The sequence below is a fragment of the Spirillospora sp. CA-108201 genome (assembly GCF_050936235.1).
Classification (GTDB): Bacteria; Actinomycetota; Actinomycetes; order Streptosporangiales; family Streptosporangiaceae; genus Spirillospora.
Genome location: NZ_JBNJNE010000001.1, coordinates 1,682,488 through 1,788,988 on the forward strand (window position 1 = coordinate 1,682,488; position 106,501 = coordinate 1,788,988).

General features: G+C 70.8%; 135 protein-coding genes and 1 riboswitch (2 of these 136 running past the window's edge). Of the genes, 54 read left to right on the forward strand and 81 right to left on the reverse strand.

The window, feature by feature from the left end:
* From ACQEU6_RS08260 to ACQEU6_RS08270, 3 genes are all read right to left on the reverse strand, one after another.
* On the reverse strand, positions 1-753 hold the start of the coding sequence (locus ACQEU6_RS08260; RefSeq protein ID WP_499330249.1) for a sugar phosphate nucleotidyltransferase. The gene continues 1,746 nt to the left of window position 1, outside the view; the window shows 753 of its 2,499 coding nt (coding positions 1-753); it begins with the start codon at positions 751-753; the stop codon falls past the left edge of the window.
* On the reverse strand, positions 750-1,433 hold the full coding sequence (clsA, locus tag ACQEU6_RS08265) for a cardiolipin synthase ClsA (RefSeq protein ID WP_499330250.1): 684 nt from the start codon (positions 1,431-1,433) through the stop codon (positions 750-752). Before clsA ends, ACQEU6_RS08260 begins: the two co-directional genes overlap by 4 nt.
* A gap of 136 nt (positions 1,434-1,569) precedes the next feature.
* Positions 1,570-2,736 carry a sensor histidine kinase gene (locus ACQEU6_RS08270; protein WP_499330251.1) on the reverse strand — a complete coding sequence of 389 codons (1,167 nt, stop codon included), beginning with the start codon at positions 2,734-2,736 and terminating at the stop codon, positions 1,570-1,572.
* 192 nt (positions 2,737-2,928) lie between these two features.
* Here ACQEU6_RS08270 and ACQEU6_RS08275 point away from each other — a divergent pair, with 192 nt between their 5' ends.
* The 3 genes from ACQEU6_RS08275 (at position 2,929) to ACQEU6_RS08285 (ending at position 6,581) form a co-directional block, all read left to right on the forward strand.
* Positions 2,929-3,885, forward strand: coding sequence for a hypothetical protein (locus ACQEU6_RS08275; RefSeq protein WP_499330254.1), 957 nt, complete (start codon positions 2,929-2,931; stop codon positions 3,883-3,885).
* 49 nt (positions 3,886-3,934) lie between these two features.
* A riboswitch (TPP riboswitch) is annotated at positions 3,935-4,048 on the forward strand.
* A complete protein-coding gene (thiC, locus tag ACQEU6_RS08280; protein WP_499330258.1) occupies positions 4,044-5,810 on the forward strand; it encodes a phosphomethylpyrimidine synthase ThiC in 1,767 nt (588 codons plus the stop codon). (Overlaps the previous riboswitch by 5 nt.)
* A gap of 174 nt (positions 5,811-5,984) precedes the next feature.
* On the forward strand, positions 5,985-6,581 hold the full coding sequence (locus ACQEU6_RS08285; protein WP_499330259.1) for a TetR/AcrR family transcriptional regulator: 597 nt from the start codon (positions 5,985-5,987) through the stop codon (positions 6,579-6,581).
* A gap of 7 nt (positions 6,582-6,588) precedes the next feature.
* Here the strand turns inward: ACQEU6_RS08285 and ACQEU6_RS08290 are convergent, their stop codons facing one another.
* Positions 6,589-7,425 carry a metallophosphoesterase family protein gene (locus ACQEU6_RS08290; protein ID WP_499330261.1) on the reverse strand — a complete coding sequence of 279 codons (837 nt, stop codon included), beginning with the start codon at positions 7,423-7,425 and terminating at the stop codon, positions 6,589-6,591.
* A 176-nt stretch (positions 7,426-7,601) separates the two neighbouring features.
* Between ACQEU6_RS08290 and ACQEU6_RS08295 the strand changes: the two genes are divergently transcribed.
* On the forward strand, positions 7,602-8,579 hold the full coding sequence (locus ACQEU6_RS08295; protein WP_499330265.1) for a DUF1838 family protein: 978 nt from the start codon (positions 7,602-7,604) through the stop codon (positions 8,577-8,579).
* Positions 8,580-8,634: 55 nt separating this feature from the next.
* Here the strand turns inward: ACQEU6_RS08295 and ACQEU6_RS08300 are convergent, their stop codons facing one another.
* Together ACQEU6_RS08300 and ACQEU6_RS08305 are read right to left on the reverse strand one after the other, a co-directional pair.
* Positions 8,635-9,138: an anthrone oxygenase family protein gene (locus tag ACQEU6_RS08300; protein WP_499330268.1), complete on the reverse strand. Its 504-nt coding sequence runs from the start codon at positions 9,136-9,138 to the stop codon at positions 8,635-8,637.
* A gap of 17 nt (positions 9,139-9,155) precedes the next feature.
* Positions 9,156-10,004, reverse strand: coding sequence for an NAD(P)H-binding protein (locus ACQEU6_RS08305; protein ID WP_499330270.1), 849 nt, complete (start codon positions 10,002-10,004; stop codon positions 9,156-9,158).
* An 82-nt stretch (positions 10,005-10,086) separates the two neighbouring features.
* On the opposite strand from ACQEU6_RS08305, the gene ACQEU6_RS08310 reads away from it, so the two are divergent.
* The gene (locus tag ACQEU6_RS08310; RefSeq protein WP_499330273.1) at positions 10,087-11,028 is read left to right on the forward strand and encodes an AraC family transcriptional regulator; all 942 of its coding nucleotides are present in this window, start codon (positions 10,087-10,089) and stop codon (positions 11,026-11,028) included.
* Between the two features lie 18 nt (positions 11,029-11,046).
* Here the strand turns inward: ACQEU6_RS08310 and ACQEU6_RS08315 are convergent, their stop codons facing one another.
* Positions 11,047-11,703: a hypothetical protein gene (locus tag ACQEU6_RS08315; RefSeq protein ID WP_499330276.1), complete on the reverse strand. Its 657-nt coding sequence runs from the start codon at positions 11,701-11,703 to the stop codon at positions 11,047-11,049.
* Between the two features lie 46 nt (positions 11,704-11,749).
* On the opposite strand from ACQEU6_RS08315, the gene ACQEU6_RS08320 reads away from it, so the two are divergent.
* The 8 genes from ACQEU6_RS08320 (at position 11,750) to ACQEU6_RS08355 (ending at position 18,067) form a co-directional block, all read left to right on the forward strand.
* Positions 11,750-12,226 (forward strand): hypothetical protein, encoded by a 477-nt coding sequence (locus tag ACQEU6_RS08320; RefSeq protein ID WP_499330279.1) that lies wholly within the window; start codon positions 11,750-11,752, stop codon positions 12,224-12,226.
* Entirely contained in the window at positions 12,223-12,510 is a 288-nt protein-coding gene (locus ACQEU6_RS08325) for a hypothetical protein (RefSeq protein WP_499330282.1), read from the forward strand. The genes ACQEU6_RS08320 and ACQEU6_RS08325 overlap by 4 nt, the downstream gene beginning before the upstream one ends.
* Positions 12,507-13,655, forward strand: a complete 1,149-nt coding sequence (locus tag ACQEU6_RS08330) for a hypothetical protein (RefSeq protein WP_499330286.1) — start codon at positions 12,507-12,509, stop codon at positions 13,653-13,655. The genes ACQEU6_RS08325 and ACQEU6_RS08330 overlap by 4 nt, the downstream gene beginning before the upstream one ends.
* Positions 13,648-14,043, forward strand: a complete 396-nt coding sequence (locus ACQEU6_RS08335) for a hypothetical protein (RefSeq protein WP_499330288.1) — start codon at positions 13,648-13,650, stop codon at positions 14,041-14,043. Before ACQEU6_RS08330 ends, ACQEU6_RS08335 begins: the two co-directional genes overlap by 8 nt.
* A gap of 414 nt (positions 14,044-14,457) precedes the next feature.
* Complete coding sequence (locus ACQEU6_RS08340) at positions 14,458-14,802, forward strand: DUF3846 domain-containing protein (RefSeq protein ID WP_499330289.1); 345 nt, start codon at positions 14,458-14,460, stop codon at positions 14,800-14,802.
* 83 nt (positions 14,803-14,885) lie between these two features.
* Positions 14,886-15,851, forward strand: a complete 966-nt coding sequence (locus ACQEU6_RS08345) for a phosphoadenosine phosphosulfate reductase domain-containing protein (RefSeq protein WP_499330294.1) — start codon at positions 14,886-14,888, stop codon at positions 15,849-15,851.
* The gene (locus ACQEU6_RS08350; protein WP_499330299.1) at positions 15,848-17,158 is read left to right on the forward strand and encodes a hypothetical protein; all 1,311 of its coding nucleotides are present in this window, start codon (positions 15,848-15,850) and stop codon (positions 17,156-17,158) included. Before ACQEU6_RS08345 ends, ACQEU6_RS08350 begins: the two co-directional genes overlap by 4 nt.
* A gap of 171 nt (positions 17,159-17,329) precedes the next feature.
* Entirely contained in the window at positions 17,330-18,067 is a 738-nt protein-coding gene (locus tag ACQEU6_RS08355; RefSeq protein ID WP_499330301.1) for a hypothetical protein, read from the forward strand.
* Between the two features lie 574 nt (positions 18,068-18,641).
* Here ACQEU6_RS08355 and ACQEU6_RS08360 read toward each other — a convergent pair.
* Positions 18,642-18,866, reverse strand: coding sequence for a hypothetical protein (locus tag ACQEU6_RS08360; protein WP_499330304.1), 225 nt, complete (start codon positions 18,864-18,866; stop codon positions 18,642-18,644).
* A gap of 248 nt (positions 18,867-19,114) precedes the next feature.
* On the opposite strand from ACQEU6_RS08360, the gene ACQEU6_RS08365 reads away from it, so the two are divergent.
* The 13 genes from ACQEU6_RS08365 (at position 19,115) to ACQEU6_RS08425 (ending at position 29,982) form a co-directional block, all read left to right on the forward strand.
* Positions 19,115-19,321 carry a hypothetical protein gene (locus ACQEU6_RS08365; RefSeq protein WP_499330307.1) on the forward strand — a complete coding sequence of 69 codons (207 nt, stop codon included), beginning with the start codon at positions 19,115-19,117 and terminating at the stop codon, positions 19,319-19,321.
* A 114-nt stretch (positions 19,322-19,435) separates the two neighbouring features.
* Complete coding sequence (locus ACQEU6_RS08370) at positions 19,436-20,629, forward strand: hypothetical protein (protein ID WP_499330310.1); 1,194 nt, start codon at positions 19,436-19,438, stop codon at positions 20,627-20,629.
* Positions 20,626-20,856, forward strand: a complete 231-nt coding sequence (locus ACQEU6_RS08375) for a hypothetical protein (protein WP_499330314.1) — start codon at positions 20,626-20,628, stop codon at positions 20,854-20,856. Before ACQEU6_RS08370 ends, ACQEU6_RS08375 begins: the two co-directional genes overlap by 4 nt.
* On the forward strand, positions 20,856-21,080 hold the full coding sequence (locus tag ACQEU6_RS08380) for a hypothetical protein (RefSeq protein WP_499330318.1): 225 nt from the start codon (positions 20,856-20,858) through the stop codon (positions 21,078-21,080). Before ACQEU6_RS08375 ends, ACQEU6_RS08380 begins: the two co-directional genes overlap by 1 nt.
* Before the next feature lie 155 nt (positions 21,081-21,235).
* A complete protein-coding gene (locus ACQEU6_RS08385) occupies positions 21,236-21,682 on the forward strand; it encodes a hypothetical protein (protein ID WP_499330321.1) in 447 nt (148 codons plus the stop codon).
* Positions 21,683-21,753: 71 nt separating this feature from the next.
* A complete protein-coding gene (locus ACQEU6_RS08390; protein ID WP_499330324.1) occupies positions 21,754-22,167 on the forward strand; it encodes a hypothetical protein in 414 nt (137 codons plus the stop codon).
* A 506-nt stretch (positions 22,168-22,673) separates the two neighbouring features.
* Positions 22,674-23,150: a hypothetical protein gene (locus tag ACQEU6_RS08395; RefSeq protein ID WP_499330328.1), complete on the forward strand. Its 477-nt coding sequence runs from the start codon at positions 22,674-22,676 to the stop codon at positions 23,148-23,150.
* A gap of 31 nt (positions 23,151-23,181) precedes the next feature.
* Positions 23,182-25,176 carry a hypothetical protein gene (locus ACQEU6_RS08400; RefSeq protein ID WP_499330330.1) on the forward strand — a complete coding sequence of 665 codons (1,995 nt, stop codon included), beginning with the start codon at positions 23,182-23,184 and terminating at the stop codon, positions 25,174-25,176.
* 26 nt (positions 25,177-25,202) lie between these two features.
* Positions 25,203-25,514: a hypothetical protein gene (locus tag ACQEU6_RS08405; RefSeq protein WP_499330333.1), complete on the forward strand. Its 312-nt coding sequence runs from the start codon at positions 25,203-25,205 to the stop codon at positions 25,512-25,514.
* Between the two features lie 44 nt (positions 25,515-25,558).
* The gene (locus tag ACQEU6_RS08410; protein WP_499330334.1) at positions 25,559-26,614 is read left to right on the forward strand and encodes a tyrosine-type recombinase/integrase; all 1,056 of its coding nucleotides are present in this window, start codon (positions 25,559-25,561) and stop codon (positions 26,612-26,614) included.
* Between the two features lie 77 nt (positions 26,615-26,691).
* Positions 26,692-27,303 carry a recombinase family protein gene (locus tag ACQEU6_RS08415; RefSeq protein WP_499330338.1) on the forward strand — a complete coding sequence of 204 codons (612 nt, stop codon included), beginning with the start codon at positions 26,692-26,694 and terminating at the stop codon, positions 27,301-27,303.
* A gap of 234 nt (positions 27,304-27,537) precedes the next feature.
* Positions 27,538-27,948, forward strand: a complete 411-nt coding sequence (locus ACQEU6_RS08420; protein WP_499330340.1) for a hypothetical protein — start codon at positions 27,538-27,540, stop codon at positions 27,946-27,948.
* Between the two features lie 372 nt (positions 27,949-28,320).
* Positions 28,321-29,982 (forward strand): TROVE domain-containing protein, encoded by a 1,662-nt coding sequence (locus tag ACQEU6_RS08425; RefSeq protein WP_499330342.1) that lies wholly within the window; start codon positions 28,321-28,323, stop codon positions 29,980-29,982.
* Between the two features lie 108 nt (positions 29,983-30,090).
* Here the strand turns inward: ACQEU6_RS08425 and ACQEU6_RS08430 are convergent, their stop codons facing one another.
* Positions 30,091-30,582: a hypothetical protein gene (locus ACQEU6_RS08430; protein ID WP_499330343.1), complete on the reverse strand. Its 492-nt coding sequence runs from the start codon at positions 30,580-30,582 to the stop codon at positions 30,091-30,093.
* Positions 30,583-30,762: 180 nt separating this feature from the next.
* Here ACQEU6_RS08430 and ACQEU6_RS08435 point away from each other — a divergent pair, with 180 nt between their 5' ends.
* The 3 genes from ACQEU6_RS08435 to ACQEU6_RS08445 all read left to right on the forward strand — a co-directional run bounded on the left by ACQEU6_RS08435 (position 30,763) and on the right by ACQEU6_RS08445 (position 33,055).
* Positions 30,763-31,161, forward strand: coding sequence for a hypothetical protein (locus ACQEU6_RS08435; protein WP_499330345.1), 399 nt, complete (start codon positions 30,763-30,765; stop codon positions 31,159-31,161).
* 87 nt (positions 31,162-31,248) lie between these two features.
* Positions 31,249-31,656, forward strand: coding sequence for a hypothetical protein (locus ACQEU6_RS08440; RefSeq protein WP_499330347.1), 408 nt, complete (start codon positions 31,249-31,251; stop codon positions 31,654-31,656).
* Positions 31,657-32,737: 1,081 nt separating this feature from the next.
* Positions 32,738-33,055 carry a hypothetical protein gene (locus ACQEU6_RS08445; protein ID WP_499330348.1) on the forward strand — a complete coding sequence of 106 codons (318 nt, stop codon included), beginning with the start codon at positions 32,738-32,740 and terminating at the stop codon, positions 33,053-33,055.
* Positions 33,056-33,944: 889 nt separating this feature from the next.
* On the opposite strand, the gene ACQEU6_RS08450 is transcribed toward ACQEU6_RS08445, so the two are convergent.
* Positions 33,945-34,727 carry an SAM-dependent methyltransferase gene (locus ACQEU6_RS08450; RefSeq protein WP_499330350.1) on the reverse strand — a complete coding sequence of 261 codons (783 nt, stop codon included), beginning with the start codon at positions 34,725-34,727 and terminating at the stop codon, positions 33,945-33,947.
* Positions 34,728-35,303: 576 nt separating this feature from the next.
* Between ACQEU6_RS08450 and ACQEU6_RS08455 the strand changes: the two genes are divergently transcribed.
* Positions 35,304-36,581 carry a helix-turn-helix domain-containing protein gene (locus tag ACQEU6_RS08455; RefSeq protein WP_499330352.1) on the forward strand — a complete coding sequence of 426 codons (1,278 nt, stop codon included), beginning with the start codon at positions 35,304-35,306 and terminating at the stop codon, positions 36,579-36,581.
* On the opposite strand, the gene cutA is transcribed toward ACQEU6_RS08455, so the two are convergent.
* Together cutA and ACQEU6_RS08465 are read right to left on the reverse strand one after the other, a co-directional pair.
* Positions 36,541-36,876, reverse strand: a complete 336-nt coding sequence (gene cutA, locus ACQEU6_RS08460; RefSeq protein ID WP_499330353.1) for a divalent-cation tolerance protein CutA — start codon at positions 36,874-36,876, stop codon at positions 36,541-36,543. The genes ACQEU6_RS08455 and cutA overlap by 41 nt on opposite strands.
* Positions 36,877-37,189: 313 nt before the next feature.
* Entirely contained in the window at positions 37,190-38,554 is a 1,365-nt protein-coding gene (locus tag ACQEU6_RS08465) for a helix-turn-helix domain-containing protein (RefSeq protein WP_499330355.1), read from the reverse strand.
* 146 nt (positions 38,555-38,700) lie between these two features.
* On the opposite strand from ACQEU6_RS08465, the gene ACQEU6_RS08470 reads away from it, so the two are divergent.
* From ACQEU6_RS08470 to ACQEU6_RS08515, 10 genes are all read left to right on the forward strand, one after another.
* The gene (locus ACQEU6_RS08470; protein WP_499330356.1) at positions 38,701-39,666 is read left to right on the forward strand and encodes a TauD/TfdA family dioxygenase; all 966 of its coding nucleotides are present in this window, start codon (positions 38,701-38,703) and stop codon (positions 39,664-39,666) included.
* A complete protein-coding gene (locus ACQEU6_RS08475; protein WP_499330358.1) occupies positions 39,659-41,059 on the forward strand; it encodes an NAD(P)/FAD-dependent oxidoreductase in 1,401 nt (466 codons plus the stop codon). The genes ACQEU6_RS08470 and ACQEU6_RS08475 overlap by 8 nt, the downstream gene beginning before the upstream one ends.
* Entirely contained in the window at positions 41,056-41,295 is a 240-nt protein-coding gene (locus ACQEU6_RS08480) for an acyl carrier protein (RefSeq protein WP_499330359.1), read from the forward strand. Before ACQEU6_RS08475 ends, ACQEU6_RS08480 begins: the two co-directional genes overlap by 4 nt.
* A complete protein-coding gene (locus tag ACQEU6_RS08485) occupies positions 41,292-41,879 on the forward strand; it encodes an acyltransferase (protein WP_499330360.1) in 588 nt (195 codons plus the stop codon). The genes ACQEU6_RS08480 and ACQEU6_RS08485 overlap by 4 nt, the downstream gene beginning before the upstream one ends.
* Positions 41,880-41,942: 63 nt before the next feature.
* Complete coding sequence (locus ACQEU6_RS08490; protein ID WP_499330361.1) at positions 41,943-42,443, forward strand: NUDIX domain-containing protein; 501 nt, start codon at positions 41,943-41,945, stop codon at positions 42,441-42,443.
* A gap of 63 nt (positions 42,444-42,506) precedes the next feature.
* Complete coding sequence (locus ACQEU6_RS08495; protein ID WP_499330363.1) at positions 42,507-43,607, forward strand: DegT/DnrJ/EryC1/StrS family aminotransferase; 1,101 nt, start codon at positions 42,507-42,509, stop codon at positions 43,605-43,607.
* On the forward strand, positions 43,604-44,662 hold the full coding sequence (locus ACQEU6_RS08500) for a Gfo/Idh/MocA family protein (protein WP_499330365.1): 1,059 nt from the start codon (positions 43,604-43,606) through the stop codon (positions 44,660-44,662). The genes ACQEU6_RS08495 and ACQEU6_RS08500 overlap by 4 nt, the downstream gene beginning before the upstream one ends.
* Before the next feature lie 450 nt (positions 44,663-45,112).
* The gene (locus ACQEU6_RS08505) at positions 45,113-45,370 is read left to right on the forward strand and encodes a hypothetical protein (protein ID WP_499330367.1); all 258 of its coding nucleotides are present in this window, start codon (positions 45,113-45,115) and stop codon (positions 45,368-45,370) included.
* A gap of 66 nt (positions 45,371-45,436) precedes the next feature.
* Positions 45,437-45,727: a hypothetical protein gene (locus tag ACQEU6_RS08510; RefSeq protein WP_499330369.1), complete on the forward strand. Its 291-nt coding sequence runs from the start codon at positions 45,437-45,439 to the stop codon at positions 45,725-45,727.
* 122 nt (positions 45,728-45,849) lie between these two features.
* Positions 45,850-46,269 (forward strand): hypothetical protein, encoded by a 420-nt coding sequence (locus ACQEU6_RS08515; RefSeq protein ID WP_499330371.1) that lies wholly within the window; start codon positions 45,850-45,852, stop codon positions 46,267-46,269.
* An 80-nt stretch (positions 46,270-46,349) separates the two neighbouring features.
* On the opposite strand, the gene ACQEU6_RS08520 is transcribed toward ACQEU6_RS08515, so the two are convergent.
* From ACQEU6_RS08520 to ACQEU6_RS08610, 19 genes are all read right to left on the reverse strand, one after another.
* Entirely contained in the window at positions 46,350-46,742 is a 393-nt protein-coding gene (locus ACQEU6_RS08520) for a hypothetical protein (RefSeq protein WP_499330372.1), read from the reverse strand.
* A 110-nt stretch (positions 46,743-46,852) separates the two neighbouring features.
* On the reverse strand, positions 46,853-47,974 hold the full coding sequence (locus ACQEU6_RS08525; protein WP_499330374.1) for a glycoside hydrolase family 25 protein: 1,122 nt from the start codon (positions 47,972-47,974) through the stop codon (positions 46,853-46,855).
* A gap of 26 nt (positions 47,975-48,000) precedes the next feature.
* Positions 48,001-48,351: a hypothetical protein gene (locus ACQEU6_RS08530; RefSeq protein WP_499330375.1), complete on the reverse strand. Its 351-nt coding sequence runs from the start codon at positions 48,349-48,351 to the stop codon at positions 48,001-48,003.
* Entirely contained in the window at positions 48,351-48,773 is a 423-nt protein-coding gene (locus ACQEU6_RS08535; protein ID WP_499330376.1) for a hypothetical protein, read from the reverse strand. The genes ACQEU6_RS08530 and ACQEU6_RS08535 overlap by 1 nt, the downstream gene beginning before the upstream one ends.
* 128 nt (positions 48,774-48,901) lie before the next feature.
* Positions 48,902-49,192, reverse strand: coding sequence for a hypothetical protein (locus ACQEU6_RS08540; RefSeq protein WP_499330377.1), 291 nt, complete (start codon positions 49,190-49,192; stop codon positions 48,902-48,904).
* A complete protein-coding gene (locus tag ACQEU6_RS08545) occupies positions 49,192-50,253 on the reverse strand; it encodes a hypothetical protein (protein ID WP_499330378.1) in 1,062 nt (353 codons plus the stop codon). The genes ACQEU6_RS08540 and ACQEU6_RS08545 overlap by 1 nt, the downstream gene beginning before the upstream one ends.
* Position 50,254: 1 nt before the next feature.
* Entirely contained in the window at positions 50,255-51,181 is a 927-nt protein-coding gene (locus tag ACQEU6_RS08550; RefSeq protein WP_499330380.1) for a hypothetical protein, read from the reverse strand.
* Between the two features lie 4 nt (positions 51,182-51,185).
* Entirely contained in the window at positions 51,186-51,725 is a 540-nt protein-coding gene (locus tag ACQEU6_RS08555; protein WP_499330381.1) for a hypothetical protein, read from the reverse strand.
* Positions 51,722-52,633, reverse strand: a complete 912-nt coding sequence (locus tag ACQEU6_RS08560) for a hypothetical protein (RefSeq protein ID WP_499330382.1) — start codon at positions 52,631-52,633, stop codon at positions 51,722-51,724. The genes ACQEU6_RS08555 and ACQEU6_RS08560 overlap by 4 nt, the downstream gene beginning before the upstream one ends.
* Positions 52,630-53,790 (reverse strand): siphovirus ReqiPepy6 Gp37-like family protein, encoded by a 1,161-nt coding sequence (locus ACQEU6_RS08565; protein WP_499330383.1) that lies wholly within the window; start codon positions 53,788-53,790, stop codon positions 52,630-52,632. The genes ACQEU6_RS08560 and ACQEU6_RS08565 overlap by 4 nt, the downstream gene beginning before the upstream one ends.
* A gap of 48 nt (positions 53,791-53,838) precedes the next feature.
* Entirely contained in the window at positions 53,839-54,771 is a 933-nt protein-coding gene (locus ACQEU6_RS08570) for a phage tail family protein (protein ID WP_499330384.1), read from the reverse strand.
* A gap of 39 nt (positions 54,772-54,810) precedes the next feature.
* A complete protein-coding gene (locus ACQEU6_RS08575) occupies positions 54,811-60,594 on the reverse strand; it encodes an aggregation-promoting factor C-terminal-like domain-containing protein (protein ID WP_499330385.1) in 5,784 nt (1,927 codons plus the stop codon).
* A 44-nt stretch (positions 60,595-60,638) separates the two neighbouring features.
* Complete coding sequence (locus tag ACQEU6_RS08580) at positions 60,639-61,028, reverse strand: hypothetical protein (RefSeq protein WP_499330386.1); 390 nt, start codon at positions 61,026-61,028, stop codon at positions 60,639-60,641.
* Between the two features lie 62 nt (positions 61,029-61,090).
* Positions 61,091-61,537, reverse strand: coding sequence for a hypothetical protein (locus ACQEU6_RS08585; protein WP_499330387.1), 447 nt, complete (start codon positions 61,535-61,537; stop codon positions 61,091-61,093).
* 147 nt (positions 61,538-61,684) lie between these two features.
* Positions 61,685-62,287 carry a phage tail tube protein gene (locus ACQEU6_RS08590; RefSeq protein ID WP_499330388.1) on the reverse strand — a complete coding sequence of 201 codons (603 nt, stop codon included), beginning with the start codon at positions 62,285-62,287 and terminating at the stop codon, positions 61,685-61,687.
* Positions 62,288-62,362: 75 nt separating this feature from the next.
* Complete coding sequence (locus ACQEU6_RS08595; protein WP_499330389.1) at positions 62,363-62,776, reverse strand: hypothetical protein; 414 nt, start codon at positions 62,774-62,776, stop codon at positions 62,363-62,365.
* A 27-nt stretch (positions 62,777-62,803) separates the two neighbouring features.
* Complete coding sequence (locus ACQEU6_RS08600) at positions 62,804-63,181, reverse strand: hypothetical protein (RefSeq protein ID WP_499330391.1); 378 nt, start codon at positions 63,179-63,181, stop codon at positions 62,804-62,806.
* 2 nt (positions 63,182-63,183) lie between these two features.
* Positions 63,184-63,564: a hypothetical protein gene (locus ACQEU6_RS08605; protein WP_499330393.1), complete on the reverse strand. Its 381-nt coding sequence runs from the start codon at positions 63,562-63,564 to the stop codon at positions 63,184-63,186.
* Positions 63,565-63,566: 2 nt separating this feature from the next.
* The gene (locus ACQEU6_RS08610; RefSeq protein ID WP_499330395.1) at positions 63,567-63,911 is read right to left on the reverse strand and encodes a phage head completion protein; all 345 of its coding nucleotides are present in this window, start codon (positions 63,909-63,911) and stop codon (positions 63,567-63,569) included.
* A gap of 208 nt (positions 63,912-64,119) precedes the next feature.
* Here ACQEU6_RS08610 and ACQEU6_RS08615 point away from each other — a divergent pair, with 208 nt between their 5' ends.
* The gene (locus ACQEU6_RS08615) at positions 64,120-65,508 is read left to right on the forward strand and encodes a PIN-like domain-containing protein (protein ID WP_499330397.1); all 1,389 of its coding nucleotides are present in this window, start codon (positions 64,120-64,122) and stop codon (positions 65,506-65,508) included.
* On the opposite strand, the gene ACQEU6_RS08620 is transcribed toward ACQEU6_RS08615, so the two are convergent.
* The 11 genes from ACQEU6_RS08620 to ACQEU6_RS08670 all read right to left on the reverse strand — a co-directional run bounded on the left by ACQEU6_RS08620 (position 65,502) and on the right by ACQEU6_RS08670 (position 74,307).
* Complete coding sequence (locus tag ACQEU6_RS08620; protein ID WP_499330399.1) at positions 65,502-65,900, reverse strand: hypothetical protein; 399 nt, start codon at positions 65,898-65,900, stop codon at positions 65,502-65,504. The two genes, ACQEU6_RS08615 and ACQEU6_RS08620, sit on opposite strands and share 7 nt — an antisense overlap.
* Complete coding sequence (locus ACQEU6_RS08625) at positions 65,900-66,298, reverse strand: hypothetical protein (RefSeq protein WP_499330400.1); 399 nt, start codon at positions 66,296-66,298, stop codon at positions 65,900-65,902. The genes ACQEU6_RS08620 and ACQEU6_RS08625 overlap by 1 nt, the downstream gene beginning before the upstream one ends.
* Positions 66,295-66,636 (reverse strand): hypothetical protein, encoded by a 342-nt coding sequence (locus tag ACQEU6_RS08630; RefSeq protein ID WP_499330402.1) that lies wholly within the window; start codon positions 66,634-66,636, stop codon positions 66,295-66,297. Before ACQEU6_RS08630 ends, ACQEU6_RS08625 begins: the two co-directional genes overlap by 4 nt.
* Positions 66,637-66,783: 147 nt before the next feature.
* Entirely contained in the window at positions 66,784-67,374 is a 591-nt protein-coding gene (locus tag ACQEU6_RS08635) for a hypothetical protein (protein ID WP_499330403.1), read from the reverse strand.
* Entirely contained in the window at positions 67,371-67,961 is a 591-nt protein-coding gene (locus tag ACQEU6_RS08640; protein ID WP_499330405.1) for a hypothetical protein, read from the reverse strand. The genes ACQEU6_RS08635 and ACQEU6_RS08640 overlap by 4 nt, the downstream gene beginning before the upstream one ends.
* 3 nt (positions 67,962-67,964) lie before the next feature.
* Positions 67,965-69,026, reverse strand: coding sequence for a major capsid protein (locus ACQEU6_RS08645; RefSeq protein WP_499330406.1), 1,062 nt, complete (start codon positions 69,024-69,026; stop codon positions 67,965-67,967).
* A gap of 56 nt (positions 69,027-69,082) precedes the next feature.
* Positions 69,083-70,030: a hypothetical protein gene (locus ACQEU6_RS08650; RefSeq protein WP_499330407.1), complete on the reverse strand. Its 948-nt coding sequence runs from the start codon at positions 70,028-70,030 to the stop codon at positions 69,083-69,085.
* Positions 70,031-70,130: 100 nt separating this feature from the next.
* Positions 70,131-71,747, reverse strand: a complete 1,617-nt coding sequence (locus ACQEU6_RS08655; RefSeq protein ID WP_499330409.1) for a phage portal protein — start codon at positions 71,745-71,747, stop codon at positions 70,131-70,133.
* Between the two features lie 103 nt (positions 71,748-71,850).
* Complete coding sequence (locus tag ACQEU6_RS08660; protein WP_499330412.1) at positions 71,851-72,393, reverse strand: HNH endonuclease; 543 nt, start codon at positions 72,391-72,393, stop codon at positions 71,851-71,853.
* Positions 72,394-72,534: 141 nt separating this feature from the next.
* Entirely contained in the window at positions 72,535-73,089 is a 555-nt protein-coding gene (locus ACQEU6_RS08665) for a GNAT family N-acetyltransferase (RefSeq protein ID WP_499330413.1), read from the reverse strand.
* A 3-nt stretch (positions 73,090-73,092) separates the two neighbouring features.
* Positions 73,093-74,307 carry a hypothetical protein gene (locus ACQEU6_RS08670; RefSeq protein ID WP_499330415.1) on the reverse strand — a complete coding sequence of 405 codons (1,215 nt, stop codon included), beginning with the start codon at positions 74,305-74,307 and terminating at the stop codon, positions 73,093-73,095.
* Between the two features lie 215 nt (positions 74,308-74,522).
* Between ACQEU6_RS08670 and ACQEU6_RS08675 the strand changes: the two genes are divergently transcribed.
* The 4 genes from ACQEU6_RS08675 (at position 74,523) to ACQEU6_RS08690 (ending at position 75,534) form a co-directional block, all read left to right on the forward strand.
* Positions 74,523-74,753 carry a hypothetical protein gene (locus ACQEU6_RS08675; protein WP_499330418.1) on the forward strand — a complete coding sequence of 77 codons (231 nt, stop codon included), beginning with the start codon at positions 74,523-74,525 and terminating at the stop codon, positions 74,751-74,753.
* A gap of 19 nt (positions 74,754-74,772) precedes the next feature.
* Entirely contained in the window at positions 74,773-74,958 is a 186-nt protein-coding gene (locus tag ACQEU6_RS08680; RefSeq protein WP_499330421.1) for a hypothetical protein, read from the forward strand.
* Positions 74,951-75,268 carry a hypothetical protein gene (locus ACQEU6_RS08685; RefSeq protein WP_499330423.1) on the forward strand — a complete coding sequence of 106 codons (318 nt, stop codon included), beginning with the start codon at positions 74,951-74,953 and terminating at the stop codon, positions 75,266-75,268. The genes ACQEU6_RS08680 and ACQEU6_RS08685 overlap by 8 nt, the downstream gene beginning before the upstream one ends.
* Before the next feature lie 110 nt (positions 75,269-75,378).
* On the forward strand, positions 75,379-75,534 hold the full coding sequence (locus ACQEU6_RS08690) for a hypothetical protein (protein ID WP_499330425.1): 156 nt from the start codon (positions 75,379-75,381) through the stop codon (positions 75,532-75,534).
* A gap of 241 nt (positions 75,535-75,775) precedes the next feature.
* On the opposite strand, the gene ACQEU6_RS08695 is transcribed toward ACQEU6_RS08690, so the two are convergent.
* Genes ACQEU6_RS08695 through ACQEU6_RS08710 form a run of 4 tightly spaced genes read right to left on the reverse strand, consistent with a single transcriptional unit; the run spans position 75,776 to position 78,076 of the window.
* A complete protein-coding gene (locus ACQEU6_RS08695) occupies positions 75,776-76,282 on the reverse strand; it encodes a hypothetical protein (RefSeq protein ID WP_499330426.1) in 507 nt (168 codons plus the stop codon).
* The gene (locus ACQEU6_RS08700) at positions 76,279-76,611 is read right to left on the reverse strand and encodes a hypothetical protein (RefSeq protein WP_499330427.1); all 333 of its coding nucleotides are present in this window, start codon (positions 76,609-76,611) and stop codon (positions 76,279-76,281) included. The genes ACQEU6_RS08695 and ACQEU6_RS08700 overlap by 4 nt, the downstream gene beginning before the upstream one ends.
* Positions 76,608-77,681 (reverse strand): YaaC family protein, encoded by a 1,074-nt coding sequence (locus ACQEU6_RS08705; protein WP_499330429.1) that lies wholly within the window; start codon positions 77,679-77,681, stop codon positions 76,608-76,610. The genes ACQEU6_RS08700 and ACQEU6_RS08705 overlap by 4 nt, the downstream gene beginning before the upstream one ends.
* On the reverse strand, positions 77,678-78,076 hold the full coding sequence (locus tag ACQEU6_RS08710; RefSeq protein ID WP_499330430.1) for a hypothetical protein: 399 nt from the start codon (positions 78,074-78,076) through the stop codon (positions 77,678-77,680). Before ACQEU6_RS08710 ends, ACQEU6_RS08705 begins: the two co-directional genes overlap by 4 nt.
* A gap of 555 nt (positions 78,077-78,631) precedes the next feature.
* Between ACQEU6_RS08710 and ACQEU6_RS08715 the strand changes: the two genes are divergently transcribed.
* On the forward strand, positions 78,632-79,402 hold the full coding sequence (locus tag ACQEU6_RS08715) for a DUF3800 domain-containing protein (protein WP_499330431.1): 771 nt from the start codon (positions 78,632-78,634) through the stop codon (positions 79,400-79,402).
* A 228-nt stretch (positions 79,403-79,630) separates the two neighbouring features.
* Here ACQEU6_RS08715 and ACQEU6_RS08720 read toward each other — a convergent pair whose 3' ends face one another.
* From ACQEU6_RS08720 to ACQEU6_RS08740, 5 genes are all read right to left on the reverse strand, one after another.
* Entirely contained in the window at positions 79,631-80,914 is a 1,284-nt protein-coding gene (locus ACQEU6_RS08720) for a PBSX family phage terminase large subunit (protein ID WP_499330432.1), read from the reverse strand.
* Positions 80,915-81,094: 180 nt separating this feature from the next.
* Positions 81,095-81,646 carry a hypothetical protein gene (locus ACQEU6_RS08725; RefSeq protein ID WP_499330434.1) on the reverse strand — a complete coding sequence of 184 codons (552 nt, stop codon included), beginning with the start codon at positions 81,644-81,646 and terminating at the stop codon, positions 81,095-81,097.
* Between the two features lie 6 nt (positions 81,647-81,652).
* Positions 81,653-82,099: a P27 family phage terminase small subunit gene (locus ACQEU6_RS08730; protein ID WP_499330435.1), complete on the reverse strand. Its 447-nt coding sequence runs from the start codon at positions 82,097-82,099 to the stop codon at positions 81,653-81,655.
* Between the two features lie 131 nt (positions 82,100-82,230).
* On the reverse strand, positions 82,231-82,941 hold the full coding sequence (locus tag ACQEU6_RS08735) for a hypothetical protein (RefSeq protein WP_499330437.1): 711 nt from the start codon (positions 82,939-82,941) through the stop codon (positions 82,231-82,233).
* Complete coding sequence (locus ACQEU6_RS08740) at positions 82,928-83,638, reverse strand: adenine nucleotide alpha hydrolase family protein (RefSeq protein ID WP_499330440.1); 711 nt, start codon at positions 83,636-83,638, stop codon at positions 82,928-82,930. The genes ACQEU6_RS08735 and ACQEU6_RS08740 overlap by 14 nt, the downstream gene beginning before the upstream one ends.
* A 323-nt stretch (positions 83,639-83,961) precedes the next feature.
* Between ACQEU6_RS08740 and ACQEU6_RS08745 the strand changes: the two genes are divergently transcribed.
* The 6 genes from ACQEU6_RS08745 to ACQEU6_RS08770 all read left to right on the forward strand — a co-directional run bounded on the left by ACQEU6_RS08745 (position 83,962) and on the right by ACQEU6_RS08770 (position 87,843).
* The gene (locus ACQEU6_RS08745; RefSeq protein WP_499330442.1) at positions 83,962-84,708 is read left to right on the forward strand and encodes a DUF2786 domain-containing protein; all 747 of its coding nucleotides are present in this window, start codon (positions 83,962-83,964) and stop codon (positions 84,706-84,708) included.
* 316 nt (positions 84,709-85,024) lie between these two features.
* The gene (locus ACQEU6_RS08750; protein WP_499330443.1) at positions 85,025-85,195 is read left to right on the forward strand and encodes a hypothetical protein; all 171 of its coding nucleotides are present in this window, start codon (positions 85,025-85,027) and stop codon (positions 85,193-85,195) included.
* 24 nt (positions 85,196-85,219) lie between these two features.
* On the forward strand, positions 85,220-85,714 hold the full coding sequence (locus tag ACQEU6_RS08755; RefSeq protein ID WP_499330445.1) for a hypothetical protein: 495 nt from the start codon (positions 85,220-85,222) through the stop codon (positions 85,712-85,714).
* A gap of 76 nt (positions 85,715-85,790) precedes the next feature.
* Positions 85,791-86,903 (forward strand): DUF3560 domain-containing protein, encoded by a 1,113-nt coding sequence (locus ACQEU6_RS08760; protein WP_499330447.1) that lies wholly within the window; start codon positions 85,791-85,793, stop codon positions 86,901-86,903.
* A 200-nt stretch (positions 86,904-87,103) separates the two neighbouring features.
* Positions 87,104-87,610 (forward strand): hypothetical protein, encoded by a 507-nt coding sequence (locus tag ACQEU6_RS08765; protein WP_499330449.1) that lies wholly within the window; start codon positions 87,104-87,106, stop codon positions 87,608-87,610.
* Positions 87,607-87,843 (forward strand): hypothetical protein, encoded by a 237-nt coding sequence (locus ACQEU6_RS08770; RefSeq protein WP_499330452.1) that lies wholly within the window; start codon positions 87,607-87,609, stop codon positions 87,841-87,843. The genes ACQEU6_RS08765 and ACQEU6_RS08770 overlap by 4 nt, the downstream gene beginning before the upstream one ends.
* A 13-nt stretch (positions 87,844-87,856) precedes the next feature.
* Here the strand turns inward: ACQEU6_RS08770 and ACQEU6_RS08775 are convergent, their stop codons facing one another.
* The 9 genes from ACQEU6_RS08775 to ACQEU6_RS08815 form a co-directional block, all read right to left on the reverse strand.
* A complete protein-coding gene (locus tag ACQEU6_RS08775; RefSeq protein ID WP_499330454.1) occupies positions 87,857-88,126 on the reverse strand; it encodes a DUF2829 domain-containing protein in 270 nt (89 codons plus the stop codon).
* Between the two features lie 11 nt (positions 88,127-88,137).
* Positions 88,138-88,761 carry a hypothetical protein gene (locus ACQEU6_RS08780; protein WP_499330456.1) on the reverse strand — a complete coding sequence of 208 codons (624 nt, stop codon included), beginning with the start codon at positions 88,759-88,761 and terminating at the stop codon, positions 88,138-88,140.
* Entirely contained in the window at positions 88,721-89,185 is a 465-nt protein-coding gene (locus tag ACQEU6_RS08785; RefSeq protein WP_499330458.1) for a hypothetical protein, read from the reverse strand. The genes ACQEU6_RS08780 and ACQEU6_RS08785 overlap by 41 nt, the downstream gene beginning before the upstream one ends.
* A gap of 8 nt (positions 89,186-89,193) precedes the next feature.
* The gene (locus tag ACQEU6_RS08790; RefSeq protein ID WP_499330460.1) at positions 89,194-89,628 is read right to left on the reverse strand and encodes a hypothetical protein; all 435 of its coding nucleotides are present in this window, start codon (positions 89,626-89,628) and stop codon (positions 89,194-89,196) included.
* On the reverse strand, positions 89,625-90,179 hold the full coding sequence (locus tag ACQEU6_RS08795; RefSeq protein WP_499330462.1) for a hypothetical protein: 555 nt from the start codon (positions 90,177-90,179) through the stop codon (positions 89,625-89,627). The genes ACQEU6_RS08790 and ACQEU6_RS08795 overlap by 4 nt, the downstream gene beginning before the upstream one ends.
* A gap of 6 nt (positions 90,180-90,185) precedes the next feature.
* A complete protein-coding gene (locus ACQEU6_RS08800; protein ID WP_499330464.1) occupies positions 90,186-90,641 on the reverse strand; it encodes a hypothetical protein in 456 nt (151 codons plus the stop codon).
* A gap of 106 nt (positions 90,642-90,747) precedes the next feature.
* A complete protein-coding gene (locus tag ACQEU6_RS08805) occupies positions 90,748-91,221 on the reverse strand; it encodes a hypothetical protein (protein WP_499330466.1) in 474 nt (157 codons plus the stop codon).
* Positions 91,221-91,448, reverse strand: coding sequence for a hypothetical protein (locus ACQEU6_RS08810; RefSeq protein WP_499330469.1), 228 nt, complete (start codon positions 91,446-91,448; stop codon positions 91,221-91,223). The genes ACQEU6_RS08805 and ACQEU6_RS08810 overlap by 1 nt, the downstream gene beginning before the upstream one ends.
* Positions 91,445-91,984, reverse strand: a complete 540-nt coding sequence (locus ACQEU6_RS08815) for a hypothetical protein (protein ID WP_499330470.1) — start codon at positions 91,982-91,984, stop codon at positions 91,445-91,447. Before ACQEU6_RS08815 ends, ACQEU6_RS08810 begins: the two co-directional genes overlap by 4 nt.
* A 51-nt stretch (positions 91,985-92,035) precedes the next feature.
* Between ACQEU6_RS08815 and ACQEU6_RS08820 the strand changes: the two genes are divergently transcribed.
* Positions 92,036-92,404: a hypothetical protein gene (locus ACQEU6_RS08820; RefSeq protein WP_499330471.1), complete on the forward strand. Its 369-nt coding sequence runs from the start codon at positions 92,036-92,038 to the stop codon at positions 92,402-92,404.
* Between the two features lie 158 nt (positions 92,405-92,562).
* On the opposite strand, the gene ACQEU6_RS08825 is transcribed toward ACQEU6_RS08820, so the two are convergent.
* Entirely contained in the window at positions 92,563-92,808 is a 246-nt protein-coding gene (locus tag ACQEU6_RS08825) for a MerR family transcriptional regulator (protein ID WP_499330473.1), read from the reverse strand.
* A 1,635-nt stretch (positions 92,809-94,443) separates the two neighbouring features.
* Positions 94,444-94,785, reverse strand: a complete 342-nt coding sequence (locus ACQEU6_RS08830; protein WP_499330476.1) for a PadR family transcriptional regulator — start codon at positions 94,783-94,785, stop codon at positions 94,444-94,446.
* A gap of 436 nt (positions 94,786-95,221) precedes the next feature.
* On the opposite strand from ACQEU6_RS08830, the gene ACQEU6_RS08835 reads away from it, so the two are divergent.
* Positions 95,222-95,533 carry a hypothetical protein gene (locus ACQEU6_RS08835; protein ID WP_499330478.1) on the forward strand — a complete coding sequence of 104 codons (312 nt, stop codon included), beginning with the start codon at positions 95,222-95,224 and terminating at the stop codon, positions 95,531-95,533.
* Here the strand turns inward: ACQEU6_RS08835 and ACQEU6_RS08840 are convergent.
* The 19 genes from ACQEU6_RS08840 to ACQEU6_RS08930 all read right to left on the reverse strand — a co-directional run.
* Entirely contained in the window at positions 95,491-96,069 is a 579-nt protein-coding gene (locus tag ACQEU6_RS08840; RefSeq protein ID WP_499330481.1) for a hypothetical protein, read from the reverse strand. The two genes, ACQEU6_RS08835 and ACQEU6_RS08840, sit on opposite strands and share 43 nt — an antisense overlap.
* Positions 96,066-96,341 carry a hypothetical protein gene (locus tag ACQEU6_RS08845; RefSeq protein WP_499330484.1) on the reverse strand — a complete coding sequence of 92 codons (276 nt, stop codon included), beginning with the start codon at positions 96,339-96,341 and terminating at the stop codon, positions 96,066-96,068. The genes ACQEU6_RS08840 and ACQEU6_RS08845 overlap by 4 nt, the downstream gene beginning before the upstream one ends.
* 128 nt (positions 96,342-96,469) lie before the next feature.
* Positions 96,470-97,003, reverse strand: coding sequence for an XF1762 family protein (locus tag ACQEU6_RS08850; RefSeq protein ID WP_499330487.1), 534 nt, complete (start codon positions 97,001-97,003; stop codon positions 96,470-96,472).
* Between the two features lie 192 nt (positions 97,004-97,195).
* On the reverse strand, positions 97,196-98,080 hold the full coding sequence (locus ACQEU6_RS08855; RefSeq protein WP_499330491.1) for a hypothetical protein: 885 nt from the start codon (positions 98,078-98,080) through the stop codon (positions 97,196-97,198).
* Positions 98,081-98,173: 93 nt separating this feature from the next.
* Positions 98,174-98,596 (reverse strand): Lsr2 family DNA-binding protein, encoded by a 423-nt coding sequence (locus ACQEU6_RS08860; protein WP_499330493.1) that lies wholly within the window; start codon positions 98,594-98,596, stop codon positions 98,174-98,176.
* Positions 98,596-99,372: a phosphatase domain-containing protein gene (locus tag ACQEU6_RS08865; RefSeq protein ID WP_499330496.1), complete on the reverse strand. Its 777-nt coding sequence runs from the start codon at positions 99,370-99,372 to the stop codon at positions 98,596-98,598. Before ACQEU6_RS08865 ends, ACQEU6_RS08860 begins: the two co-directional genes overlap by 1 nt.
* On the reverse strand, positions 99,372-99,812 hold the full coding sequence (locus ACQEU6_RS08870; RefSeq protein WP_499330498.1) for a DUF6283 family protein: 441 nt from the start codon (positions 99,810-99,812) through the stop codon (positions 99,372-99,374). The genes ACQEU6_RS08865 and ACQEU6_RS08870 overlap by 1 nt, the downstream gene beginning before the upstream one ends.
* Positions 99,813-99,828: 16 nt before the next feature.
* Positions 99,829-100,353 (reverse strand): hypothetical protein, encoded by a 525-nt coding sequence (locus tag ACQEU6_RS08875; RefSeq protein WP_499330500.1) that lies wholly within the window; start codon positions 100,351-100,353, stop codon positions 99,829-99,831.
* Entirely contained in the window at positions 100,350-100,607 is a 258-nt protein-coding gene (locus tag ACQEU6_RS08880) for a hypothetical protein (protein ID WP_499330503.1), read from the reverse strand. The genes ACQEU6_RS08875 and ACQEU6_RS08880 overlap by 4 nt, the downstream gene beginning before the upstream one ends.
* Entirely contained in the window at positions 100,604-101,803 is a 1,200-nt protein-coding gene (locus tag ACQEU6_RS08885) for a hypothetical protein (RefSeq protein WP_499330505.1), read from the reverse strand. The genes ACQEU6_RS08880 and ACQEU6_RS08885 overlap by 4 nt, the downstream gene beginning before the upstream one ends.
* Before the next feature lie 135 nt (positions 101,804-101,938).
* Positions 101,939-102,358 carry a hypothetical protein gene (locus ACQEU6_RS08890; protein ID WP_499330507.1) on the reverse strand — a complete coding sequence of 140 codons (420 nt, stop codon included), beginning with the start codon at positions 102,356-102,358 and terminating at the stop codon, positions 101,939-101,941.
* Complete coding sequence (locus ACQEU6_RS08895; RefSeq protein ID WP_499330508.1) at positions 102,351-102,689, reverse strand: WhiB family transcriptional regulator; 339 nt, start codon at positions 102,687-102,689, stop codon at positions 102,351-102,353. Before ACQEU6_RS08895 ends, ACQEU6_RS08890 begins: the two co-directional genes overlap by 8 nt.
* Positions 102,686-102,982, reverse strand: a complete 297-nt coding sequence (locus ACQEU6_RS08900) for a hypothetical protein (RefSeq protein WP_499330510.1) — start codon at positions 102,980-102,982, stop codon at positions 102,686-102,688. The genes ACQEU6_RS08895 and ACQEU6_RS08900 overlap by 4 nt, the downstream gene beginning before the upstream one ends.
* A gap of 112 nt (positions 102,983-103,094) precedes the next feature.
* Positions 103,095-103,892: a hypothetical protein gene (locus tag ACQEU6_RS08905; RefSeq protein ID WP_499330511.1), complete on the reverse strand. Its 798-nt coding sequence runs from the start codon at positions 103,890-103,892 to the stop codon at positions 103,095-103,097.
* On the reverse strand, positions 103,885-104,352 hold the full coding sequence (locus tag ACQEU6_RS08910; protein ID WP_499330513.1) for a hypothetical protein: 468 nt from the start codon (positions 104,350-104,352) through the stop codon (positions 103,885-103,887). Before ACQEU6_RS08910 ends, ACQEU6_RS08905 begins: the two co-directional genes overlap by 8 nt.
* An 81-nt stretch (positions 104,353-104,433) precedes the next feature.
* Positions 104,434-105,270, reverse strand: a complete 837-nt coding sequence (locus ACQEU6_RS08915) for a deazapurine DNA modification protein DpdA family protein (protein ID WP_499330515.1) — start codon at positions 105,268-105,270, stop codon at positions 104,434-104,436.
* A gap of 68 nt (positions 105,271-105,338) precedes the next feature.
* A complete protein-coding gene (locus ACQEU6_RS08920) occupies positions 105,339-105,635 on the reverse strand; it encodes a hypothetical protein (RefSeq protein WP_499330517.1) in 297 nt (98 codons plus the stop codon).
* Complete coding sequence (locus tag ACQEU6_RS08925; RefSeq protein WP_499330518.1) at positions 105,632-106,231, reverse strand: hypothetical protein; 600 nt, start codon at positions 106,229-106,231, stop codon at positions 105,632-105,634. Before ACQEU6_RS08925 ends, ACQEU6_RS08920 begins: the two co-directional genes overlap by 4 nt.
* Positions 106,228-106,501: the 3' portion of a hypothetical protein gene (locus ACQEU6_RS08930; protein WP_499330519.1), read on the reverse strand. The gene runs 101 nt beyond the window's last position; the window shows 274 of its 375 coding nt (coding positions 102-375); its start codon lies beyond the right edge, outside the window; the stop codon is at positions 106,228-106,230. The genes ACQEU6_RS08925 and ACQEU6_RS08930 overlap by 4 nt, the downstream gene beginning before the upstream one ends.

The following is a 106,501-nucleotide window of genomic DNA, read 5'->3' on the forward strand; positions in this document are numbered from 1 at the left end:
CCACACGCCCGGCGACATCTCGAAGCCGTCCAGGTCGATGCCGACCTGCCCGGACAGCATGTCCGCCTGGGCCTTGAGGTAGCTCTCGTGGGTGCCGACGTCCTCCCAGTAGCAGTCGGCCACGTACCCGAACAGGCGGGCGCCCGCGGCGAGCAGCTCCGGGAACACGTCGCCGGACCAGTCGACCGGCTCCCCCTCCGCGACGTGCTCCAGCACTTCCGGCTCCATCACGTAGATGCCGGTGTTGACGGTGTCGGAGAAAACCTGGCCCCAGGTGGGCTTCTCCAGGAACCGCTGCACGCGGCCCTCGTCGTCCACGATGATGATCCCGAACTCCAGGGGGTTCGGGACGCGCTTCAGGCCGATGGTGACGAGGGCGTCGTTCTCCTCGTGGAACCGCACCATGTCGGTCAGGTCGATGTCGGTGAGCGCGTCCCCCGAGATCACCAGGAAGCGGTCGTCGCGCAGCGCCTCCTCGGCGTTCTTGACGCTGCCGGCGGTCCCGAGCGGGACCTCCTCGGTCGCGTAGCTCAGCGACATGCCGAGCTCCTCGCCGTCGCCGAAGTAGTTGCGGATCAGCGCGGCCAGGAACTGGACCGTGACGACGGTCTCGCCGAACCCGTGCTTCTTCAGCAGCCGCAGTACGTGCTCCATGATCGGCCGGTTGACGAGCGGGAGCAGGGGCTTCGGCTGGTTGGCGGTCATCGGACGCAGCCGCGTCCCCTCGCCTCCCGCCATCACGACGGCCTTCATCGGGGGGTCTCAGCTCCCTTCTGGCCGCCGGCCGGCGGTTCCGCGCCCGGATCGCCGGCGCCCCCCGGATCGCCCGGCCCCGAGGCCGGGGACGGCGAGCCGCGGCCGGCCAGCACCAGCTGCCGCGTCTGCACCCAGTAGAGGACGGCCGCCCACCAGTACAGGGCCGTCCCCCAGCCCGCGAAGGCCCATCCGACGACCCGCGCCGCGGTGCCCGCGCCGCCGTCGTGGTCGCCGAGGAGCAGCAGCGGGAAGGAGTACAGCAGGCACATCGTCGCCGCCTTGCCGATGAAGTGCACCGGCAGCGTGCCGCCGTAGCCGAGCCGCCGCACGATCGGCGCGATCGGCAGGATCGACACCTCCCGGGCGACCAGCGCGAGCACCAGCCACAGCGGGATGATGTCGCGGATGGTGAGCCCGACGAGCGTCGCCAGGATGTAGAGGCGGTCGGCGGCCGGGTCCAGGACCATGCCGAGCTTGCTCGTCTGGTTGAACGCCCGCGCCAGCTTCCCGTCCAGCCAGTCCGACAGGCCCGCGAACACCAGCAGTCCGAGCGCCCACCAGTCCGCCTCGGCCAGGACGAGCCACAGGAACAGCGGCACGCCCAGGAGCCGGGCGAAGCTCAGGATGTTGGGCACCGTGAAGATCCGGTCCTGCGGGGCCTCCTGCAAAGTGCTCACCGACGCGTCGCCTCCCCTGGGTCCCCTTGATCCTGACCCTATCCGTAAGGGGTGGAAAGCCCCCCGGCCGGAGTCGGCGCCGGAGTCGGGAGGGTCCCGGCGGACGGGCGGCACCCGTTCGCGGCGGGGCCGCGGGTCACGCCCGGCGCGGGACGGCGGCGTCCACCAGCGGGAGGACGGCGGTGACGACGAACCCGCCGGACGCGCCCGGGCCCGCGTCCAGCGTCCCGCCCACACTGCGCGCCCGCTCGATCATCCCGAGGATCCCGAACCCCTCGGGCGGGCCGCCGGACGGCCCCCTGCCGTCGTCGGCGACCCGGACGACGAGCCCCCCGCCGTCGCGCGCCAGGCTCACCGTCGCGCGCCGCGCGGCGGCGTGCTTGACAATGTTGGTCAGGGCCTCCTGGACGATCCGGTACGCCGCGACGCCCGTCTCCGGGGGCAGCGTCCCGACGTCCCCGTCCCGCAGGTCGACGTCGACGCCGCTGCCGCGCGCCGCGTCCACGAGGCCGGCGACCGCGTGGAGGCCGGGCAGCGTCCCGGGGGCGCCGACGTCCGTGCCGCGCAGGACCTGGAGCGTGCCGCGCAGCTCGGTCCGGGCGTCCCGGCACGTCGCGGCGATGGAGGCGAGCGCGCCGGCCAGCTCCTCGCGGTCCAGCGGCCGGTCCCCGCGCACGAGGTGGGCCGCGGCGCCGGCCTGGACGCCGATCAGGGTGATGCTGTGCGCGAGGAGGTCGTGCAGGTCGCGGGCGATCCGCAGGCGCTCCTCGGCGACCCGCCGCCGCGCCTCCTCCTCCCGCGTGCGCTCGGCGCGCTCGGCCCGCTCGGTGATCGTCGCGAGCCGCGCCCGGTGCACCCGCCACACCTGGACGGCGATGACGACCGACACCACGGCCTCGATCACCGCGATCTGCTCGCGCAGGGAGCCGCCGCCCGCCCGCATCGCCATGCCGACCACGCAGACGGTGAGCAGGAACGCGACGACGCCGAGGACGAGGCGCACCCGGCGCCCGAGCACCGCGTAGGCGAACAGCGCGACCACCTCGGCGGGCACCAGCGCGTGGTGCTGGTACTGCGCCAGGTGGTAGGGCAGCACCAGGACCACCAGCGCGAGCAGGGCCGGGGTCGGCCACCGCCGGATCACCGCGAGCGGGACATGCGCCGCGACCAGCAGCAGCGCGCCCGCCGCGTCCAGGTCCCGGACGCCCGGCCACAGCAGGGCGGCCGCGGCCGCGGCCCCCGCCAGCGCCGACGCCGCGAGGGCGTCCTTCACCGTCACGTCGACCCGGGGCACCGTCAGCACGCGCCCATTGTCCCCCACCGGCGCGATCTCCGCGCAGCGGCCGGCGCCCCGGCCGGATGATCTTCTCGGGCAGCCCTCGGCGGGGCCGGAGGCCCGTCCTATAGTTCTGCAGACCCCGTCACGAAGGGCCGACAGTTGTCCGTCCCCCCGCCTTCTGTCCCCCCGCCCGCCGTCCCCCCGCCCGAACTCCGGATGACGCTGGGCGCGCGCGCCTACCGGCGGCCGCTGCGCGTCCTGCTCGCCGCGGCGGCGGCCGGCGCCGCCCTCGTGATCTTCGAGCCCGACCGGGCCCGCCAGGCCCTGGCGCTCTGCGGCGTCGGCTGCCTCCTCGCCGCCCTCTGGGCCGCCCGCCTGCACCGGACCCGCCTGATCGTGACCATCGGCGAGAAGGGCGTGGGCCTGCGCCGCGGCGGGCGTGAGGCCGCCGTCCCGGCCGAGGCCGTGGACGCGGTGGGGATCAGGTGGCCCGTCGGCGACCCGGTGTGGACGCTCTGGTTCGACCCGGAGCGGGCGCCGGGCGTCGAGGCCGTCGCCGAGGTCGACGGGAGGTCGGCGACCCTGCTCAGGGGCGGGTCGCTTCCGTCCGGCTGGCTCCCGGCCGTCCGGACCGCGACCGCGGACGTCCTCGGCGCCCGCTGGTGCGTCGTCGACGACGAGGGCGGGGAGGTGCCGCCGCCTCAGGACGGCGCCCTGGTCCGAGCCCGCCACGTCGTCGTGGACGGCGCGGGCCGGTACCGCGAACCGGGCGCCGGCGCGGTCCTCGCCGTGCCCTGCGGACGGAGCGGCGGCCGGACCATCGTGCTGCGCGACCCCCATGCCTCGGTGCTGCTGGTGGTCCGGGGCCCGTCCCGGCTGCCGGGCCGCGACCGCGTGCGCGTCCTCGACGCGGACGGCCGCCCCCTCGGATACGTGCGCGGCAGCCGCGAGCCGTCCTTCCACACCACCGGCGGGACGCTTCTCGGCAGCACCCGCGCGACGGCCGACGGCCACGTCGTCACCGGCATCGACGGCCGCCGCTCCGCCACGCTGCGGAACGGCGGCGGCGACGGCGGGGCCCCCGTGGAGCTGGAGCGGTCGCCGTCCGCCCCGGAGCCGCTCCGCACCCTGGTCCTCGCCCTGCCCGTCGCGCTCCGCGCGGGCGCGTTCTAGCCCATGGGCGGCGGTTGCGGCAACCGGGGCGGCCCGGGTTAACGTCGTGGCGACAGATCGCGGGGGCCCGGCGAACCGGGCTGAGATAGCGGCTGGGACGGCCGCTGACCGCATGAACCTGACCGGGTAATGCCGGCGTAGGGAGAGATCGAGTCGTCATGACCGAACCTGTGGTTCCAGCTGCCCGCAAGACCTACCTCCAGGGCTCCCGCCCGGAGATCCGGGTCCCGATGCGGGAGGTGCCGCTGACCAACGGCGACGCCGTCGTCCTGTACGACACGTCAGGGCCGTACACCGACCCCGAGCAGCAGACCGACGTACGCGGGGGGCTGCCGCCGCTGCGGGAGGCCTGGATCGCCGAGCGCGGCGACACCGCCCCCTACGAGGGGCGGGCGGCGCGCCCCGAGGACGACGGGCGCCGGCCGTCGTCCCCCGCGCCGCCCGGGGGCGCGGGAGGACGCCTCCCCCTGGCCGACGGCGAGGGCGCCCTGCCGCGGCGCCCGCGGCGCGCCACCGGCGGCGCGGTGACCCAGCGCGCCTACGCGCGGCGCGGGGAGATCACGCCGGAGATGGAGTTCGCCGCGCTGCGCGAGGGCGTGGCCCCCGAGTTCGTCCGCGACGAGCTCGCCGCCGGGCGCGCGGTGCTGCCCGCCAACGTCAACCATCCCGAGATCGAGCCGATGGTCATCGGGCGCAACTTCCTCGTCAAGGTCAACGCCAACATCGGCAACTCGGCGGTCGCCTCCTCGATCGAGGACGAGGTCGAGAAGATGACCTGGGCGACCCGCTGGGGCGCCGACACGATCATGGATCTGTCGACGGGCCGCGACATCCACACCACGCGCGAGTGGATCCTGCGCAACTCGCCCGTGCCGGTCGGGACCGTCCCGCTGTACCAGGCGGTGGAGAAGGTCGGCGGCGACCCCGCGGAGCTCACCTACGAGGTCTTCCGCGACACCGTGATCGAGCAGGCGGAGCAGGGGGTGGACTACATGACCGTCCACGCCGGGGTGCTGCTGTCCTACGTGCCGCTGACGGCGCGGCGCAGGACGGGGATCGTGTCGCGGGGCGGATCGATCATGGCGGCGTGGTGCCTGGCGCACCACGAGGAGAACTTCCTCTACACCCGCTTCGAGGAGCTGTGCGAGATCTTCGCCGCCTACGACGTGACCTGGTCGCTCGGGGACGGGCTGCGGCCCGGCTCCATTGCGGACGCCAACGACGAGGCCCAGTTCGCCGAGCTGCGCACCCAGGGCGAGCTGACGCGGATCGCGGCGCGGTTCGGCAACCAGGTGATGAACGAGGGCCCCGGGCACGTCCCGATGCACAAGATCAAGGAGAACGTGGACCTGCAGCAGGAGTGGTGCGACGGGGCGCCCTTCTACACGCTCGGACCGCTGACCACCGACATCGCGCCCGGCTACGACCACATCACCTCGGCCATCGGCGCGGCGATGATCGGCTGGCACGGCACCGCGATGCTCTGCTATGTCACCCCGAAGGAGCATCTCGGGCTGCCGGACCGCGAGGACGTCAAGGCCGGCGTGATCGCCTACAAGATCGCGGCGCACGCCGCCGACCTCGCCAAGGGCCATCCCGGCGCGCAGGCGTGGGACGACGCGCTGTCGGAGGCGCGGTTCGACTTCCGCTGGGAGGACCAGTTCAACCTGTCCCTGGACCCGGGCACCGCCCGCGCCTTCCATGACGCGACGCTCCCGGCGGCGCCGGCGAAGACCGCGCACTTCTGCTCGATGTGCGGCCCGCACTTCTGCTCCATGAAGATCACGCGGGACGTGCGGCGGTTCGCGGCCGAGCGCGGCCTCGCCGACGGGGAGGCCCTCGCCGCCGGGATGCGGGAGAAGGCCGAGGAGTTCAGGGCCGCCGGCGGCCGGCTGAACCTCCCGGTCACGCGCGCCGACGCCTGACCGCCCCCGGGGGGCCGCGGCCGGACCCGCCGCGCAGGGCGCGCGGCGGGTCCGGGCGCATCCGGGCGCGGGTCGCGGCGGCGACGCGGATAGAATCTAAGGACCGTTCCAAAGCCGCGGATCCTCCCGATCGCCGCAGGCCCGTTCCACCCCCGGGAAGGATCGAAGACGCAGGTGACCAGCGACGACACGCCGAGGGCGCGCCCGGTGCGGGCCGACGTGCGCCGCAATCGCGCGCGGCTGCTCGCCGCGGCGCGCGAGACCTTCCAGGCCCAGGGCGCGGGCGCCTCCCTCGAGGGCGTCGCGCGGCTCGCGGGCGTCGGCATCGGCACGCTCTACCGCCACTTCCCCACCCGCCAGGACCTCCTGGAGGCGGTGCTCGCCGACGTCTACACCGGACTGGCCTCGGCCGCCCGCGACCTGCTGGACTCCCCCTTCCCCGGCGAGGCCCTGCTGACCTGGCTCCGGACGTTCGTCTCGGAGATCACCGCCTTCCCGGGCATGGCGGCCTCGGCGATGGTGTCGCTGCGCGACCCCCGGCTGGACCCCTTCGGCTCCCGGGCGGCCATGTCCGAGGCGGGCGAAGCGCTGCTCGTCCGCGCGCAGCGCGCCGGGGACGCGCCCGCCGGCGCGGCGTTCGGCGACGTGCTGCGGCTCGCGGGCGCGATCGCGACGGTCGCCGAGCGCGACCCGGACGCCGCCGCCCGGCTGCTGTCGCTCAGCGCCGCCGGCGTGGCGCCGGGCGGGGTCCGCCAGGGGCCGGTCAGCTAGGGCCCGGTCAGCTCGTCTCGGGGACGGGCAGGATCCGGCGGGGGCCGGGCGGCGCGTCGCCGCGCCGGCGCCACTCGCGCGGGTAGCCGACCGACACCTCGATGTGCGGCACGCCGCCGGTCCAGATCGTCCTGGGGATGTGCAGGTGCCCGTACACGACGGACACCGCCCCGAACCGGCCGTGCCAGTCGGCGGTGCGCTCGGTGCCGCACCACTGGGCGAACTCCGGGTACCAGAGGACGCGGGTGGGTTCGCGGACGAGCGGCCAGTGGTTGACGAGCACGGTCCGCGTCCCGGGTGCCAGGTCGGACAGGCGTCGCTCGGTGTAGGCGATCCTGGCGTCGCACCAGGCGTCGCGGCCGGGATAGGGGTCGGGGTGCAGGTAGACCTCGTCGGTGCACACGACGCCGGCCTCGTGCGCGGCCTCAAGGGCCTCTTCCTTGCTGGACGTCCCGTCGGGCCGGAACGTGTAGTCGTACAGGATGAACAGCGGCGCCACTGTGACGGCGCCGTCCGGGCCGGTCCAGACGGGATACGGGTCCTCGGGGGTCAGCACGCCCAGGGCGCGGCACATCTCGACGAGCCGGCGGTAGCGGGCCTCGCCGCGCAGCTGCACGGGGTCGCCCTTGACGGTCCACAGCTCGTGGTTGCCGGGCACCCACAGCACGGTCGCATAGCGCTCGCCGAGGGTGCGCAGGGTCCACTCGACGTCGTCGAAGCGCTCGCCGACGTCGCCCGCCACGATCAGCCAGTCGTCCTCGGACGCGGGCCGCAGGCCCTCGACGAACGCGCGGTTCTCCGGGAACCCCACGTGCAGGTCGCTGATCGCGTAGACGCCGCCCATCCAGCGATCGTAAGCCCCGCCGCGGCCCGCCCGCCGGTGCGGTCCTCGTCCCGCGGAGCTCCGCCCGGGGCGCGCCGCTTCCCGGAGCGTGACTCGGCGGGCCGGGGCTGCTTGCATGACGGCGACAGTCCCCCGCCATCTCCCCGCCATCCCCAGCCATCCCCCAGGGAGCCCCGATGCGACGCCGAATGACGGCCGCGCTCGCCGGCGCGGCCGCCGCGTGCCTGCTGTGGTCGGTGCCGGGCGCGGCCGCCGCCCGCCCGGCCTACGGCCCGTCCGACCCCGGTCCGCTGTACGCGCAGGTCAAGGACCGCGACACCCGGTTGCAACTGCAGGTGCTCGGGCGCCCGGACGGCCGGGACATGCTGTACCGGATCTCGGGCTTCGTGTACGTGGACGCGCCGGGCGACACCCTGGCGCCGGCGCTGCGGCACGGGACGAGGCTGTTCGGCTTCGAGGGCTACAACATCCGCCGCCTCTACCGGGAGCCGGGCACCGACCGGCTGTACCAGCTCAGCCGCGAGATTGTTTTCTACACCGACCCGCAGGACCCGGCGAGAGTGCTGAGGGAATGGCGCAACCCGCTGGACGGCAGGACCTATCCGCTGGTCCCGGTGAACAACGACGACGTCGATCTCGGGCCGTTCCCGATCACGCCGGACTTCAGGCTCGGACCGCTGACGGAGGTCCAGCGCAATCTCGCCCAGGTGTCGGACATCCCGCCGCGCACCGATGTGAAGGCGCTGACGGGCGACGGCTTCGGCCTGCCCGGCGGGATCTACACCGCCTGGGAGATGTTCGACTTCTACATCGGGAAGCGGGAGGCCGCGCGCCGGGCGCACGGTGTCCCGAAGGGCGCGATGGAGGTGGCCGCCAGCTGGACGCGGACCAGCCCGTTCATCCCGTCGATGTGCGTCGCGGACAAGGACGTGCGGGCCCGGCTGACGTTCCACGCCCGGAGTTGGACCCTCGGTTCCTGGGACGAGCTGGAGCCGTGGCTGAAGGCGGAGGTCCGGCGGGACCATCCGCTCTACCGGAGGGCCCCCGACGCCCCGGCGCGGTCGGAGACCTCCTGGACGTCCTTCTACCGCAAGCAGCTCCAGAACGGCGCCCTGACATGGGCTGAATGGTGCGCGAAGAACGGCGGGCAGTGACACGGAGAGGCCCGTGCTCCCTTCCTGAGCACGGGCCTCTCGCAGGTCCGCCGGATCAGCCGTTCCTGCCCCAGACGTAGACGCCCAGGCTCATGGCGAGGAGGCTCGCCCAGCTGAACACGGCGCGGACGGTGTTCCACGCCGTCCAGCGGCCGGAGTAGTCCGCCCAGATCTTCGCCGCCTCGGTCACGTCCTTCGGGATCGTGACGCCGTCCAGGTCGTTGTTCATCGGGATGTTCACCGCGAAGCTCGGAAGGAGCGCGCCCGCGAAGTACAGGCCGGCCGCGGCGAAGAAGAGCAGGGCGGCCGACTTCTGGTCGAGGGTGAGCAGGAGCACCCCCGCTCCCGCGGCCAGCACGGGGACCAGAAGGAACATCGCCACGAAGACCGGGTTCTGGATCCTCTGGTTGATGCCCTGCATGGCGTCGATCGCCGACGCGGGCCGTGCCGCGTTCAGACCGGGCATCACGCCGGTGGAGAAGCCGAAGAACGTTCCGGCCATCCCGGCCGCCATGATGATGGAAAGGGTCGCCGAGACGCCCGCTAGAGAGAATTTCATGATGTCCGTTCCTCGGGTCAGTGGTTCCAGATGCCGCTGGCGGCGGCCTCGCGCGCGTACGCGGAGAAGTCGCGCGGCGGCCGGCCGAGGGCACGCTCGACGCCGTCGGCGGGCCGGGCGTTGCGGCCGTCCAGCACCGTCGTGAACAGGTAGGTCAGCAGGCTGACGGCCTCCTCCGGCACGCCGTGCTCCCGCAGGGCCGCCGCGTTCTCCTCCGCGCCGACGGGAACGAAGGCGATCTCGCGCCCGGCGGCGCGGCCGATCTCGGCGACCGCCTCGGCGAACGTCAGCGCCCGGGGGCCCGTCACCTCGTACACCTCGCCGGCGTGCCCGTCCCGGGTGAGCGCCTCGACCGCCACGTCGGCGATGTCGTCGGCGTCCACGAACGGCTCCGGCACGTCGCCCGCGGGCAGGGCGACCTCACCGGCGCGCACGGGGTCGAGCAGGTAGTCCTCGCTGAAGTTCTGCGCGAACCAGCTCGACCGCACGACCGTCCACGCCAGGCCCGACGCCTGGACTACGCCCTCGCAGTCCCGCGCCTCGGGCTCGCCCCGCCCCGACAGCAGCACCACGCGCCGCACGCCCGCGTCCGCCGCCGCGCCTGTGAACGCGCGGATGGCTTCGGGGGCGCCGGGAACGGCCAGGTCCGGGTAGTAGGAGAGGTAGACGCTCTCGACGTTCCGCAGGACGGGCGCCCAGGTCGACTCGTTCTCCCAGTCGAAGGGCGGCGAGGCCGACCGCGAGCCCATCCGCACCGGGACGTCCCGGGCCTCCAGCCGCTCGACGACGCGGCGGCCGGTCTTGCCGGTGCCGCCGAGGACGAGGGTGAGGCCGCTCTCGATGATGTCGGTCGTGGTGTTCGTCATGCCCTTGAGTCAACAGCCGGGCGGTTCCGGCCACCATCGTTGAGAAGCTCGCCCGCATACGCGAGCGTCTACGCTGGCCTCCATGGACGCCCTGGCCGAACTCCTCGACGGTCCGCGCGCACGGGGAGCGTTCATGCTGCGCTCGACCCTCGCGCCGCCCTGGTCGATCCGGATCCAGGACGAGGCGCCGCTGACCCTGCTCTCCATGGTCAGGGACGAGGCGTGGCTGGTCCCCGACGAGGGCGATCCGCGGCGCGTCGGCCCCGGCGACATGGTCATCTTCCGGGGACCGGACCCCTACACCGTCAGCGACGACCCGGCGACCGCGCCGCAGATCGTCATCCATCCGGGGCAGCGGTGCACCACCCCGGACGGCACGAGCCTGACCGAGGCCATGGACCTCGGCGTCCGCGCCTGGGGCAACGACCCGGACGGGCCGGCGGTCATGCTGATCGGCACCTACCAGTTGCGCGGCGCGGTCACGCAGCGGCTGCTGGCCGCGCTGCCCCCGATGGCGGTCGTCCGCGGCGACACCTGGAGGTCGCCGCTCGTCGCCGTGCTCCAGGAGGAGATCGGCAAGGACGAGCCCGGCCAGGACGTCGTCCTGGACCGGCTCCTCGACCTGCTGCTCATCGCGACGCTGCGCGCCTGGTTCTCCCGCCCGGACGCCGCCGCGCCCGGCTGGTACCGCGCCCACGGCGACCCGGTCGTCGGCCCCGCGCTGCGGCTCCTGCACGACGACCTGGCGCATCCCTGGACGGTCGCGGACCTGGCCGCCGAGGTCGGGGCGTCGCGCGCGGCGCTCGCGCAGCGGTTCGCCAAGCTGGTCGGCGAGCCGCCCATGGCCTACCTCACCGGCGTCCGCCTCGCGCAGGCCGCAGACCTGCTGCGCGAGACGGACGCGACGCTGGAGGCCGTGGCCCGCAGGGTCGGCTACGGCAACGCCTTCGCGCTGAGCACGGCCTTCAAGCGCGAGCGCGGCCTCAGCCCGCAGGAGTACCGCGCCGGGGAAGCGACCGCCTGACCGGCCGGGCGCGGTCCGCTATCGCGGAACGTAGAGGCGGATGTCGTCCACCTGGGCCGATCCCTCGTAGAAGTTCATGTGCGGGTCACCGATCATGAACCTGTCCGGGTAGGCGGACCCGGCCGGCCAGGTGTCGCGGTCGACGAGGGTGCCGCCCGGGCCCGTCCAGGTCCAGTCGGCGTTGAACCGGCCGTCGTACTCGCCGGGCTTCTGGTTGTAGTGCCAGATCGGCTCGCCGTCCTGGACGAACGCGCGCGTGTAGCGCAGGGTCGCCCTGCCCACGTGCGCGAAGACCCCGGACATCTCCATCGTGTAGGCGCCGCCGCGCCGCTCCACCGCGAACGTGTACGGCTCGGCCGGCAGCAGCTCGGGCTTCAGGTCGACGGTCGAGACGATGGCGCCGCCCTTGCGCAGCCCGCACTCGCTCTCCATCAGGTACTCGGTGCCCGGCATCGTCGGGTAGCGGCGGTCGTCGGTCATGAAGATCGCGTTGACGCCGTTGCCCGTACCGGCGGAGTACGGCTCGTACTGCCCGGTCGCCGGGTTGCAGTACAGCAGGCCCGTGCCGGTGTACTTGTACCGGTTGTAGCCGAGGAACCTTGCCTGACCAACATCACGAGTCAGGGAGTTCCTCGATGCGACTCTGCTTCCGATGCGGTGCCGGGCACCGCCCACGCCGTCGGCTCGATGCCGCGCCGACCAGCGTCAACGGCCTCGACCGATGAGGCGCAGTCAGCTCCTCCTGGAGGACGAGACCACGACCGCCGAGCAGTTCGTCGGCGTGACCGCCGACATCACCAACCGCCAGGGCGCCACCTACACCGCCGAGCGGATCCGCGGCTGCAGCGCCGGACGCCTGGTGCTGCGGCACGCCGACACCTGGGTCCAGATCGACGCCGACGACATCACGGCGGCCACCACCCACGATGACATCCCCGCCGCTGCCACGCGCACCGTTCGCGTCGCTGACCGCGGGACCTCCCGCTCCTACGAGGGCGTCACCATCCGGCCGGTCACCCTCGTGTGGACGTGCCCGTACTGCGACCGGCCGCGCGGTGAGCCCCGCAGCAGCCGCATCCCCGAGGACGGCGAGTTCTACTACGCGGACGCGTGGAGCAACCCGTGCGCGCACCTCGACCGGTACAGCCAGGTCCTGGTCGAGGCCGGGGTGCATCTCCTCCAGCCGGTGAAGGCGTGACCACCCGCCAGAAGCAGGAGGGCCGGGTCGAGGAGATGACCGTCCGGATCCCCGACTACGGGCCGGGCCTGCGCGCTCGCCCGCTCGCGGTCACCACGGTCACAGTCAAGACCCGCTGTCCCGTCTGCGGCGGCCCGCGCGGGAAGCCCGCCCCGGTGCTTCGTGGCGCATACGGGCGAACCCATGAGATCGACGTGTGGGCCAACCCGTGCGGCCACGTCGACCTGAACTCCGACGTACTCATCGAGGGGGGCGTGCACCCGCCCTACAAGGACCGGACATGACTCACGAAACCGACGCCCCTGCCGTCCCCGGCGCCGAGGTAGGAGAACGCGTCGTCCTCACAACCGCTTCAGGCCGCGCCCGGCACGCCGGCGTGCTGCTCCCGCCCGTGAAAGCCGGAGAGCCCCACCGAGTCCACACCGACACAGGCAAGGTCCTGCGCCTGGACGGACGGTGGCTCGCCGCCCCCGAGCGGTCGACCGCTGAGCGGCGCAAAGACCGCCGCGTCCAGTACTGCGCCCAGGGCAGGCCCGTCTACCGGCCCGATGATCTGTTTTCGCTCCAACTCGCGACCAAGACCATGCTGAGGACCAGGCTCCGCCGCCGCGCCGCTGAGGGGCAACAGCCGATCGCGTCGTACAAGGTCTACGGCGGGAAGAATTACGCGCCGCTGTACGCGGTGGCCGACACCGAGCGGATGCCGCCGCTGTCGCCAGCGAGGCAGGCCGCGTGGGACCAGGCCCGCACCTGCGCTCGATGCCGCACGACCCAGGCGACGCCGTTCGCCAAGGGTCCCGACGCGCGCCGCTACTGCGAGCGCTGCCACGAGCCTGCGGCCCGCGACTGGTGGGCCGTCCAGCGGACCGAGGGCCGCCGCGCTGCGAGGGCGTGGTCGCGCGGTGTTCTGGACGGCCTCCCGAACGTGGTCCTGCTCAAGGCAACCAGCTTCACAGGCTCGTTCGAGGTCCAGGCCGAGACCCTCGACGGGACGGTGCTGGTCGCTGCGAAGCTGCGTGATCCGCGGTGCACGATCCCCGAGTGGTGGACCGACGAGATGCGCCAGCGCATCGCGGGGCGCTACACCCCCATCGCGGAGGTTCTGGAGCCGCTGCGGGCCCTGGAAGGCTGCCGCCTGGTGACCTGGCGCGGCGGCGTGGAACGCCTCCAGCAGTGCATGCGGCAATACGCCGACGTCGACCTGCCGCTGGCTGTGGAGGACGACCAGGCCGCTCCGCACTACGACGAGTGGATCGGGGAGCCAATCACCCGGACCCACGGCTACCGGTACGCGCATCGCCTTGCCCTTCAGGCGCCGCCCGGCGGGTGGGAGAACCATGTCGCCGGCATCCGCGCCGCGGTGCAGACCATGGCGGCGAGTGAAGCACCGCCCCTGTTCACCGGCGAGCCGGAGACCGGGCGTGGCTGACCGCATCCTTGATTCGGATCCGCGCGTGGAACTGCTCGCGCGCGGCCGCCAGCAGCTCGCGCACAGCTCCGCGCACGTTCCCCGCCCCGCCTGGGAGGAGCTGACGAAGGAGGAGCGCGTCCTCTCGCTGTTGGAGGCCCGCAACTACCTTCAGGCCGCCGTCGGCGCGGGGTTGCTCGACGCTGACGCCGACGATCTTGGCCGTCTCGCGAGTCGAGTGGAGTCGCTGATCGGCGACCTGAACAGGGAGCGGAACCTCCTGTCGCTCCGCGACACCTCCGACCGCACCGCCCTTGTGATGATGCGCCGGTTTATCCAGCGGCTCGAAAAGGTCCTGGTGAATCGCGCGGCGAGGCCGGCAGCGGGGCCGCCGACCGGCGACGCCTGATCGTCCAAGTAGAGAGGAATGCGGCTCTGTGGCAACTCTGATCGCGGTGTATCTCGGCCGGGTGACCGTGAACCGATGCGACTTGAAGTGCTACGGGGCAACCACGGCGCGGGAGCAATGCGAGTGCATTTGCTACGGCATGAACCACGGCGTCGGGCTGGCCCGTGCGGAGGCGAACACGCGGGCCAGCTCTGAGGACTGGGTGGCGCGGTCGCGTCAGGACGGGCTGGAGTTTGACCAGGTAGAGGTGGGGGTGGGGGCGCAGACAGAGCCCCTTTTCTGAGCAGGAGGGCGTGCCGGCTAACCCCGGACAGAATCCAATCCAATTTGCTTACAAGTCTGCCTTGACATGATTATTGGATTGGCTATGGTGGATTGCAGTCACCCCCCACACCCCCTCTCCAAGGAGTCCCTATGTCTTTCTGCCTGGTCATTCCGGCGGACGGCCACACCTACACAGAAACCCTTCCGAATGACCTCCACGACCGATTCGAGGCCATGTACGAGGTGATCGGCAGGGACTGCCACCTGGTGGAGCTGCTGCCACTGTCCGACCAGTTCCTCATGTGGCTCGACGAGGAAGGGCTCCACCGCCCGCAGCCCAACAGCCCGGCCACCATGCTCGCCCAGCGTTTCGGATGGGTCTCGCAGACCTACCACGGCACGGCGATCATCACCGGCCCGGAACTACCGACCGGCCTCGCCGACCTGAGCAAGGAACAGGTGGCCCTCCTCCTGGACCTGATGGCCCGCGCCTGACCCTCTCAAGCCCCCCTCAAGCCCCCTGACGGGTGGTGCCTGCCGACGACAGGCACCACCCGTCAGGGCTCTAAGGAGAGTCCATGGTCCACCGCGACCATCTCGGGCGGGTCATCGCGCGCCCCAGCGGCAACACGATCTTCACCCTCCCCCCGAAAGCGCCCGCCTGCCCCGGACTGAAGCTCACCAGCTACGACACGATCCTCGTCAGCATCTCCGGCGGCAAGGACAGCCAGGCAGCCCTCCACACCACCGTCAAGGCCGCCGAGAAAGCCGGCGTCCTGGACCGGGTGGAGACGGTGTTCGCCGACCTCGGCAAGGCCGACGAGTGGCCCGGCACCCGCGAGCTGGCCACGGACCATGCCGCCGCATACGGGCTGCCCCACCACGTGGTCCACCGCGAGGTCACCGACGCCGACGGGAACCCATGGCAGCAGGGGCTCCTGGAGTACATCGGCTCCCGCTGGCAGCAGAAGTGGCCACTCCCCAACCAGCCCTATTGCCGATCGGAGATGAAACGCGACCCGATCGCCAAGCTCAAGACCCAGATCGCCGCCGATCACCGCGCCGCCGGGATCACCGACCGCCCCGCCAGAATTCTCGAGGTCATGGGCATCCGGGCGCAGGAGTCCGCCCCTCGCAGCAAACAGAAACCCTTCTCGACCCGCGGCGCCGACAGCAACAGCAGACGCCACGTCGACGTGTGGCTGCCGATTCACCATCTCACCGAGGAACAGACGTGGGCGGTGGTCGACGAGGCCGGCACCCGGTGGCACTGGATCTACCTGTTCCTCTCTCGCCTTTCGTGCCGGTTCTGCATCGTCGCGCCGCGAGAGCAGCTCATCCAGGCAGCGCGCCTCGACCCGCAGGGTGCTCGGCAGCGCGCCCGCTTGGCCGAGCGCATGGGGCACGACTTCAAGCACGAGCTGAATCTCTGGGACGTGATCGCTGAGGCCGAAGCGCTTGGCCCGGTCGACACGAGCCGCCTGACTCCAGCGGCACTCGCAGAGCTGGAGATCATGCAAGCGGCGGCGGGAGTCCCGAGGTGACCACGGCGCTGGAGATCCCGGGCCTCTTCATACCGGCGGCGTCGGTCAGGTACGCGACCGGCAGCTGGGACGGCTGGTGGGTCATCAACTACGGGCTCGGTGTCGACAGCACCGCGATCTTGCTGCGGCTGTGCGAGGTGCTCGACGAGCTCGCGGCCGGCACCCGGCAGTCCCTCACGGGTCCCGCCTGCGACGGCGAGGCCTCGCCCGTGCTGCCCGAGGGCCTGGCCGTTGAGCGGCTCGTGATCGTCACTGCCATGACCGGGTCGGAGTGGCCGATCCACCGGAGGCTCGTGGAACAGCACGTGCTGCCGCGGCTGGCCCAGCACGGCATCCGCTATGTCCAGGTCGCCCGGACCGGGCCCCGGAAGGGCCACGGGATCACGGTCCTAGACGACTCGCGGACGCCGTCACGCCTGCACATGGATGGGACGTACCGGCTATACGAAGAGATGGTCACGGCCGGCACGATCCCTCAGCTCGGCGGTGCTCGTAAATGCTCCCAGAAAGCGAAGGGGGTCCCCGCTGATGAGGCGATCGCCCTTGTCACCGGCGGGAAGCCGTACCGGCAGATCATGGGGTACGAGGTCAGCGAGTCCACCAGGTGCGCCAAGGACACCGCGGCGAACAGCCCTCTGCGGACCGGGGTCTACCCCCTGGTCACCTGGGGGTGGACGCGGGAGATGTGCGAGCTGTACATCCACGAGCGGACCGGCGAATGGTGGCCGAAATCGGCTTGCACCTTCTGTGTCTATGCCTTGGCGAACAGGGAGGGACGCGCACGGGTCCTGGGCGGGTTCGCCGCAGATCCGGCGCTGGCGTGGGAGCCGCTTCTGATGGAGACGGTCGCCGAGGCGCTGAACCCGTCGCAGACGCTGATGGCCGACCGGTCCCTGTACGACCTGATGGCCGCGACGCCGGGGCAGGAGACGGCGCTTCGGCTGTTCGAGGAGCGGGCCCAGGCGGAGCCGTGGGCGGTGGTGGACGTCCGGCGCGCGATCAGCGGGCCAGGCCGGGGAGCACGCGCGATCACTGTGCTGGGTGAAGGCACACGTGCCGATTGCCTCCTGGCGCTGGAGGCTGCCGCCTGCCGGGCCGGGCAGGAAGTCGAAGTGAAGGGGCGGCATCCGCGGCTGTGGCTGCGACGCCGCGCCGATGGGGTATTCCCCACTGCCGAGCATCTGGTGGTGGTCGCGCCGGCGACGGTCCAGGACAAGGTCGGCCCCCAGTTCCCGAAGGCGTGGGAAAAGGCGCTGGCCACTTCGACTTCAGCGGCCGCCCGAGGACCGTTGGAGCTGGTGGTCTGACAAACCCCCATCTTCTCAAATTCAACTCAAGGCTAACTTGCTTTAATTATTTGATTGCACTAATGTGATGGTTGTGAGTGGGGCGCACACCCCTCTCCCCTCCCTTTCTCGGGGGCGGCTCTGTTCCCTAGCCCGCCCGTCCGATCCCAGGCACCATCTGTGGAGCATCACATGAGCACCCTTCGCGGGTATCGCCCGCAACCCACCAGCCGTGGCGAGGAAGCCCTCGCGCTGCACAACGTCGAGCAGGCGATCGCGGCCGGCGCCACCTCTCACCAGGTCGAGGTAGGGCGAGGCACAATTCACGTCCTACCGGACTCCGGCCGGTTCATCTTCGCCCTGCTCAACCGGGCCGGTAAGACGGTGGCCCGCGGGTGCAGCTACGGCCCCGCCGCTCTGCGCATCGAGCGGACCATCGCCGAGGCCCTGCACCGGGCCCCAGAGGAAGGGCTCGGCACCTGGCTGAAGCCCGAATCGGTCGGTGCGGCGATGCTGATGCGCCGCAACAGGCGCACTCCCGTGTCGCGGCAGGGAAATTGGATCAAGATGAACGTGCCTGGCGCGTGCGCGTACGTACACCCCAACGGGATCCAGGCCTACAGCCACGCCGGATCGTGGATGCTGCTCAACTTCGGGGGCGGCGCCTGGACCACCGAGGCAGCGGCCCGGGTCGTCGACGCGATGCTGCGCGACCTCGCGCCCGAAGCGCGGCACCTGACCTACACCACCGACCCGCAGGGCTGGCACCTGACCGGAAACGCAGCACGCAACCGCGAGGAAGGCGCCCTCGTCTTCGCGTCCATGGTGCGCTGCTCGTGCGGCTGGTTCTCCCCGGAAGACAACCGGGCAGCAGCCAGGGCCACGGCGAAATGGCATCGCGAGAACCCGCGCTCTCACCACCCGGCCTGACCCGGTGAACCCCCTCCAGGCTTCTACTCCAGCGGAGCCCGCCCCCACCTACGAGGTCCGGCTCAGCCGACACCAAGTCGTGGTGTGCAACCTGCCACCCGGCAGTCTCCTTCGAGTCCACCACCCTGCCGGTACACGGGACTACCAGGCGGCCGACCCCACAGACCAGCTCATCGCCGTCATCCCAGCCGACCCCGCAGCGGTTGGCTGGGGTGCCCGGTGCCAGCGGTACGCCCGGCTCGCCGCGGTGCGCAACGGCCGGCACCGCGACGACCGCCCCGTATGGGAAGAGGCGGTTCGGCTGCTCGCGTCAGGCGGCGTCGTCGCGGTGGAGCTGGAGCAGCGGACCCAGTACGGGCGAACAGAGTGGCGCGCCGCCCATGTCCTTCAGCTGGACACGGGGATCACAGCCACCCCCAGCTAACTGGTTTGCGGCGTTCTCATGCCCGCCAGTGCAGCTCATGTGGCGTGATCCCCAAATCACCCGGAGCCGACCACGTCCACGTACGGGCTGCCGCCCTTCTCGCAGGTGATCGGGACCGGCGTCGTCGGACGGGCAGAGGCGCTTTGGCGGTTAGGACTCGCGGGGGTCTACACGCGGGGGGCGGGGCGGCGGCTCATCGGTCTCGTGTGCGCAGTACCGCAGCCATGCCACGTAATGGCTGTTCATGTTCCAGTCGTCGCCCATCTGGGTGACGCCTTCCGCGACGCGTTCGTACAGCTCCCGGTCGGGCCGCAGCGTCGGCCGCCACTGCTTCAGGTGGCGGTCAGCCTTGCTCCGCCGGTGCTTTTCTGCCATGTCACCGGGGATCGTCTCACGCCGATTGCGGGCCGTAAACGACCGGCGTAGTCTGCATGTAGTGGTGGACTGTCCACCACTCTGGCAGCCGGGGACCAGAGCCCCGGAAACGACGAGGCCCTCACCGCATCAGGCCTGGAAACCTGCGGTGAGGGCCTCGACCGGCGCCGTTACGGCGTCGGCCAGGCCAAGCCTTCCGACGAAAGGCGTGACCCATGGGCGAGAGTACCCGCCGAGGCGGGGCCGGCGTGCCCCCGATCCGATACGCCCCGACCCCGCCCCGGACTCCGAGGGAGTCCGGGTTCCTGGTTCTGGTGTTCGGCGCGCTGGCCACGATCGCGGTCGCCGGCATCCACACCTTCGGCACCCCGTACGTGGTCGCCGCGGCGTTGGCCGCCTCCGTCTCCTGTTTGGAGACGTGGTCGATGATCCGCGAGCCCGACCCGGCCCTCTGACGCCCCGCCTCCCCTTTTCTCGACCGCGAGGCGCCCCCCGCCCTTCCTATGGGGCCAGGGGTCGCCCCGTCGCGGTCGCCCCCCACTCGGCTACGACCCGACTAGGGATTCCTCATGACGACCTCGGCAGCTGCCGACCTCGACCCGACTTGGTCCACCCCGACCCGCCCCGGCTCAGTCGGGGACGTCGGAGCGACTCGCCCCGACTCCGCGCCGCCGCTTCCCACCTCGACCCGGCCGCGAGTCGAGGCGGCCCCGACCGTCCAACTCGACCCCGCGGCGGCCGCCCCAACCCGACCCGACCCCGACTCGCGCAGAACTGTCCCCGACCGGGGCGAGCCGCAGCGAGGACGCTTCCGTCGGTCCCGGTCCGACCCGGACGACCAGCGGGACTGGGTCGTCGACCTCGGGATGACGGTCGGGGGCGTCGCTGCGATCGTCGCGAGCTTCACCTTCCTGCGGGGGCTGGCGTACGACACCGGTTGGGGCCGGCTGGACTGGCTCCTGCCGGTCGACCTCGACACGGTGGTCATCACCGCAACGCGCGTCTGGCAGTCGAAGCACACCCGCTCGCGCAAGGTCCGGCACTTCGCTGCCTGGATCGCCGTCGGCGCGATCGTGCTCAGCCTCGCAGGCAACGCGTGCTACCACGCGATCCACGCCGGTGCTTGGGAGCCGGGCGAGAACATGTGGCTGCTCGTGGTGTTCGTCAGCAGCATCCCGCCCGTATCGATAGCGCTGATCTCGCACCTGGCGGTGCTGCGCGGACGGGACCGGGAGTTCGCCGCCGAGGAGGCGAGGGAAGCCGCTGGCCTCGCCCTCGACCCGACCGGCCCGACCGAGCAGCCCCACCCCAACCTGACCACCCCGCCCCGGGCCGCCCCGCCCGGCCTGGCCCCGCCCGTGGCGACGCCGATCCAACCCGCCCCCGACCGGCCAGCCGTAGTCGACCCGACTCCGACCGAACCCGACCCGACCGGCGAGACCGCGCCTCTCCCCGACCCGACCGAGTCGACTCCGCCTGGCTCCGACCCGACCGCCCGACCCGCTTCCGGAGCGCCTGACCTCAACCCGACCGAGCGGATGCGGCCCGCCCCCGCCCCGACCTGGATGGGCGAGAACGACCCGCTTCTGCCCGAGGCCTTGACCTATGCCGCCGAGCACTTCGAGCGGACGAGGCGCCGGATCGGGGCAGAGCCGCTTGCAACTCACTTCGCGATCGGGACCACACGATCGCGACTGCTGCGCGATGCGGTGCACGCCATCCGCGAGGCCGAGTCCAAGGGCAAGTCCGGGAGTGCCTCATGAGCGCTCGGCGGTTGCTGCTGACGCTCAAGCGGCGCGGGGAGCGAGTCGGGGACCCGGTGACGGTCGAGGCCGACCCGGACGCCCCCGACTGGATGCGTGACCACCTGGTCGCTTTTGTGGAGCGTGAAGGGTTCCCCGCTGCCCGAGTCGCCGAGTTCACCCTGACGATCGAGGACGCCCCCCGCGGCCTACCAATCGTCGTCGCCGCGACCGAAAGGACCCGGTGATGGCACGCCTCCGCCGGCGGGACATGGTCGCCTACCGCCGCGACGACCTGTACATGACCCGGATCCGCGAGGCCTCCACATGGCGCAGCCGTCTCGGCCACGCCGTGGACTACCTCAGGGCCGCGCTCAATGCCCACCCCGACCAGGCCGACCAGGTCGCCGAGGAGGCCGCTGCCGCCATCGCCGACCTTGCACGAACCGTCAGCTTCGGAGACCGCAAATGACCACGCGGAGTCACACCAGCGATGAGCAAGAGCAAGGCGCAATGCCCTTCGTCCCCGTCGAGCGGGGATCCAGCGCGCAGGCGCGTCGTGCGTGCGTGCGCGCGCGAGAGGACGCTACCACGCTCGACACAACTGAGCGTGACGAGCAGCCCAGCGTGGGCACGTCCCGAAGGGCCTCCCGCGCCGTCCGGGCGCTGGCCGGGCAGCCGCCGCTGGCGACCCCACCGCCCACCGTCCGGGCCTTGAGCGACCAGGTCGAGGAGCACGCCTCCGCGCACGACGCGCCGGTGCCGCGGCTCGCGGCCTGGCTCGGCTGGTACCTGGCGTGCGCGTTGTGCTGCGTCGTGCTCGCCCCCGCCTACCTGGCGCACCTGCCCTACGGGGGGAGGCCGCTGGTTTCCCTCGCCGATCTCGCTGGCCGCGTCCAGGAGACCGCGCGGCGGCAGCCAACCGGAGCCGCGGCCGCCGCGCACTACGCGGCCGGCACCTGCTGCATCGCGGTCTGCGTCGTCGCCTACGCCGTGGTGTACGCGATCCAGTACCCCGCCCTGCTGGTGCTGCTGACGTTCTGCAGCGGCGTCGCCTGGCTCACCACCCTCTGACCTCAGAAGGACCGATCATGAACGGACTCATCGCCGTCGGGACGACCGCGGGCGCTGCGACCACCGCTGTGATGGCGTACGCGATCCGCTGGGCGCTGGCGGAGAAGCGGATCCTGCCGACCGTGCGGATGCTGATGATGCTGATGACCGGGTCGTGCACCGCGGTGGCCTTCGGCACCTGGGTCGTGATGGCGTTCGGGCTGCTTCGCCGGTTCGGCTCGGACAACCTTTCCCTCGGCACAGCCGCCATCATCGTTGCGCTCCCCGCCGTGGCCGTGCTGATCAGCGGGATCTTCGTATTGCACAGCCTCCACCCGAAGAACAAGCCGGCTCCCCGGGACGAGTGGGCGGCGTTCGTTTTGCCGCTCGCTTTCGTCGTCGGGTTCGGCGGCGCGCTCGGCGCGGTGGGCGACAGCTTGACGCACGGTGCCAGTGACATGGCCGTGAACATGGCCGCGTCCCTGGTCGGCCGGACGGGCCGCTGATGGACCGGGCAGCCGCCGCCGCGCTCGCGGTCGCGTTCACCGCCTGGATGGGATGGGTCGGCTACGTCCGCTCGGAGAAGTGGGTCAGGACCGTCAAGGGGTGGCGCACGGGGATGACCGGCGACGGCTACGCCCGCTGGGCTGCCAAGCACGACGGTGAGTCCGCCGAAGTGCTCCTGTCGGCTGTGGCAACCGTGGCAGGGCAGGCGACCCGCGCCGCTCGCGCAGCGCGGTCGTTCGGCGGCCGCCGGGCTGCGCGCCCCGCTCCCGCCTCGCCCTCGCCTGACGGGGGCACCGACTCGACCAGCGACGCCCAGCCGGACATACCGCCCGACCGCGCCGGGCAGGACCCGGCTCCCCGCCCCAGCGACGCCCCCGAACCGGCGACCGCCACGGAGCGGCCCACCACTCGGCCGGACCCTGACGTCCCGACCCGACCCACCCACGACGCTGCCCCCGCACCGGGCCCCGCCACCGCGCCTCACCCCGCACCGCTTGGAGACCCCATGCCACTCACGAACCGACCGGCCAACGGCGAGATCGTCGGCCTGCAGGCCGTCCTGGCGAGCTGGACCCGCCTGATCACCACAGGCACCACCCACCACGCGCAGGCCGGCAAGGTCACCCGGTCGGCGAGCGTTCTCGCCGCCGCCTCCGAGGAGCTCTGCACGGAGCTGAACGAGACGCTGACGGTGCTGTCGCAGCTGGAGCAGGCGTGCTATCGCCACAAACTGGAGCCCCGAGCGCTGACGCTCGTGCACGAGGCTATGGAGGCAGCCGGAGCCGCCCTCAACGCGCAGCGCCGCGCCCACAACGAGCTGGGCGCCGCCGCCGCCAGCCTGCGCGGCGCCGCCACCGCGCAGGGGACGGCGGTTCAGGCGTGCCGGTCGGCACTGGACCACCTCAACCGCGGCCACCGGATCAAGGCCGAGGTCGAGGCGGGCACTGGCGCGCGCTCCGACCGCGACTTCGGCACCACCTGACTTACCACGACCAGAAGGAGGGACGGCGTTCATGGGCAAGCGGAGCAGGCAGCTCGCGGAGATGCGGCAGCAGATGGAGCAGATGCGCGCGCAGCTCGCCGCCCAGGCCGAGGCGGCACCGCCCGTGCCCGCACACCCGGACGACCTCGACGCCCGCGGTCTCAGCGGGCAGCAGCGCACCGACCAGTTCACGCGCCGCACGTTCCGGCACCGCAAGCACCTCGCGCCGCTGGCGCTGATGGGCGGTCTGCACGGTGCTGCGGCGGCCGCGCACGCCACAGCGGCCGCGCCGCCGGTCGTCGCCGGCGTCGCGGTCAGCGCCGGCCTGGCGTGGTGGGGGCTGCGTGGCCGGCGCCGCCTGGACCGGGCGCCGGAGCGCTGGTACGGCGCGACCGTGTGGGCGGCCGGGACCGCTTGGGCGACAGCCGCGACCGGGATCGGGGTTACCGACGTCGACAGCGCCCTGTGGACCGCGGGCGCGGCGCTGGCCGTGCCGTGGTGGGTGCACCATCGGGTCCGTCCCCGCCAGCCGGAGCCCGACGCGCCCGCGCTGGGCTGGGCCGAGGAGATCCGGCAGGTCTGGGCGACGCGAGTCGCATGCCCGCAGGGCCCCCTGCCCGGCTCGCGACTGCTGGACGTACACGAGAGCCCCGGCGGGTGGCGCGCGACGATCGAACTCGACGACGGCACCTCCGACACCGCCCAGGCCCGCGTGAAGGACATCGGGGCGCGGCTGAAGCTGCGCGCCGACCAGCTCTCGATCGAACCGCACCCCCACGGCCTGCACCTGGCGGTGATCCTCGTCCAGCCCGACAACCCGCTAGCCACGGTGCGGCACTGGGAAGGCCCCACCCTGGACGTCCGCACTGGGGTCTCCCAGATCGGCATCTACGCCGACCTGGAGCCGGTCCGGTACCGGCACTGGCGGCGCGGACACGGCCCCGTCCACACCCTCATCGCCGGGACCACCGACGCGGGCAAGTCCGCCCTGGTGAAGATGCTCCTCGCCGAGGAGCGCCACTCGGGGCTGGTCGTGTCGTGGCTGATCGACCCGCAGCGCGGCCAGTCCTACTCCGGGTGGAAGAAGGCCGTGCACCGCTTCGCTGGCAACCTCCCCGAAGCGCGCAAGCTGCTGTTCCAGGCGCGGGCCCGCATGTACGCCCGCAACGAGCTGCTCTCCAACTTGGAGTGGACGGACGAGCGGGGCCGCCTCGTAGAGGGCGTGGAGGACTTCACGCCGGGCGACCGCCGCCACGGCCTGCCGCTGCTCGCGATCACGATCGACGAGGCGCAGGTCATCCTCTCCGACGACATCTGCTGCGCGCTGGTCGAGGAGATCATCGCGATGTCCCGCAAGTGCGGGCTCAAGATCAGGCTCATCACCCAGGTCCCGCTCCAGGGGTCGCTGGGCGACTCGCAGCAGATCAAGGACGCCGTCGCGTCCGGCAACGTGATCGTGCTCCGAACGGCCAACTCACTGAGCGGTGGGGCGGCGTTCAACGGCGCGATGCCCGTCGACCCCGTGCTGCTCCCGAAGGAGTGGCCGGACGGCACCACCACGAGCGGGCTGGGGTTCGTTTTCGCGCCGGGCTCGGACCGGCCGACGACGATGCGGACGCTTCTGCCCGTCGACGCCTACGGCTGGTCGCAGTCCGGACAGCCTGCCGTCGCCGACGACGTGGTAGGGGAGGTCCCCGAGCTCGACGAGGACGGCCGACCAGTCCCGCCCCCGATCGAGGAGACCTCCCCGGCCCCCGCGACCGTGGGGGAAGCGCACGCCAGCGCCAAGCCGCGGGCCCGGGACCGGGTCCTGGCGCTGTTCGCCGACGGCCGCAGCCGCACAGCGATCGAGGTCAAGCAGCACTTCTACTCGCTGCCCGAAGCAGAGCAGATCGCCGGCCGCACGGTCGTGCTCGCCCTTCAGCAGCTCACCGAGGCCGGGCTCCTGAACCACCAGGAGCGCGGCCCCTACCAGATCAGCGACGCCGGCCGCGAAGCTCTCGCGCCGCGGCTGGCCGCAGTTTGAACACCACCGAACAGAGGAGCACGAAGATGATCACCGATTCGGTTCACGTGTCCGGCCGCCGTCCGGCGCCCCGCCCGCGCCCGCCCTCGCGCCGCGCTGTGCAGCCCGCCGGGACGTGGGACGACGTCGACCGGACCCTGCTGTCGCAGCTGGCCAGCGGGACGCTGACGATGGAGCGTCTCGCAGCCGCCGCCGGATGGTCGCCGAGCCTGGTGAAGGACCAGCTGATCGCCTACGCCGCGCGCCGCCTGGTGGTCAAGGACGGACAGACCGGACGGTACGAGCTCACGTCGGCGGGCCGGAACCGGCTCGCTGCCCTGACCAGCGGATCGAGGTGACTCGACAGAATGCCAATTCCCATCAGTCACATGATCGTTTCGGTATGTCGGTGATGACCGGAACGCTCCCCCAGGACGCCCAGGCGCCGCTAGCGGCGGTCGTGCGCGGGCCCGCCGGGTTCGTCCTGGACGAGCGCCCGGATCCGTGCCCTGCGGCGACCTACCTCGACTCGCTCGACTCGGCCGCCTCCCGCCTCACGATGCGCCAGCGCCTCACCAAGGTCGGCGCGCTGATGATCACCGTCCCGGACGGCGAAGCCACTCCCCCTCCCGAACGGCTCGCATGGTGGCTGCTGCGGTTCGAGCACACCCAGGCGATCCGCGCCGCGCTCCGCGAGCAGACCACCTCGAAGGACGAGAAGTGGTCCCCGGCGTACGTCAACCAGCACCTGGTGGCGCTGCGGTGCGTGCTGCGGTTCGCCCGCCGCCACCAGCTCATGACCGCCGACGACTTCGAGGCCGCCGCCGACGTCGCGCCCGTGCGCGGGCACCGCGAACCGGCTGGCCGCGCTGTCGGCGAGGACGAGATCGAGAGGATCCTGCGCGGGTGCCTCGCCGACGACGACAACCCGGTGCGCGGGGTCCGGGACGCTGCCCTCATCGCGCTCATGCACGCGGCCGGCATCCGCCGCGAGGAAGCCGTCCAGGCCCGCCGCGCCGACTACGACGCCGCTCGGCGCACACTGCGGATCGTCGGGAAGGGCAACAAGCAGCGCACCGTCTACGTGCACAAGCGCGCCGCCGAGTGGCTCAACGCCTGGCTCGCGCTGCTGCCAGCCGGGCCGGGGCCCCTGTTCCGGCCCGTGCACTGGTCCGGCACCGTCCAGGCCCGCGCGCTGAAGCCCAGCTCGGTGAACTACATCGTCACCGCCCGATGCACGCAGGCGCACGTCGCGCTGTTCACCCCGCACGACCTGCGCCACACCTTCATCTCCAACTACCTCGCCGTCGGCGGCGATGTCGTACTCGCCCAGCGGCAGGCCGGGCACGCGAGCGTCGCTACCACCGCCGGATACGACCGCCGCGACGACGTCGTTCTGCAGGAGACCGTGGAGCTGCTGTACCTCCCAACCCCGGCGGACCTCGCGCTCGCCGCCTAACCCAGACCAGGCCCTCCCCCATGAGGCCGTTCCCCGACAATGGCGCTACGGCGCCCCGAAACACACGAAGGACGATCATGAACACCGTCATCTACCTCCGCATCGCGGAGGGCAAGAGCAGCGACCTGAGCCGCGCTGAGGACGCGTGCCGCGCGCTCGCGGCCCGCCGAGGCTGGGAGGTCACCGAGGTCTACCGGGACGTCGCCAGCGGTATGGACAACGACCGGCCAGGCTACGTACGGCTGAAGGAGACGATCGCGGCCGGCCAGGTCACCCGCGTGATCAGCACATCGCCGGAGATGCTGACCCGCGACCACGCTGAAGCCGAGCGCCTGGTGCAGCTCGCCGACAAACACGGCGTCCAGCTGCACGGCGTGTGGAGCGATGTATCGCTGATGGGTGCGCCCCGGGCCAAGGTCGAAGCGGCCATGCCCTCCCGCGTCGCGGTCGAGCGCGTGGACGAGCCAAGCGACGAACGCGTCGAGGTCTTCGTCATGGTGACGTTCGGCGAGGCCGCCGAGCTGGTGTTCGGCAACCGCACGACGGAGAACCCGCTGCGGGTCCCGGCCGTCGACATCGTCCGCGACACCGGCATCCCTCTCGCCAAGCTGCCGGGCCAGCGGTTCACCGCGGTGGTGACCGAGGACCCCGAGCACGGGCAGCGCGTCACCGCCTACCGGCGCGCCTGACCGCTCCCCCGGCAGGGCCTGCTCGCGGCCCGCCGCCCGTTGTCGCGGGTGGCGGGCCGTTTCCCGTGCCGGCCTCCCTAACCTGGCCACACTCCCGGAAAAGCCTTGCGTTACGTATGGCTTTTCGGTAGTGTTTGTGATGTCGGAACGGAGCGGGGGGTGACAGCCCCTTCCGGACCGGCGGGTCCCGGAATCTGCCGGTGACCCTTGACAACTCCAGAGAGGCCTTTCCAGGTGGAAGACGAATTCGCGGGCAAGTCGCGCGAGGACTACCTGACCACGGTCGTGGTGATGTGGGAGATGCTGCGCGAGCTGTTCTCCCGGCTCCCGATCATCGTCGGGCTCCCGGAACTACAGGTCGACGACCCCGCCTCCATCGAGGACGCGTGCAACGCGGTCCAGCGGGCGCGGGACGAACTGCTCGAACCGCAGTTTCTACCAGCCACGCTGGAGGCGCTGATCGCCGAGGGCGCACTGGAAATGATCCAAGCCCTCATGATGGTCCGGCACACCGACGTGTTCGGGTTCACCGACTGGCACGCGGAACTGTGGTACCGCTCCCTGGAGCGTGCCCAGTTCATGTGCCGCCAGGCCACCACGCAGGTCAAGCGGCACACCCAGCAGGAGCCGCCCAAGCAGGAGTGATCAAGACGGCCCCCGGCATCCAGCCGGGGGCCGTTCTCATGCGCCCATCGTCCCCGTCTAGCGCTCTATAGGGGCATCTAGGGTCACGCCGCCCACACCTGCCGATAAGAAGGTGCGCAAGCCGCCCGCGTCGGCCTACGGTCGATCACGCGCGTCAGGCCCGGTGTCCGCACGGGTTGAAGCCCGTCGGTTACCTCGACAAAAGGACATCCCGGTGGGCGTTCCCTCATCCGTGCGGGCACCAGGTCTGACGCGCAGGGGGAAGCGGGGGCGGGTTGACGTCCGTCGGTTATCGATCCCATGAACCCCGGTGGGCACCACCTCATCCGCTCCCGCTCCCCTCCCCCGCTTCCCGGCTGGCCTGGAGCCCTCATGCGTGACCCGCTCGCCACCTCGACCGCCTACCGCACCCCGCAGACCCGGCCCCTGCCCGGCCGCGAGGCCGACCAGGTCCGCAACGCCGCAGGCGGCTACGCCTTCGCGCTCGACCTGTGGCGGCGCCTGGAGGACTTCATCGTCCTCGGCACCGCCGGCGGCACCTACTACGTGGACGCCGGCGAACTCACGGCCGACAACGTGGCCGTCGTCGACGGGGCGATCCGCGCCGACGGCCCCCGCACTGTCGCTCTCGCCGAGCAGGTCTCCACCGCGCGGCCGCCACGCGCACCGTCCAACCGCGGTGCCCTGTTCGTCCTGGCCGCCGCGCACGCCAGCGGCGACACCCCAACCCGGCAGGCCGCCGCCCGCGCGCTCCCCAACGTCGCGCGGACGACCGAGCACCTGGCGACGTGGTTCGGGTACTACAAGCAGCTCGGCGGCAAGGCCACCGGCTCCTCCACGAAGATCCGGTCGCGGCGGTCCCTGCGCCGCGCCATGGCCGACACCCTCATGAGCGACGATGTGGAGGCGGTGGCGTACCGGGCGTGCAAGGCGAGGCAGCGCCGCACCCCGCAGGCCGAGCTGTTCCATCTGCGGGACGTCCTGCGTCTCGCCCGGCCGCACCCGGTGACGCCGCAGCGGCGCGCTCTGTTCGGCTGGATCACCGGGGCCGTCCCCGACAAGGAGGCACGCGAGCAGATCGCCAGGGTCGACGACTTCCTCACCGCGCAGGCGGCCGGTTCTGTGCGGGAGGCCCGCCAGATCATCGCCACGCGCGGTGTGCCGTGGGAGTTCTTGCCCGACCGGTGGCTGACCGAGCCGGAGGTGTGGGACGCACTGATCGACACGATCGGTGTCACCGCCCTGCTGCGCAACCTCGGCCGGATGACCCGGCTCGGCACACTCACGCCCCTCGGCGATGCCGTCCGCCGCGTTCACGCGCGGCTCACCGATGCTGAGGCGCTCGCCGCCGCCCGCATTCATCCCATGAGCGTGTACCTCGCGCTCGCCGCCTACAGGGCTGGCTTCACGCCCGCCCGGCCCGGCAAAGAGCCGCAGTCCTGGTCGCCTGTGGCGGCGGTCTGCGACGCCCTGGAAGAGGCGTGGGAGCTGTCCTACGGCCACACCGAGCCGTCCGGCGCGCGGCTGCTCATCGCCGTCGACGCCAGCAGCTCGATGAACTGGGCGCAGGTCCTCGCGAACGGCACGCCGGTCGGGGCCACTTACGAGGTGGCGAACACGCTGGCGGCGATCATGATGCGGATCGAGCGCGGCAACGCCCACTGCATCGAGGTGTCCACCCAGATGCAGCCCTCGCCGATCACGGCCCGCACCAGCATCACCGAAATCCAAGGGCGGCGGCCGTACGGCGGCGGCACCGACCTGTCCATCCCCTTCACCTGGGCGCTGGCCGAGCACGTGAAGGCGGACGGCGTCCTGGTGCTCACCGACAACGTCACGTGGGCGGGCGACCAACACCCGTCGCAGGCCCTCGCGGAGTACCGGCGCCGGGTCTCCCCCGCCGCGCGGCTGATCGTGGCGGGCATGTCCCCGACCGGCCAGTCGATCGGCGACCCCCGCGACGCCGGCGTCCTGAACGTCGCCGGCCTCGACGCGAACCTTCCGGCGCTCGTCACCGAGTTCATCCGGCCCTAACCCTCCAGGCCTCCGGGCGACCCCTCCGGCGCCCGGAAAGCAACGGCCCGCCTCCGCATTGGACCCCCCATGCTGCGGAGGCGGGTCGTTGCGCTTCCCTGCCGCCGGTCACGCATTCTTGGGCGGCCGTCCGGTCCGGCGTTCCCACCGGCGGTTGAACGCCTGGATGGACGCCGTGGTGTAGACGCGGCCCCGGGTCAGCTCCGCGACCGGGCGGGGGAAGTCGAGGCGCGCCGTGGCAGCGAGTTCGGCGATTCGAGGACGCCGGACGCTCAGCAGCTCCGCCGCGCCGGTGTCGTCGACCAGGTCGAGCGGAACGGGGTGTGCGGCCAGGTGCGCCGCCTCGTCTGCGAGGAGGACTTCGGCTCCCACGATGGTGCTCGCGCCCGGCCAGTCGGAGACCGCCGCGGTGACCGCTTTGGTCGCGGCCGCGGTGGCGGCGGGCAGGTCGTTCGCGTGGACGGTGAGCTGCACAGCGGCGCGGCCGTGCTCGGGTTCGTGGCGGGCCAGGGTCAGGCCCTCGGGTAGCGACGGCGCGGTGGCGGCCTGCGCGGCCGGCCCGGTGGTTCTGAGGCTCACGGTTGCGGCCCAAGCGTCCATCGGTCACTCCTGTCCGTGTCTTTGCTGGTGTTGCCACCATAACACGGAAAGCCTTGCGTTACGTATGGATTTTCGGTAGTGTTCGTGATGTCGGAACGGAGCGGGGGTGACAGCCCCTCCGGCCCGGCGGGTCCCGGAATCTGCCGGTGATCCTTGACAACTCCAGAGAGAAGGCAAGACGTGGAAGACAACCATGCCGAGCACAAGCGGTGGGACGAGCTGACCGACGAGTTGATCGCCATCTACGGCGTCATCCGGGCAGTCCTGGTCCGCCTGCCACTCCCCATCGGCCTCGTCCACTTGGACCTGGGCGGGGGGCCTGAGGCAGTGTTCCGCGCGCTCCAAGCTCTCAACCGCGCGCGCCTGGCGCTGATCAGTGACCAGCCGCTCGAAGAGCGGCACAAGGACCTGCTTCAGCAGGCGATCCTCGACTGGCTTCTGGGCTGGGACATGGGATCGCTAACCGGGATCGCGAAGGACCCCGTGGGGTGGCGGCTGGACGGGCTGGAGCGTCTGATCCGGCAATCGGAGTACGCCGCCGGACAGGTAGCCCTCGACCTCGACCTCGGCGAGGACTAACGGTCCGGTGCCCCCGGCAGCCAGCCGGGGGCACCTCGCCCGTCTCCCACGTCACCATCTCTGGCCCATCAGAAGGGAGCCCAACCTATGGGCAACGGGGCAGACGACAGCGCAAAGGCCAAGGCCAAGCGGTGGCTTGACCTGTTCGAGGAGATGCTCGCCAGCTACGGCGTCATCCGGGCAGTTCTAGCCCGCCTACCGGTTCCCGTCGGCCTGGCCGCCTGGGACCACAGGTGGAGGCCCGAGGCGTTGATCCACGCCCTCAAGGCGTTCAACCGGGTGCGGCTGGAGCTGATCGAGGGCCAGCCGCTCGAAGAGCGGCACCAAGAACTGCTCCAGATGGCAGTCCTCGACTGGCTCGCGGCATGGGACATGTCGGCGATCATTCAGCAGACGGGCGACCCCTTGGGGTGGCAGCTGGATGTCCTTGAGCATCTGATTCACCGCGCGAAGCAGGCCGCTGCGGAGGTCGCGCTCGGTCTCGGCGAGGATTGATGATCAGGTGCCCCCGGCGACAGCCGGGGGTACCTTCGCTTCCAGCGCCGGCCCGTAGACATGAAGGAGCCGGTGAGGGGGTCCCACCACAACCGTGGCGGGGTGACAGTCCTCACCGGCCCTGACAACTCCGAAGAGTGCCCTCATAGTACAGCGCACGGTCCCGCCCACACCGACCTCCAGGACCAGGCGACCGGGAGCGAATCAGGCCGGCGGAGATCCAGAGTGCAAGGGCACGCCGTACCAGCACTGGGGCGGCTATCAGCTGCGCCGAGTAGAAGTGGCACCAGATCCAACGCGAAAGGCGATAGCAGCGGGGTATTCGCTACGAGCGATCGTGTCCTTCGAGATCGCGGCGTGCAGCGTGTTCCTCTCACTCTCGGCGCTCACGACTAACTCTAGGAGTCGCCGGTCGAGACCTAGGCCATCCGCGAACCAGGAGCGCGAAGGCGAGCACCGTAGCCGGGGAGACGTTGAGCGACTCTCCGCCGAGTGCCACTCGAAGCAGACGCGGAGGGGGTATTCCCCAGGGCTCCGTCGACCACACCTATCGGCAGCACAATCGGAGGGTCTGCACCGTGGCACGAAAGCGCACCGAGTCCCTCGCTGACGACCTGCCGTGCGACTCAGAAGAGTGCACATGTGGGTCGCATGGCCGGATCCGGCCACCCAAAGAACGCAAGTGATCCACTCTGAACTGCGGTGATCTGAGAGCAGCCTCTCAATATGTTGACGAGGAGATCGAAAAAAGATCGATAAGAGATCGCGCTGGAGGCAAGCAGGGACCGGAACCTGTTACGTTCCATGCACAGCACACAAACGGCGGTCTGCGAGCTGAGTGCGCACCCTGAAGTGTAGGTTCAGGGGCCCCTCAACTGGGACCCAGATAGGTTATTGCGGCTATTAGGCGCATTGCACGAAAGGGGGAATCGCTGGGCTGTGTCACGGTCCCTGGCCGGGCCAGTGCCGTACCCCCGGAGCTAGACGGCCTTGACCGCCGCAGCCCAGCGCCCAATAACCATAGCGAGACACAATCTCGCCCGAGTACTCTGTAGTTGCCTGCACAACTACGGAGCGCAGCATGTTCGACCATCCCGCTCGCCGCCTGGCCGCCCCGTTCGACGAATGCTCGAAATGCCATCACCCCATCGAAGGGCAAGGCGAACACCTTCGGCATGTCGGCGAAGCACGCCGCCCTGCGATCTCCCCGTCGCGGACGGACGCGGCAGCGTTCAACCGCGCGATCCTGGTGGCCGCCCAGGCGCTCGATGCACTGACCTGGGCACCGGCCCTGGACAACGAGGACCGAGCCCGAGCAGTCGCAGAGGCTCTTTACGGCGCTGGACTCATTTCCTCGCGTCCCCGCGCGGTTAGGCCGCGCCGCGTCCCCATCAGCTGACCCATCGCCTCCAGCAGACGGAGCCAGTCGACTCACCCAGTCGAAGACGCGTACAGGTCCCGGGACGGATGTGTGCGCAGGACCAGGCGTACCGCCCTGCGCACACATCCGCGAGTGCGAACCAACGGCCAGGGAAGTTCGCACCCAGCGCCGGACACCGAGTGAGGATCGGCGCCAGCGCCGGCTTCAGTGGCCCCGTGCGACGGCTCGACGGCCATCGGCAAGACCGGACCGATGAACGGCCCTTTCTGCACGTGTGACTACGCACGCCCCTGTGGATCGTGGCCTGGCAGACACCGACCGAGCCGACCAGGCCACGGCGGTCTATGGGCCGCCCGCGTCTGCGGCCCGACCCAACTTTTCGAGCGTGCTGAGGACGAGCCGATGAGCGCGGTCAGCGTGGTTCACCGGCGCAATCGCGACCCCAGCGATCGGAGGGGGCGCAGTCCAGTGCCACCACAGGCGACCGCAGCCGCCCTCGACCGGCCGCGCCACGATCCGCGGTGACGGCCCACGCCACTTGCGATCGACCCGCACCAGCATGTGTCCCGTGTCGTGCTCGACCAGATTCCAGCCAGCCCCGGCCAGACCGGAGCGAAGTAGCACCGTGACGACATCGACGCTCGTCATGCGATCCACCGGCCTTCCAACGCGGCCATCTGGGATGTCGCGCGGCCACAGCTACGAGGTAGCGGCCGTGGCCGCGCGACCTTCCCCGATGCGGCGAAGCACCCGGCCAAGGCGCGGAGGTAGTGCGCGGCCAGGGCTTCGCCCGTCGTGCGGCCACCCGGACACTTGGGGCGATAGACCGGCGGCCGAACGACGTTTAGGCGGGGACGGCGCAGCGCGCATCGAGGCGGCCGCTTGCGCCGTCCCCGGGTCCAGGCGGTCATGCCGGCACCGCCGCGACGGCGCCCAGCACGGGCAGTGGCGATCGGTACCGCGGCAGGGAGCTCGTCGGCTCCCAGTTCGCGGCCGACACGATTCCGGGGTCGACGATGTCCAGCCCCTTGAGCATCACGGCCAAGTCCTCGGCGGTTCGTAGGAAGACCGGGCCTGCCATCCGCCGGTACACCTGCGCGGCGGCTTCCATCTCCCGATGCCCAGCCTCGGGATGGCTGATGACCAGGCGGCTTCCAGCGGATAGCCGCTCCACCAGCCCGCCGATGATGTCGCTGGCGGCCTCCGTGGAACTCAGCACCTCCCCGAGCAGCACCGCGACCGGGCGTTGCAGATCCAGAGTGTCGGAAGCCGCGGCCAGGACGATGTCGAGGTCGTGCATGTCTCCCTCGACGACGCCCAGCCCGCCGCGGCAGGCAGGCAGTGCCCGGGTGCTGGCTGCCACCATCGGATCGCTGTCCACGTACACCACGCGCGCTCTCGGCGCGACTCCACGGACGACCTTGTGGATGGGCTCACCGGTCGGCAGCCCGCATCCGACATCCAAGAACTGCCGGAGCCCGCCCTGGGCCAAGTAGTCAACCGCCCTCAACTGGAAGTTCCGCGACGCGACAGCGATGGCCTCAGCCGCGGGCATGACCTTAAGCAGTTCTTCCACGACCTGACGATCGGGAAGGTAGTGATCTTTCCCGCCCAGCAGTCGGTTATGGATCCGCGCAGATGCCGGGTGAGACACCGGCTCACCATGATTCATGTGAGGCTCCGGTCTCATGTAGGACCGCTGAAACCCTGGCGTGCAGTGCTTCCTCCGTGCTCGCTTCCACGAGACGGTCGCCGTGCTCCCGCAGCCGCGCCTCCCGCGGGACAAGGGCCCACCAGCTTCCGGTCAGCTCGCCGAACCACGGCCAGATCCGTTCGCCCTCCACATAGATGGCGCGGCCGAAATAGCCGCTGCCTCTTCCGCCGGGATAGGGGTCACCACGCAAGCCAGACGGCCGGCCCTCGTCCCGCGAGTCGACCTGCTCGTGGGGAAGCGGCGGCTTCACCTCATTGCGGATGGCGCCTCCCGTGGCGGCCTGAAGCGGGTTCGGTGCCGACCGGCTAGGGGTTCGCGGGAGGTCCACGGCGGTGATCTCGGCAGCCGTCTCATCGAGGGGCGCCAGACGCTGCGGCGGTATCGCGTCCGGCCGCCAGCCGCGAGCGTGGGGATTCGGGTACATATGCACTCGCCTGGTCGGTAGCAGTTCGGTCACTGCAAGCGAACCGCAAGCGTTGTGAGGGCGGCAGGGGCACAATGGGGGGCATCTGCGTGCCCCCCAGGGGGCACGGCGACACGTGAGGTGCACACATGACGCCAGCAGAACGAACGCGCATCGGCGCGCGGCTGAGAAGCGAGCGGGAAGCGCGTGGGCTCTCCCAACGCGAGCTAGCCCGGCTGATCGCTGAAGCCTTGGGCGAGCAGTTCACCACTGATCTCGCCACTCTCGTCGACTATGTGAAGCGCTGGGAACGCGGCCGCGCCGGCATCGGCCCCAGATATCAGGGGGCGGTCGCCGACGCGCTCGGCATCTCCCAGCGCGCTCTCTTCGACCCGGCGAGTTTGGAGGATGACCCGGTGCAACGCAGAACCTTCCTAGGGGCCGCCGCTACCGTCGGCTTGGCCGTCACTCCATGGAATCCAGGCGACCTGCCCAGCAAGCCCCGCGTCATCGGCGCGGACGACGTCGCACAGCTGCGTCGACGGACCGCGCGGCTGCGGCGTCTGGACGACGTGCTGGGCGGGAGCGACACCTACCGCGTTTACGCCGCCGAGGTCGTGTCCACGCAAGACCTCCTCCGGAGTGCCACCTTCAACGAGACGACCGAGCGTGGGCTGCTCGGTGTCCTGGCCGAGCAAGCGCAGCAAGCGGGATGGGCGGCGCTGGACGCCGGGCAGATGGCGGCAGCGCGGGCCCACTATCGCGACAGCATGACGTCAGCTTCCGAGGCCGGGCACACGGCGCTGATGGGCAACGCCCTGGCGCTGATGTCCTACCACCGCGTCACGGCCGGCCAGCGCGGCACCGAAGAGGCAGACGCGGCCTGCCGGGTCGTGGACCCAGGCACACCCTCCGCCGTTCGGGCGCTGCTCTACGAGCGCGCCGCTTGGGCGCATGCGATGGCCGGGCCCTCGCATACCAGGAACGTCCAGGAAGCGCTGGACGCCGCCACCCAAGCGCTGAACGCCGCGCGGCCCGCGCCCGACCCGGACTGGGCGCGGTGGGTCGACGACGTCGAACTACAGATCATGACCGGGCGATGCTGGACGATCTTGCGGCGGCCCGACCGCGCCATCCCCGCACTGGAGTGGGCGCTCGCGCGGTACGACGACGCGCACGCCCGCGACAAGGCCCTCTACATGACCTGGCTGGCCGAGGCGCACCTCGAAGCGCGGCAGATCGACCGCGCCGCGCAGACGCTGTCCACCGCGACAACGCTCGGCGCCGACGTCGCCTCCGCCCGGCCAAGCCGACGGATTCGAGCGGTAGCGGCGCGGCTGCACCCCCACGCGGCCACAGCCGCCGTCGCCGACGTGCTGACGCAGGTTAAGAGGATGTGCCCGGCTCCGGCTGCGTCTCCCGCGTAAGCCAGTCCAGGAACCCCGACGAGCCGCCGCCGATCGCCAAGTACATGACCTCCGGGTTGGTCCAGGGATGATGCTCCAGCAGGTGCGCCTCCAGCTCGGGATACCGGGCGCTCGTGGACCGCAGCGATACCTGCCACTCCTCCCCCGCTCCGAGCTCGCCCAGATGCCAGAAGACATTCGAGGCGTGGACGACTTGGCCACCCGCGGCCAGACGATTCGCGACGGCCGACTTCAGGAGCGCCATCCCGGCGTCGCGATCTGGAACGGCGGTGAGAACCAACAGCGGTTGCGTCATGCGGCGCACCCTACCGAGGCTGAGCCCGTACGCTATGGAACCAGGCGCATGCACCAGCGCCGCGATCGCCCCCACCAAGAAGCCTGCAAGGTTTCCAGGCGGGGGCGATTCGCATTCAGAGCGAGACCACAGCGTGGTCGATGCTTTGTTGCACGCGGTGACGTACTGGGCCAAGACCCGCGACATCATCCCCGACCACCGCGACGGCGTGTCGTTGGATCTGTCGTTCGCCTCGGGGAACTGGATGCGGGCGGTACGGGACCGGGCGTGTAGTTCTGAGGATGCGTCATTCTCGGAAGTTCGCCGAAGCCGGTTACGCCGGGACGCCGACCCGGGCCGCGAACGCGCGCAACCCGGGCAGGGCGCCGCGCCGGTCGGCGCGGAGCAGTTCGGCGGTCATGCGCCGGACCGGGGGCCGGTAGCGGACCTCGGCGGGGGCTGCACGTTCGGCGGCCAGCAGCGACCGATAGCAGGCTTCGGGCTTGCCCCACTGATGCCAGGCCCGGGCCACATCGATCCAATACCGTCCCCGGCGTTCGGCGGTGGGGATCGCGGCGGGGTTGAGGGCCTTGGCGTGGGCGATGGCAGCGCCGTTGTCACCGAGGACCTGGGCGATGCTGACCTGATGCAAGGCGACGTTGGTGGGGCCGAAGGCGGTATGCCGGTGGTTGGCGTCGTAGCCGAGCCGGGCCGCGGCAGCGTGGGCGGCGGTGATGAGCTCGCCGGCTTCGGCCCGGTCGCCGTCGACGGCGGCGGTGTAGGCGGCGACCTGCAACAGCGTCCCGTACATCGACAGCTGCTCGGGCGCGGCGCCGTGGCCGGGGGTGATGTCGTCGGCGGCGGTGATGAGCAGGGCACGGGCCCGGTCGGGCCGGCCGGTGCGGCGCATCGCCGTGGCGACGCTGCGCCGGGCGTCGGCCAGGATCAGCTGATCGCCGGAGGCCTTGGCGGCCTGGGTCGCTCGGTCGGCCGTCGCCCAGGCGAGTTGGTCGTCGTTCAGCTTCACCATGAAGCCGGACGCGAGGATGTAGGCGTCGGCGAGCAGCGCGTCCGCGGCGAGGCGCTCCTGGCCGTCGCTGTGATCGCAGGTGGCGGTCGCGGCGGCGATCAGGCGCGGGAGTTCGGCGGACAGCTGGTCGTAGCGTGCGGCCTGGAACAGTCCGCGCGCCCGGTTGGTCCCGGTGCGCAGTGCCGCGAGCGGGACCGGTTCGGCGTCGCCGACGTGCCGGTACAGCAGTGCCTCCAGCTTGGTCGTCGGGTCGGTCTTGCGAGCCGCTCGGGCGGCGGGCGGTAGGCCGAGCGCGCTGGCTGCGGCCAGCCCGGCGGCGCTGGTGAGGAGTTCGCGGCGTCGCACTGGGTCGTCACCCTTCTCCCACTGGGGCTTTTGGCCCACCCTAGGCGCACTGGCATTGCCGGTCACGCTGCCAGCGCCGATCGGTTCGGCGTGGCCGGTGCGTTCGGTGGGGAGCAGGCCGAAGGTCTGTGGAGGTAAGGCGAGTGCGTCGGCGAAGCGGCGCAGCACCGCGGTGTCGGTCAAACGTGCGATCCCGCGTTCGTACCGGGATACCTGGGATGGCGAGTATCCGGTCCGCCGGCCGAGGTCGGCGAGCGTCAGGCCCTCGGCCTGGCGGGCGGATCGTACGATCGCGCCGGCGTCGCGGCGGCCAGGTGGGTTCATCGGATGCTCCCCGCGCGCAAGGATGCCTGCCTCACCGTAACCGCGGGTTGCCGGGTGGGGCCAGGGCGTTTGCATGACGCGCAAGGCGCTGCCGCCTCATGCAACGCCCTCTTGGGTCTTCGGTGTGTGCGGGCGTTCATGGAGGCATGCAGATCCCGATGGGAAGGGGCGGCATCATGCCGATGACAGATCATCTGGTCCCCGTGCCGGGCGCGCTTTCAGCGCAGCTCGCCAGCGTCTGTTCACTGGCCACCGAAGGCCACCAGTGGAGCGCCGAGAACGTGGCCGCCGCACGCGGCGTGCTGGCGGGCGAGCAGAGCCACGTGCTGATCACCACGCTGACCGCACGCGTATCCCGGCGCGCCGGTTCCACTCCCGGCTGGGCGGTGCTGGCGCTGCCGGACACCCTCGGCGATGAGGACCTGCAACGGGCCGCCGCCGGTGTGCTGGCCGCCCTGGGCCGGCCGTTCTTCTCCATCGACGCCGACGGGCGGCTGTGGATCGGACGCGAGTCCTCGCCGGCCAGCGACGCCGCATCGTTCGGCGGGCTCGGCCCGCAGCGGCTGCACATCGACGCGCCGAACGTCGAGCACATCCCCGACTACACCAGCCTGCTGGTGCTGCGCGCGGACCCGGCGGGCGGCGGCGCCTCCCTGCTCGGTGACCTGGACGCTGCGCTCGCCGAGCTCGGCGCAAGCGATCGGGCCGCGCTCGCTGAGCCGATCTACTTCGAGGGCCGCGCCGATGGCCTGCACGGCGTGGGGGAGACGCGGCTGCCTTTCCCGGTGCTGGAGGAGGCCGGCGGGCAGCGATGGATCCGCTGGGCGGCCAAAATGCTCGACGATGACCGGAACGCCGGGCACACCGCAGCGCTGGAGCGCTTCGCCGCGGCGCTGGACCGGCACACGACGACGGTGATGCTGGGCCGCGGCCAGCTGCTGATCGCCGATCAGCAGCGGATCGCCCACGGCCGGGCCACGCTCGGGGACCAGTCCGGCCTGGCGGACGGGACCCGGCGCTGGCTGGCGCAAGCCAAGGTCGCCTACGACGCCCAGGCCCCCGCCCAGCGTCCCGCCCCGACGGCCTCGTCGGCAGGTGGCCGTCATGCGTGACCACCGGGACGTGGCCGTGGTCGGCGTCGGCGTGCTCGGCCTGGCCACCGCGTTCGAACTCCTGTCGCGGGGGATGACGGTCACGCTGATCGGCCCGCGCGGCGGAGACCACGACGGGCAGGCCACCCGGGCGGCCGGGGCGATGCTGTCAACCTTCTCCGAGATCGAACCGCACCACGACGAGCAGCGCGTCACCGTGGAGACCACCGAGCGGCTGGCCGCGCACGAGATGTATCCCGCGTGGCTGGAGACGATCGGCGGGCACGCGAGCCGGCGGCTGGTCCCAGAACCCGGCACGTGGGTGCTGGCTCCTGCCGGGCGACGTGCCTGGCTGGACCCGATCGCCGCAGCCGCCCGCGCGGCCGAGCACCCGGCGGAAGCACACGACGCCGCCGACATTCCGGGCCTGGTCGTCCCACAAACGTCGGCGGGAGCGCTGTGGCTGCCCACCGAGGCCCGGATCGACAGCGCCGCCCTGATGGAGGCGCTGGCGTCCGCGATCGCCGCCCATCCCCGCTCCGAATGGCTCGACACCCAGGCCGCTGCGATCGCCCCGGGGCGGATCAGCTGCAGCAACGGGACCCAAGTGAGGACGGGCGAGACGATCCTGGCCGCCGGCGCGGCGATCCCGGCCCTGCTGCCCGAGGCCGGACGGCCGATCGGGGTACCGCCGATCCTGGCCGGGCGTGGTGTCAGCGCGCTGCTGCACGCCCCGGCCATCGCGTCGCCGCACGTGGTCCGGACCCCGAACGCAGCGTTCGCCTGCGGCGTCCACCTGGTCCCACGCGTCGATGGCACGTTGTACCTGGGCGGCACCAACCGGTTGACGATGCACCCGCAGTCGGACCGGCGCGCGAGTCTGGACGAGCTCGGCGTGCTGATCGGGGATGCCACCGGGCTGTTGGACTACCGGCTGGGCGGCGCCGAGCTGGTGTCCCCACGCGTCGGCCTGCGCCCCTACACCTTGGATCACCTGCCGCTCATCGGCCGCACGCGCGACCGGTCGCTGCTGCTGGCCACCGCGACGTACCGGTGCGGTGTGCTGCTGGCGCCTCGCCTCGCCTCGCTCATCGCCGACGAGGTCACCGCCCCGGGCACGCTGGAGGATCACCCGTACCGGGTGCTGCGACCCATGCCGGTGCCCGACGTGGACGCCGTCATCGCCGGGGGAGCCGCCCACGGCCTGGTCGAGCACCTGCTGCAGGGCGGCGGGCACCTTCCGCCGTCCGCCGAGGCCCAGCTCGGCGCCTTCACCGCCCTCGCCCTGCGCGCCCTGCTCACCGAGGGCCCCGGCGGCGATGCGGCGATGCGGCGGCTGTGGCAGGCCGCATCCGTCCCCGAAGTCATCCCCTCACTGCTGGCGATGGCCCGGCGATCGCAGGCAGTCCGATGACCGGCCGCCAGGACCTGCGGCGCGTCGTGCTCGACGTCATCACCGCCATCCACCCGAGCGCCGGCCAGGTGAGCGAGCGCACCACCTTCACCGACCTGGGATTCGACTCACTCGACCGCATCACGCTGGCCGTCCAGGTGGAGAACGCCACCGGCAAACAGATCCCGGACCCCGTGCTGCCCGGCCTGCGCACGGTCGCCGACCTGCTCCACCACCTGCAAGGAGCCTCCGCATGAACACACCCGCAAGCGGCTGGGTCGATGAGGGCGGCACGGCCGGCGAGGCGACCCGGCTCTGGCACCAGGCCCAGATCGCCGCCGGCGCCCAGGTCGGCGCGGACTGCACGCTCGGCAAGGGCGCCTACATCGGAACCGGCTCGATCCTGGGGGACCGCGTCAAGGTCGGGAACTACGCGTGCGTGTTCGGTGCGCACGTCGCCGATGAGGCGATGCTGTGCCCCGGCGTGCTGCTGCTCGAAGACGCCGCCCCCCGCGCCACGACTCCAGGCGGACACCGCAAGGGCCCCGCCGACTTCACCCGCCGTCCGGTCACCGTCGCACGCGGCGCCACCATCGGCGCCGCCGCAGTGATCGCTCCCGGCGTCACCATCGGAACCTACGCGCTGGTCGCCATCGGCGCGGTGGTGGTCCGTGACGTTCCCGCGCACGCGCTGGTCGCCGGCAACCCGGCACGCCAATGTGGATGGGTCTGCGTCTGCGGCCACACCCTGGACGCCGAGCACCGCTGCAGCGGCTGTGGCCGCGGCTACGCCCTGAACGGGTCCGCCTTAACGCCGACAGGGGAGGAGTCGACGGCATGATCGCCACACCGAACCTCGCCGGTTTCCCGCCCAGATCACGTCATCGCGCTAGCGTCACAGCGCATGCACCTGCCTCCAGAGCAGTACTACGCCAGCCTGCCCAAGCACATCGCCGGGGCGGGAGCGATCCTGCACGATCCGCAGGGGCGGATCCTGCTGGTCAAGCCCGCCTACCGGGACGACACCTGGGAGATCCCCGGCGGGGCGATGGAAGACGGGGAATTCCCCTGGGAGACCGCGCACCGCGAGGTAAAGGAGGAACTCGGCATCGAGCTGCGGCCCGGTGGCCTGCTCGTGGTCGACTGGGTGCCGCCGCAACCGGACGGGCGCCCGGCGCTGGCGAACTTCCTGTTCGACGGCGGGACGCTGACCGCCGCCCAGGCCGACCAGTCGCTGCACCTGGCGAGCGGGGAACTGACCGCCTGGCGCCTGGCCGCCCCCGCCGAGTGGGACGACCTGCTGGCCGAGCACATGGCCCGGCGGGTCCGTGCCTGCGCGTCAGCGCTGGCCACCGGCCGAACCGTCTATCTGCAGCACGGCTGGCCTCTCACCCCCGGCGGCTGACGCTCGCGCCTTTCAGCCGCCTCGGCGTCCGCCAGCCGCCGAGACCAGGTGGGGGCGGCGGCCATGCCTGACTTCATTCCCATCGCGCGTCCGCAGCTCGGCGAGGAAGAGATCGCCGCAGCCGTACGGGTGATGCGTTCGGGCCACCTCGTGCAGGGCCCCGAGGTCGCCGCGTTCGAGGAGGAGTTCGCCGCCCTGGTCGACCACCGCCATTGCGTGGCCGTCAACTCCGGCACCTCCGCGCTGTGGCTGATCCTGCTGGCCCTGGGCGTCACCACCGGATGGGAGGTGATCCTGCCCTCGTTCGCGTTCGCCGCGGCCGCCGCCGCCGTCCGCCTCACCGGCGCGAACCCCGTGTTCGCCGACATCGACCCCGGCACCTTCTGCCTGGACCCCGACGCCGTCGCGGCCGCCATCAGCCCCCGAACCGCCGCGGTGATCGCGGTCCACCTGTACGGGCACCCTGCGGACATGGGCCGTCTGACGGCACTCACCCAACGCCACGGCCTCGCCCTGATCGAAGACGCCGCCCAAGCCCACGGCGCGGCCTGGGCCGGGCGTCCGGTCGGGACCTTCGGCACCGCGGCCGGTTTCTCCTTCTACCCGACCAAGAACATGCACACCATCGAGGGCGGCATGATCACCACCGCCGACGCGAGCCTCGCCCAGACCCTGCGGATGCTGCGCAACCAGGGCGCCCGGACCCGGTACGTCCACGAGATCGTCGGCACCAACGCCCGGATGACCGACGTCGCCGCCGCCATCGGCCGCGAACAACTCCGCAAACTCCCCGCGTTCACTGCGAGCCGCCGCCGTAACGCCGCCCATCTGGACGCCGCCCTGCGCGACGTGGTGATCACACCCCACGTGGCCGCCGAAGCCCAGCACGTCTACCACCAGTACACGATCCGCGTCCCTGTAGACAGCCCGGCTCGCAACGCCGTCGTCCAGGACCTCGACAACGGGGGCGTCGGGACTGAGGTCTACTACCCGACGCCGCTGCACCGCCTGCCGGCGTACCGGTGTGCAGCGGACCTGCCGCACACCGACACCGCAGCGCAACAGGTCCTGTCGCTGCCGGTCCACCCCGACATCACCCACACCGACCTTGACCGGATCGCCGCAGCGGTCACCGAGGCCATCCAAAGCCAGGCCCGGCCATGACCCCCGATCGGCTACGAGCGGGCCTGGTCGGCCTGGGCCGGATGGGCCGTCACCACGCCCGCATCCTGCGCCAGCTCGACGGCGTGGACTTCATCGCCGCCGTCGACCCCGCCGGCGACCCGCACCGTGCCGCCATCGGCATCCCGGTACTGGATGACCTGGACGAACTGATCGGCCTCGGCGTCGACTACGTCGTACTCGCCTGCCCCACCGGCCTGCACGAGCAGCTCGGGACCAGGCTCGCCGCCGCCGGCATCCCGACCCTGATCGAAAAACCCCTGGCGCCCGACGCCGACGCCGCACGCCGCCTCGCCGAAGCCTTCGATCACGCTAGGGTCGTCAGCGCAGTCGGCTACGTCGAACGCTTCAACCCCGCCCTGCTCGCGCTACGCACCCGACTTGAGAACGGAGCCCTCGGCGACGTCTTCCAGATCGGCACCCGCCGCACCGGCCCCTTCCCCTCCCGCATCACCGACGTCGGCGTCGTCCAGGACCTGGCCACCCACGACCTGGACCTGACAACCTGGGTGACCGGCCAGCGCTACGCCTCAGTCGCCGCCCACACCACGCATCGCAGCGGCCGCCGGCACGAAGACCTTCTTGCCGCGGTCGGACAGCTCACCGACGGCACCATCGCCCACCACCTGGTCAACTGGCTCTCCCCCCTGAAAGAACGCACCACCGTCGTGACCGGCGACCGCGGCTGCCTCGTCGCCGACACCCTCACCGGCGATCTCACCTACTTCGCCAACGGCTGTGCCCCCAACCACTGGGACGCCCTCACCGCCTTCCGCGGCGTCACCGAAGGCGACATGATCCGCTACGCCCTCCGCAAGAAAGAACCACTACTCGGCGAGCACGAAGCCTTCCGCGATGCCATCCTCGGCCAGCCTTCCACCGTCACTCCTCTCCACGATGGCATCAACGCCGTCGTGGTCGCACAAGCGGTCCTCGAAGCAGCACGAACCCGCGCAACGATTCCAGTTCCCGCTTCACCCTCAAGCCCTCCCGAGCCCGCGCGCTCCGGGACCGGCACCCGCAGAACGGCGGGATAACCGTTGTGACGCGGGAGGTCCCGACCACCACCGGCACGCGAACCGATTGCTACCAGCGGCCCGGGTTGCACACCGAGCCCTGACCCTGGACACGGCGAAAGGGCCCCGCTCACCCGAAGAAGGTGAGCGGGGCCGTTCGCATGTCAGGCGGATTTGTCTGCGGGTGGCGATGACGCAGAGGGCGATAGAGGTGGCCCAGATGGTCGGCAGCGCCAGGCCAGCCCCGAGGCCGCCAGGGCTCTCATCTGGAAGCCGCCCCTCCCCGGGCTTTGGTTCCTCGCCTTGGCGGCCGCGTCCACCCGGACGCGAGCTGGCGTTCGCACGCCCAGGCACAGGTGGCGACTGCCAGCCTCCCCAACCTTCAAAACAAGTTTAACTTGACATGATTATTCGATTGCCATACTGTGGTTTGCGGATGCACCACCCACAGCTCAACAGGAAGATCAGATATTGGAACTGATCACTATCGGCCTCACTCCCCCACCTTTCAGTCACCCCCGCCTCCAAGCCCTTTTCTTCCGCAACGGCCCGCGGTTCGACATCAAGAACGGCCCGGCTATGGAGGAAGGCGAGATGCTCGCGGTCGGCGCGGCGCCCCTCAAGGTGATCTCCACCCTCTTTGATCGGGGCTTCGAGCCCGAAGCCTCCTGCGCCGTAATGAAGTTCGCCGTCAGGAACGGCCCAATCACCCTGGCGACCGACGTATGACCGGCTGGGGGCCGCATAGCGGCCCCCAGCCTCGGCCCCTGGTCCTCCCTCACCCTGGAACTACCCATGATCACGTTTGACCTTGCCCAGTACCCCCACGCGGTGGAGATGGCCCAGACCGTCATCTCACAGGCCACCGATCTCGGCGTGACGTGGCAGCGGCTCACCTTCGTGGCCGCCGCGTTCCACGCCGCCGAGGAGGTTCGGCTCGCCGCGCTTGAGCGGGGCTGGTCCCGGCTGGAGGCCGACCTGGTCGCCGCGTTCGTCCTCCAGGTCGGCGCTGAGGACCTCGCTGACGCGGTCAAGGCGCGGGTGCTCAGCATCGAGCAGGCCAAGGCCACCATCCCCCGCCGCTGACCCGGGAGCCGCCGCCCCGCGCCCTGCAGGCGGCGGCCCCAACCGGATGACCACGTTCCTTCGCAGCTCGGCGACCGCTCGTGTCGGCGAGCTGTGAGGGATGCCCAGCCGACAGGAGCCTCATGAGTACGACGACAGACCTGATCCAGGTGCCGGAGAGCGCCGCCTACGAGGCCGGCTTCCTCATCCCGGTGGCCCTCACCCCGGCGGCACATGCCGACTGCGTTGCCTGGACCGACGCTGACGCGGCCCGCACCGGCGCGGTCCAGGAGCCCGAGGGGCGCCTCACCGACGTGCTGCACATGGCAGCCCTCGCCGTCCGCCGCGCTCGCCGCAGCGGCCCGGCCCGGTTGCCCTTCCGGGTCTGCCGGGTGGCCACCGACGCCCGCCCCGGCCAGGACGGTGACATCGAGCCGGACGAGGTCACCCTGGTCCTCACCCTCCATAAGGAGGAGCAAGGCCTGCACGCGACCATCAGCCTGCCCACGGAGACGATCCCGGCCGGTAGGGAGCAGCCCGGACAGGCTGCGGCCGGTCCCTGAAACGACAGAAGGCCCCCGTCCCTTCACCGGGAAACCCGGTGAAGGGACGGGGGCAGTCTGCTTTTCGGGAGCTGGCAGGGTCAGGTCGCGCGCCGGTACGGCAGCTCGCGCGGGACACGGTCCCCGGTGTCGGACACGATCGCTTGCACGTTCGGTCGGACACCGAACAGGCCGACGCCGGCTGCAACGAAAGCCATCAGCATGGCGCACTGATCAGCGGACCAGTCGAGACCGAACGCCAGCCCGAGCGTCAGGGCCGCCTGGGTGAGCCCGAGGACGGCCGGGAGGACCTGGTCGCGCGCCACAAGACAGGCGGTGACCAGGCCGAGAACGGCGGCGGCGCCAGCGTTCACCGCGGCGGTCTGGGTGTCGGACCAGTCGAGGCCGAACGCGACGGCCATCTGCACCCCCGCGGACAGGAACGCGAGGATGGTGGCGGGGTCACGGCCGAGGATCTTCATGGGGGGTTTCACGGAGGCCTCCGAGGGGGCGAAGGGGCGGGCCGGTGCCGCCCGTGTCTGTGGCCCGCACAGGTTGCTGTGCGGTGGAGCCGTCTGCGTCCGCCAGCAGACGGCAGCGGGTGTCAGCCCTGGTCCTGGCGGATCGTCCACCGTCCCGACGCCGCGCGCGGCGCGCGGCGGGTGCCGGCACTGCCCCCGGCGGGGAACACCGCGACCGCGACGTAGAGGTGCTGGCCTTTGCTGAGCCCCTTCGGCATGGACGCGGTGGCGATCTGGGCGCCGCCCGTGGCGTTGCCGTCGGCGCGGACCTCGTGCCAGGCCTTGGTGGACTTGCCGTCCTTCCAGTCGTGGACCTCGAACCGCAGCTGGTACTCGTCGCCCGCGCCGAGGCCCTCGATGCGGACGACCGCGTCGACGTCCGCCCAGGTCGACGCCGGGGACACGTAGCCGGGATAGCCGTCGGGGCGGTCCTTGTCCGGCTTGGAGTGGGCGTTGGCGGGGTCGGCGTAGGTGGTGTCCCAGTTGAGGCGGGTGAAGTCGCCCCACTTCAAGTGCTGGGGCTTGGTCTTGCCGTAGCTGCTGCGGATGGGCACGTCGTCGTCCTCCTGGTGAGTCCCGAGGGCCAGCGCCCTCAGCTCCGCGAGCGACCCGCGGAAGGTGTTGACGTCGCAGCGGCCCGGGATCCCTGGCACGGTGCCGCTGGACGAGTACTGCAAGATCGAGATGGGCTCGCCGCCGAACGACGTCCACCAGGCCGCGGGGACCTTGCTGTGCAGGGCCGCCGGGGAGCCGGTGCCGGTGACGTAGTGGGACTGCCAGATCGTGTCGAAGAAGCTGAGATCGGGCCTGCCGTGGGCTTCCCAGTACCACCGCGGGAAGTAGCCGATCACCGGGTGGCCGCCGGTCAGGCGCTTGAACTCGGCGACCCATTCCCTGGCCGTGGCCCCGTCGGCGCCGGACGCCTCGACGTCCAGGGCGACGGCGAGGTCGGACACGCTCCCGGCCTTGGCGAGGAAGTAGCGGGCCTGCGCGGCTCCGTTTCCGCCGTGCAGGAAGTGGTATCCGCCCGGGAGGAACCCGTCGCCGAGCGCGCGCATCCCGGCCCGGTTGTGGGTCCAGGTGGGGTTGGTGTAGTTCGTGGACTCGGTGACCTTGGAGAACCCGAACCGGATCCCAGCGGCGTACACCGATGGCCAGGACGGTTTCCCCTGGTAGGACGCGACGTCCACACCGTAGATGGGCACTGCTCCTCCTTTGGCGACGAGTGGCATCAGTACTCCCGCATGCGGTCGGCGAGTTCGGCCGGCAGCGGTGGGGGCTCCAGCCCGCCTTGGCGCATCTGGTGTGTGATCTGGGCGATGTACCGGAGCGCGGTCGCGATGATCTGCCGGTCGTCGGCCTGGGCGCGCCGGTCGTCCTCCTGGGCCTGCTCCAGGCTGCGGAGGCGCTCACGGAGCCCCTTGTTCTCCTCGCGCCACGCCTCGCGAAGCTCGCTGAAGTCGTTGCGGTCCTCCGCCCGCGAAGCCACCCCCTTGACCTGCCGTTGTGTCACCCATCCGAAGAGGCCGGCGACGAGGGCAGCTCCGATGACGCCGAGCGCCGACCAGACCGCAGGGCTCATCAATCGCGCCCCCGCCTCGCCGAAGGCGGCTCGGGCAGCCCTGCCACGATGACCACCGTGCCGGCTACCGCGATCCACACGACGGCGTTGAACCCGCCGCGCGTGTACGTCCCGATTCCCAGCAGGTAGGCCACCGCCCAGAGCGCTGGCGGGATCATCACGAGCGCAAACCCTTGCCCATCTCGGCCAGGACGGCGCAGCGGCGCGTAGATCAGCGCGGCGAGGCCGCACCCGATCCACAGTCCCGCCAGCCAGGTGAACGGCACGACCTCTTCGGTCCAGCCCAGGCCGCGCTTCACCCCGAAGGCAGGATCCACGAGGATCCCGACGCCATAAAAGATCCAGGCCACGCCGTGGAGGCCAAGGAATGCGCCGCGTCGGCCGAGTCGGTGGGCGAACGATCGCATGAGGCGCAGCGGCACGTGGCCGCCGCCTTCGTCGCCGTGTGCCGAGCCGGAGTCGCGGTTGCGGCGACGCCGCGCTGGGCGGCCTCGACCTGCCGAGCCTGGTTCGTCAGGCATGTGCGGCCCCCTCCTGATGGAAGTTGCGGTCACGTCCACTCGTTCGTACTGGTGCGTTGGCGCAGCTCCACGTCCCACCACGCGTCATTTCCGCCGAGTTGCCGGATGCCCGACGGGACGACCTCCTGGTCACCGCCCGGCATGGTCAGCGCGGCGAAGTGGATCCGGACAGCAGCCGTGGACGGCGCGGGAAGGATCATCTCGGCGTGGTGGATGCGGACTTCGACGGCCGGCGGTACGCGGAGCTCGGCGTGATGGATCCGCACGGTGGGGCGGGTCGGGACGCGGAGCTCAGCGTGGTGAATTCGGGTCTCGGCCATCAGGACGCCGTCGAGGTGAAGCGGAACCGCAGGTCACCGAAATCGGTGATGTTCGCGACGTCCAGGGCCGGAACGTTGAAGGTGTACACGGTCGCCGTCGCAGGCAGGTCGGTGTAGGTCGTGGAGGAGATGACCGTCGTGCCCTGCACCAGCGCCACTTCGCACTGCGCGCTGGTTGCGCCACCGGCCGACGACAGCACCACCAGGAATGAGAACCCGGTGTCGACGCCGGGGTCCTCCACGCCGGTGAGCCGCGCCTCATAGACCGCGCCGGTCGGGCCTGCTGGGGACCGCAGGTAGGTGGCGTCGTCGCGGACGGTCTCGCCGATCCGCGCGGCGAGCGGCACACCCGTCCCGACCGCGGGCTCGGCGGTGTATCCCCCGATCGTGACGTCCGACTGGGGGCGGGCCGTCTGCACGTTCACCTTGGGTGCCAGCGCGATGGTGTAGGTGATTGCCGACGACTGGTTGGCGTCGAGTGTGAAGGTGCCGCCGCCGTACGGGCCGGGCGCGGCCGCGGCGCGGTCCACGACCGAGATGTCGGGGTGGCCGCCGCCCGTCCCGATTACCGTCGCCCGGGGCGTGCCGCCCGCTGGGCGGGCGGTGAACTGGGTGGTCGTGGACGACTTGGACACGCACACCTCGACCACCCGGCAGTCGTTGATGGTCGTGGTGACCTGCGGGGTGGGGACGCTTGCGGTGCCGCCGGTGTCCAACCTGGAGTTGATCTTGTGGATGATGTCGGTGAGGTCGACGCCGGAGTAGTCGAGCAGGACCGCGCCGGCCTTCGGGCTGATGCCGTCGTTGGTGATCGTGAGGGTCGCGCCGGGGTCGCTTACACCGGCGACCCGCTTCCACATGGCCGCGGTGATCCCGTCAGCTTCGGGGCTCTGCTGCGCCTTGGCGGGCAGCCATCCGGCTGGCGGGGAGATGGTGCAATCGACGTTCGCGTACGTCACCAGGAGCATCCCGTCGCCGGTCCGCGTGTCCGAGGGGATCGTGACGTTCACGCTGTTGGCGCCGGTCCCGGACGCCACAACTCGGAAGGTGGGCTCGGGCATGTCATCTCCGCAGGGTCAGCGTGGAGGGGTCGCGGTAGTACTTCTGGCAGGCTGCGTTCGCCGCCGTGATCGCGGCTGGGGAGCTGGTGGGGGTGAACGCTTGCGACGCCACCGCCTCGTCGAATCCGACGTCGGAGTCGAACCAGCACATGAACACCGCGGACGGCCAGCCTCCGGCGGCGTGGGAGGCGCAGTAGGCGGCGGTGTCGGTGATCCGTTGGGCCTTGACCGCCTGGCTGGTCCATCCGGTTTCGGCGACCGCCCACGGCACTCCGTGCGTGGCCGCGTAGACCACGACCGGGTCGAACATCGCCGAGGGGGTGTCGTCGTAGTAGTCCACGCTCAGCACGTCGTACACGGCGTCCTGCCACCACTGCTCGGGCTGCCCCGCGCCCTTGGCGGGGTCGTGCCACAGCCATGCCGTCCAGCACGGCGTCACATACGTGTTGGGGAGCTGCTCGCCATGGACGATGTCGGCGAACCGGCGGATCGCGGTCATGTATTGGGTGCGGCTGTAGTTGCCCCGGCGCACCTTGGAATCGGCCTCGTGCCAGCTGGTGAGGAATTTGGGCATGCCGTCGTCGGGGATCGAGCGGAGGAACGTCCGCAACCGCGCGTCGTGGGCGCCGGTGAGGAACTGGTCGATCGGCGGCCGCACCGAGTGCACCGACGCGTGCTTCCCGACGTCGATCGAGGCCTCGCTCACCGCCCAGGACGTGGGGATGCCGGTGGCCTCCGACTCGTAGGAGCGGCGGACCGTCATGGGGCTGACCTGCGGTTCCAGCACCTCCGTCCACGACCGCTTGGACGGAAGTGGCGCGTGGTAGGACGCGGCGCCCACCAGCAGTGTGCTGGCTGGGTCCGTCGACCCTGCGCCGGTCAGGGGTTGCCAGCCCTGCGATGTCAGCTGCGACACGGCGATCGGCACCCGGCTACTCCTTCGTGGGAATGTGCAGGTCCTTGACCCGCGCGGTCTGCGGCGTGGGCGGCCCGATCCACAGCAGGTACTTCTGGCCGGCCAGCTGCTCGGGGATGTCCGGGTATGCGCCGGAGGCCGGGTCGTACTTGAGGGCGTACGCGGTGTACGACAGCAGCGTCTGCTGCGCTGCGACGGTCTGCTCCAGGATGGTGACGCGGCGGGCCAGTCCGCCCAGGTCGGTCGCGACCAGCAGGTACCGGTAGCCCTTACCGCCGTCCACCCACAGCGCGGTGACCCCGGGCGGGCCCTGGAAGCGCGGGACGACCCCGACGGGGATCCCGGTGCCGCCTCCTTGCCCCGACGTCACCTTGGTGATCGCGTTGCCGCTGTCGTCGAGCAAGTCCTCGTACCGGGTTCCGGCCGTGAACTCTGACCAGGTGGTCAGCTCTGCGCCGCCGACCAGGACCGGGATGTTGCCCTGCCCGGCGTCGAAGGTCCAGTCCGCGGGTGTCCCCCCGAACCAGTGCCGCTCTTCGGGGATCGCCTCGCTCAACGCCCGACCTCCAGCAGATAGGTGAGGGTGCAGCGCAGGACCCGGTCGACATCGACCCTGCTGGTGGGGTTGTCGACCCAGATGCCGCCGTCGCCGCGGACCTGGACCCGCGCGTAGTTGTTGGGGGTGATGTGCACCGCGAACCAGCGGGTGGCCCCGGGCCGGTACAGGCCCGGGATCGTGCCGAGCGGGGAGCCGAGAGGGTCGGTGCCGTAGAACGGGTCACCGGCCCGCTTCACGTTCAGCGTGATCTCTACGTGGCGCCCGGACCGCGTCACGGTGTTGACCGCCGTCGACTCCACCTGGGGCCATTTCGTCGCGAGCGCGACCGGTGCCTCGGCCTCGATCGTGAGCGGTTTCCAGCCCGTGCCGTCCCCCAGCAGCAGCACGCCCTCTTCGATCAGGGCGCGGCCCTTGCTGGGGTCGGGCCGAGACGCCGGCACCGACGGTGCGAGGGTCCATCCGGTGAACCAGCGGGCGTCGGCCATCGCCGCGGGCTGCATCACGCTGGTGCCGGCCTCGACCGCACCGTGCCCGAGCGGCACCTCCCACACGCCGCTCCAGGCGCGTGTGAGGCCCGGGAGCGCCGCTCCGCCGATCTTGTACTCGGCGGTGATGCGGTCGTTGCTGGGGTCGTTGCGCAGCACGATCGTGTCGCGGCGGAGCGCGCCGGTGGTGTTGTTGGGGATGGGGATCTGCTTGGCCTCGTCCAGCCAGTACTTCTGGCCTCGTACGAACGCCTCACCGGCCGGGACGATGATCACGCCTGATCCGTTGGCGACGGGGCGGAGCGCGGTGTCGGCGGGTGTGCCGCAGACCCCGTCCGGCGCGGCCCACATCATCATCCGAGAGAATTCGTCCTCGGTGTTGATCTTGGAGGATCCGAACGGGTAGGAGCGTTCGGTCATTGGGGCACCCTCGTTTCGACGCTGCGGAGCCGCCGGTTGATGCCGGCCATGACCTGCATCAGGGAGCTCAGGGGGTTCTTGGGATCGGTGGCGTCCGGGGTGGCGATGACCGGCTTGACCGTCGCGCCGCTGGCGCTGTCGGAGTTCAGGACGACCTCGCGGATGGTGTCGGTGACCTTCTCTCCGCGGACCATGGCCGCGCCTCGATCGCCGACGTTGTAGTGGACGCCGTACTGGCACTGGTCGGTGTCGATCGGGGTGAGCGACAGCGACGCCTGGCGTGCACCGGCGGTGAGGGCCTCGTCCGCGGCCTGGTCCATCTGGGCTGCCAGGTCGACCGAGCCGGTATCGACGTCGGTGCGGTCGACGAACTGCTCGATCCGCAGCCCTGGGACGAGGAGGTCCGCGCGGGTGTACTCCCTCACCACGCGCGGTGAGCTGTTGCCGCCAGCGACGACGATCGCGCACGTGCACGTCGGGGGCTGCTTGGAGTAGGAGACGTCCTCCAAGTTCCCGCGCCCGAACGAGAACACGACGCCAGAGTCGTGGGGCTCGTACACCTCGAAGCGGCGGCCGGTGCCGACCTGCACGATCCGGAAGCCGAGGCCTGCGGTGTTGGCGATGTCGGCCAGGACGTCCAGGAGGTTGGCGAACTGTCGGATCTGCTTGGTGACCGTGGGGCCGCGCGCCAGGTCGGGGGCCAGGGTCAGGTCCGGGACGCGGCGGCCGGAGCGGGCGGACGGGCCGATGTTGACGTCGACGAGGGTCCGCAGGACGGTCTCTGCCTTCCCGCTGACCTTGTAGGTCCCGTCGGTCTGATGGGCGTCGTCTGCGCTCGGGTTCGGCCATACCGTGGCCTGCTTCAGCAGGTTGTTGTCGTCGACCCCGGACACGGTGAGAGTGCCGGCGTCGCCGTCATCGCGGGTCTGCGCCGAGTCGACGGAGGTGATGTCGCCGGACATGACCCGCGCCGCGTTGTAGCGGATGATGAGGCCGTTGCCTTCGACCAGAAGGGCGGCCTTGGCGGATTCGGCGCCGATCGTGAGTTTCCACGCCCCGACCGCGTTGTGCCTGGGTATGGCCTGCATGCTGGCGTAGTCGTCGAGCTCGCCGATCGGTTTCAGATCCGTGCCTCGGCGCATCTTCAGCGCGAACATCCGCACCCTCCCCTCCATGGCGCGGGCCCGTCCGCGCCCCGGCGCGGGTCAGGCGGACAGGTAGCGGGGCGTGGCGGTGAACTCGACGACGGTGTCCGGGGTGGAGCCTGTGACGATCAGGTCCACCCGGTTCTCGCCGGATAGCAGCGGCCACAACACGGCGGCCTCGTCGATGTTCGGCCACAGATCCACCGCGTCGTTCAGGAGCGCGCTCTTGATCCGCTCCCGGGTGTCGATCACCGCGACGTCGCCCAGGGCGAGCGTCCGGGTGAGCGTCCAGGTCCCCGCGGCGGGGTGGGTGAAGACCGCCGACTCCATCGGCCCGTGGATGGTCCACACCGGGAACGCCTGCACGTCACCGGGGTTGAAGATCCGCACGTCGGCTCCGAGGACCTGGGAGTCCGACACCTCCCACGGCACACCCGAGGGGTAGAAGTCCTGGACGACGCCGGCGCGGAAAGGCCGCCCGAATGGGTCGCCTTCCCAGAACGGGGACTCGCATGTCCAGGTCAGCCCGTAGGCGGTCCAGCGGCGCCCTGCCGCGTCGAGGTCTTCCGACCCTTCCGCGCCGGAGGCGTAGATCGCGGTGATCGAGCGGGCGGACCCGTCCGGCTCGGTCAGGGTCAGGGTGCCGCGGCCGAGGTCGCCGTCCAGCGGTGACAGATCCTTGAGCAGTTGCCGTTTGCGCTCCAGGAACGCGGCCCGGCCGTCATGGGAGTAGATGACGACCGGGATCATGATCTCGCGTGGGTTGGCCTTGGTGCCGGTGCGGCGGTTCCCGTGGATCTGCGGGGACTCGCTCTCGTACGCCTTGAAGGTGGGCATGTCCAAGCCCCGGGCGCCGGGCTGCACCAGGTAGCCGGTGGGCCAGTCCGATAGGTGCGTGACCCGGCCGAGGGGGCTGGACCATTTCACTGTCGTGAAGGGCTGGGCAGGGCCGCCCCGTCCGATGTCGCTGATCCGCTGCGCCATGATCGGCATGCGGCCCTGCCCTCCTTTCCGCGCGCTCGTGCGCTGGTGTCACAGCAGCGGCCTGTGCAGGACGTACACGTCGTGGAGCGCGTCGTTGACGGCCTGCCGGGTGGCCTTGTCGGTGACCTCGTGGATGTGGAGTTCCTCGATCGTGAGGCCGCCTCGCCCCGCCGGGACCGGTGCCGGGGCCGCGGCGGCCGGGACCGGGGTCGGTACGATGAGGCCGGCCATCCGGTCGACGGACGTCTGCACCTCGACCAGGCTGGTGTCGATGCCGAGCGCGAGCCCGGCGCCGACCTGCTCGCCGAGTTCGGCCATCACCCGGGAGGGTGATCGGATCTTTAGCGCCTTGCGGATCTGGTCGCGGATGGCCTTGGCGATCCGGCCCATGGCCCGCTCGATGGCCTTCTTCTCCGCCTCCAGCCCGGCCAGGAACCCTTTCCCGGCCTGCGAGCCGGCGTCGTACATGGCGTCGCCGGCCTGCTTACCGACGTTGGTCGCGGCGGTCCCGATCGCCTTCTGAGCCGCGTTCAGCTCCTTGACCTGCTTGGGGGTGGCGTCGGCGAGGGCCTGGGCGTAGGAGGCTCCCCGGTCGGGACCGGCGGCGATGATCTGGGAGATCAGCTCCTTGGACACCCCGAGCTTGGCGAGCTTGCCCAGGTTCGCCTTGAAGGCGTTGAGTTGCTTCACGCGGGTCTGGAGACCGCCGATGATTCCCTTGGCGTTGAACACCTCCCCTTCGGCGTACAGGCCGCTCGCGTCGGCCTGTAGGCCGGTTGGCAGGCCGGTGAGGCTCGCGAACTCCCGAGCCGACTCGGTCGATTCCTTCGCCAGGGCCTTGCCCGCGTTGATCGAGGACGCGAGCTTGTCCCGCCGGGCGGCGAGGTTCTGCAGCTGCTTGCCCTGGCGGGTGACGTAGGTGTTGAGCCGGTTGTCGGTGGTGGACCGGATGCCCTTGTAGGCCTTGGTGATGTCGGACGTCAGGTCCTTCAGCGCGGCCCGGATCTTCCCGACGGAGCTGGTGAGGTCCTTGGTGAGACCCTTCAGGTCCGCCTGGACGGGCTTGAGCCGCGCCCGCGACGGCGTCCCGGACGCATACCCCTGGGCGATCTGACGGCCGATCCGCATCGACTCCTCGTGCGGATAGACCGTCTCGCCGCCCTTGAACCGGACCAGCTCCGGGCCTTCCTCGCCGACCCACGCCAGGCCCGGGGCGGCGCCGTTGGTGCCGCGCGCGTACCAGCCGGTGTTCTGGGAGTGCCGCCACGCCCCGGCCGGGGACCCGTACCGGCCTTGGATGTAGCCGAGCCCCCAGTTGATCTGCGTCGCCCAGTTCGTGAGCCAGTCGCTGCCCGCGGCCGCCATCTTCTGCGGCGGGAGCGCCTGCGGGATCCCGTACGCGCCGCTACTGGCATTACGGGCGTTCCAGCGCCAGCCGGACTCCCGCTCCCACAGCGAGTCCAGCGGAGCCCACTGGTTGCCGCCCCACCCGAACTCGCCGAACTGCGCCCGCGCGTACGCCTTCGGGGTGCCTCCACCCCACCCGACCGCCGCGCTGGACCCGATGTGCCGGTAGGTGCCGCCGGACCGCCACGGCGCGTACCGCACCACGTCCCCGGTGCGGGGGGCGTGGATCAGCGCCTTCGACCCGCCCATCCCCGTGACCATCATGACGTGGCCGGTGTGGGGGAAGAACAGGTCGCCGGGGACGGCCTGGGCGCGGCTGGTCGGCGTCCCGGACGCGATCTGGTCGTAGGTGACGCGAGGGATGCTCACGCCGGCGGCGCGCCATGCGGCCTGGGTCAGGCCCGAGCAGTCCCATTGGTCGGGGCCGGTCGCGCCCCACCGGTACGGCTCGCCGAGCTGCTGCACCGCGAACTGGACGGCCTTGCTCCCGGACCCGCCGGCGAGGGCCTGCTGGATGAGCCCGGCTGCGATCGCGGTCTGCCCGCCGGCGTAGGTGATCGCGCCGGCGAGCATCGCCGCGTTCGCCCGGGTGGCCTTGGCGAGCGCCGCCGCGGCGTCGTCGTCGTAGTGGTAGCCGCGCTTGTACGAGGCCGCACCCAGGGACTTGGGGATGCCGCCGCCCGCGTAGCCCGGCGGGGTCCAGGACTCGGGCCCGGCCGGAAGCGTCCATGCGGTCGGCTGGGGGATGCCGCCGCCCGCGTACCCCTTTCCCTTGTAGATGGTGCCCTTGTTGCCCGCGTCGTTCCACGCGGCGAGGGTCGGGAGGTGCCGGGCGGTCGCCGTGGCGTTGATGACCATCTCGCCGGGCGAGATGCGGGTCAGGAGCCCGTCGCCGCGCGGGTCGCCGGGCCCGGCGATGTAGCCGCCGCCTGCGTTCCCCATGACGCCCTTGAGGATGCCGCCGAGGACCGGGTCGTTGACGAGATTGCCGAGACCCTTCATCGACAGCTTCCCCTTGGCGTTGACCGTCACGTCGGTGCTGGCCTTCGGGGGGATGTGCAGGAGCTGGTCGACGTACTTCTTGGCCTCCTTCCGGGAGCCGGTGAACTTCTCGGCCATGTCGATGAGCTGCTCGCGCTGCTTCCTCAGCCGCGCGAGGTTCTTGTCGGTGACCTCGTTGTTGTTCACCAGCTGGTCGCTGTACTGGTTCAGCACCCGCGCGCCGTTGATGATCTGCTGGCGGTTGTCGCTGGCCGCCCGCGAGTTGCCAGCGAAGGCGCGGCCGTTCCGGTTCAGCGCCTCGCGGCCCGAGCTCAACGCGTTGTTGAAGTCGATGAGCTCCTGTTGGGAGTTCATGAACCGGTTGGCGTTGATCGCCAGCTCCCGGTTCTGCTCCTGCAACCGGGAGTTGAGCGCTGCGGTCGCGCCGCCGCCGTAGTAGAGCAGCCGCGTGTACTCCGGGAGCAGCTCGTTGATCTTGTTGGCGTCCACGCCGTTGCGCTTCAGCGCGGCTGAGAGCTGATCGAACGCGGCCTTGGCCTCGGCTGCTCTGCCGTTCTCGGCCAGGCCCTTCAGCGCCTGGTCGAGGCCGCGGTAGTTGTTCTTGATCTGCTCGGTGATGCCTGCCTGCCCGTACAGGGTGTTGACGATCGTGGATCCCCAGTTCGCGATCTGCTCGCTGGTCGTCGGGTCGGTCGCCTTGCGGGCCTGCTCGCCCAGGTCGCCGAGACCGTCGCCGAACTGGCGGAGCAGCGGCCCGGTCATCTCCCCGGTGCGGCCGAGCTTCACCAGCGAGTCGGCGAGCTCGTCGGCGCGCGGCTTGGCGTCGATAGTCGACCCGACGAAATGGTTGATCGCCTGGCTCGCGGCATAGAACCCCAGCAGGAGCCCGGCAGCTCTGCCGAGCCCGAGGAGAGCGGTGCGGGTGGTCGCGGCCTGTGCCGACACCCCCATCATCCAGGCGCCGACGCTCCGCAGGATCGTCCCGAGCCGCAGCATCCCGGCGCCTGCTGCGCCTGCGGCGGTCGCCGTGCCCCGGAACCCGGCGACCAAGGCGGTGAGGCCGAGCATCCTGGCGGCCTTCGCCGCGATGAGGATCGCGGCCCCGTACTGGAACAGGATCGGTGTGTGCTCGGCGAGCGCGGCGGTACCCTCGGCGAGAGGCTTGATCCCGGCCGTGTACACCATCGTGACAGGCGCGACGGCCTTGCCGACCTCCAGCAGCGCATGGCTGATCGCGCCGATGTCTTCGGCGACGATGCGGCCGTTGGCCCTGGCGTAGTCCATGAACTCGTTGAAGCCGTTGGAGCCGGCGAGGTTCTTGCCCCAGTCCTCGAACCGGGCCGCCCCGGAGTCCAGAAAGTCGAAGACCTCCTCGACCTCGGGCATGAACGCGTTGAGCACGCCGGCCATGCCGGTGACGGTGTGCCCGAAGATGCTGCCGAGCTGGACGATCGCGACCGGCGCCTCGATGCCGACGCCCTCGATGAACTCGGTCCAGAACTCGTTCTTCAGGCCGGCCTCGGCGCGGTCGAGCAGCACCCCGAACGCCTGCGAGGTGCCCTTCACCAAGGGGGTTGCCCGGTTGAGGCCGCGGCCGACGATGTCGAGGCCGCGGCCCAGGACGGGCAGAACGTCGGGTTCGAGGTCCCGCACCCACGCCTTGTAGACGCCGCGGAACTTCTCCCAGTCGTCCAGGAGCCCACGCTCGGCAGGGGACAGCTCCCCCATGACCTTGGCGAGCTTCTGCTGCGCCGCGGTGTTGGTGTTCGCGGCTGCGGCGGCCTGGCGCTGCGCCATCCGGTCCTGGATTTGCAGCGCGGTGATCTGCCGCTGCGCGTCCCCGACCTGCTGAAGCGCCTGGGTGAGCTGCTGCTGAGCCGACTTGACCTGCTGGGAGCCGTTGATGCCGGCGCGGTCGGCGGCGGCCTTGTCCTGGCGGAGCCGCTTGGTGGCCAGGCGCTGCTCGTCGAGCTGCTGGAGAGCCTCGTCGACCGCGAGCTGCGCCTGCTGGCGGGCCAGCTCGGTCGCCTTGGGGTCGGCGAGGGTCTTGTCGAGGTTCTCGCGCGCCTCCTTGAGCTGGAGCGTTGCGCGGCGTTCGGCGAGCGCCCCGGACCGCACCTGGTTGGTGAGGTCTTCCATGGCGCGGCGCGCGTCGCGCCGCGCCATGGTCAGCGCCTCTTCGGCGGTGCGGGCCGCTGCTTTGGCGTTGGCGACCTGCCGTTCCGCGCCGACCATCTGAAGGGCGCGCAGCCGCGCCTGGTCGGCGGTGTTGATGCCCGTCGAGGTGGCGGTGTTGACGGCGTCCTGGACGGCCTTCTGCGCCTGAAGCGCCTCGGCGACCTTTCGCACGCCAGGGACCGCGACGGCGGCGAACCCCACCGCGCCGGCGGTCGCCGCGGTGAACCCTGCCGCGAGCGCGCCGATTCCGGCGGCGAGGCTGGTGCCGAGCGGGATCGCGGTGATCGCGGCGAGTTGCAGGGCCAGGCTCCGCAGTTGCCCGGACGCCGCGCCGGTGTTGACGCCGGCGTTGAGGTTGATACCGCGGGAGAAGAGGCGGTCGGCCTCCTGCCGCAGCAGGAGCAGCCGCGCCATCGCCGCGGCGGTGTCGAGGTCGGCGTTGATGGTGACCTGGAAGGGGCCGAGCCCGGCGATTCGCTGCCGGACCCGTTCCAGGCTCCATTCGTCGAGCTTGACCTCGACGATCGCGCGGGCCTTGCCGATCGTCGCGAGGCGGCGGCGGACGAGGGCCTCGCTCCACTCATCGAGCTTGACGCTCACCCCGACCTGGACAGGCCCGAGCGCTGCGAGCCGTTCACGGATCCGGTCCAGGTGGTAGCGGTCGAGCTGCGGCTCGACCCGGACACCGACCGGGCCGATGTCGGCGATGCGGCGGCGGACGAGGGCCTCACTCCACTCATCGAGCTTGACGCTCACCCCGACCTGGACAGGCCCGAGGCCTGCGAGCCGGCCGCGGATCCGGTCCAGATGGTAGGGGTCGAGCTGCGGCTCGACCCGGACGTCGACGGGGCCGATGTCGGCGATGCGGCGCCGTGCGCGGTTCAGGCTCTCGCTGTCGACCTGGACCTTCGCCTTGACGGTGACGGGCGGGATCTTGAGGGTGCGCAGACGCTCCTGAAGCTCGGTCTTCAGCTCGCGGGCGAGTTCCCGGCCGGCGCGGCGGCCGACCTTCCCCGCCTGCTCCGATACTCGGGCGCCGGACTTGCGGACCGCCTCGACGACGTCGCCGACGACGAAGCCCTTCCCAGCGCCCTTGGACATGGCCTTGCCGAGCCTGCGTCCGAGCTTCGCGCCGACCTCGGTGACCGTGCCGTCGAGCCGGTCGTGGATCTCCCGCCCGAACCGGGGCGGGTTGATGCTGGGTTCGATCCGCATCCGAACCCTGCCGCCGTCGTGATCGGCCATCGCGCGCACCCCCTTCCGTGTGCTGGTGGGTGGCGCGGGGCCGGTCAGCGGCCGAGCGTGGGGCGGAGGTTGTGGGTGCCGGGCGGGGGCCGGAGCGTGCGCAGGTAGTCCATGCGGGCCGCCTGGACGCGTTCGGCCTCGGCCGCCGCGGCGGCCGCCAGCCGTTCGGCGGCGACGTCCTCGCGGGTGCGGGGCGTCCGCACGGGCGAGAACGTCGGGACGTCACCGGTGAGCCGGAACCCGACCCACGCGACCTGAAGGAGCGTCTGGAGGTAGGTGGTCTGCGCCGCCTGCATCCACTCGCCGTCGCTCCAGCGGCGGTCGTCGACGATCCCGGCGAGCCGGGTCTTGACGGCGGAGGTGGCCGGGAGCCACTCCCACATGCCGTACAGCTCGATCAGGGGGATCTTCTGTCGCCGCCAGTCCACCAGCATTTGGCCGCCTCGGCCGGGGAAGAAGTGGGCGAGGTCGGCGTGCAGCAGCGGCCCGTGCTCCTCTACCGTGCGGAGGAGCTGCGCGACTTTCCCGCCCCGCTCGGCTTCTTCCCGCTCTTGGCCTTCGCCGGGGCGTCCGCGCCGCCTCCGCTGCCCTCGTCCGCGTCGTCGTCCTCGTCGGTGGCGTTTTCGTCGCCGGGCGCCACCTTCAGGATCTCGCTGATGATCTCCACGACGTCGCCCATCTGAAGGCCGAGGCGCTCGAAGGCCTCCAGGCGCTCGGGCTCCTTCGGCCACGTCTCGCTGATCGCCAGGCGCAGGACTTCCCTGTCGCCGGGGTAGTCGTCGCCGTACACCTTCTGGGTCAGCTCCTCGGACCAGAAGGACATGAAGGGGATCTCGACGATCTCGCCGTCGAGGCCCTCGATGGGGTAACTGTTGCCGCCGAGCGCTTCGGCGCGCTCGCGGCGGCGCTCGGCGAGCTTGTAGACCTTGCGGGGTTTGGTCATGGGAATGCTCCTCGCGGGTTGCGGGCCGGCGCGCAGGGCCCCGGCGTGGGGTGGACAGGGTTCGCGGGTCACTGCGTGGGTGGTGCAGTGGCCGGGGGCGCCACCCGCGAAAGGACGCCCCCGGCCACTGGTCGGTGTGGCCGGGCGTCAGGCCGGGATGGGGACCTTGGAGATCATGCGGCGCACCGGCGTGCCTCCCGAGACCGGCACCATCGCGGTGAAGGTCAGGCCGTAGGCGTGGAGGTTGTCGGCGTTGTCGGTGATGTTGTCCCGGTCGGACACCTCGGCGCGCGACACGATGTAGCGGAAGTGGCGACCGGTCGCGGAGTCGATCACGTCCAGGCCCAGCGCGATCGAGATGATGCTCGCGGTCTCGGGGTCGTCGAACGCCACTCCGGCGTCGGCGCCGGACCCGACGACCTCCATGTCGGCGATCGGCACGCTGTAGTACAGCTGGAGCGACATCGCCGTGGTCTCGGTGAGGGTGAGTTTGAAGGTGACCGTCCGGTCCTTGGGCTCGCGGCGGATCGGGCCGGAGATGCCCCACCCCATGTGGGTGACCATCTCCTGCGCGAGCGCTTCGGTGAGCCCCTCGTCGGTGATGATGCCGGCTTCGCCCCATCCGGCCGGCCAGTTCGAGGTCAGGTCGGTGGGGGCCGTGGTGCCGATCGCGGCGAAGTAGGCGTATCCCTTCGAGCCTGCGCTGACGTTGTTGGTGTTGCCCATCCGCTCCTCCAGGTGTGCGGGCATGAAAAAACCCGCCACGGGTGGCGGGGTCGGTGGTTGCTCGCGGGTTGGCCAGGGGTCGCGGGTTAGGCCATGCGTTCAGGTGAGGCGCAGCGGCACCGTGGCGGCGACACCGAGCCGGGTGATGTTCTGGGACACGTCCGGGCGCGGGGACGGCCCGGTGAGGTTCTTGACGCGGCCTGCGACAGCGCCGCGGGTCCGGTAGCCCTCGATGGCGGTGAGCGCGGCGATCAGCCTGGCCGCGGTCCGCGCGCCCTGCTCCGGGTCGGCGGCCCAGACGTCGAAGTCGAGCGAGGGCTCGTCGACGAGGTAGCCGTCCGACCATGTCCACCCGGTTCGGGTGCCGGGGCCGCGGGTCACGTCGACGATCGGGAGCCGCGCGTCGAACTCCTCGGCGGGCGGGAGCCGGGTGCACGTCCAGACGCCGTCGAGGAGCTCGGTGAGGTAGTCGACGGCGAAGATCTCGGCGTCGGGCCACTCGACCAGGTCCACGCCGTCACCCCCTTGTCCGATGCCGGGCTACTGCGGGCCGCCGAGCGCGATGGCCGAACTCGGGTCGGGGTCGGGGTCGTAGCGGGCGATCAGGGCCTGCTTGGACGCGGCGCGGGCCTCGGCCTCGGCCATGCCCTGCCTGATCGCGTAGTCGACCCACGCGCCCTTGGGCGCGGTCCGGTCCGGCTTCACCACGACGCCGCCGTCCCCCGCGGGGTCCGCTGGGTCGCCCGGCTCGCCCGCGCCGCCCGCCCTCTCCTCTTCGGGTGTGTCGGCGCGGCGGCACAGGCCGTCCTGGATCAGCATCGCTGCCTGATCGTCGTCCTCGACGGTCACCTCGTCACCGGGCACGTGCCGGCGGCCGTTGATGGTGCACCAGAACGCCACATGAAGGTCGGTGGCCACGATCACGCTCCTATTGCTGCTCGGGTGGCAGCGCCCGTGATCACACGAACCGCGGGCGTGCCGGGATGGTTGACCCGCGCGACCGGATGCTCGGCGCCGAGCCAGAACAGCGCCTTGGCCGTGCGCGGGGTGATGACGTGGGGGCGTGTGCCCCACTCGATGAAAGGGGCGTACGCGGCGTCGGTGTCGTTCCCGTACTGGACCCACCGGCCCACGCCGTCGCGCACGATCGTCACGGTGGCCACGAGCCGCGCCCAGTTCACCGGGCACGCTCTCACCGCGGCGGCCTCCGCGGCCGCCGCCGCGGTGTCGACGGCGTCCTGGACGCCCTCGGCGTGTACGAGATTGGCGAGCGCCGCGTAGTCGAAGTCCCAGTCCGCCACCGTTAGCCTCCGGTGACGCGGGTCGCGGTCAGCTCGACGTGGTGTTCGCCGCCGCCGGTCGGGTCGGGCCACCGGTCGGGTTCCCCGTCGATTTCGTAAGCGTGGTCTTTCCACTCGATCCGGTCGGTCGCGGCCACGTCGGTGCCGGGGTGCAGCAACACTCTGATCCGCGTGGTGATCCGGTCGCGGCCGCTGTCGGTCGCCTCGCTGGTGCCGGCGGGTTGGACGTTCGCCTCGACCGTCGCCCGGGCAGCGCCGGGTCCCCAGTCGAGGGTGATCGCGTTGCCGTACCCAACAGCCTTGACGGCACGGACGATGGTGACCAGGTCGGTGACGATGGGCAGCAACCGGTTCCCCACTCTCAGGCCGAACGGCCGATCAGGCGCCGTATCGCCCGTTCCGGGTAAGCGCTGTACTACGTTGCGGATTCGCTAGGGGGTGCGCACCAGCTACTCACAGCGGGAGCGTGCCAAGGGGAGTCACGCTGCCTACGCCTGCCGTAAGGGATCTGGAAACCAGACGCGCGGGCCTAGTACAGCGCTCTACGCTCGGCATGTGAGTGACGAAGCTATCCGCGACGAGGCCTCCGAAACCAAGGCGTCCTCTCTTCGCAGCATGTTCCCCTGGCACTTCGGTCCGCCCACTGGTGACCAGCTCGAACGCTTTCTGACCGAGGGCCTGGTGGTGTTCGATACAAACGCCCTGTTCGACGTCTACCGCCTGAACCCGCAGGGGCGCGGGGATTTCCTCCACACTCTCAACTTGCTCGGTGACAAGCTCTGGGTGCCGCACCGTGTCGCGGAGGAGTTCTTGCTCCGCCGCCTCACCGTTATCGACGAGTGCGCCCGCGCCGTCGCCAACCTAACCAGTGACGTCAAGGGCTCGTTCAACAAGATCAGGACCGACCTGGAGACCTTCCGCGGTCGGCGCGGTCTAGATAAACCCCTTGTCGACGAGTTGGTGAAGCGCCTCAAAGAGACCGAGCAGCAGATCATCCAAGAGCTCGGTGAGGCGTACCGCTTCGATCTCAAGGCATCCGACTGCCTGACCGGCGACCCGATCCTCTCGGAGATCGAGAAGCTGCTGGAGGGGCGTATCGGGCCAGTGCTTGAGAACATGCGGCAAGTGAGGGAGGACGCCGCGTACAGGTTCGAACGGCGCATTCCTCCTGGCTTTGCCGACGCACGGAAACCTCCCGAGCAGGCCATAGGCGACTACGTGCTGTGGGCCGAGCTGCTGCAAGAGGTCGAGCGTCTCCCGCGCCCTGTCCTGTTCGTTACCAACGAGAAGAAGAAAGCTGAGGACTGGACGGTCAAGCAGCCAGGCGGTCGATCGCCTCTTCCGCGCCCGGAGCTTTCAGCAGAGGTGTGGCATCGAGCCGGCCAGCCGTTCCATATCGTCGACGTTCGCTCGTTCTTGGAGCTCGCGAATGAATACGTGGACGCGCAGGTCAGCGAGGAAACGATCACACAGGCTGAGGAGATCCGCAGCGAAGCTGACGAAGAAGACGCGGCTTCCGACTCAGTTGAGGACAGTCTCGCCCATGTGCTGCACGGAATGGACTACCCGCCAGGTAGCAACTCGTTCCAAAGTGCCGTGCGCAACATCGCCAGCGATAGCGCAGCCATGAGGAATCTCTTCGGCAACAGCCCTATGCACACCAGCGCCATCGAGCAGGCCATGCGCAACCTCACCCACACCAACGCCATCGAGCAGGCCATGCGCAACATGGCCCTCGACAGCCCAATGCAGCGGGCCATGCGCAACTTCACCCACAACAGCGCCCTCCAGCAGGCCATGCGCAACTTCACCCACACCAGCGCCATCGAGCAGGCCATGCGTAACCTTCAGGGCCCTTCTTTCGGCCGCCCCGCAGCGCGCCAGGATCCTGCGGAGGAAGATGACGGCCACCTGCAAGAGCCGCCGAGGGAGGAACCTCAGTAGGTCCGTGCGTTGATGGGCAGGAGCCGCTCGGTCTTCAGGATCGTGACGGCCCTGGCTGAGTACTTCGAGGGCGTCCGCGCCTTGGCGTCGGAGATGAGGCGGTTGCGGGAATAGCCCATCCCCCCGACGTGAACGCTGGTGAACTGTCCCTTTCCGCCGGTCTCGTCTCCGCCCTCCCGGATGAAGTGGGCCTGCGCGCAGGTGGCGCGCATGATCGCGGCCTTGACTCTCGGGTCGCTGGGCAGTTCGTTGGTGTCGACGTCGTAGACGGCGCCGATGAGGAGTTCGTCGATGTCCTCGGACGCCTGTTCCAGGTGGCGTTCGGCGCCGGGCCAGACGGGGATGGTCTTGAGAAACTCCGCAAGATCGCCGGTTGTTGCGTACGCAACCATCAGGGGCCCGTCGCGAGGGGGCTCGCTGGGGCGGGCAGCCGCGCTGGCCTCGCCGCGGGCAGCCTGGCCATCCGGCTCGCGTCCGGGAACGACGGCACGTGGTCCTGGGCCTGCTCGATGCGGGCGGCGGCGAGGGCCGCCAGCGCCCGCCGGACGAGCTGGGTGAGCTGCGCGGGCTCGGGGTGCAGGTCGGCCGAGATGATCGGGTCGTGGAACAGCCACTCCCCCAGCGCGAGGGCCCGCACCGACAGGGAGATCCACAGCATCGGCGTCGGCGGAGCGCCGGGCGTCTGCTGGTGGATGATCTGGACCTGGTGGTCGACGTCGCAGCCGGCCAGCGCCGCGTGCCCCTCGATCGCGGCGATGACGACCTGCTCGACGCGGTCGGTGAGCCTCATCGCGGCATCTCCAGCAGCACCACGTCGACGTCGGTGACGGCGGAGAAGTTCACGAACATGGTGTCCTTGCCGCCGGGCTGCTCGTAGTCGTCGTCCCACGGGCCGAAGAACGCCGTCGCGCCGGCGGCGACCGCGGTGGGCGGCGACGTCACCGACAGGCCCTTGACCTGGCGGCCGATCACGGGGGTGACGTTGATCGAGGACGCGGAGCCGTTGGTGACCATCAGGGCGCAGCGGCCGGTGTTCCGGAACGAGACACCGTCGGCGGACGGGGTGACCGGGGCCGGGACGACGCCGGTCGCGGTGAGCGCTGTGGCGGTGAGGACGGTACGGGCCATCGGTGGTGCCTCCTGGGCGGTCGTGGCCGAACAAGGGGGTGTAGGGGTGCCGGGCCCGGCCCGCCGGGCGCGAGGCCGGACGGCTCGGGGGTTCCGTGGAGGCGCGGCCCGGTCAGGCCGGGCCCGGCACGTTCAGGGGGCTCGGCGTCAGGAGACGACGACGAGCGGGATCTTCGCGGCCGCGGTCTGCGCGCCGGTCGTGGCGGGGGCGGTGGCGCCCAGCCCGGACCCGAACGTGAACCCGGCCGCCTTCGACCCGGTGTGTACGGTGGCGGTCGAGGCACGCGCCGCCGCACCGGCCAGGGTCTGGACGGTCGCGGCGGCGGCCGCGGTCGCGGCGATGTACCAGCCCGCCGACCGGATCTTCACCAGCCCGCCGGCCAGGGCGAGGCGCTTGGTGGTGTCGGCGCCCCACGCCGCGTCGACCTGGTCGGCGGTTTGCGCGAGGAGTTCCCCATCCGGCGAGTAGAGGGCGTGCCACCAGTGCGTGTACGTCGCGCCGGCGGTGCCGCCGGAGGTGAACGCCAAGTTGGTGACAATGTCGCCGCGCGCAAGCCAGATCCGGGCGCCGATCGCGACGCCGGTGCCGGTCGCGGTCAGGTCGGCCGAGGCCGCCCAGACGGGGATGTTGGTGCGCGCGAACGTGGTGTCGCGGTCGACGCCGGGCAGCGCGTTGTACGGGTCGTCGAAGACCGGGGAGTCGGCGAGGACTCCGGTGTAGCGGCCGTGGACCGTCACCGGCCTACCTCCCTGTTCTCGTACTGGTCGACGAGCTCGACGAGCTCGTTCTTGGTCTTGCCGCCCAGCTCGTCGTCGGTGGCGCCGAGCTGCTTGGCGTAGGCGGTCCAGACGGCGACCGGCGCGTTTTTGGCCGGCTTGCGCAGCTCGCCCGGCTCGTCCTCGTCGGTGCCGCTGGGGTTGGCCGTCTCGGCGGCTTTCGTCGCCGCGGTGTCGGTGAGGGCGGAGGAGTCGAAGCCGTCGCCCGTGCCGCTGTCCGCGGGCTTGTACGGCTCGCCCTGCCGCTCGGCGGCGGCCTCGGCCGCCGTCTGCCCGGTGCCCCCGTCGGGGCTGGGCTGCTCTGCCTGGTCCTCGGACGTCCCGCCCGGTCCGGCCGCGGCCGGGTTGCCGCTGTTGCCGCCCGGGTCGCCGGCGTCGGCCGGCTCCCCCGTCGACTCCTTCACGGGCGTGATCTTGTAGCCGTGGCGGCGGAAGTAGGCCAGTTCCGCGCGCTGGTCGCTGGTGACCCGGGCGCGGCCGTCGACGAACGTGACGGCTCCGACCGTGCCCTTGTACCCCCTCAGCGGGGTCTCGACATCGAAGTGCACGGGTCAGACCTTCACGTTCCGGAACACGCCGCAGGCCTTGGTGTTCTTGAGCACCGGCGCGACGGGGCCGAACTCGATCTCGCCGGACTTGACGGCTCCGCTGGTGGTGTAGTCGGGCAGCCACGTCTCGACCAGCGGCACGCCGGCCATGGACGCGCCGTGGAAGGAGTCCATGCCAAAGCACACGGCGTAGATGTCGGTCAGCCCCGACACGACCGAGCCGCCGCCGGCGCCGTCGGGGTCGCGGGCCTCGATCGGGATGATCGGCGCGGCGCCGTCGAGGCGGTCGCCGATGTCGACCAGGACCCACGGCCCGTAGGTCTGGATCTGGCGGCCGAGGTCGTCCTTGGACTCGGTGAACTGCCCGGCCCTGCGCGCCATGGACTTGATGCGCGTGATGGAGCGGGTGTTGCCGAGGATCGCGCGGACGCCGGGCGGGAGCGCGCCGGGCGCTCCGAGGTCGATCGATCCGACCGTGGAGGGGACGAGCCTGCTGAGGAAGTCGTCGAACTCGTCGAGCTTCGACAAGGCCTTGTCGGCGGTGTCCACCGACGCGGACGTCCAGTCGGTGTACATCGCGGCGCCGCCCGGGAAGTACTCGGTGGCGGTGCCGGTGAGGGCGCGGTCGAGGCCGTCGAAGCCGTCGACGTCTTCCTCAGTGGCCGGGTCGCCGAGGATGAGTGCCTGCTGGAACCGCCCGCGGGTGCTCGCGAGCAGCTGCTGCATCTGGAAGTTCACCTCGGTCGTGGCGGGGTTACCGAGCCGGGCGATGACCCGGTCGATGGTGACCGCGCCGCCGAGCGGCACGAGGTCCACGCTGTAGCGCTGGCGCTTGGCCTGGCCGGGCGTGTACTCGGTGTTCAGCCGGCGGAAGTTCGCCGGGGCGGCCTCGATCAGCCGCGTGTAGGCGTAGGTGAGAGATGAGCCGCCGCCGGTGCCGGGCGTGACCGTGTCGTCCCAGACCATCTGGTCCAGCAGCCACGAGTAGCGCCGGAAGTTGTCGATGACCATGTAGTTGACGTCGGCGTCCGCGTTCACCTGCGCCTGGGCGAGGGTTACGGGCATGCTGTTCTCCTTCGGTTCACAGGGCCAGGCGCAGACACGCCCCCGGGGGCGGGGGGCTACTTGCCCTGGCTGTAGTGCTTGTTGAGGGCCTCGCTCATGGAGGCGGGCCGCCGGCGGGCCGGCTTGGCGCCGGTGTTCATCTCGCCGCCGGAGCGGTCCGCGCCGCGCGGCTTGGCCTTGCGGAGCCGGTCGTTCTTCTCGACGGCGGCCTTGATCGCTTCGGCGATCTTGTCGCTGAAGTCGTCGGCATCCGGGTCCAGCCCGGCGACGCTCTTCAGGAAGCGGGCGCTGTCCAGCAGCGCGCGCGGGTTGCCGTCGTTGTCGTCGGCCGCGAGGTACACCGCCAGCTGCGTCGCCGCGTCGCGGTGCTTATCCATGTAGGTGTCGGCGCGCTTGCGTTCGGTCTCGGTCTCGGTGTTGGCCGCCTCCAGCCGGGTGGTGAGGTCCTTGGCGACCTGTTCTGGGGAGGGCGGCGTGTCGTCCTTCTTCAGGCCGAGGGCTTTGGCGAGGGCGTCCATCTGCTTGGACTGCGCGGCCTGGATGTCGTCGAGCTGTTTCTGCAGCGCGGTCTGGGCCTTCTCTGCCTGTTGCCGCTTGGCCCGCTCGTCCTTGTAATCGTCGCGGATCGCGGCGATGGTGCGGGCGGTCTTGTCCGGGCCGCTGCTGCGGCTGCGGCGTCGGGGCTTGTCCTTGGCGTCGCGGTCGTCGTCGTTGCCGTCGTCGGTCGGGTCGTCCCGGTCGTCGCCGTCATCGTCGTCGTCCTGGCCGTCGCCATTGCCGCCGTCCTGGCCGCCGTCCTGGCCGCCGTCCTGGCGGCTGCCGTCGACGTCCCGGTCGTCCTGGCCGCTGTTGTCGTCCTGGCCGCCGTCGTCGGGCGCTCCGCCCAGGACCGGCCACACGATCCGGCCGGAGGGCAACACGCCGACCGCGCGGAGCCCGGTGCGGTCGTGGATGGGCAGGGACGTCACGTCCGGCAGGGTGACCGCCGTGGTGGTGCTGTTCATGCAGGGATGCCTCCAGGGCACGCGAGACCCTGGCCCGCACCAGTCGGGCCGGTCTCTGGGTGGGGTGCGGGGCCGCGCCAGGCGGTCCCGCACTACGGGGTCAGGCTCGGGGGCCTGCGGGTTCGGGGGCGTCCTCGCGGCCGCGGCCGGGCGGCCGGGCGGGCGCGGGGCGGGGCGTGCCGCCGGCGTCGTCGCGTCCGGCGGGGATCTGGTCGAGCGGCGAGGGCTCCTCGGCGCGGATCCGCTCGACCTCCTGCAAAACGCGGGGCTCGTCCCAGTCGGGATGGACCATCTCCACCCGGGTCCGCAGCGACACGGCGCGGGCGGACACCAGCAGCGACACGGTCTGCGCGGTGTCGGCGGGGTCGGGGGTGATGCCGGGCGCCCACTCGATGCTCGGGGGCTGGGGCCGCAGCCCGCGCCGCTCGAAGACGCTCTCCTCGATGGCGAGCAGCGCGTGGTTCATGTGCGCGAGGACCGGCCGCACATAGTTGATCTTGTGGGCCTTCGTCTGGAACGACTGTTCCTTGCGGGCCTGGACCTCGGTCGCGGTCAGGGCTGTGTCGGCCACGAGCCCGAACGACTGGGCGCTGTAGCCGGCGGACCGGACGATCGTCTCCAGCAGCGCCTGCGTGGTGTCCTGGTGCTCTTGCACCCGAATCTGGAACTGGATCTCGTTGATCAGTTGCTGGCCGGCCATCGGCGGGATATCGACCGGCGTGAAAACTTCGCGGTCCAGGTCGAGGTAGGCGCCCTGCCCGCGGCCCTCCGATTCGAGCATCGCCCGGTCTGCCATGATGCGGGCCTTGCCGAGCCGGAGGTCTCTCATCCAGCTCGTCCACGCCTCGTCCAGGGCGTCCATGAACTGCTCGACGCCCTGGTAGTCCGACCGGCCCAGGCTCACGCCCTCGGGGAGGTTCCGCCAGATCCGGTTCGGCCGGATGTTCGGGATGTAGCCGACGGTCAGCAGGTCGATGCCGGTGGGGAGCTCGTCGCCCTTCTCGACGAGGCGGGCGAGGGGTGCGGTGTCCTCGTAGTCGCCGAGCGACGCGAGCCGGCCGAGGCTGGTGGGGGTGCCCTCGTACACCTGGTGGCGAATCACGCCGGGTTGGTGGGTCTCCAGGTGCCGGACGATCTTCTGCTGTCCGTCGTCCTCGATCACCGTCCAGAACTGGACCTTCCGCAGCCGCCCGTACCGGAAGGTCGGGACGGCGCAGTCGGGTTGCACGACGCTGAGCCAGGGCTGGTCGGCGATGTCTCGGTCCCAGGATGCCCGCAGGTAGACGCCGCCGAGCGCGGACGCGGTCTCGGCCGCTTCCCGCAGGGTGGCCTGCATCCCGTCGTCCTGGAACTCCTGGAGCCGCTTGGTGGTCGCCTCGTGCTCGGTCTTGAGCGTGAGGGGGTCGGCGAACAGCAGGTTCGCGGAGACGACGGCGATGTCGGAGGCGATCGGCATGTGCAGCTTCGACCGCGTCTCCCCCTCGGGGGTGGGCCGTCCCCAGAACATTCGGGCGAGTGTCCCGACGATGCCGCCCCGGTACTGGGACGGCCGGTTGAGGGGGCGGCGGCGCGGCCAGTTCGGCGGCCGGACCGCGGCCGCGCCGTTCCCGCCGTACACGTATTCCAGGTCGTCCGGCTCCCCGGTCCACCACGCCGACCAGACGGCCATGCGTTCGTGGATGGGCGAAAGCTCGGGAGGCGGCCACACATCGGTCATGCGGAACCAGGCCCCCTTTCGTAACTCGGGGGCCTGTCCAGGCCAAAAATAGCTCAGCGGTGCCGCAGGTCCCGTCGACTCGACCTACGGGTATGCGAGCTGTTTAGGTGCTCTTGATCGGCTGCGCGGTCTTCCACTGCTCGACCAGTTCCAAGCCGCTGTCGGTCAGGTAATACTTCTCCACCGTCGGGACGCCACCGTTGACGAACCGCACGTCGCCTGGCTGTGCCTGGACCACAGCGAGCATCTCATCCTGCAGCAGGCGCATGAGATGGATCGCGTTGGTATCGCTGCCGCCGGTCAGCGTAATGACCCGGCTCCCAGGGTTCATCGAGAAGACCTCGATAACCCGGCGTTCGAAGTCGCCATAGCGGGAGTTCAGCAAGCCGAGATTCGCCTTGTATTGACGTAGCGCCTTGCGATCGAGGTGGCGCGGGCTCGGCTTGCTCTTCTTACGCATGTGGCAGTTGTAGCAAAGCACGATCAGGTTCTCGAACTTGTGCTCTTCGACCTTCGCCCAGTCCTCAATGTGTTCAACCGTAAGCGGCTCGTATTGTCGACATGTTGGGATCGCGCATCGGTGCCCGGCTTCATGGAACAGTGCGCGCTCTAGTTCCGCCGGTATGTGCGGACGGTTCTCAGGCATGATCGCCAACATAGAGCGAGCGCCCCCACCTACGGGCGAGTAGAGACCATAGATCAAGCTTGAGTGCGTCTGAGGAGCTCAGGACGTCCCGCCTTTGAGGGGAGGTAGATGGTCCGCTGAGGGGGGCGGCGCATGCGTGCGTCAGGTCTGGGCCCGGTTGGATCCGTTGATCCTCCGAAGCGGCAGCAACAGTGCGTCAGAGAACGGCGGCTCAGCCCGGAACTCTCCAGTCTTCTCCCACCCCCACCGCCGGTACATTCCATACGAGTCCGCCTCCATTACCGCGGCGAGCGTCGCGAACCGCTCCGGCCGCCCGGCGAGCAACCCATCCAGCAGCCGCCGGCCGAGCCCCCGACCGCGTTCCGGCTGGCTCACCACCAGCTCGACCACCACGAACTTGTCCGCGTCGAGGACCTCGCGAGGAGGTGGGGAAGCATTCGCCCACCACGCCCCGGGCATCATCGAGAACCCGAATGCGAACCCCACCAGTATTTCGCCGCGCCGCGCGGTCAGCAGCCGGAACCCAGACGCGAGCACCTGATCCCGCGTGCGGTCTTGGAATCGGGCACGGGAGAACTTCGGTCCGGAGTTGAAGGGAGGTTCGGCGTACGCCTGCTCGTACAAGTCCGCGAGCTCGTCCAGGACGTCGAAGGTGTCGCTGCGATCGTGGGCGCTCACGATGATCTCGTCCGGCACGGGTCAGTCCTCCCCTCCGGCGGGGAGCGCGAACGCGTCCCGGTAGTCCCGCACCGCCGGGCGGGTCAGGTCGGCGTCAGGCACCGCGTCCAGGACCATGCGGGCGCCCCGCCGGATTGTGGTGGTTCGATGTGCGGCGGCGAGGCCATCCACGGTCCGGCCGGCGTGCTCGATTCCGGCGGCGATGTCACCGGCCCGGACCATGCCTGTTGCGCGTAGCAGCTCGATCTGTGCGCGCTGCCGCCGCATCGGCGCCGGGTAGCGGGCGAGGGCTGCTGTTCGGGCGCGCTCGGCGAGTGCGGTGTCTCCGGTGTGGGTGTAGGTGTAGGCGGCGGTGTGGTGGAGCGCCGTCTCCGGCCAGGCGCCGGTGGCCAGCCGGTCATCGGGGGTCGTCGACGGTAGCCGTTCCCACCGGTCGGCGAGCTCTCCCATCGCCGCGGCGGCATCTTCGGCGCGGCCGTCCATCATCGACAGGGCCTGTGCACGGGCCGCCATGGCTTCCAACACGGCGGCGCCTGTGCGGGGTCCCGCGATCCGGACGGCGTCCTGGGAGAGGCGCAGCACCATCGACAGTGGCCGCGCCGAGTAGAGGGCATTCATGGCTTCGTAGCCGCGGACCCACACCCTTAGGTCGAGGTCCCGGGATGCGTCGGCTGTGTGCCGTGCGGTCTTCCACCAGTCGCGGGCGTGTCGGCGATGCCCAAGGTTGGACACGGTCATGGCCATGAGCGCGGCGAGCTTGCCTGCCGGACCGCACAGGTCCTCTCGGACGGCGCCGCCTGGGGTGGACTGGACCGAGTTCAGAAGCGCGACGAGATCGGCAGCCAGGTCGGAGACGAGCGCGTTCGGTGGTGTGGTGAGGAACGCGTGGGCGTACTCGAAGGCGATCTCTTCCCAGTCCTGGACGAGGCGTCCGCGCATTCCGCCGGGGAGCGCCCGGGTGAGGGCCTGCCGGATCGGTTCGAGTGGCTCGGTCCGGGATGCGGTGTCGACGCCGAGGAGGCCGAGGCAGGCCAGCAAGCGCCGTCGCTCCTCATCGTGGTCGGGCATGGCGCCGAAGATGTCGGTCTCGTCGAGGCCGAACGCGGTGGCGTAGGGGCCGGTCCAGTCGCGGGGCAGGTGTTCGCCGCGCTCGTACCCGCGGATCTGCCGGGCCAGGGAATCGACCTGCAGACGGGTGGGGGTTACCCCGGCCGCTGCGAACAGGGCGCGCGCCATCTGCGGTTTTGACCAACCGCGCATCTCACGCTCGGTCTGCAATCGCGCTGCCCATTCGGGGCGTTCGTCGTCACTCATCCCGCGTGCACCATTCGCCGGATCGGACGGGCGGACTATCAACAATCCGCCCTGTGCCCGCCAGTATCCGCCTCCCGCGTCACAGACGCAGAGCTTTCACTAGCCGTAACCAAACCGCCACTACGACTAGGGAGCGCATGGTGCACGCCCCTGACGTAACTGCCGAAGAGACCGTAACTCCCGAAGAGGCCAAGGCGAAGCTTCAGGCCGAGTACCCGGGGTGGAACATCATCTACACCAACCGCGGGCGCTGGTGGGCCACCCGGGGTCCTCTGACCAGGGCGCTCCTGAACCGGCCCGCTGATGTCTCGGCCGACACCCCCGAGGGGCTCGCCGAGAAGATCCGGGCAGTGGTTCGTGAGGACTGAGCGGCCGGAAGACGCGGCCGTGATCGACCTCATCCGTGCTGCCGAGGCACGCCGCATCAAGGCGATCTACGGCGTCACCAGCGTGTGGTTTGGTCGCTTCACGCGCGAGTGGTGGGCGCTGGTCGATCGCGTCCAACTGGTCGAGGGGTCGACCCCGGATCGGCTCGGTGAGGCCATCGCGGCGGCAAGGGGGCGTGGTGGCTGAGTTCCTGCTGTTCGCGAAGCGAGGGATCCACCTCATCGTCGAAGAGCCTGCCGACCTCGTCGTCGGCTCGTTCTACATGCTCGCAGGACAGCCTGGATGGTGGTGGGGCCACGCGTTCGCCAGGGTGCAGACCCTGCATTTGCCCGATGCTGAGCCTCTCGACGTGGCCGTGGAACTCCTGCGGCCGACCCCAGGCCGGAACGGCGCCATCAGGCTGCCCGCGCCGGCGTCGGGGGCTCGGATGGCGCTCGACCTCGCGCGGCAGCGCGATCGGGCGGAGGCCACTGGCAGACCTCTGGGGGCATCGTGACCCTCTTTGGCCCGGTGAGGGTCCTAGGCGAGGAACTACGGATGCGGATCCCCGGAGCTCGGACGGACCTCACGCACAGGCCAGCGCAGACGCCCCCCGACCGCCTGACCGTGACTGCCCGGGGCGAGGCCCGGGAGATCGTCTGGGATGAGAGCTCCGGCGTCTACCGCTGGCACACCGGGCCGGACGCCGGCGGACAGCTCGGCGCCGACGTCGCCCGCGCAGCCGAGTCGGTGGCGTGGGCATTGAGCGTCTCGATCTTCTGAGCCCCGCGGTCCCGGGAAGCCTGCGGAGGTGCCCGGGACTGCGGTGGGGCGGCGCGGTCAGCGCGCGGACTGGCCGCGTCGCCCCGTCCATTCGTGCCGGCCGCGAGCCGCTGCGTTATCCCCCCGCTGTCGATTCGCGGCCGGCACTCCACATCCCTCGGTACATCGAAGGGGGGCACGCGCGGGCACGAACGTCGTCCCCGGTGTGATGCTCGGCGACGTCTGGTCGTATTGGAGCAGGTCAGGGCAACTGGAGGGGGAAGCGGATACCGTCCAGTTCCACCCGTTGCCTGTGCGCCGCTGCGAGCGTCACCCTGCCGTCGGGATGCGCGACCACCTGGGTGAGCTGGACTGTCGGCCCGGCCTGCATACGGAAGCAGGGGCGCATCCCCACCGTCAGCACGTGGACCACACTGCCGATCTTGCTGATCGCGTCGTCCACGACGCCCGCCAGCTCGACCACGCCCTCGTCATCTATTCGGGCCCGGACGATCGCGGGGTGGGCCTGGCCGCAGTGGTCCCAGAACGCGGCCGTGACGCGGTGGGGTGGATCGTCGACGCGTTGGAGCGCGAGCGTCTGGGCGCGGTCGCCGGACGGCGGTCCCGGCGGGCGCCGGACCCCGGCGGGGCTTTCGTTGCTGGGGCGCTGGTCGTGTTGCCAGGCGCAGCCAGCCGGGCAGCGGTATCGGGCTGTGCCAGCGAACGGGTGGCTGGGCGGGTACGGATACTCGATCACCGGGTTGATCACGCTGACAGGTCCTCCTTCACCGCCGCGGCGACGTCCGGCGGCAACGCGCCGAGGATGTGCTCCACGGTCACAGTCCACCGGACGTTGGCCTCGGCGGGGTTCAGGTCCTTGTCACGGCGGAACGCGCGCCAGAGCCGCCAGCCGTCGATGTACGCCTCGGGTGTCGGGTAGGCGTACCGGTGCGGGCACGCCTCGCGCTCGGCGAGTTGCTCGGCCGTGTAGGGGTGCCGCTGGTCGGTGTGGTCCGGGTCGTAGCCCCACGGGATCGAGCAGCCGGGCCCGTGGAGCCGGCAGCCTGCGGCCAGGACGGCGCTCAGGTCGGCGGTCATGTGCCCGGTTCCGCGACCTGCTCGATGGTCTCGGCGACGAGCTGCGGCACGGCCGTGAGCGCTTCCCGGAGAAGGTGTTCGATCGCGACGGCGCGAGACCCTGGCTCGTCGACGCCGATGTGCCGCGCCCACTGGTCCGGCTCGTACCGGGCCAGCATCGACAGCGCGTGCAGGACAGCCCACCAGGCCATGAGTGGATGGATGCTGCGCGTTGCTCCCCCGACAGCAGGGAAGAAGTGCGGGGCTCCTAGGTAGGGGCGCGTGATGCGGTACAGGACGGCCACTCGTTCGGCGACGGTGCCGACGGTGCCCTCGGGGACTTCCCAGTGCATGTCTAGCCCACCCCAGCCGGCGACGTCTCGGGTGAAGTCGGGAGGAGCGTCGGGGCCCCCGTGAGTTCTGACGTAACTGTGGTAGGGCAGCGCTTCGGGGAACGCGCCGAGGTACTCGTCCAGGGTCTTGCGCGGGTCGTTGGCATTCAGAACCCATGGCGGGAAGTCCCAGACACCTACCGTGACGAGTGGGTGGGGATCCAATTCTCGCCCCAGTTTGATCATGTCGGTGAGGTGTCGGGCAGCCACGCTCAGAGGTGTTCGCCGACGCGTCAGGGCGTCGCTGAGCGGCTCCTCCTGATTCTCCGGGATGCAGTCCCACAGCTGTTCCAGGCGCACTCGGGCGCTCTTAGGCAGTAGCGGCGAATCGAGGATTTCCGAGAGCCGCGTGAAGCTGCCCCGGTCGCCTGCGGGGTCGCTTCGTACAAGAACCTCGGAGAGGGGGCCGTCCATTTCTCGGGCGTAGATGCCGTGGCCGTGAAGTCGCCACCCGTCCCCGGAAGCGAGAGGCGATGCCGAGGCGGCGGCGATTGCGCGGCCCGCCTGGCTAAGCCCGTAGAAGACCAGCAGGGGCTGCGTCTCCGGTCCAACTGCCTCAGCGGCGCGGAACATCTGCTGGGCTTGTTCGAGCGCGGTGCCGTAGGTGCGGCGCCGTTCCGGTGTGCTCGTCGCGGGACCGGGCGGGTTGGCTCGCGTCGCTCGAAGCTGGCTCCAGATGTCCTCAGCCTTTGCGCTCACCGCTCGCCCCGGGGGCGGGACTGGTTGGTGATGGCGGCGACGTGGCGGAGCCAGCGGGTGGCGTTCCCGCCGCGGGCTGGGTGATGGTTCTCGGTCACGTTCGCGACCTCGTGCAGCGCCTTCCCGGTGAAAGGCGGGCGCGGGACCAGCATCACGCCCGCCCGGGCCAGGAGCCGGTTCGCGGCCGTCAGCGAGCTGGCGCGGCCGGGCCGTGCTCGGGTGGGCAGGACGATGGGATGGCAGCGGCCGCACGCGGCGCCGTCCGGGCCGGCGCTGAACGGGTCCGCGCCAAGAACGTTGCCGCAGCGGCTACAGGCCATCGGGGCGGCAGCGTCCTCGCTCGCGAAGAACCGGATCTCCGGTCTGTCCGTGCCTGCCCATACTTGCGTCGTCATGCCCGTCATCGTCCCACCGCCCTCTCCTCCGGCGCGGAGTGTTCGAGGAGCGCGGCGCGAGGTCCCCAACCCCGGGTCGGGCCGGGCGGCGTAGCGATAGGGCCGACTGGCCACGCCTCCCCTTCCAGCCACCCGCGTTCCCGAACCGCGACCGCCGAGCATGTCGACTGATGCAGGCACCGGAAGTCGCCTCGACCAGACCCGCAGGCCTCGGTCGCGTTCTCCTGCGGAGCGGGAGGTCTGCCTGATCGCTCGATTTCAGGACATCCGATTCATGTACCTGTGGTTCACAAGATCGCGACACGCCGACGGGACCAGGAATTTTGCACTCTGCACTGTATTCGATTGCGGACGCTGCGTAATGGACAGCTGCTTCGCGCAGGTGAACTGGGTTGCTTGCGGCCATGACTCGGAGTCGAAAGTCCGGTTTATTACCTTTGAGTCGCATGTTACTTCCGGTAACGCTGCGTGCTAAGTAAGTAGGGGGCGTCGCTCGGGGCGTGGGATGATCGGGGCGCTTAACAGCAGGAGCACGATCAAGCAGGTGAGCATCCTATGAACACGACGGCACACGATCCCGTCGCGCCCTCCGGGCGGACGCTCGCGTTCATCGACGAGGCCGGCCAGCGATCCCGGACACCGAAGTCCAGCGACCACTTCGTCATGTCCGCTGCCATCATCGATGACGAGCACCTGGACGATGCCGCCGACTGCCTCGCCAAGCTCCGCGTAGACCTGGGCCGACGTCCCGGCGATCACCTCACCTGGAAAAACCTCCACGGTCACTCGCTACGCCTGCACGCCTCGAAGGTCCTCGGCCAGCAGCCGTGGCTCACCGTCTCCAGCGTGGTCGTGTGTAAGCGGCACATCACGCACGGGATCGAAGAGATCGACGACGACCTCGCCTACCTGTACACCGTGCGCTACCTGCTGGAGCGTCTTTCCTGGCATGCACGGGACCGGAGTCGGCAGTCGTCCTACACCCTCGCCCACGTGATCCGCTTCAAGAAGGAGAAGCTGCGTGAGTACGAGCGGCTGCTACGAGGGGACGCAGCCTGCAAGATCGCATGGTCCGCGCTCGATCCTCGCGGCGGGCAGATCGACCAGCCGCAGCGCTTGGAACTCCTCCAGCTCGCGGATCTCGCGGCGTCTGCAACCTTCGCCGCCTTCGAGCCCGACCGGTACGGCAACACGGAGCGTCGCTATCTGGAGAACTTCGCGGGGCGCCTCTACCGGCGAAACGAGAAGTTGACGTCGTACGGGCTCAAGATGCATCCGTGGTGTCCGAGCACGAAGGCCGCCTACCCGTGGGTGGCGGCCCTCTGAGCACGTCGGCCGGCTTAAGCCGCTCTCGCGGGTGCCAGTGTTTCCAGTGGCAGACGACCGCCCGTGCATATCTAGGTTGTATCAAATGAGACCGACAGTCAACGCTCGCGAGGCGTTTCACTAGCCAGAAATGACTACGTCTTTTGACCTGCCTGGGTCTACCGTCCCGCAAGCTGGGACTTCAGTCACTCCGGCTGGGCCCTTCGACAGGCTCCTCCCCCACGTTCTTTAAGCAGCCAGCGCGAGGTGGGGGCGCCACAGGAACTCGCTGGTCTTCAGGCCGTAGCGGCCGGCGTCCAGCGAGTGGTCCTCAGCCTTGATCGGGGCGTCGATGCCTTTCTCGGCCTGGTCTGGGTCCCAGGAGTAGGCAGGGGCCTCGTCGATCCAGCCCTTGCAGGACTCATGCACGCGGAGCAGGTCCGCGGCGAGCAGGGACGACACGAGCCGGATCCCGTCCAAGACCGCGTTGTCGGCCAAGGTGGGGCGGACCTTGTCGCGGTACAGCTGCGTGATGAACGACGCGGCGGACGGGTCGACCACCCAGTAGCGCGGCTGGACCCCGCGGGCCGCCAGGCCGGGGATGGAGATGTTCGCCGCCCAGTCGCGCAGCCGCGCGGAGTACTCGGGGTCGGTGAGCTGTCGGCGGGTGACCTTCGCCTCGTACCGCCACTCGTTGGTCAGGTAGAGGCGGCCGTCGGCGCCGAGCCCGACCATCTCGGCCGCGAACGGGTTGCTCGTGCCGTAGTCGATGCCGCAGGCGGGCCACATCACGATTTCGGGCAGCGTGGACACGACGTGGCGGTCCTCGGACCACATGTCGTAGACGCTGCCCTCCGCGATGCACCACTCGCCGAGGATGAAGCGTCGGAACCACAGGCCGACGTGCTCGCGGCGCAGGTCGTCTTTGAACGACTGTGCGAGGAACGGGTTGTCGTCCAGCACGAAGTGCCAGGACCGCATGTTCAACAGATTCTCGCGGAGCATGAACCGCTTCCGCAGCCAGTGCGACGGCCCGTCGGGGTTCGTGGTCGCCAAGAGGCGAGCGCCCGGCACGCGGATACGAGACAGGCACATCGTCCAGAAACTCTCCGGGATGAGGGTCGCCTCGTCGATGTAGATCAGCGCGGCGGTCGCGCCTCGGATGCGGCCCTCCGCGCGGACGTCGGATGCGCCGACGAGGTGGATGGTGCGGCCGAAGATGTGCGCGACGGTCGAGCCGCGGGTGTGCTCGACGTACTTGGCGAGCGGCCCGAACGGTCCGGCCGGCTGCATCAGCACCTCGATGATGTTCCGCTCGACCGTCTGCAGGGTGCGGCCCACACAGAAGATCAGCCCGTTCTCGGGGGCCTGCGCGACCGCGATCAGGAACGCGACCAGAGAGGCGATGGTCTTCCCGGAGGAGACGGCGCCTTCCCACAGCGAGATCTTCACCCGCTCGGACTCGATGATCGAGCGGATCTGCTTGCGGGACATCACCCCCGTGACGCGCTCCAGGTCGACAGCGGCCGGCACTGGCACCCCCGTCCTGGCGCAGCGGTCAGACGGTGAGCGGTGCTCCTGGCCGAACGCGACGCCGAACTGGTCTCCATGAGGGCGCGGAGTGTCACGTTTCCGCAGGCGGCTTGGATGCGACCTGCGGAAACGCGGCACTCTCGCGGTGGGGAATGGGGACTGTTGCCGGGGGCTCCCCCGCTAGGGTTCCGCCGGCGTGCCCCGGTCGCCGTGTGCTTCCTGTGCCTCTTGGGTTTCGATCGCGTCGTAGGCCAAACCGAGCGCTGCCCGGAGGTCTCCGATCATCGTCTTGCCCTGCTGGGCGCCGTCGCCGGTGTTCGCCGACTCAAGCTTCATCGCCTTGTCGACCGCGATCGCCAAGGCGGTGTAGGCGGCCTGCTGATCACGAAGCGGTGGAAGCTTCGTGGTAACCAGTTCCGTGCCGGCTGGCCCCGACACGATCTGGGTGTAGGGCTCCCACGCCCGCCGCCGAAACCGTTGGGCGTCGGCGTACAGGTCGATGAGGAGCTGGGCGCGGGCCGCCTCTGCGTCGAACTTCTTGGCCTCGCGCGCACGCGCGGTTTTGTGATTTGACCGGTCAAACGCGTGCGTGAGTCCAGAGGCCTTGGCGATGTTGGTGACGGTGCCGACGCTGACGTGGTGCTTGCGCGCTATGGCGTTGCGTGCGAGCTTCCCGGCCTTGATGTCCTTGAGGATCTTGGCTCGGGTGTCGTCGTCGATGCGTGGAGGCACACGGTCTCACCCCTCTACCAGGTGGGGCAGCGTCCGTGGCCGGTCGGTGCCGGATGGTGCTGCGTTGCGGGGGTCTGGGAGGAGACCGAACAGGTTGGCCCATCGGTTGATGGTGGTGTCGGCGCGGTCGCGGATGGCTAGAGCTGGGTTGGGTGCCAGTCCTTGGCCCTCGGCGATGAGTACACCGGCGGTTTGGACCATCTGGTCGGCCTCGATGTAGGCGGCGAGCGCGTTGCAGTAGAGCGCGAACGCGGGGCTCGTGCCTGGGGTGAGGGTTCCGGGGGCTGTGTGCGGTGCGAAGGTGTGCCACAGGGTCGTGGCGTCTTCGGACAGCCACTCGGGCGGGTCGACGGGGACGGGCCCCGGTTGGGATGGGGTGTCCCCGTCGACTAGCTCCAGCGCGGCTGCCTCTGCCTGGGCGGCAGTTGGCGGTCTGGTGCCGCGCTTGGGCACTGGCTAGGTGCCCGACGCCCTGCCTCGGCCGGGCGATGCGGCGCGGCGGGACGGCGGCGGCGTGCTGTCGCCGCTGCCTCGCCGACGCAGGCCGGCGAAGGCGTTTCGGATGCGGTTACGCATCAGGGACCTCACTTCCCTAGGCGGATCTTCAGGGTGCTCGCGGCCTGGTGGCCGTCGAGGTACTTGTCGCCGAGGATGTCCAGGCCCGTGTCGGCGAGGAACTGTTCCTTGGCTTCGCGGGAGGGGAACACCACGGCGATCCAGTGCGGGGAGTCCAGGACGCTGGTGGGAGCGGGGTCGGTGTTGGTGAAGGCGGCGCGGAGGGCGGCGAGCTCTTCAAGGCATTCCTGCTGGAAACCGCCCTGGCCGGTCAGCCCGGCGAGGGGGTCGGGGTGTGGGCTGGAGGTGAGGCGGTCGGTGACCGATTCGCCGGTGGCGGGAAGGGCGCGGGCGGCCAGGAGGGCTTTGGCGCGGTCGCGGGCGCTCTGGAAGGTCGTCTTGCCGGCTACTTCGGCCAGGCGCGGGCCGGAGATGTAGCGGCCGTCTGGAGTGATCCCGGCGGCTCGGCAGAAGCGGGCCGGGTCCTGCGGGTCGCGGAAGCACAGGGCGAGCCAGAACTCGCTGTCGGTGGCCAGCCGGAACCGCTCGTCCTCGCGGCGGGCGCGGTCGCGGAAGCCCCGGCGCTTCTCCAGTTCCTCGGGGGTGGCGTCCTCGTCGCCGGGCCGCATCTGTGGTTCGTCGGGCTCGGCCTGGTCGGTGCGGTCGGCGGGCGCCGCCGCGGTGGCGCCGCGGCCCGACAACATCTCCAGGCGGCGGCGCACCTCGTCAGAGATCGGCACGGTAGGTATCCGTATCCGCGAGCGGGAACCAGTCCAGCACTCGCTGGTAGTCGTCGGGCGCGTAGGTTCGCAGCTGGGCGAGGAACCTGCGGTCGAGGCCGTCGAAGCTACGGCCGAACCACAGGTAGTCGGGCGGGAGCCGCACCCCGGCGGTTTCGATGGCGCCCATGACGTCGGCCTTGCGCCAGTCCCAGACGACCTTCTGGGTGTGCGCGGTGGTGTTGATGGGCCCGTGGGACTTCAGGGCCATGCGCCGGTTCGGGGAGTCCGCGGCGCGGACCCCGTCGCACACCCATGCGTCCTCGCCCATGCCGTAGTGCTGTCGGACGAGGTCGTTGAGCTCGCGGTAGGTGAACTCGGGGAGCTTGGCCGCTTCGAGGACCTGGCAGCGTTCGGGCGGCTGGAAGGTCAGCGCGTTCAGCCACCGATACAGCGAGGGATGCGGGAGGTTCAGGATCGGCTCGTCGCAGCCGAACCAGCCGGCGAAGTAGTCGAGACTCTCCTCCACGAACCGCAGGCCGGGGATCAGGTACAGGTGGTACGGGATCACCTGGACGCCGGCGTCGCGGAGGGCGAGCCATGCCGCGAGAGAGTCCTTGCCGCGGCTGAAGCTGAGCAGGACCGTGCGGCCGGCCTGGGCCAGCTCCTGGCGGAGGGTGGCGGAGGGAGTGACTCCCTCAATCTCAATCACTGGCATGTCAATATTCTTATCATGTCTGGTTGGGTTTGTGGAGGGTTTGCCGGAGCCTGCCAAGGCTCGGCCCTGTAGGGCTTCGGGGCGGCACGGGGCGGCGGCGGGGCGGTCATGTCGGCATTACTCCTGTGTGTCCTTGCCTAACGGCACGGGCGGGCCTGGCGGCGGGTGCGGTCCGACAGGGCGGGGCGGGGCGGCATGACGGGTGTCTGCACTGGTCAGAGCCAACTTTGCACATTCAACTTGACATGATTATTTGATTGCCATAGTGTTTGGGCATCGGCAGGGACACAGAGTCCCGGCCACCACTACCCGGAGGGCCCAACATGGCCATGGACTACGTCGGCAAGATCCAGTCGCTGCTCGCCAAGGCGGAGCACCCCAACACCCCCCGCGAGGAGGCGGAGGCGGCGGCCGCCATGGCAGCCAAGCTGATGAAGGCCAAGGGCATCGAGGAGGCCCAGATCCGGGAGGCGCGCGGCGACGCCCCCGAGGAGATCACCATCCTCATCCTCGAACTCCCCACCGACCACGAGACGGTGTTCTTCGAGACCGTGTACCCGATGCTCAAGGCGATGGGTGCCGAGGCGATCTGCGACTCCTACAGCGGTGAGATGACCGTTGTGGGGACCCGCTCCCTGCTGGCCAGCATCGAGATCTTGATCGCCAGCGTGCAGCTTCAGCTGGTCGGGGCCGCCAACAAGGCGGGTGACGAGCACGAGGCCAAGCTTCGCCGCCAGCACCGCGACTGGTCCGAGGACCGGATCGCGGACATGACCGACCAGTGGGTCTGGGACTACATCCGCGGCTACGGGCTCGGGCTCGGTGACAAGATCCGTGCGCGGGTCGGGGACCTGGCCGACGAGGCCCCCGGCAACGCCCTGGTGCTGCGAACCGAGGCGGACCGGATCCGCGACTGGTACAAGCAGGCTTTCCCGCACACCAGCAAGCTGAAGGGGCAGCGCGTCAAGAACACCGACGCGATCGCGCAGGGCAGGCAGGACGGGCGCAACACCGACATCGGGGACACCCGGGTCGACAGCGCCAGCGGCGTCCGCCGGGCCATCGGCTGAGCCACCGGCACCAACCCCCGGCAGGGTCACCCTGCCGGGGGTTTCGCGTGCCTAGCGACGGCCACCGTGCCGGCCAGCGGTCAGAGCTGGTGCGGACGGCCTGCCGGAGCCCTGCCGGAGCTCTGCCAGACGGCCTGCCGGACGGCCTGCCAGACGGCCTGCCGGACGGCCTGCCGGACGGCCTGCCGGACGGCCTGCCGGACGGCCTGCCAGACGGCCTGCCAGACGGTCTAATATTCTCCATGATATGACTTGACTTGATTATTAGATTGCCATACCTTGGTGTTGACAGTAAGGCAGCACCGGGAGGGACTACATGGGTGAGACCAGCGTCAAGGCCCAGGACGGCCAGAGCGGCGGGAGCCGGGCCTGGCGTGGCATGAGGGCGCGTGACTTCGACACCGAGGCCGGCCCGGAAGCGGACTACCAGCAGGACGCGCTCTTCCCGGAGCCCGACCCCTGCGGCACCGCCGACCTGCTCTCCTGACCCCCTCCCCCTGGAAGGTTGATCATGCTCAAGGCCACCCTGACCGCGCTGGCGCACACGCTCAGCCCCGCTCGCCGCGCCGTCCGCTCCGAGCGGCTCCGCGCCTACACCGATGAGGAGCTCGCCGAGCTGTACCAGCGGTGGAACCGGCGTCCGTTCGTGGCCGACGCGGTGATGCGCGAGGCCGACCGGCGGGACCGGGTCGATGAGAAGGCGCGGCGGAAGGCTGCGCGGCAGGCGCGGCGGCGCGCCAGGGAGGCCGACCTGCGCGACGCGTACCAGGACTGGGTGCATGCCCAGTACCTCCTGGCCGAAGAGGTCACCCGCGGGAGCCTGCTCAACTCGGTCGGGAAGGCGGCCGGGGTGGACCCCTACAGCCTGTTCTCCGGGCAGTGGGCGCGGGCCCGCAAGTACGCGAGCGAGGAGCTGGTGGCCTTCTGGAACGCGCACGGCCGGATCACGTTCGCCGAGTTCAAACGGCAGGCCCGCGAGCGGACACCTGAGCGGGCCGCCGCCTGACCCTCCCCGTAGAGCCGGGGTCCCGTCCGCCCGCCCGGATGGGACCCCACCTTTTTGAAGATAGGAGAGATCTGACATGACCCTCAAGATCACGCACACCCTCACCGAGGGGACCCTCGTGCAAGGTACGGCTCGGAATGACGGGACCGGGAAGATCCTCGGTGGCAAGGGAGGCTGCGGGTTCCGCTTCAGCCGGAACCTGGATGCCTGGTACCTCCCGCACTCGCGAGACTGGGTGTCCAACACCGCGCTGATCCGTGAGGCAGAGCGGCGACTCCGCGAGGCCGGCTACACCGTCACGGTGGAGGTCGACGACGCCTCTCCAGGCCGGGACTTCGCTGAGGCTGAGGCTGAGCGGAACGAGCGGGCGGAGGATAGGGCTGAACGGTACGGGACGCGGGGCGCGCGCGCTGCTCGGGCCGGTGCGGCCCGGTGGGCCCACAACCGGGAGCGAATGTCCCACATCCCGATGGGGCAGCCGATCCTGGTCGGTCACCACTCCGAGGGGAGGCACCGCCGCTTCCTCGCCAAGATGTGGCGCAGCGACGGCATCGCGGTCAAGGACATGCAGCGGGGCGAGTACTGGGCGGCGCGGTCCGCAGCGGCGGCCAAGTACCGGGACCAGCGGGAGTCGCTGCCGACCACGCTGCGGCGGATCGCGAAACTGGAGGCCCAGTTGCGGGGCCTGGACCGGCGGCTCGCCGAGGTGCAGGAGCGCGCTGCCGTTGAGGCTGAGCCGGGCGGGCGGGCGGAGCGGATGCGGGGCTGGATGCGGCGGGTGCTGCGCCGTACGGACGAGCCGGTGCCCGACAGCCCGGCGGTGGTGCGGCTGCGGACCATGCGGGAGCAGACGGACGGGCAACTTGCCTATTGGCGGGAGCACGTCGAGCGCCTGGAGGAGCAGGGCGCAAAGGTGTGGGGGCCGGGCGACTTCACCGCGGGCGACTTCGCGCTGCACCGGGGCCGGTGGTTCGAGGTGATCCGCGTCAACCCCAAGACGCTCACGGTGCCGTGGCAGCACCTCGGGGTGCACATGGCGGTCCTCACCGTGGAGGCCGCGACCAAGTCCCAGAAGACGGGGGGCCGGTTGCACACCGACCGGTTCCCCTACGACGACGTCCAGGGCCGGATGTCGGCCGAGGAGATGGCCGCCAAGCTGGCGCAGCCGGCGGAGGCCCAGGACGGGTGACCCTGCCAGCTGGTCGGGCCCTGCCCCTGCGGGGGCGGGGCTCACTTGCTGCGGGTAACCGCCTACCGGAATGGACGGGAGAGGTGACAGGCATGAGAACACGGGTCCGGCTGGCGGCCGGTAGGCAGGGCGCGGTGGGGCCGCGGCCGGTTCCGGCCCGCAGGGGCTGCACCCGTGTTGCGGCGAGTTATTCTGACTACATGAACCTTGACGGGATTATTGTCTTGCAGGACCCGGCGGAGCTCCCCGCGGACCCGGCGGACATCGCCCCGGAGGCCCTCATCAACATCGATGTGTGGGCCGCCCTCCAGGGCGTGAAGAAGACGACCGTCGAGGCGAACCGGTCCCGGCACAACGCCCGGCGCGGCACCCCGGAGGCCAGGGCCGGCGACATGCCCGAGCAGGACACCGTCCTCGGACGGGTCCCGTTCTGGCGGATGTCGACGTACCGCAAGTGGGAGGCCAGCAAGCCCGGCAAGGGTGCTGGTGCGGGCCGCCCGAAGGGAACCGGTGGAACCTACTCCCCCAGGGCTCCGCGCACCCTGCAACTGCCGGGGACCTGCCCGCACTGCGAGGTGACGATCCGGCGGAAGGACCTTCCCGAAGACGCCAAAACCCTCAGCCGCCGCAGCCTGGAACTGCCTGCGCTGTGCCCGCACTGCCGCCGGGAGATCCGCGGTGAGGACCTCATGGCCAACGCGACGTGACCGGCGACGACAGCGGCCGGGGCGGCGAGCGGCGGGCGGTGTACTACCGGCGGCGGCACCTGGCCCCTCAGACGGGGCCGGTGCCGGAGCCGGAAGTGTCGCCCACCGATCGGCTGCTCGACAGCATCCTCGCCGGGGAGGTCGACGAAGTCTGGGCCATTGACAAGGAGACCGGCGAGCCCCGCCGGTTCCCGGTGTCCCCGCCCGGCGAGCGGGGCCAGCCGTGCGGGTAGCTCGCGGGCGCCGTCAGGCGGTGGCCCAGTCGGTGGCGAGGATGTCGGTCTGGGATGCGACCCACGGCACGAACTCGGCGTCGACGGTCCGCATCAGTAGGTAGGGACGGAACCGGCAGACCGTGCCCTGCTTGATGCCGGTCGCCTGCGCGGTGTTGGCGTTGATTGGGATGCCGTTCGGGTAGCCGGCCTGGAGCACGATGTACATTCCCTTGCCGTTCCATCCCGCGCGGGTGAGCCGCCCGCCGGCGCGGAGCCGTTCGAGGGCCTGACCGAAGTCCATGCGTGGCCTTTCTAGGTGAGGAGCTGGGTGCCCCAGGGGCGTCCGGGGCGGCACCGGCAACGGGAGTGGACCGAGCCGGGCAGCCCGATGCGTGGTGGCTTGGACAGCAGGAAGTCGCGGCCGTGGGCGTGGCGGCAGTCGGCGGTGGTGGAGGTGTCGCGGACGGCGTACCAGCCGAGGCGGTCACCGTAGATGGCGGCGAGACGGTCCACTTCGCGCGCGGTGCGGCGCCGGTTCTGCTGGGCGGCCAGGTGCTGCCGCAGGTATCGCGACTCGGGGCGCAGCACCTCGCGGACGGCGTCGGCGACGGTCTCGCTCTTGCTGCGGGTCTTGATCGCGGTGTGGATCCGCCGGGCCGCGTTGACCAGGTACCACGCCCGGAACTTGTGGGCGTTGCGCCGGTCCTGTTGCTGGGCGCGGCCGGCGGCGCGGGGCGCACGGTCGGGTGGGATGCGTGCGGCCAGGTCGACGGCGGCGCGGATCGCGGCCGCGGCGAGGCGGAGCGGCTTGAGCACCCGGCGCAGCGCGGCCGCCGCCGCGGCGGCGGTCAGGCCCGCGGCCAGCACTGCCGCCGCGGCCTCCGCGACTCGCCGGTCACGCCGGTCGGGCTGCCGGTCCTGTTCGTGGCGTGCCATCACCGCCCCCGGACTGGGCGGTGCGGATCGTGTGCCGTTCGAGGAGGTCGGCGGCGGTGGTGGCCGCCACGTTCAGCGGCACCATGGGCGGGCCCCCGGTCGCGAACGGCTCCAGCAGGCAGGTCAGGGCGTACACCGCGCCTTCGTCGACGTCCGCGCGGTACAGGTGGGTGTGGGGTGGCGGCCAGAACGGCAGGACGAGGTTTCCCGCCGAGCTGGCGCGGCTCCGCTCGGCGCGCTGCAGGAGGAGTTCCCAGGTCTCGATCGCGTCGTGGCGCTGGCTGAATCCCTCGACCACCAGGACGTTGAAGCCGAGCAGGCCACGCAGCCGGTGCACGCCGTCCGCCATGATCAGGGCGTCGTTGGGGATGCCGTGGGTGCGCGCCTCCCTGATCCCCTCGCTGTGGCCGGGCGCGCACACCACCGTCGGGATCATTCGGCGTGCGCGCGGGCGAGCGCGCTCTCGTAGGCGGCCTGCTGGCGTTCCAGGACGACCGCGAACGTGCGGGCGGCGTCCGCCACCGCCACCTGGCGGCCGTGGCGGTTCGCGAAGGGCTCGATCAGGGCGGTGAGGGTGTCGACGGTGAGGGGGTCGACCGCCGTGGTGTAGACGGCGTTGACCAGGGGCGGGTAGATCGGCAGGATCGGCGGGTCGTCGACCTGCTGAACCGCGTCGCGGACCTGCTGCCACACCTGGAGCGCGTCCGGGCGACGCGCGAATTGGCCCGTCACCGTCACGTCGACCGTGGCTTCGACGTCGAGGCGGTCGAGCTGGTGGGTGTGGAGTCGGTCGCTGAGCTCGATGCCGAGGGCGTCGGTGGCCTTGTCGGCGTCGGCGCCGTTGAGCGCGCAGATGATCGTCTTCATTTCGCGGGGTTCCGTTCTGCGTTGAGCTGGTCGAGGGCCTCGGCGCGGACCTTGTTGTGGCGGGCGTCAGCGAGGGCGTTGTGGACGCCTGCCGGCTGGTCGGGCAGGGGCGGGTTGCCGAGCCGTTCGGCTTCCTGCCTGAGGTCGTTGGTCCACATCGGGACGCCGGGCGGCAGCGAGATCATCGGGCCCCACAGCTGGGCCAGCGCGACGTGGTCGTAGGCGCCGTACCAGGCCCACAGCTGCGGGTCGGGCGTGGCGGCGATGAAGGTGTGGACAGCGCGGGCGATCTGCGTGCGGGGCCGGACATCGGGGTGGTCGAGGTCGAGGTGCTCGTGCAGGCAGCGGCAGCGGATGCCGGGCGGGTGGGGCCGCTGCGGCAGCGTCGGCCACACGTTGTCGACCAGCCAGTCGTTGGCGAAGAACTTGCGGCGGTCGAAGTCGCTGCTGACGGCGTAGAACTCGCGGCCGTCGTCGGCGACCAGGCCGATGCTCACGAGGTCGATCGTCGTGCCGTCCTCGATGAACTCGCAGTCGTAGAAGATCCTCATCGCGGGTCAGGCCTTCCAGGCTTCGGGGTCGGTGCGGCGGCCCCGCTCGGGCATCGCGTACGGGCTGGAGGCGTAGGTGTAGCCGAGGTGGTCGCCCGTCTTCAGGTGCGGGTTGCCGAGCGAGACGCCGCCCTCGCAGCCGCCGGTGTAGAGGCCGGGGCCGGTCCAGCCGACGCAGGTGTCGCCCTCGTGGCGGCCGTGAGGGCAGCGGTCCAGGTCTGTGACGATCTGGGCCAGCGCTCGTTGCGCGGACTCGTCGACGGGCTGCTCGGTGAGGTATTCGCGGAGCTTGGCGGCGGCCTGGGCGGCGCGCTGCACGGCTGCGGTGAGCGGCGTGTACAGGACCGTGGGATTCAGGTGCCGGGCGGCGTTCGACTCGTCGAGGCGGGTGAGGTGGTCGCTGGCCCACTGCAACGCCTGCGTGATCTTGGCGAGCTCGCGGGTGGCGTCGTCGTTCTTCACAGGTGCGGGGTTCTTTCGCGGGAGGGGACCGGGCGGAGGTGAGGTCGAGGCGGCCCGGCCTTCGGAGCTGCGCGCGGCGCCGGGGGCGGCGGGTTGAAGGGCGGGATCAGGGAGCGGGCCGTCGGCGCCACTCGCCGGGCGACAGCTCCGTGCCTTCGGGTGCTGCGGGGACGTCGTACTCGGCGAATCCGCCGGCGTCGGACGGGGTGAAGACCCACAGGTGGACGCGGGTCCCGTCGGTCAGTGCCGTGACCGTCCCGGCGGCCACGCCGAGCGGGTCGAGGCTGCTCACGGTCGCGGTGACGACTGCGGCGCGCACCGCGTGGACGCCCTGCCTGCCTCGGTACCAGACGATGTCGCCGAGCAGCGGCTCGCGGGCGGGGGCGGGCACTTGCTCGCCAGGAGCGATGATGCGCCGGCCGAGCAGGTCAGCGACCGTCGCGATCATGAGGCTCTTGTTGCCAACCGGAACGTCCTCCCACGGGACGGCGGATGCCTGCCGGGTCTGGTAGCCGTGCGCGGGCGCCAGCCGCTCGTAGGCCGCGTGGAAGGCGCGGGCGATGATCTCAGCGGGGGCCATCACGCTCCCTGGGGGCGGGTTTCGAGGGCGTTGGCGAGCTTGCGGAGTTCACCGGCGATGCTGTCGCCGAGCGTCGAGGCGTGGACGATGGCCTGCACGCGCCGGATCGGCGTCGTAGCGGCGTCGTCGGCGGTTTCCCAGATGGTGCTGAGCTCGCAGTGGACAGGCACTTCGGCGATGGTCAGGCCGTCCAGGACGACCTTCAGCGGCAGGGAGACTTCGCTCATGCCGGCTTCTCGTGGCTGATTCTGAGGAGGCGGGCGAACAAGGTGAGGGTGACCTGCACCAGTTCGCTGCCGTCGATGGTGATCCCGTGGACGCGGACCGGCGCGTCTTCAGGGGCCAGGACGGAACGGCCGTTGATGCGGATGTCGTGCGGGACGATGACGCGCGGGTCCGTCCGATCGTCGAGGCGCTCGAAGATCGCGATGTCCGCGCCCTTGGCCGCCGTGTCGGTGTCGTAGAGCCGCTCGAAGTCTCCGCGGTCCTCGAAGACCTCCAGGCGGCCGTCGCTGGCGCGGACGAATGTGGTCCCCACTCGGGCCGTCGCGTAGCCGGGTCCCTTCTGTACTGCGAAGGACAGGAACTTCTGGGTTCCGACTTCCGCGACGCCGTCGTACCGGCGGCCGAGGAACGCTGCTACCTCCGTGGTGTTCTCGCCGGTCCAGGTCATGTACGTGAATTCGATGGGCCGGGCGAGCGCCTCGGGCCACCGCCTCGGGGCGTTCTTGCTCAGGTTCTGTGGCGCGGGTTTGTCGGGCATCGCGGGTCTCCGGTCGTGCTCGGCGGGAATGGCCGGATGAGGCCGGGCGGGGTGTATCTGCGCAAGTGCGGGCGCGCGCTGAGGTGGGATGCGATCATGCATCGTTTGCTGCCGTTGGGCCTTGCCCTGGCATTCGTGGGCGTGTGGCTCGGGTTCGTACCGGTGTCGGCCGGACAGTTCGAGTGCGGGTCGGTGTACCGACCGAAGTCCCTCAGCACGGACTTCGGGCCGAACTTCCCCAGCGAGTTACAGGGCCCGGCACAGGACGCGTTCGGGTCGACGAACCAGGCGTGCGCGCGGCAGCGGACCCAGCTGGTGGCGTTGCCGATGGCCGCGGTCATCGTCACGGGGATCGGCGCCGCGGTGGCCGGCGGTCTGGCATGGCGGCGGGCGAACGTGCCGGCGGCCGCCGCCGAGTAAGGGTGCGGCCCCTCGCCCCGTGACCCCCCGCTGGGTCGCAGGGGCGAAGGGCCGCTCAATCTCCGGGGTGTCCTGCCTCGCGCGAAGGACAGGCCCGGAGGCGCACTCAGCCCAGATCTTGAAGCTCTGGCGGTGCGCAGTCTGGAGGGGGGCGGGTGTCAGCCGGCCAGCGCGGCGCGCGAGGTGCGCTTCAGACTGCCGCTGGTGCGGAGTGCCGCCTCGTAGGCGAGCCGCTCAGCTCTGACGACGTCGCTGCGGCGGTAGATGGGGCGGCGGGGAGGCGAGCCGTCCGCAGGTGTCAGGTAGCCGTTCGTCCGCCAGGTGCTGATCGTGGACGGCGAGACTTCCATCGCTGCGGCGGCCTGCTTGGTCGTCCAGTACTCCTCGCCATCGGGGCCGATCACGCGATCACCCCCTAGGCGCACGAATGCCCCCAGGCCGGCGTACCGGCTGAGGGCATGGGTGTTGCAGGTGATCTTTAGTTTGGACCGCAGGTCAGAGCGTTGTCAACGAGGGCACCGCGCCTGTTTCGGTCAGTCGCGATCCGACGTCATCTGGGGTAGCTGGATGGTGCAGGGGTGTCCAGCGTGGGCGGGGCGGACACACGCCCAGCCGTCGGCGCTGGCCGCGACGATGTGCATCGCAGGAAGCAGCGGCAAGATCGACGGCCCGTCGACGAACAATCCGTCCTCGGGGTCGGGCCGGGTGTACTCGCGTGCAGCGGTCGACAGCGTGTCTCCTCAACGGCGAAGGAATCCGGGGGGATGCCCTCCATTGTCGTTGCTCAGTCCGACGGAACGCGACCTCGAAGTGCGTCGAAGCCCGACCTCGTCCTAGGCGTCGCTGGATGCTGATGGGCGTGCCGGTAGACTCCGCGATTAGTAGGGCGGCCCTTCCCCATCGCCGCAGCGTCACGGGAGGAGGGCTGTTGCGCGTCTACGTAGAGCTGCCGCCTGAGTGGGGGCCCGGACAGGTAGTCATTGCCGCCTGGCTCCGCGCCGGATACCGCGTTGAAGAGCTCCGATCCCTCGGGACAGGCGAGCGCCGCATGATCGTCTACGGCGGCTCCGTCGCGCCTGAACCATCTGCCGGAGGCGCGGCGACACCGCCAGAGTAGCCGCACGTCGGCAGGGCCGTGCCCGCCTGGTAGGCAGGTCCAACCAGGGCTGCGGGGCTCTGGCAACGTTGCTAACTAGGGATGTCTCGTTTGCCCCCGGAGGACTGGCGCGCCACGGCCGATCAGGCGGGCGGGACGTGTTTGAGGGGGCGGCGAAGTGTCCATGACTGACGGGGCGTGCCGCACAGGATGGAAAGCACGTGAGCAGCCCGTCCCCGGCGGGTGGGCAGCTCAGTGAGCAGGTTCAACCACTCCTCGCAGTAGCGCCCTCGCTCCCCGGCCGGCAACAACGCACACGTCACCACCACCAACCGCCGCGTCACCGCTCCTGGCGGGCGAACCACAGCGCCCTGTTCACGAGACTGGAGTTGGCGCCTATTCAACACAGAGAATTGCCTTTCGACCTCCCGCAGGGCCAGCACTGCTGCATCCACGGCCCGCCGCGCAGAAGGACCCGCTCCGCGCATGACCACCATGTCCGCCGCCCTAGACGCCCTGAGCGCCGACACCTCCGCCTCGCGCGCCCCGCGCCGTTGCCATGGTGAATTTGCCGCATGCGCTGCAATCGACGCGGCACGCGCTGCATTCGCCGCCTCGCGTGCCACCTCCGTCACCAACATCACGAGGTTGCGCTCGTCCCGTGCCACTGCCGTCGATCTAAGCGCTACGAGAGCAGCCGCGTGTGCCAGGTTTACCGCTATCTCCGCTCTCGCCGCGTTCAACGCGATCATCGCTCTCGCCGCGTTCACCTTCGCGGGCAGGAAACGCTCTACCGCAAGCGACGTGTCCGCCGATGTAGTTGCTTTGGTCAGCGAGGCCGCAGCCGCTTGGGCGGCGGTATCAATATGGACGGCGAGATAGGCGTACGCCGTCTCAAGCGGCTCTGCATCGACCTCTTGGCCCGTTTCGGCCGGGGAAGACCTCATGGAGTGGCTCCGGGTACGTGCGGACGCAGAGTGCCCCAGGGCTTGGGCGCGGTGGCGCGGTTGGCGTGGGCCTTAGCCAGGGCGAGGCGGGCGTTCTCGGCACCCTCCTGAGTGAGCTTGTAGTAGCGGCGGCGCGGACGACCGAGAGCATCGGCGTCGCGCTGCTCGTCCGGCTCCTCCCATCGGGAGGTGATCCATCCGGCTTGTTCCAGCCGAGTGATGATCGGATAGACCGTTCCGGTGGGCAACTCGGTGGTCTGCACCATCTCCAGCCCGTACCACTCCCGGCTCGGTTCCAGCAGCGCCTGGCGCAGCACCATCTGGGTTTGCATCGTCATGCGCGGGCCCCGGCTCATGATGCCCCACTCCCCCGCGTCCCCCCGCGTATCGCCAGCAGTACTCCGGCCACCGCGGCTCCCACGCCGACCGGCCCAGCCACCACCGGTATCAAGACCGCCAGCACAGCTGCCAAGACCGCCGTCAGCACGATCCCTGTCCACGCCAGCAGCTCCCACGCGACGAACAGACCGGATCGTCCCGTACCGCTTCCGCGTCGCTCGAACTCTACATAGCCCATGACTCGTACTCTACATAGGGTGCTGTGCCATCACCACCCAGTCCCCCATGGCCACCCGTCTCGTAGGGCCCCGGGAGAACAAGGGCACTCGTTTAGGGCAGACCCTCAGCAGATTCGGACACCAGCCGGTAGCCGGTCGACACGGGCCGGAACCGGTCGAGACGAATACGAGTCCGCCGACCGGGTCTGGAGTGCAAGTGGCCAGCGCCGCGCGGGAGATGCAGCTCGACGATCGCGTGAACGTCCTCAAGGCCGATGATCTTCACCTGACGGCCGCGGCTTCGACGGTCGTTGTCAGCCCAGACCTGACCGATCCTCACGGGGCTGACCGCAGTCTGGGCAAGGCGGGCGCGGAGCCGGGGCAAGATCCGCAAGCACGCCTCTTCGGAGCACGCCGGGTCCTCGCAAGCCCCGAGATCTTCAAGCGCCCTGGCAGCATCCCGAATGAGCGTAAGGTCGCCAGCGTTCACCGGGCGGTTCCGTTCGAACCGTCACGGACGAGCCGGTAGCCGGTCCTACGAGCTCGGCCGGCCTGAGTATTTCTGGTGGCGTGTAGAGCGGTGACGAGGATCGAACGAGGCAGGTTGCCGGTAACGGCATCGACGACCTCGGCGCGGTTCGAGCCCGGCGTGTACTCGACCACCCGGATGGCGGGCCCGCCGCGCGGGTCGCAGGACTCGTAGACCTGCCCGACCTCGACCCGGCCGGGCTGTGCCTGGTCTGGGCGGGACGTGGGCGCGGGTTCGCCGCGGCCGCACACGATCGCGCCGGGAACGTCGCCGCCGGCAGCGACCGCGGGGAGGGCCGCGACGGTCCGCATCTCATGGGCCAGCTCGACGAACACCGCCCGGCCGGTGGCGATGTTCTCCAGCCGGTCGGCGTATTCGGCCAACGCACGGCGGAGGATCGCGGCGCTCTGGTCGGCTGCGAAGCGGGCGTGCTCGGCTACCAAGCGGGCCTGTTGCTCGTCCTGCCATTCGGTAGTACGGCGTGCGAGAGCGGCCCGCAACTCGGCCAGTTCCTCGCGGGAGACGGTCGGGTTCATACGGCACGCTCCGGTGCTGCGAGGGCGGCGGCGACTGCCCCGCCGATGTGGAGGTACTTGCCGCAGGGCCCGGGAAACTCTCCCGCTTCCTGCGCGACAGCAGCGATGGCACCGAAGGCGGTGAGCATGACGTAGCCGATGAGTTCCGGGTCAAGGTCGGGCAGGTGCGCCTGGATTGCTTCGGCGAGCTGCTGGATGCCGGCGGCGGCGTCGGGCGGGGTAGCCGCGGCGATCGTGTTGAGCGCATGAAGGCCGCTCGGAGGTATCTCCATGAGGTTCCTTTCGTTTCGCTGCTGCACCTTCGGCGCTGCGAGGGTCCGTGTAGGTCTGGCGGTCTTCGACGTCATCCGCGACGACGGCTCGCGAGGATCCGGCAGCGCGTGGGGTCGGGCCCGGCGCGTCATGCCGTCCACGCGGGTGCTCTCGCCTCCAGCAGCGTGCGGGGAATGCCCTCGGCGCCGTTCGGTCTGCGCGGTCTTGAAGGGCAGTCCCATCCCCGCCGGGCGGGGCGCTCGGCGATGACGTGCCATCCCGCCGCGCGGAGGCTGGCGCCGCTTTCGCTGCGGCGCACGCTCAAGCACGAGCTGTGGAGGCATCTGGCGTCAGCGCAAGTGGGCCCGAGATGCCTGGTGTGGATGTAGGTGATGAGACGCCCGAAGCCGAGCGCTCTCGTCGCGCGCCAGGCCGCCCCGTACAGGGCGCTGTTGGCGTTGCGGGTGCCGTCCGTCGCGGTGCGGGTGGCCTCCAGGGTCATCCCGTCCTGGAGGAAGCGCGCGACGGGCCGGCCGACGATCGCGACGCCGCGCAGGACGTTGGCTTCGTCGGCGACGCCGAGGCTGAACTTGTGGCCCTTCGGTGGGAGGTGGTGGCGATGCCACATCTCGACGAATCCGCAGGCGTCCTCGAATCGGACCGGGATGACGCGCAGCGTCATCGTGGCCTCCTGAACTCGTTGGCGAGGGCGAGGGACATGGCCACGTAGATGGCGAAGGCGAGCAAGGTCATCGCGGTCGCGGCTGTCATCGTGTCGCCTCGATGTAGGCGGCGGCGAGCGCCCAGCCGATCAGGATGACGAGGTAGAGCGCGGCCAGGAGGCGCAGCGCGGCGGGCCGTGGGGTGTGGCGCTTCATGGGCTGGTGGTTTCCTTGGTCCTGTTCTTCTTCGCGCGGGCGATGTTCCACGCGGCGACGTCCTTCATGAGGTCGCTGAACGCCGGGTCGTCGGGGGTGTCTTCGTAGCGGTGGCCGCAGGAGCGGCACACGGCGTAGTCCTCCAGGCCGACGGCGCCGTCTGGGCGGACCATGTGGCCGCGCTCCCCGCAGTCGGGTTGCGTACACGGGACCGGAAGGTCGACGTCCGAGCCGGTCAGGCCGAGGCGGCGGCGAGCGCGGGCGGCGAGGTCCATGAGCTCGTTGCAGGCGTCGCCGCCGTCCATGGCCGGGAACCAGGTGGCGTAGCCGGCGGCGTAGTGGCGGCGGACCATCTCCCCGTCGGGGAGTTCGTCGGCGGCCTGGAGGCTGATGTAGCGGACCATTTCGGCCGGGCGCAGGGCTAGGAGTGCATCGATGTTCTTCGCGAGGCACCAGGCCATCTCGCGGATTGCGGCTTGGTGGTTGAGCCGACCGGTCTGCGCGGTGGTGTAGCCGCGGCCTCCGGCGACGGTGTCGACGCGCTCGTACCAGGACGCCACCAGGTGGTAGGCAGTGCGCATCAGTTCGTCCATGCCGGTGTTGACCAGGGTCGGTGGCGTGGGGCGTCCGGTGGGGCGGGCGTCGGCGCCGTGCTGCGGCGCGGGGTGGTCACCGAGCATGGAGTTTGCGACGTCGTAGAGGCCGGGGAGGGCGATGATCGTCCGCTTGAGTCCGGCGCGGTCGGCGTCGCAGAGTGTGCGGTAGCCGAGTGCGGGCAGGCGGAGGGTGTGGCCGTTCTCCCAGACGATCATCGCCGAGTCGCAGCGGGTTCCGCGTACGCAGGGGCGGCGATCGTCGTCCGTGTGGTTGCCATGGCTCATGGCTCTCCCTCCTCGTTCGGTGGTGTCGTTGCAGATCAGCGGCCGATATTGGCGGACGTCGAGGCCGTCGGGCCGTGCCGGGAGCTGCGGGGCTTAGAGCCGTAATCCGTTCCGGTGGGCCTTGAGGGCGGCGGCCTCGTACTCGGCGTAGACGCGGGCCGGGATCCTGCGGGGCGGGCACGGGATGCCGGCGGCCGCGGCCCAAGCGCGGACCTGGGTCGGGGTGGGGGTGGTTCGGGGTGGGGCGGTCTGGGTTCGCACCCTGTCGGGGTCCAGGTGCCCGCCGAGCGCGGCGAGGGCGACGGCGTGGACTGGGCCGGTCGCGCCGAGCTTGTCCGCGGCGGTGGCCAGGACGCGCCGGAAGGTCCGGGCAGACATGCCCAGGTGGTGCGCTGCCTGGTCCTGGCTGAGCCCGATCGCGCTTGTGGTGAGCACGTCCACCTCCAGGGTGGTGAGCTCGTTCTCGAGTGCGGGGTCGGGCAGGGGCGCGCCGTTGGCCAGATCAGGGGTGGTCATCAGAAGGCGCCTTCCGCGCACTGAAGGACGATCAGGCCCAGCTCGCGCCACATCGCCACGACGCTCGCTTGGTCGTCCAGGACGGCAGTGACGTGCTGCGGGGCGACGTACCTCTCGTACAGCTCCCGCTTGACGACCGTGGCCGGCCGGTAGTCGCCGGGGGTGCGCATCAGCAGTGCCTCACCGGGCACTCCGACGTGGGCGGCCAGCCACGTGCCGGTGGCGGCGCGGCATTCGCCGGAGCGGCCGGTCACGTAGATGATGCGGTGCCCTGCGGCGTCGAGGGCCTGCACGATGGAGATGACCGGCCGGTTCGGCAGGTCCTCCCCCACGCGGGTCCAGTCGAAGGGGCGGCGGACGTCCGGGCGGGTCTCGTCGCGGTGGGCGACGGTCCCGTCGATGTCGACCAGGTACAGCTGGTCGGGGTCGACGGGCTCGGCGAGCTGGATGCCGAGGGCATCGGCCATGAGCTCGTTCAGGGTGATTCGCGTGCCGGTGGGGAACTTGGTCAGCGGCGTGCGGCCAGCCGCGGCGGGTTGCAGGCCGAGGTCTTCGTGCGCCTGACGCAGCCCTGCGGGCGTGAGGTGGTAGTAGCGGACGTCTCCGCGCCACCTGCCTTCTGCGAGATCTTCGATCTCCAGCTGCTCCAGGGTGTCGGCGGCGATCCCCGGCGAGATGCCGGTGACGTTGGCCAGGCGCCCGGCGTCGAGGTTGTCGGCGCGGGTCAGCAGGGCGAGCTTGATCCGCCGCACAAAGTCGTGGTTGTGCTCGGGCATCAGAGGGTCTCCGTGAGGGCGTGGCGGTGGGCGGTTTCCATCGCCTGGTAGGTGGGGAACAGCTCGGGCCAGCCGCGGCGGGGTGCCAGGGCGGCGGCGGGAAGCGCGCCGATCGCGACGGCGTACCGGACGGTGAGGTGGTGCTGGCCGACGATGGCGAGCCAGCCGGAGCACAGCCAGCCCGGCACCAGGTCGATGGCGTGGCAGGCGAACATGGGTGCGCCGATCGGTGCTTCCCTGCCGGGTTCGCCGATGGTGTCGGCCGCGTACTCGGCGACGTTCGGGTAGGCGATGCGGTGGGCGGTGTCGACCCGCCACGGGCAGGTGGGGCAGGGGCGGGCGCAATGGGCGATGCGCGGCCCTGCGGTGCGAGTGGCGCCCGTCTCGGCGAGTCGCCTCACCGGTTGCTCGGCGTGGGTGAGGCTGGCCAGGGGGTTCATGATGTTCCTTCCGTGGTCACAGCAGGGATGCCTGGACAGGGCTCGGCGGGGCGGGCGCGGATTCTGCTGGTGGCGGCGGGGTGGCGAGCGCGGGGCGGGACGGCGCCCGGGGCAGCGTGCGGGTGACGGCGCGGGCGGCCTGGACGGCGGCGCGTTCGGTGCGGCGCTGGTCGAGGGGCTGGGCGCAGATCTGGCGGAGGATCCGCTTGGAGGCGTTCTCGTCCTTGGACTCCCATCGGCAGGTACCGCACGCGCCGACCGGGTTGTGGTGGCGGCACAGCTGCATCTGGCCGGAGGCTGCGGCGCGGGCGTTGCGGTTGTTGAGGCGGCCGGTCGGCGACAGCGGTTTCTGTCCGGCGGGGAGCGTGAAGGGGTCGACCTGCTGTACGGCGTAGATCCGGAGGGCCTCGACGCGGGCCGGGCCGAGGACCTGTGCGCAGTGGTCGCCGACGAACCATTCTTTGCTGGCGTGCAGGGCCCGCCCGCACTTCAGGCACACGTGGGTGTCGGTCGCGGCCAGGGTCGGGCGGCGGCGGGTCACTGGTCACTCCACAGGCGGCGGGCGGCGGCCGAGGGGTCGCCGAGCTGGCGGGTGAGGTCGGCGAGGTGGGCGAGGTGGGCGGCGAGTTCGCGGCAGTCCGTCGACGTCAGCTCCTCGGACTCGACCTCGACCAAGGGCCAGGCCTGCGCGGGGTCCTGGTCGCCGTTGACGCCCGATCGGTGCGCGTGGCGGTCCAGGAGCCGGGCGGTGATGGTGGCGGCCATGGCGGCGATCTTGGTGCGGAGGGCGGTCATCCGTGGTTCCTTCGGGCCCGGTTCGCGCGGTCCATGGCGTCGCGGGCCGTGCGGCGGGCTTCGTCTGCGGGCAGCGGGGTTTCGGCGTCGTTCTCGTCGGCGTCCTGGTCGGTGATGGACTTCATGAGGGGCGGCTGGGAGGCGTGCCCGGGCGGCCGGTGGTCACAGCGGCGGGGGTTGTCTTCGCGCGTCAGGCCGTTGTGGTCGCAGCGGGGGCAGGCGTCGATCGCGGCGCGGCGCGCCTGGGGGCTGACCGGTCGGCCGTCGATGAGGCGGAAGTCGGGGTGCTCGTCGTGTGCGGCGGGTTCCGGTTCGGCGCTGCCCCAGGGGCGTGCGCGGCCCTCGATGCGGTCCTCGGCGGTCATGAGGACGTCGGTCAGGTCGCCGTGCTCGTGCATGGAGGCGAGGTAGCCCGGCATCGAGTTGATCGGGATGCCGCGCGCGCGGGCGTCGGCGCGGACCTGCTGGACGACGAGCGCGGCGGTCAGCGCGCCGGCGTTCAGGTTCTCGGTCAGCCAGCGGATGCCTCTGCGGTCCTGGACCTCGTCACCGAACTCCCCGCCGGGCTCGGGCCGAGGATCGGTGTTACGCGTAACGTCACGGGCCCCTCCCCCCGCACCCCCCACCAGACCGGACTGACCGATCTCGTCGCCGCTGCTGGTGTCTTCGTTGCTCTCGACGCGGGACCTGGAAGATCTATCCCGTCCCGTCCCGGGGTTACGCGTAACAGAGCCGGTGTCGCGGGTTTCGCCGGCTGGATCGTCCGCAGGTCTGGCGTGGGGGCAGTTCTTGGGGAGGCACAGGTGGTGTTCGCCCCGGTCATGCGCCCTTTTCCGCTGCATCCGCAGTTTGGAGTTCGGGGCGTTGTCGCGCATCCCCCGCGGCGGGATGTGCTCGTCGATCCGGGGCAGTGTGACGGTCCCGAGCGTCACACGTGACGGACTTTGTGACGTCACATGTGACGTCACGTTACGCGTAACGATGGCGTAGCCGATCGCCTCCAGCTCGGCGATGCACCGGTCCGGATCCGGGACGTCCGACGCTCGGAGGGCCTGTTCCAGCGGCAACCGCCCGTCCCACCGGCGCGACCGCGAGCAGTGCTCGATCATCGCCTTGTAGTGCCACCGCGCCTCATAGGAGACGCCGTCCCATTCCACCCGCTGGGTGTAGTCGTCAGAGTCACGCAGCCAGGCCACGTCACGCTCCCGCCGCGTTCATACGCGATGTCACTCGGAGGTCCCTTCTTTCGGGCTGAGCCCCTACGTGGATGGATGAGGTCGAGCGAGGCGGCGACTCCCCGCCCGGGACGCGCTAGGGCGCGCTGGTAGTCGTCACCCGATGTCCCTCCGGGCGGCCTCGTGCTCGCAGGCGCCGTGTTCGCGCCGTGCGCGCATGCAGTCGATGCAGCTGTAGGACCGCTCCAACGGTTTGCTGCGGTCCCGGTAGAAGCGGGCGAGGGAAAGTTCCTGGCCGCAGCACGAGCAGCGGCGCCGCATCGGCACTACGCACGCCCCGCGGGGGGTGGGCGCGGTCGATGTCCAGGCGAGCAGGTCTTCGATCGGCCGGCTGTCCGGCACCATCGCGGCCAGCAGCACAATCAGTTCCTGCGCCGCCTGTTCGGTGATGCCGTGGCGGGCGAACCAGTCCTTGACGCCTTCCGGGTCGAGGTCCCGGACGTTGCAGATGATGTCGGTGGCGGCAGGCAGCCGCGCCGCCAGGCGGACGTCGCGCTCGTCGACGGGATCACTCACCGGCGCCGCCCTCCTCGCGGCGGCGACGCCGCTCGTGCATGGCGACCGCCCGTTCGCTGTTGCGGATCGAGCGGCGGGTGCTGGCGGTCATCGCGGCGACGACACCGCCCACGTCCTGTGCCGCGGGGAGTTGGAGGACCCAGGTGTGGCAGTCCCGCAGGATCGGGCAGGGGCGGCAGCCGGCCATCGCTATGCGTTCCCGGTCGCGGTCGGCCCAGACCTTGGGGTTCAGGCTGCACGGGGTGGGCGGGTCGTCGCGGCCGGGCCGCGGCTGCCGGTGGGCTGACCGGTAATGCATCTTGTCGAGGGTCGGGATGGTCTGTGCGGTCATTCGTCCCATCCGCACTGGTGGAGGGCTCTGGCGATCTGCCGGTCCGCGCGGAGCCGGTCGCCGATCGCGCCGAAGGTGCGTTCTTGCACCGGGTCGGGCAGCACGTCGACGCGCTCGGGGTGGCCGGGCATCGCCTCGATCTCCACGCCCTGGTGCGCGACGCAGTCCGAGCAGCCGCCGCGGCGGAGTCGGACCGCGAGCCAGATGATGGCGATCAGAGTCACGGTCATGATGGCGACAAGGGCGCTCCACGCGAGAAGCTCGGCCGTGGTGATCACGAGGAGCTCGTTCACCGGTCATCGCCCTGTCGGCCCTGGCGGACGCGCTGCTTGAGCGCCTCCCAGACCAAGGCGCCGTTCGCGCCGAGCAGTCGCCGGATGATCCGGGTCATGAGCGAGTGGCGGTTCATCCCGCGGTCGTTTCGCCAGCGGCCGCGGCGCGCAGCCTGGGAAGGTTGGACCGCAGGCACTGCTCCCATTCCTGGCCGTGCATCAGCCCCGAGGCGATGGTCTCTTCCCATTCGTCCACGAGCACCTGCACCGCCAGGGCGATCGCCCTGTGGCGCTCCCGTTCGCGGGCGCGTCCGCGCCGCGCGGACATGTACGCACTCCAGAGCCTCTGGGCCTTGGCGGCCAGCACTTCGTAGGCAGCACCCCGCCCTGCCAGATCGGACCGCGCTCTGGCGAGGTCAGCACGGAGCTGTCTGATCGCATCGCGGTACTCGGACCCGAGCGCCTGCTCGTCGGTCGCCGGGTGGCCGATCTCGTCGACGATGCGCTGCGCAAGCCGGGCTGCCTGCGGTTGGGCTTGGACCCAGCCGCGCAGGCCGCCGGTGGCCACCTGGTCCAGGACCGCTCGCGCAGCGCCGAGCAGACGCCGCTCGTAGCAGAGTCGCTTCACCTCACCGCGCAGCTCTATCGCCTCGGGTTGGAGCAGCGCCGAGTGCATCGTCATGATCTGCTCGATGCGCTCGGCGTCGGAGAGAGGCGCGCCGTTGACGCTTTCGGCGTCCTTGGCCTCTTCCTCTTCACACAGCACCTTGGCCGCCACCGAGTACTTATCGGCGAGCCGCCTGTGCGCTCGGGCCCCGGGGGTGGTCTCCCATTCGGCGCGGGCAGTCTGGACCGCCCTGTGGATGAGGTCGTCGACAACGGCATACATCTGGCGCAGAGCGGTGGCGTCGATGAGGTCCGACTTAGTCACGGAGATCCTCCAGAGGAGGCAGTCCGCAGCCGGGCCGGTCCACGCACCCCAGGTTGGCCTCACCGAGCTGGCCGGCGCCGGTGTTGCAGTCTTCGCAGTCGGGCTCGTCCGCGTCCGTGCTCTTGCGGTACCGCAGCTCCGGCGGCCCGTACTTGCGCAAGAAGTCGCTGACGTGTTCCTCTCGCCCGCCGCTGGCCGGCAGGAGCCGGGCCGGGGTGACCGCGAACCAGTCTCGGTCGTGCCGGTCGCCCCACACGTCGCCGTCCTGGGGCGGCCAGTCGGCGGGCGCGACGCGCTTGATTTCGGCCTGGGGCGGCAGCGGCCAGTGCGCGGTGCCGCCGTCGGGGGTGGGCACCTTGATGGTGACGGTGCCGTCGGGGCCCTGCCGGTGGACGCGGACCGGCTTGAGGGTGACCTCGATCATTTCGTCCGGGTCGTACTGCTCGTCTGGCTCAGGCACCGGTGACCTCCCAATGCGCGGAAGCCGCGAGGGCTGCGGGTGCGTTCAACGTGGTCTCCTGTGTGTTCGTCACGGCGTAGCTCAGACCGCCAGGTCGAAGGCGCTGGCGGGGAAGATGGATCGCTGGATCGGGGCGGGCACGTAGGCGAGGGACTCGGCGACCCTCGCGTGCCAGGCGAGGGCGTAGTGGAGGCAGTTGGAGCAACTGGCCTTGTCGCAGTCGGGGTCTGGCCGGTGGTAGCCGCCCTTGGACCAAGCGCCCGAGTCGCTGGTCTCGATCAGGTCGGCGTACTTGCGGACGCCGACGGTCTTGAACCCGAACGCGTGGATGGGCAACTCGGGGTCCAGGTCGTGGAGCGCGAGGAGGATCTCTCCGACCTCTTCGGTGCGCTCCCGCTTGCACACCGACCCAAGGCCGACGACGGCTTGCCAGGTCAGGTCCACGCCAGCGTCGCCGTACATGTCCCAGCAATTCAGGTAGTCGGCTTGTGTCCAGCCCTGGAGCGTCGGCATGAACGGGCAGTCCTCGTCGGAGACGTCCGCCCAGAGGCGCTTCAGCTCCACGAAGTTCGCGACTGTGCGGGCCTGGTGTTCCCGGACGGTCAGGCCGGTCTTGGCGAGCTGCTCCGCCTCGCACATCCAATCCTGCGGCGCAGCCCAGCCGAGCTTCCCGATCTCGGTGTCGTAGCGCAGGGTGGCGGCGACGTACTCGGCCGGGGTCGTCCGCCACGTCCCGTACAGGTCGAGCTCGGAGAACCCTCCCGAGTCGAGGCCCCACCAGTGCAGCGCCGGCCGCAGGCGACGCCCGGAGGTGAGCCGCCGCGCGAGCCTGCGGTGGCTCACGAAAAGCGGCGGCATGCCCGGGTGGTCCAGGTGGAGCCACTCGTCCATGTGAGTGGTCAGATACACGGTCGGCACGTCGGGTCCTCGTAGTCGTGGGGTGTCCGGCCCGCCCCGGAGCAGGGAGAGCGGGGCGGGCCAGACGGTCAGGGGTGCGGGTGGTGGAGGTGCGCGCGGCAGCGGCGGCCCGCTCCAGCCCGCCGGTCATGCATCCGAGTGGCGGACTCGGAGGCCGAGACGATCAGGCACGCTCCGGCCAGGGACGACAGCGCCGCGAGGAGCCCCACGCTGAGCGGGTTCAGGGCCTGGCTGGCGACGACCACGAGCGTGGCCACCACCGCGGTGACGGCGGCGGTGACGGCGGCGAGCGCGGCGCGGTGCAGGCACCGGGCCTGGATCGGTCCGGGCCGCTTGTGCCGGGGGTGCCCCGCGGCGGTCGTCACTGCCCGGCCCCGTTGGAGTTGTGCCGCCCGTTGCGCAGGCGGGCGAGGCCGCGGGACGGAGTGGAATCGGCCGCCGGCTGCTCCTCGTAGGGCGGCGGCGCGGTGCCCATGGGGCCGGTCGGCACCTGCCCCTCAGCCGGGTAGGGCGGCTGGAGCTGCTGGGCGATGGTCCGCCTGTTCTCCTCCTCCCGCCGCGCCGCTTCGCGCCGGGCCGCCTCCTCCCACCGGGTCTTGGGGTGCGGGCGGCCCGCGTCCTCGACCAGCCGCGCGACGTTCATGGCGTGCAGCTCGGCCTTGCGGCGGGCCTGCTCGGCCCGGGAGCTCAGGGTGCCGATGCTCGCCGCGACCGTGCGGAGCATGGCCTCCTGCGCGGAGATGTCCCGCTCGATCGCCTCCTTCCTGCGGTGCAACTCCGCCAGGCTGGCGGTGCGATGCTGGTGGTCCTGTTGCAGCGGCACCGCCTCCCCGTGGAGCTTGTCCTGCTCCTCCTTGGAGCGCAGGTGCATCGCCCAGTACTCGTCGAGGACGTCGTCGGTGACCTGGTCGGCCTGATCGTCCTGGCCGCTCTGGTCGTTCTGGCTGCTGCTGATCGTCATGCGGTTGGCCTTTCGGTAAGGGCGCGGCTGCGGGCAGGCTGCTGCTTGGCCTTGCGGATGCGGGCGGTCCGGCGCTCGCGGGGGGTCACGGGCCGGACGGGCTTGGGGGTGGGGGGCGGGGGCAGGGCGACCAGCCGGTAGGAGGCGCACCCGAACTCGCGGCGCAGGACCTTGCCTCCGGCCGGGGTCACCTCGAACGAGGTGCGGGAGGTCGACGAGGCCCGGTCCAGGACGGCGGCCGCCGCCTTCGGGGACATGTGCAGGATCGCG

Coding starts and splice junctions, on each gene's coding strand:
- ACQEU6_RS08500 (WP_499330365.1), top strand. CDS start 43,604: ATGACCCCCGATCGGCTACGAGCGGGCCTGGTCGGCCTGGGCCGGATG.
- ACQEU6_RS08375 (WP_499330314.1), top strand. CDS start 20,626: ATGAGCGCTCGGCGGTTGCTGCTGACGCTCAAGCGGCGCGGGGAGCGA.
- ACQEU6_RS08675 (WP_499330418.1), top strand. CDS start 74,523: ATGGTGCACGCCCCTGACGTAACTGCCGAAGAGACCGTAACTCCCGAA.
- ACQEU6_RS08480 (WP_499330359.1), top strand. CDS start 41,056: ATGACCGGCCGCCAGGACCTGCGGCGCGTCGTGCTCGACGTCATCACC.
- ACQEU6_RS08700 (WP_499330427.1), bottom strand. CDS start 76,611: ATGACCGCCGACCTGAGCGCCGTCCTGGCCGCAGGCTGCCGGCTCCAC.
- ACQEU6_RS08660 (WP_499330412.1), bottom strand. CDS start 72,393: ATGCCTGAGAACCGTCCGCACATACCGGCGGAACTAGAGCGCGCACTG.
- ACQEU6_RS08510 (WP_499330369.1), top strand. CDS start 45,437: ATGATCACGTTTGACCTTGCCCAGTACCCCCACGCGGTGGAGATGGCC.
- ACQEU6_RS08275 (WP_499330254.1), top strand. CDS start 2,929: ATGACGCTGGGCGCGCGCGCCTACCGGCGGCCGCTGCGCGTCCTGCTC.
- thiC (WP_499330258.1), top strand. CDS start 4,044: ATGACCGAACCTGTGGTTCCAGCTGCCCGCAAGACCTACCTCCAGGGC.
- ACQEU6_RS08880 (WP_499330503.1), bottom strand. CDS start 100,607: ATGACCGCCCTCCGCACCAAGATCGCCGCCATGGCCGCCACCATCACC.
- ACQEU6_RS08625 (WP_499330400.1), bottom strand. CDS start 66,298: ATGAGGCTCACCGACCGCGTCGAGCAGGTCGTCATCGCCGCGATCGAG.
- ACQEU6_RS08470 (WP_499330356.1), top strand. CDS start 38,701: ATGCAGATCCCGATGGGAAGGGGCGGCATCATGCCGATGACAGATCAT.
- ACQEU6_RS08355 (WP_499330301.1), top strand. CDS start 17,330: ATGAGCACCCTTCGCGGGTATCGCCCGCAACCCACCAGCCGTGGCGAG.
- ACQEU6_RS08840 (WP_499330481.1), bottom strand. CDS start 96,069: ATGAACCCGACCGTCTCCCGCGAGGAACTGGCCGAGTTGCGGGCCGCT.
- ACQEU6_RS08565 (WP_499330383.1), bottom strand. CDS start 53,790: ATGTTCGCGCTGAAGATGCGCCGAGGCACGGATCTGAAACCGATCGGC.
- ACQEU6_RS08345 (WP_499330294.1), top strand. CDS start 14,886: ATGGTCCACCGCGACCATCTCGGGCGGGTCATCGCGCGCCCCAGCGGC.
- ACQEU6_RS08780 (WP_499330456.1), bottom strand. CDS start 88,761: ATGGCACGCCACGAACAGGACCGGCAGCCCGACCGGCGTGACCGGCGA.
- ACQEU6_RS08570 (WP_499330384.1), bottom strand. CDS start 54,771: ATGCCGATCATGGCGCAGCGGATCAGCGACATCGGACGGGGCGGCCCT.
- ACQEU6_RS08870 (WP_499330498.1), bottom strand. CDS start 99,812: ATGAACCCCCTGGCCAGCCTCACCCACGCCGAGCAACCGGTGAGGCGA.
- ACQEU6_RS08805 (WP_499330466.1), bottom strand. CDS start 91,221: ATGGCCCCCGCTGAGATCATCGCCCGCGCCTTCCACGCGGCCTACGAG.
- ACQEU6_RS08340 (WP_499330289.1), top strand. CDS start 14,458: ATGTCTTTCTGCCTGGTCATTCCGGCGGACGGCCACACCTACACAGAA.
- ACQEU6_RS08650 (WP_499330407.1), bottom strand. CDS start 70,030: ATGAACAGCACCACCACGGCGGTCACCCTGCCGGACGTGACGTCCCTG.
- ACQEU6_RS08740 (WP_499330440.1), bottom strand. CDS start 83,638: ATGCCAGTGATTGAGATTGAGGGAGTCACTCCCTCCGCCACCCTCCGC.
- ACQEU6_RS08395 (WP_499330328.1), top strand. CDS start 22,674: ATGCCACTCACGAACCGACCGGCCAACGGCGAGATCGTCGGCCTGCAG.
- ACQEU6_RS08360 (WP_499330304.1), bottom strand. CDS start 18,866: ATGGCAGAAAAGCACCGGCGGAGCAAGGCTGACCGCCACCTGAAGCAG.
- ACQEU6_RS08560 (WP_499330382.1), bottom strand. CDS start 52,633: ATGACCGAACGCTCCTACCCGTTCGGATCCTCCAAGATCAACACCGAG.
- ACQEU6_RS08490 (WP_499330361.1), top strand. CDS start 41,943: ATGCACCTGCCTCCAGAGCAGTACTACGCCAGCCTGCCCAAGCACATC.
- ACQEU6_RS08815 (WP_499330470.1), bottom strand. CDS start 91,984: ATGCCCGACAAACCCGCGCCACAGAACCTGAGCAAGAACGCCCCGAGG.
- ACQEU6_RS08670 (WP_499330415.1), bottom strand. CDS start 74,307: ATGGCGCGCGCCCTGTTCGCAGCGGCCGGGGTAACCCCCACCCGTCTG.
- ACQEU6_RS08765 (WP_499330449.1), top strand. CDS start 87,104: ATGAACCTTGACGGGATTATTGTCTTGCAGGACCCGGCGGAGCTCCCC.
- ACQEU6_RS08585 (WP_499330387.1), bottom strand. CDS start 61,537: ATGACCAAACCCCGCAAGGTCTACAAGCTCGCCGAGCGCCGCCGCGAG.
- ACQEU6_RS08310 (WP_499330273.1), top strand. CDS start 10,087: ATGGACGCCCTGGCCGAACTCCTCGACGGTCCGCGCGCACGGGGAGCG.
- ACQEU6_RS08850 (WP_499330487.1), bottom strand. CDS start 97,003: ATGACGCTGCGCGTCATCCCGGTCCGATTCGAGGACGCCTGCGGATTC.
- ACQEU6_RS08440 (WP_499330347.1), top strand. CDS start 31,249: ATGGGCAACGGGGCAGACGACAGCGCAAAGGCCAAGGCCAAGCGGTGG.
- ACQEU6_RS08545 (WP_499330378.1), bottom strand. CDS start 50,253: ATGCCCGAGCCCACCTTCCGAGTTGTGGCGTCCGGGACCGGCGCCAAC.
- cutA (WP_499330353.1), bottom strand. CDS start 36,876: ATGACGCAACCGCTGTTGGTTCTCACCGCCGTTCCAGATCGCGACGCC.
- ACQEU6_RS08290 (WP_499330261.1), bottom strand. CDS start 7,425: ATGGGCGGCGTCTACGCGATCAGCGACCTGCACGTGGGGTTCCCGGAG.
- ACQEU6_RS08330 (WP_499330286.1), top strand. CDS start 12,507: ATGACTCACGAAACCGACGCCCCTGCCGTCCCCGGCGCCGAGGTAGGA.
- ACQEU6_RS08655 (WP_499330409.1), bottom strand. CDS start 71,747: ATGACCGATGTGTGGCCGCCTCCCGAGCTTTCGCCCATCCACGAACGC.
- ACQEU6_RS08925 (WP_499330518.1), bottom strand. CDS start 106,231: ATGACGATCAGCAGCAGCCAGAACGACCAGAGCGGCCAGGACGATCAG.
- ACQEU6_RS08380 (WP_499330318.1), top strand. CDS start 20,856: ATGGCACGCCTCCGCCGGCGGGACATGGTCGCCTACCGCCGCGACGAC.
- ACQEU6_RS08645 (WP_499330406.1), bottom strand. CDS start 69,026: ATGCCCGTAACCCTCGCCCAGGCGCAGGTGAACGCGGACGCCGACGTC.
- ACQEU6_RS08530 (WP_499330375.1), bottom strand. CDS start 48,351: ATGAGCCCTGCGGTCTGGTCGGCGCTCGGCGTCATCGGAGCTGCCCTC.
- ACQEU6_RS08845 (WP_499330484.1), bottom strand. CDS start 96,341: ATGGAGATACCTCCGAGCGGCCTTCATGCGCTCAACACGATCGCCGCG.
- ACQEU6_RS08430 (WP_499330343.1), bottom strand. CDS start 30,582: ATGGACGCTTGGGCCGCAACCGTGAGCCTCAGAACCACCGGGCCGGCC.
- ACQEU6_RS08580 (WP_499330386.1), bottom strand. CDS start 61,028: ATGCTGGTGGACTGGCGGCGACAGAAGATCCCCCTGATCGAGCTGTAC.
- ACQEU6_RS08495 (WP_499330363.1), top strand. CDS start 42,507: ATGCCTGACTTCATTCCCATCGCGCGTCCGCAGCTCGGCGAGGAAGAG.
- ACQEU6_RS08410 (WP_499330334.1), top strand. CDS start 25,559: ATGTCGGTGATGACCGGAACGCTCCCCCAGGACGCCCAGGCGCCGCTA.
- ACQEU6_RS08855 (WP_499330491.1), bottom strand. CDS start 98,080: ATGAGCCATGGCAACCACACGGACGACGATCGCCGCCCCTGCGTACGC.
- ACQEU6_RS08830 (WP_499330476.1), bottom strand. CDS start 94,785: ATGACGATGCAAACCCAGATGGTGCTGCGCCAGGCGCTGCTGGAACCG.
- ACQEU6_RS08445 (WP_499330348.1), top strand. CDS start 32,738: ATGTTCGACCATCCCGCTCGCCGCCTGGCCGCCCCGTTCGACGAATGC.
- ACQEU6_RS08320 (WP_499330279.1), top strand. CDS start 11,750: ATGAGGCGCAGTCAGCTCCTCCTGGAGGACGAGACCACGACCGCCGAG.
- ACQEU6_RS08485 (WP_499330360.1), top strand. CDS start 41,292: ATGAACACACCCGCAAGCGGCTGGGTCGATGAGGGCGGCACGGCCGGC.
- ACQEU6_RS08865 (WP_499330496.1), bottom strand. CDS start 99,372: ATGCCCGAGCACAACCACGACTTTGTGCGGCGGATCAAGCTCGCCCTG.
- ACQEU6_RS08715 (WP_499330431.1), top strand. CDS start 78,632: ATGAACACGACGGCACACGATCCCGTCGCGCCCTCCGGGCGGACGCTC.
- ACQEU6_RS08405 (WP_499330333.1), top strand. CDS start 25,203: ATGATCACCGATTCGGTTCACGTGTCCGGCCGCCGTCCGGCGCCCCGC.
- ACQEU6_RS08305 (WP_499330270.1), bottom strand. CDS start 10,004: ATGACGAACACCACGACCGACATCATCGAGAGCGGCCTCACCCTCGTC.
- ACQEU6_RS08295 (WP_499330265.1), top strand. CDS start 7,602: ATGCGACGCCGAATGACGGCCGCGCTCGCCGGCGCGGCCGCCGCGTGC.
- ACQEU6_RS08750 (WP_499330443.1), top strand. CDS start 85,025: ATGGGTGAGACCAGCGTCAAGGCCCAGGACGGCCAGAGCGGCGGGAGC.
- ACQEU6_RS08475 (WP_499330358.1), top strand. CDS start 39,659: ATGCGTGACCACCGGGACGTGGCCGTGGTCGGCGTCGGCGTGCTCGGC.
- ACQEU6_RS08400 (WP_499330330.1), top strand. CDS start 23,182: ATGGGCAAGCGGAGCAGGCAGCTCGCGGAGATGCGGCAGCAGATGGAG.
- ACQEU6_RS08415 (WP_499330338.1), top strand. CDS start 26,692: ATGAACACCGTCATCTACCTCCGCATCGCGGAGGGCAAGAGCAGCGAC.
- ACQEU6_RS08630 (WP_499330402.1), bottom strand. CDS start 66,636: ATGGCCCGTACCGTCCTCACCGCCACAGCGCTCACCGCGACCGGCGTC.
- ACQEU6_RS08745 (WP_499330442.1), top strand. CDS start 83,962: ATGGCCATGGACTACGTCGGCAAGATCCAGTCGCTGCTCGCCAAGGCG.
- ACQEU6_RS08450 (WP_499330350.1), bottom strand. CDS start 34,727: ATGAGACCGGAGCCTCACATGAATCATGGTGAGCCGGTGTCTCACCCG.
- ACQEU6_RS08540 (WP_499330377.1), bottom strand. CDS start 49,192: ATGGCCGAGACCCGAATTCACCACGCTGAGCTCCGCGTCCCGACCCGC.
- ACQEU6_RS08300 (WP_499330268.1), bottom strand. CDS start 9,138: ATGAAATTCTCTCTAGCGGGCGTCTCGGCGACCCTTTCCATCATCATG.
- ACQEU6_RS08590 (WP_499330388.1), bottom strand. CDS start 62,287: ATGCCCGCACACCTGGAGGAGCGGATGGGCAACACCAACAACGTCAGC.
- ACQEU6_RS08795 (WP_499330462.1), bottom strand. CDS start 90,179: ATGAGGATCTTCTACGACTGCGAGTTCATCGAGGACGGCACGACGATC.
- ACQEU6_RS08755 (WP_499330445.1), top strand. CDS start 85,220: ATGCTCAAGGCCACCCTGACCGCGCTGGCGCACACGCTCAGCCCCGCT.
- ACQEU6_RS08455 (WP_499330352.1), top strand. CDS start 35,304: ATGACGCCAGCAGAACGAACGCGCATCGGCGCGCGGCTGAGAAGCGAG.
- ACQEU6_RS08620 (WP_499330399.1), bottom strand. CDS start 65,900: ATGGTTGCGTACGCAACAACCGGCGATCTTGCGGAGTTTCTCAAGACC.
- ACQEU6_RS08370 (WP_499330310.1), top strand. CDS start 19,436: ATGACGACCTCGGCAGCTGCCGACCTCGACCCGACTTGGTCCACCCCG.
- ACQEU6_RS08860 (WP_499330493.1), bottom strand. CDS start 98,596: ATGACCACCCCTGATCTGGCCAACGGCGCGCCCCTGCCCGACCCCGCA.
- ACQEU6_RS08760 (WP_499330447.1), top strand. CDS start 85,791: ATGACCCTCAAGATCACGCACACCCTCACCGAGGGGACCCTCGTGCAA.
- ACQEU6_RS08810 (WP_499330469.1), bottom strand. CDS start 91,448: ATGAGCGAAGTCTCCCTGCCGCTGAAGGTCGTCCTGGACGGCCTGACC.
- ACQEU6_RS08895 (WP_499330508.1), bottom strand. CDS start 102,689: ATGACCGCACAGACCATCCCGACCCTCGACAAGATGCATTACCGGTCA.
- ACQEU6_RS08515 (WP_499330371.1), top strand. CDS start 45,850: ATGAGTACGACGACAGACCTGATCCAGGTGCCGGAGAGCGCCGCCTAC.
- ACQEU6_RS08775 (WP_499330454.1), bottom strand. CDS start 88,126: ATGGACTTCGGTCAGGCCCTCGAACGGCTCCGCGCCGGCGGGCGGCTC.
- ACQEU6_RS08710 (WP_499330430.1), bottom strand. CDS start 78,076: ATGACGACGCAAGTATGGGCAGGCACGGACAGACCGGAGATCCGGTTC.
- ACQEU6_RS08790 (WP_499330460.1), bottom strand. CDS start 89,628: ATGAAGACGATCATCTGCGCGCTCAACGGCGCCGACGCCGACAAGGCC.
- ACQEU6_RS08575 (WP_499330385.1), bottom strand. CDS start 60,594: ATGGCCGATCACGACGGCGGCAGGGTTCGGATGCGGATCGAACCCAGC.
- ACQEU6_RS08465 (WP_499330355.1), bottom strand. CDS start 38,554: ATGAACCCACCTGGCCGCCGCGACGCCGGCGCGATCGTACGATCCGCC.
- ACQEU6_RS08425 (WP_499330342.1), top strand. CDS start 28,321: ATGCGTGACCCGCTCGCCACCTCGACCGCCTACCGCACCCCGCAGACC.
- ACQEU6_RS08390 (WP_499330324.1), top strand. CDS start 21,754: ATGGCGTACGCGATCCGCTGGGCGCTGGCGGAGAAGCGGATCCTGCCG.